The sequence below is a fragment of the Flavobacterium fluviatile genome (assembly GCF_010645065.1).
In the GTDB taxonomy this organism is placed as follows: domain Bacteria; phylum Bacteroidota; class Bacteroidia; order Flavobacteriales; family Flavobacteriaceae; genus Flavobacterium; species Flavobacterium fluviatile.
Window position 1 is genome coordinate 1 of the sequence record NZ_JAADZW010000014.1, and the last position, 115,343, is coordinate 115,343.

A 115,343-nucleotide genomic window follows, 5' to 3' on the forward strand; every position below is an offset into this window, starting at 1 on the left:
CAAGAAGTTTCCTCTCGGTCATACAAATATAAAAAAAATAGTAAAATAAATTAGGAACTAAAGATAGTACCTAAGGCACCAGGCTTTAAATCTCTTTTGGATGTTGATAATCTTAAATTTCTCAAATATTTACTTGTATCTTTGCCCCTCAGAACTATTGAATAAATAAAATGAGAATTGATATTATTACGATTTTGCCCGAATTATTGAAAAGTCCTTTTGAGGCTTCGATTATGAAACGTGCCATAGATAAAGGTCTGGTTGAAGTTCATTTTCATAATTTACGTGATTATACCACCAACAAACAAAAAAGCGTAGATGATTATCCATTTGGAGGAGGCGCCGGAATGGTTATGACAGTACAGCCCATTGACGACTGTATCACACACTTGAAAAGCCAGCGCGAATACGATGAAATCATTTATATGTCTCCGGATGGTGAAACACTAAATCAAAAGATGGCAAATACCATGTCGATGTATGAAAATATCATTATTTTATGCGGACATTATAAAGGTGTAGATCAGCGTGTCCGGGATCATTTTATTACCAAAGAAATTTCGATTGGTGATTATGTCTTATCGGGAGGTGAATTAGGAGCTTTGGTTTTATCAGATGCCTTAATCAGATTGATTCCGGGGGTGTTAAGTGACGAAACTTCGGCATTGACAGACAGTTTTCAGGATAATTTACTTTCAGGACCTATATATACAAGACCGGCTGATTATAAAGGATGGAAAGTACCTGAAGTTTTAACCAGCGGGCATGCAGCCAAAATTGACAAATGGCGTGAGGATATGGCGTATGAACACACAAAAAACAGACGCCCGGATTTGCTTGAAGAATAGTTTAGTTGTTGAATTTCAGTTTATTGTGTATTTTTTGTCTTGATTTATTCAGAATTTTAACGTAATTTTAGATTCCTAATTTACCAAAAAATTAAATTATGAAAGAAGTAATCTTAAAATTAAGTTTTTGTCTATTTTTTTTAATCTCCTCTGCAGGTTTTGCACAGGGGTTAAGCAAAAAATCATTGATTTCAGAATTAAATAGAACAGAAGGTGTTTCTTTAGATTCTAAGCAAAAAAGCAGTTATGAAAAGGCAAACAACGAATTAGCGGCCGGTTTACTGGATTTAGACAAAAAGAAACTACCACAGGCTGAACGCGACAGCAAAATAGATGCCTTGTTTAATAAAAGAGACAGCGATTTAAAATCTTCTTTAGGGAATGATAAATTTTCGGTTCTTAATAAAAAAACAAACAAAAATATAAAACAATTACAGCGCAAGGTGAAGCTGGCAAAAATGGTAATCTAGATTGTTTTATATTGCTATTTATTAAGGGTTTAGGTTGTTTTACTGCTTCTGAAAAATAATTCATAATTTATATTCATAATTTATAATTATTTTCTACATTTGCACCCGAATTAGACCAACCTCTGGCGAGATCCGTGAATGTTGCTTTATTATAAAAAACAATAATTTAAATTATCATGGCAGATTTATTAAAATTCGTTCAAAACGAATTCGTTGCTAAAAAAGATTTCCCTGAATTCGGAGCTGGAGATACTATCACAGTTTTCTACGAAATTAAAGAGGGTGAAAAAACAAGAACTCAGTTTTTTAAAGGAGTTGTTATTCAAAGAAGAGGTTCTGGTAACACAGAAACTTTTACTATTCGTAAAATGTCTGGATCAGTTGGTGTTGAGCGTATCTTCCCGGTAAACTTGCCAGCTTTACAAAAAATTGAAATCAACAAGAAAGGTGCTGTACGTAGAGCCAGAATTTTCTACTTCAGAGATCTTACTGGTAAAAAAGCTAAGATTAAAGATAAAAGAAGATAATCATTTATCTCTTTGTTATAAAAAACTCGTTTCAGGTAATTTGAAACGAGTTTTTTTTTGAGTGCATTTTTCCAAATACCAAAACCGTAATTTTTTACTGTAAAAATCATTGATTTAATAATTTTATGCCTGCGAAATAGCAATCTGTTAATTTCGGGATTTCTCTTTAAAACTAAACCGTTTTCGCATGTTTTTAGTATATTTGCTCCGCTCATTTTGAGCCGACTATACCTTTTCACATTGCCATTATATGGCGATACGATTATAAAAAAAAAGAAAAAAATGACACAGAATTCAAAAATTTTTTACACTTTAACCGATGAAGCGCCATTATTAGCGACTTACTCTTTATTGCCTATCGTTCAGGCTTTTACTGCTACAGCCGGTATTGCAATTGAAACAAGGGATATCTCTTTGGCAGGAAGAATTTTATCTAATTTTCCTGAATCTTTAACAGATGCTCAAAAAACAGGAGATGCTTTGGCTGAATTGGGCCAGTTGGCTACTCAGCCGGAAGCAAACATTATAAAATTACCAAACATTTCTGCATCTGTACCGCAATTAAAGGCGGCTATTGCTGAGTTGCAGTCTCACGGATATAATGTGCCAAATTTCCCTGAAGACCCTCAAAATGATACTGAAAAGGAAATTAAAGCTAAATATGCAAAAGTATTAGGCTCTGCTGTAAACCCGGTTTTACGTGAAGGTAATTCTGACCGTAGAGCGCCAAGAGCGGTTAAAAACTTTGCAAAAGCAAATCCGCACTCAATGGGTGCATGGTCTGCCGACTCAAAAACAAAGGTGGCTTCTATGTCAGGCGGTGATTTTTACGGAAGTGAAAAGTCACTTACTGTGGCAGAAGCAAATGATGTAAAAATTGAATTCGTTGCTAAAGACGGTACAGCTACTGTTCTTAAAGCAAGTACTCCACTAAAAGCAGGTGAAATTATTGATAGCTCTGTTTTAAGTGTAAATAAATTAAAAGCTTTTGCTGCTGATGCAATTGCTGAAGCTAAAGCTGCAGGGGTATTGCTTTCTGTGCACTTAAAAGCTACCATGATGAAAGTTTCTGATCCAATTATCTTCGGGGCTATCGTTGAAGTATATTTTGCTGATCTTTTTAAAAAATACGAATCTTTATTCGCTGAATTAAATGTTGATACCAGAAATGGTTTAGGTGATATCTATGCAAAAATTGCCGGAAGACCTGAGCAGGCTGAGGTTGAAGCAGCTATTGCACAAGCTATCGAGAACGGACCTGCTTTGGCAATGGTTAATTCTGAAAAAGGAATTACAAATTTACACGTGCCTTCAGACGTAATCGTTGATGCGTCTATGCCAGCAATGATCCGTACTTCCGGACAAATGTGGAACAAAGAAGGAAAACAACAAGATACATTTGCTGTTATTCCGGACAGATGTTATGCCGGAGTTTATACTGCAACTATTGATTTCTGTAAAAAACACGGTGCTTTTGATCCTAAAACAATGGGAAGTGTACCTAACGTAGGTTTAATGGCTCAAAAAGCTGAAGAATACGGATCTCATGACAAAACTTTCCAAATGAAAGGGGACGGAGTTGTTCGTGTTGTTGATGCAAACGGAAATGTTTTAATGGAGCAAAACGTTGAAACAAACGATATTTTCAGAATGTGCCAGGCGAAAGATGCTCCGATTCAGGACTGGGTTAAACTGGCTGTAAACAGAGCTCGTTTGTCTAATACTCCTGCTGTTTTCTGGTTAGACGAAAACAGAGCACACGACAGGGAATTGATCGTAAAAGTTCAAAAATACCTTAAAGACTACGATACTACAAACTTGGATATCCGTATTTTAAACCCTGTTGCTGCAACTGAATTTACTTTAGACAGAATCATCAAAGGTGAAGATACTATTTCTGTAACCGGAAACGTTTTACGTGATTACTTAACTGATTTATTCCCAATCTTAGAATTAGGAACTTCTGCTAAAATGCTTTCTATCGTTCCATTAATGAATGGTGGTGGATTATTCGAAACTGGTGCCGGAGGTTCTGCTCCTAAACACGTTGAGCAATTTACAGAAGAAGGTTACTTACGTTGGGATTCTCTTGGAGAGTTCTTAGCTTTAGGAGCTTCCTTAGAACATTTAGGACAAACATTAGACAATGCTAAAGCAATTGTTTTATCTGAAACTTTAGATCAGGCAAACGATAAATTCTTAGCTAATGATAAATCTCCAGCCCGTAAAGTGGGTCAGATTGACAACCGTGGTTCTCATTTTTATTTAGCATTTTACTGGGCTCAGGCACTGGCTGCACAGACAAAAGATGCTGAATTAAAAGCGATATTTACTCCAATTGCTGCTGAGTTTGAAGCTAACGAAGCTAAAATCGATGCAGAATTAATTGGTGCTCAGGGTAAAGCTCAGAACATAGGTGGTTACTATCAGCCAACTCCTGAGTTAGTGAGCAAAGCAATGCGTCCTAGCGAAACTTTCAATGCTATTATCGGTAAAATTGCATAATTAAAGCAATCTTATTTATATATTGAAAAAGACAATCAGAAATGGTTGTCTTTTTTTATTTTTCTTTAATTAAACTTATACTTAGATACAAACATGAGTATTTTAAAACAATTTCTAATCAAAACTCATCTATCCGCAGACGCTGCAGAGCTACTCCAAACAGCATGGAAGAATAAAAAAAAGATCAAAGCCCGTGAAGTTTTAATGAATTTTAACCAAATAGACACTCATCTTTATTTTGTCGAAAGTGGTTGTGTCCGGCTCTATGTAAATTCTCCTGAAGGTGAAGAGGTCTGTCTGGGATTTGCGTATGGTGGTACATTTATTACCTGTTTTCAAACTTTTATACACGAAACTCCTTCGCAGCAATGTATAGAAGCAGTTTCGGATTGTGAACTTCTGGCTATTCCGAAATCTGATTTTTTCAAATTAGTAAATGAAAACAAAGCTATAGCTGAATGGTACAGAAACGCTCTTGAAAATATTTTAACAGGCCATATTCAGCGCCAAATCGAATTGCTTACATTAAGTCCGCATAAACGCTATGAGGCCTTTTTACAGCGAAGCGGTCATTTAGTAAACAGCATTCCTCTTAAATATATAGCCTCTTATTTAATGATGAAACCCGAAACACTTAGTAGAATCAGAGCTAAAATTTCTTGATTTAAATCAAGAAAACTACCGATAGTTAAATGCAAATTTGTCTTGTTAAACTTATGGAGCCAATAAAAAAAAGAGCATACTATTATATGCCTAAATATATTGCAAATCCATAATTAATCATTAAAATATAAGCAAATGAAATTAACTAAAGGTCAAAAAGCACCCAATTTTAAAACAACTGATATTTGGGGCAACACTGTTGAATTGCTAAAAAATGAGAATCAAAAAACGCTTCTCACTTTTTTCCGTTATGCGGAATGTGCCTTATGCAATCTGAGAATATCTGAATTGAAAGCACGTAAAAATGAATTTGAAAGAAAGAATATTAAACTGATTGCAGTTTTTGAATCCCCTGCTGAGAGTTTAAAAAAAATGAGTAAAAGACATCAATTTGATTTCATAATTATAGCCGATCCGGGAAGAAAACTTTATAATTTATACAATGTAAATCCATCTTGGTCCAAACTTATTAAAACCATCAGCATAAAAGGAATAAAAAGCGTCATTGAGGCATCAAAATTAGGTTTTTCCCCGCGGGCAAAAATAGAAGGAAAAATGCATCAAATTCCCGCAGATTTTTTAATAAACGAAAACGGAATCATGGAAATAGTGCATTACGGTAACAGTGTTGTTGACCATATTTCCCTGAATGAAGTTTTAATCTAATATATTGCATAAAAGTTTTGAAATATTATAGATTTTTAATTTGCCATAGATTAAAACAGAAGGGATATTGTAATTATCTGTGGCAAATAATATAGTGAGAGGTTTTTATTAAATCCTGATTTATAAAGTAAACAAATATTTTTTAATTTGAGTTTTATAGGTCTATCAGGTGTTTTTTTTAATCTTTAAAATCTTTACCCCATTCAAGTATTACGATCTAAGCTCCTTTACTGTATCACGGGCTGCCGTAACTCTTTCCCAAATTGAAACACTAGTTTCAGCTTATCTTCTTATGAAAACAATAATAGTATCAAAAAATAGCAAAATGGCTAAAAATTAATAATTACAAATCAAAATAGTTATATTTGATTTATAAGAAAAAAACTGTAATATTTTTTCATTTCCATTGTGAATGACTTAGGGAATTATTTATGAAAAAGAATAATAAAATTATTTTATCCATTGCAATTATTGGTATAATTGCGGGAACGTTAATTAAATTGTATGGTTACAAAACTATGGGAGATATAGTTCTTGGACTCTCCACATTAGTTTGGTTATATATCATTATACCTATGGTTTGTGGTTTTATGACTAAAAAACTAAGGTCATAAATTAAAATAGACTTTCTAATAAATCAAAAGGCATTTTTAGTATTTCTAAAAATGCCTTTTTTGCTTTTTAAAGCTAATTCCCTATCCCAACCAGCCATCACGATCTAAACTCCTGTATTGTATCGCCTCAGCAATATGAGAGGAAATTATATCCGGTGCTGCATCTAAATCAGCAATGGTTCTGGCAACTTTTAAAATTCGGTCATAAGCTCTTGCAGAAAGGTTTAAACGTTCCATCGCAGTTTTTAGTAATTCTTTAGATTGAGAGTCCAAAACACAAAATTCCCGTATCAATTTACTGCTCATTTGCGCATTGTAATGAATATTTGCCATTTCTTCAAATCGAACAGACTGAAGTTCTCGGGCTGCCGTAACCCTTTCCCGAATAGAAACACTGCTTTCGGCTTTATTATCATCTGATAATTTTTCGAAAGGTACAGGTGTCACTTCAATATGAATATCAATTCGGTCTAATAAAGGACCCGAAATCTTGCTCATATACCGTTGCATTTCATGAGGCGAAGAAGTATTGGGCATTGAGGGATCATTAAAAAAACCACTCGGACTTGGATTCATACTCGCAACCAGCATAAAAGAAGACGGATAAGTCACTGTAAACTTAGCTCTTGAAATCGTAACTTCCCTGTCTTCCAGAGGCTGACGCATCACCTCTAAAACATCCCTTTTAAATTCAGGTAATTCATCCAGAAATAAAACACCGTTATGTGCCATTGAGATTTCTCCCGGCTGAGGATAACTTCCTCCCCCAACAAGTGCAACATTAGAAATAGTATGATGCGGACTGCGAAATGGACGCTGGTTCATTAGTCCTACTTCTTTTAATTTGCCCGCGACACTATGAATTTTTGTAGTTTCCAACGCTTCTCTCAGGGTCATTGGAGGCAGGATACTTGGCAAACGTTTTGCTAACATTGTTTTTCCTGCCCCGGGAGGTCCAATCAGAATGATGTTATGCCCTCCGGCAGCGGCAATTTCCATACAGCGTTTAATACTTTCCTGTCCACGGACATCAGAAAAATCAAATTCAGGAAAATCTAAGGTTTTATAGAATTCTGCACGGGTATCAATAACGGTGGGTTCTAAAGTCCCTTTTCCTTCAAAGAAATCAATGACTTCCTGAACATTTTCAACACCATAAACATCCAGTCCGGCAACTATAGCAGCTTCTTTCACATTTTGTTTTGGAAGAAAAAAACCTTTGTAGCCTTCTTCCTTGGCTTTAATTGCAATAGAAAGTGCTCCATTTATGGATTGTAAACCTCCGTCTAATGAAAGTTCGCCCATAATAATGTAGCGTTCAATTTCAGTTGCTTTTATCTGTTCTGAAGCGATTAAAATTCCAATTGCAAGCGTCAAATCATAAGCGGAGCCTTCTTTGCGTAAGTCAGCAGGTGCCATATTTATCGTTATTTTTTTGCCTGGCAAAGCATATCCGTTGTTTTTAAGCGCAGCTGCAATACGATAGCTGCTTTCTTTTATGGCATTATCGGGCAAGCCGACCAAATGATAACCAATTCCTTTATCAATATTTACCTCTACGGTGATGGTGGTGGCTTCAACTCCAAAAACAGCACTTCCAAAAACTTTAATAAGCATACTTTATCTCTTGATTTGTAAATAATTTTTTACTTTAGCAAAATAAAGAAATATTTTAATAAATAAAGTATTACAATAAGTAAATTTTGTTGTGATTTAGTCGAATGTTAAGCCAATCTGATTTTTTACTCTTTCGACTATATTGCTTAATTCTAAACTATTTTGGTGGGACCATAGTTTGCTTTCAATTTGGTTATTTTTAATGCAGGCATGGCATTCCATTGCTTCATGTGCGAATCCCCTTCCTATATTAGGAATATTAAATTTTTCTTCCTGTTCATTTTCAATAATGGAATACCCGTCTGTCATGAACCATGGTGAATCGATATCAATTCTTCCCCTGGTGCCGCTAATAGTAGCTTTCATATCAGAAGCAGAAACCAAACCGGCATGTAAAACCGCCTGCGCTGCCTGATATTGTAAAATCATAGTAGTCTGCAAATCGACCCCTGTTGTATGATAAATTGATTTTGCTACGATTTCTTCAGGAATTCCGAGTATGATATAGGACAGAAATAGGGGATAAACCCCAATGTCATAAAGAGCTCCGCCACCTAATTTTTTGTCTGTAAGTCTGATTCCTAATTCATTATTATAATAAGCGAAATCAGCTTTAAGGTATTTTACTGATCCTATTTCACCACTTTTTACTTTTGACAGCAGGTCTTGGATTGAAGGGATAAACCGCGTCCAAAAAGCTTCCATAAAAAATTTATTGTACTTTTTGGATGCTTCAGTCATTTGAACAGCATCTTGATAGGATAAAGATAAAGGCTTTTCGCATAATACATGTTTTCCATTCTCCATTGCACGAATTGACAACGCTGCGTGCGAATCATGAGGAGTTGCTATATAAACAATGTCAACGCTTTCGTCTAAAAATAGATCATTGTATGATCCGTAAAATTTATCGCAATTATACTTTTTAGCAAATTCATTTGCTTTTACGATGTCTCTTGAAGCTACAGCATACAATTCTGCTTCCTCAATTAATTCCAGGTCTGAGGCAAACTGACTGGCAATGTTTCCTAAACCAATTATCCCCCATTTTATTTTTTGATCTTTATTCATCCTGAATTATAATTATAAATGTTAAAACAATCAAAGATAAATTAACCTAATCAAACAATAGATATGTTTTTTGCATAGTATGTTCAATTTCTTACATATTATATTCAGTAAAAATTTAAAAAACATGTATATTTTTTATTTTAGGATTAATATTTTGTAAAATTTAGATATGTTTTAAGAAATAGGTGTAAAACAAAGGGGTGTAAAATGAAAAATTAACAAAAATTAAACATTATATACTATTTTTTAAGGGGTGTATGTAATGATTTTATATTTTTATCAAAATTTTTAAAACTAAATAACGATGCGAAAAATTATTTTAAGTGTGATTCTTATCACAATTTTGTTACTGTCCATTTTTTCTATTTCATTTGTTGCTGAATCAAAAACATTGGGCGCTCATGTTGTCGAATTAAAAATGGACACAGGGGATACCGCATGGATGGTTGTTGCAACTGCTTTTGTATTATTAATGACACCAGGTTTAGGTTTCTTCTACGGAGGTATGGTTGGTAAGAAAAACGTAATTAGTACTATGCTTCAAAGTTTTATGGCAATGGTAATTGTTACAATTCTATGGGTAGTCATTGCTTTTGGATTATGTTTTGGTCCATCAATAGGCGGATTCATAGGAGATCCTACTTCAAATATATTCTTTCAGGGCGTTAGTGCCAATACAGCCTGGGAGTTAGCGCCAACAATTCCTTTTATCCTTTTTGCGTTGTTTCAGGCAAAATTTGCAATCATTACTCCGGCCTTAATTACAGGAGCTTTTGCAGAGCGTGTACGTTTCTGGGCTTACTTGTTATTTATGGTTTTATTCATATTATTGATTTACGCTCCATTATGTCACATGACATGGCATCCTGATGGGTTATTCTTCGGATGGGGAGTTTTAGATTTCGCTGGTGGGACAGTAGTTCACATGAGTGCTGGATGGGCTGCATTAGCAGGCGCTATCTTTTTAGGAAAACGTAAAGTTCAAAAAGTAAATCCTGCAAGAATCACTTACGTATTATTAGGTACAGGTTTATTATGGTTCGGATGGTTTGGTTTCAATGCTGGTTCTGCAGTTGGAGCAGGAAGTCTTGCTGCTCAGGCTCTGGGAACTACAACTGTTGCAGCTGCTTCTGCGGCAATGGCATGGGTATTCCTTGATAAAATCTTAGGGCACAAATTATCTGCTATGGGTGCTTGTATCGGTGCTGTTGTTGGATTAGTAGCTATTACACCTGCTGCTGGTTTTGTATCAATCCCTCATGCTTTAGCAATTGGTATTATTGCTGCTGTAATTAGTAATATTGTAGTTAGTAAATTTCCTAAAGGAAAAATTGACGATGCTCTTGACGTTTTCGCTTGTCACGGTGTTGGTGGTATGGTAGGAATGTTGTTAACAGGGGTATTTGCTTCTAAAGATATAAATTCTGTTGTTGGGGACAACCAGGGATTAATTTTTGGTGATGCTACTTTATTCTTAACACAATTAAAAGCATTAGTATTGGTTTCAATATTTGCTTTTGTAAGTTCTTATGTTTTATTCTTCATTGTAAACAAAATTACTCCTCTAAGAGTAACTGAAGAAAAAGAAGAATTAGGATTAGATATTTCTCAGCACGGAGAATACCTATAAGAAATTAATCAGCTTTATTAATATAAAAATGCCCTCTAAGTTAGATTTAGAGGGCATTTTATTTTGAATTAATTCAACCTAACCTTGTTTTATATAAGAATTAGAAGATCAGAACAATTCGGTATTTCTTTTTCCGCAAATTAGACAAGAATATTGACTCAAAAGAAATTCAGTGAACTCCACAAAATAATATTAGTGAATCCATTCGCATAAAAAAATAAGTACTTACAAATCCAGCAGCTTTTCAGTCTATATTTCCATTAACATTTCGAAAAAAGGAATAACTATCTTTGCAATCAAATTCACAATATGAAAGCAACAGACAATTCTGAGAAAAATAATTTACATTCAAGAAATCTACACCGTTCCCGTTATGATTTTGAACTTCTTATTTCAAATTGTCATGAGTTAAAAGCGTTTGTTTCCATAAATAAACACGGAATTGAAACGATTGATTTCAGTAATCCCCTTGCAGTAAAAACACTAAACAAAGCTTTGCTTAAAACCTTTTATGATATCAAAAATTGGGACATTCCTAAAAACTATCTTTGTCCTCCGGTTCCCGGCAGAGCCGATTATATCCATTATTTGGCTGATTTGCTGGCAGAAACCAACAACGGAAATATTCCTGTAGGTTCTTCAGTTTTAGGACTGGACATAGGAACCGGATCCAACTGTATTTACCCAATCTTAGGGAACGCAATTTATAACTGGAGTTTTGTAGCGACCGATATCGATAAAAAAGCAATTGAAAACTGTAGTAAAATAATCCAGGATAATCCGAAATTGGTTCAGGCGATTAGTTTACAACAGCAAACAGAGTCCCGCTTTATTTTCAAAAATATTATTACGCACGATGACCGTTTTACTTTTACGATGTGTAATCCGCCTTTTCATGCCTCTTCAGAGGAAGCCGGTAAAAGTGCTTCCGGAAAAATTTCAAATCTAAATCTGAAGGATAACAAAAACGAAAAACCTGTTCTGAACTTCGGAGGGCAAAATGCCGAATTATGGTGCAATGGTGGTGAAATAGGTTTTATAACTCAGATGATTTACGAAAGCGTAAAATACGGATCACAATGTTTGTGGTTTACAACGCTGGTTTCTAAAAAAGAAAATCTTTCAGCCATATACAAAACCTTAAAAAAAATAAATGCAGCCAAAGTCAAAACAATTGATATGGCTCAGGGACAGAAAAAAAGCCGAATTGTAGCCTGGACTTTTTTAAGTAGTTCTGAACAAAGCAGGTGGTTTATTTAAATAATTGATTTTCAAACTCAAACCTTGACTTTATAGCTTGCTTTTTGCTACATTTAGCATAAACTATTTAATTTCAAAGCTATGGCAGAATATATCGGTTATCTCGCATCTGTTTTTATAGTGGGAGGTTTTTTACTCAAAGATCTCAGAACGATTCGGTTTATTAATATGTTTGGCTGTATCTGCTTTGTAATTTATGGCATTTTTCTAAAAGATTTCAGGGATTTTAATCAATGGCTTTTACCGGTAATTATTCCGAATGCGATTTTAGCATTAGTTCAAATTTATCACCTGACGGTCAAAAAAACATAAAGATTATAATTATGATATTTTGATATAAAATTCTGGAACTTATTCAGGATCACATTGGCGTACCTTTAATTCAAATTGAATTTTATGAGTACACAAAAATTATTGGTTAGCATCTTCTTTATTTTTTTACTGGGAGGTTGTGCTTCTAAAAAAGAAAAAATTGATGATTATGTTTTTCAAACCAAAAAAGAAAAACAAAGCTATCTTTCTTCCTATGATAAAGCCTTAAAACTCTGGGATATTCCGTATGCTGAGGAAAACATTAAGACGAGTTTCGGAACTGCGCATGTTATAATCGCAGGTCCTAAAAACGGCAAAAATCTGGTACTTCTGCATGGAATGGACGCAAGCTCAACAATGTGGTATCCTAACATCAAAGTTTTGTCGAAAAATCACCGAATATATGCGATTGATTTCCTAATGGAACCAGGAAAATCTAATTTGACATCCAGTCCTCTTTCCAAAGAAGATATTGTGGTGTGGTACAACGAAATTTTTGCGTATTATAAACTAAAGAAATTTGATATTGTCGGCGCTTCTCGGGGAGGCTGGATTGCCACACTTCTGGCTACACAAAAAGAGAATTCAATTGATAAAATAGTTTTATTAAGTCCTGCTCAAACCTTCAAATTCATTGATAAGGTTGGCAAAACTTCTTCGGCATTAATGCTGAAATTTTTTCCAAGCGAAAAGAAATTCGGAAAAACACTCGAAACTTTTTCAACCCATCCCGAAAAAATTAGTCCTGTTTACAAAAGACAATTTTATCTGGCGAACAAATACGCTAAATCCAATTCAAGTATGCTGAAAATGACTCCTTTTTCAAACGAAGAACTAAAATCCATAAGAAATCCGATTTTAGTACTTATTGGCGACAAAGATGTAATTAATTCAGAAGATAGTTTGGAAAAAGCAAAAGAACTGCTGCCAAACAGCAAGACTAAGATAATCAATGATGCAGGGCATTTTTTAAGTATAGATCAGACTAAGATTGTAAATGATGCTATGATTGACTTTTTAGAATAAGAAGAACTTAACACTTAATAGCATTCAAACTTTGTATCTTTACAAACTAATTTTTTCTAGTTCGAAATGAATTTTCAGGTATCCTCAGAATATAGTCCAAAAGGAGATCAGCCTCAGGCAATCCAAAAACTTGCTCAAGGTATTGCTGATGGCGAAAAATATCAAACTTTATTAGGTGTAACGGGTTCAGGTAAAACATTTACAATGGCCAATGTGATTCAGGAAGTACAAAAACCTACCTTGGTTTTGGCACACAACAAAACTTTGGCAGCGCAGTTATATTCGGAATTCAAACAATTTTTTCCCAATAATGCGGTAGAATATTTTGTGTCCTATTACGACTATTATCAGCCGGAAGCTTTTATGCCGGTTACAGGGGTCTTTATTGAGAAGGATTTATCTATTAATGAAGAACTGGAAAAAATGCGTTTAAGCACGACATCTTCATTGCTTTCCGGACGCAGGGATATATTAGTAGTTGCTTCTGTTTCTTGTTTATACGGTATCGGAAACCCAGTGGAATTTCAAAAAAATGTTATTGAAATATCAAGAGATCAGGTTATTTCCAGAACTAAATTATTACACAGTTTAGTACAAAGTTTATACGCCAGAACGGAAGCCGATTTTAATCCCGGCACTTTCCGGATTAAAGGTGATATTGTAGAAGTTTATCCAAGTTATGCCGATGACGCTTATCGAATTCACTTTTTTGGAGATGAAATAGAGGAAATTGAATCGTTTGATGTAAAGACATCACAGGTAATTGAAAAGTTTAAAAGACTTACCATTTATCCGGCAAATATGTTTGTGACCTCCCCGGAAGTGTTACAGGGTGCCATTTGGCAGATTCAGCAGGATTTGGTAAAACAGGTTGATTATTTTAAAGAAATAGGCAAACATCTGGAAGCGAAACGTCTGGAAGAACGTACTAATTTTGATTTGGAAATGATTCGCGAATTAGGCTATTGCTCCGGAATCGAGAATTATTCCCGCTACCTTGACGGAAGAGAAGCCGGAACAAGACCTTTCTGTCTGCTGGACTATTTTCCAAGTGATTATTTAATGGTAATTGACGAAAGTCACGTAACTGTTTCTCAGGTTCACGCCATGTACGGGGGCGACCGAAGCCGAAAAGAAAATCTGGTTGAATATGGTTTCCGTTTGCCTGCCGCAATGGACAACCGGCCGCTGAAATTTGAAGAATTCGAAGCCATGCAAAATCAGGTAGTCTATGTTTCTGCAACTCCTGCCGATTACGAATTGCAAAAATCAGATGGAATTTATGTTGAACAGATCATTCGTCCAACAGGATTATTAGATCCGGTTATCGAAGTAAGGCCGAGTCTGAACCAGATTGATGATTTGATTGAAGAAATTCAGGTACGTTGCGAACTGGACGAAAGGGTTCTTGTAACTACCTTAACTAAAAGAATGGCAGAAGAATTAGCCAAATATTTAACTAAAGTGAATGTTCGTTGCCGCTATATTCATTCAGAAGTAGATACTTTAGAACGTATCGAGATTATGCAGGATTTACGAAAAGGAATTTTTGATGTGCTGATTGGAGTTAACCTGCTTAGAGAAGGGCTCGATTTACCGGAAGTTTCTTTGGTTGCTATTTTAGATGCCGATAAAGAAGGTTTTTTAAGAAACCACAGATCTCTGACCCAGACCATTGGTCGTGCAGCCAGAAATATAAATGGAAAAGCGATTATGTATGCGGATAAAATTACAGCCAGTATGCAAAAAACAATTGATGAAACGAATTACCGCAGAACCAAACAAATTAATTTCAATACAGAAAACGGTATAACACCTCAGGCATTAAATAAAAAAATCGATTCAGCCTTTACCAAAAATCCTTTGGTCGAATATGAACTTGGACATACTGTGCAAGCAGCTGCGGAACCGGAAGCATCTTATTTATCAAAACCTGAATTAGAAAAATTAATTCGCGAAAAACGTAAATCGATGGAAAAAGCGGCTAAAGACCTCGATTTTTTGCAGGCAGCCAAATTGCGTGACGATATTAAAAAGTTACAAGAACAACTTTCATAGAACTCTCTTGTTTCTTTTAAAAGCCTTAATTTTGCAGTTCTTAAAATATTTATCTTTCAATTTTTCTGATGCTTTCAAATTTTAAAAATCATATTTCGGCAAGATTTCAGTTTCTGGAAAACAAAAAACTGTTTCTTGCTGTCAGCGGCGGACTGGACAGTATGGTTTTACTGCATTTGTTTCAGCAATTAGAATATGAAATTGCGGTTTTGCATTGTAATTTTCAGCTTCGTGGACTGGAAAGTTTTGGTGATGAGGACTTCATTCGGAATTACTGTGAAGAAAATAATATTTCCGTTTTTATAACGCAGTTTGATACCGAAGCTTTTGCAAAAGACTACAAACTTTCGACTCAGGTAGCAGCTCGGGAACTCCGATACAGCTGGTTTTATGAATTATTGTGTAACCATAAATTTGATTTCATCCTGACTGCCCATCATGCCGATGACAATCTGGAAACCTTTATTATCAATTTAAGCCGCGGCACTGGATTGGAAGGTCTAGTTGGAATTCCTGAACAAAATGATAAAATTATCCGTCCGCTTTTGCCTTTTTCAAGAGAAGAAATTCTGGAATATGCAAAAGATAATACTATAAAATGGCGGGAGGACAGCAGTAATGCTTCTAATAAATATCTGCGGAATAAAATCCGTCATGATTTAGTGCCTGTTTTAAAAGAAATCAATCCAAATTTCCTGAAAGCTTTTCAAAAAACACAATCTTATTTGCGTGAGTCTAATGAAATGGCTGAAGATGCATCGATCCTGATTTACCAGCAGGTAGCAAAAGAAGAAGGGGAAGAAATACATTTTAATTTAAATCAGCTTAAAAAATTGCCCAACTATAGATCATATTTGTATCAATGGCTAAACGAATTTGGATTTCTGGCATGGAACGATATTTATGATTTAGTAGATGGACAGACCGGAAAACAGGTATTTTCTCCAGAATTCAGATTGCTAAAAAACAGGGAAACACTAATTTTGAGTCCCTTTACACAAACCGCTGAAAAAGAGAATTTTGAAATCTATGAAAACGATCAGGACGTTAATTTTCCCTTAAAGTTGAAGTTTTGTAATGTAAGTCACATTACTAAAGATTCAAATAAGACTATATTTGTGGATGCTGAAAAAATTCAGTACCCATTGATTTTACGGAAATGGAAAGAAGGTGATTCGTTTCAGCCTTTTGGAATGAATGGAAAGTCAAAGAAAATTAGTAAACTTTTTAAGGATGAAAAGTTATCTCTGCTTGAAAAAGAAAACTGCTGGCTATTGTGTTCAAAAGATCAGATTGTATGGGTAGTGGGCATAAGGCAGGATGAAAGATTTAAAATAGATAATACCTCAAATAAAATACTTAAAATAGAACTGCAATAATGAACTTTAATCAATCCCGTCAGGCTGTAATGCCAGGAAGTTTCCGGAGTAAATATGCTCTGCTTTTACTGTTTTTCTTTTTTGCTTTTGCAAATAGTAACGCCCAAATTATAGAGCCGGTAAAATGGACTTCAAAAATCGAGAAGAAATCTGAGACTAATTTTGTTTTAATTTTTGACGGAATTATAGAAAAAGACTGGCACATGTATTCCCAGTTTACACCGGAGGGAGGTCCTTTGGCTTTGGAAATTGCCTTTAAAAACCAAAAAGGAAATTATGAGTTGATCGGCAAAGCAAAAGAAGGAAAAACAAAAACAGCCTTTAATGACATCTTTGGTGTAAACGAAACTTTTTTTGAAGGGAAAGCACATATTGAGCAGGAAATTAAGATAGTAAATCCAAATTTAAAAACAGTCGAAGCTGAATTTGATTTTCAGGTTTGTAAAGAAGTCTGCATCAATTCAAATAAAAAATTCTCAATTCCTATCCCGTCTATATCGAAAGTAGAAGCTTCAATTCCAACGATATCTGAAACTAAATTAGATGAAACTAAAGTAACAGGGATCGCCGTGGACACATTAACTTCTTCCACAGAAAAAACTAAAACAGCATCAGCTAAATCTGAAATTGAAAATAATGACACAAAATCTAAATTGCCTGAATCAGCTTCCGGAATGAGTTTATGGTCTATTTTCTTTTTGGCCTTTTTATCAGGATTTGCCGCTTTGTTCACGCCCTGCGTATTTCCTATGATTCCAATGACTGTTAGTTTTTTTACAAAACAGAGCAAAACAAGGGCACAGGGAATTAGTAATGCTATTTTTTACGGAATATCTATTATTGTAATTTATGTCGCTTTAGGCTGGCTTGTAACCTGGATTTTTGGGGCTGATGCCTTAAATGATTTAGCTACTAATGTTTGGTTTAATTTAGGATTCTTTATTTTACTGGTGATTTTCGCCACCTCATTTTTGGGAGCTTTCGAAATTATGCTTCCTAGTTCATGGGCTAACAAAGCCGATCAGCAAGCTGACAAGGGAGGATTGATTGGGATATTATTTATGGCTCTTGCATTAGCTGTAGTTTCTTTCTCTTGTACAGGACCTGTGGTCGGACCTTTACTGGTTATTGCAGCTTCGACCGGAGGAATCGCTCCGGTAGTGGGTATGCTTGGTTTTTCATTAGCACTTGCTTTACCCTTTATGTTTTTTGCCATGTTTCCGGGATGGCTGAATTCATTGCCAAAATCAGGTGGATGGCTGAATACCGTAAAAGTAGTTCTGGGATTCTTAGAGCTGGCTTTGGCGTTTAAATTTTTATCGAATGCCGATTTGGTTTTACAGTTGCATTTTCTCGAAAGAGAAGTCTTTTTGGTAATCTGGATTGCTATTTTTGGAGCTTTAGCTTTATATCTGTTCGGAAAAATTACCTTGCCTCATGATAGTCCTTTACAGCATATTTCTGTTGGAAGATTGTATTTAGGATTGATTACTTTGGCTTTTACTGTTTATCTGATTCCCGGACTTTGGGGAGCACCTTTAAAACTGATTAGTGCTTTTCCGCCGCCGCCAACATACAGTGAAAGTCCACTTGGAATAGGCGGTTCAGATGCTTCAAATACGAACACACAAGAATTGCCAAAGGGAGCAAAATTAGGTCCGCATCGTATTGTTGTGTTTGATGATTATGGAAATGGTTTAGCCTACGCAAAATCTGTAAATAAACCTATTATGCTTGATTTTACGGGACATGCTTGTGTAAACTGCAGAAAAATGGAAAACAATGTCTGGTCTGATGAAAAAGTTTTGCCAATCTTAAAAAAAGAGGTGGTTTTAATTTCTTTATATGTCGATGACAAACGCCCATTACCTAAGGAAAAACAATTTGTAACAGCTGCAGGAAACAAAATCGAAACAATTGGTGACAAATGGACCGAGTTTATGATTTCAAAATATAAAACGAATACACAACCCTTATATGTTATTACTGATTTAGAAGGGAATAATTTAAACAGTTCAAAACCAACAATCAGCTATGTTGATACTGAAGAATATTTGATCTGGCTAAAAGAAGGAATTTCAAATTTTAAGTAACATTTACTTATAAGCCACTTTCATTATGGGAAGAGTGAAAAACTGATTGTTGTAATTTAGCCCCGATTATTTTTTATGGCAAAATTTAAATGAGCCCTAGTATTGAATGCTTATTAAGGTGAATATTGTGCAATTAAAGATATAAGTTCGCATGAAATTGGTCATATGTTTGGTTTGCATCATTGCATTGTTGCAGATTGTGTAATGAACGGAACAGACAGTATGAGTGAAACAGACAGAAGCGATGAGAATTAGAATAATTCTTAAATTCTGCATATTGTTCGGTAATAACAAGCTGTTTCATTTCAATAATAATAAACTCATCAAAATGGTTTATTTTTGCATCATAAATTACAATAATATGGAAAATTCTGTTGCAAGTAAAGAGTTTCTTTTTGGAGAGGAAATTCAGTGGGAAATGGTTGGAGAAGGTATAAAGCGTAAAATTTTAGCTTTTGACAACCGCGTTATGCTGGTAAATGTATATTTCGAAAAAGGCGCAATAGGTGCTTTGCATGAACATTACCATACGCAGGTTACTTATGTAGCAAAAGGAAAGTTTGATGTTACCATAAACGGAGTTACAAAAACGCTCAAAGAAGGGGATAGTTTTTATATTCCGCCTCATGCAATTCATGGCGTTTTGTGTTTAGAGGAAGGAATGCTGACGGACGTATTTAGCCCAATGCGAGAAGACTTCATGAAACAGTAATCAATACGATTATCAAAATGCCAATCTGATTACGTCAGAACATTGAAAATTTATACATTTTTTAAAATTGGGATAGAAATTAGAATGGTATTTTTGCAAAATGAATTTATCCAAAACGAATGTCCTGTTTATGGCAGCCTGCACCGGACTCATAGTTGCAAATCTGTATTACTGCCAGCCTTTAATTGTTTTAATTGCAAACGAATTTAAAATCCCTGAAGCGAATGCAGGGACAATAACTTATCTCACGCAGGCTGGCTATGCTATAGGCTTGTTTTTTATGGTTCCATTAGGCGATAAAATAGAACGAAAGAAGCAAATCTTAATCACCACTTTTGCTTCAGTAATTGCACTGCTAATTGCTGCTACTGCAAAAAGTTTCCTTATATTACAAATTGCTTCCCTGCTTATCGGGATTACTTCAATAGTGCCACAGCTTATTTTACCTTTGGCAGCATCATTAAGTACCCATGAACAACGCGGAAAAGTTATTGGTACTATAATGAGCGGCTTATTGGTGGGGATATTACTTTCCAGAACTTTAAGTGGTTTTATTGGCCAGATTTTGGGCTGGAGGTCGATGTTTTACATCGCTGCCGGAATTTGCCTGTTGATCTTTTTTGTAATTCAGAATAAGTTTCCTGTCAATAAACCTCAGTTTCAGGGTTCTTATGGCCAATTAATTCAGTCTCTTTTTACACTTATAAAATCCCAGCCGGTTTTGCGCGAAGCAACTGCTATCAATGTATTCAGTTTTGCGCAGTTTGGTGCTTTCTGGACCACTATGGTTTTACTGCTTTCGGGAGAACCTTTTCATTTTAGCAGTGCTTCGATTGGTTTGTTTGGAATTGTGGGTGCTTCAGGGGCTTTGGCAGCACCATTAGTTGGAAAAATGGGAGACAAAGGAGGCTCAAGAGTCGCAGTTGGTTATGGCTGTCTGTTAATACTGATCAGCTTTTTGGTTTTTTATTTTTCTATAGAAAGCGTTATCGGAATAGCCATTGGAATTGTATTTATTGATATCGGTATCCAGGGTGTTCATATTTCAAATCAAACAAGGGTTTATTCATTGCTTCCTGAAGCGAGAAACCGATTAAATACGGTTTTTATGTCCTTCAGCTTTTTAGGGACAGCCGCCGGATCAGCTTATGGTTTGTTACTATGGAAATTAGGCAGATGGCACGCGGTAACTATCGGATGTGTTGGCTTGTCGATATTGTCATTAACTGTTTACGGACTTACTTATAAAGCAAAATCTAAAAAATAGAAAGCACAAACTGATAAAAAATTAATTTGTAAATTTGCGTTCAATTAAAAAATCACAACAATGGAAAACGGAATATACGCTAAATTCAACACTAGTAAAGGTTCAATTTTAGTAAAATTAGCACATGAGTTAGCACCAGGAACCGTAGGGAATTTTGTAGCGCTTGCAGAAGGAAATATGGAAAACAGAGTAAAGCCTCAGGGGCAAAAATTCTATGACGGTTTAACTTTTCACAGAGTTATTCCAGATTTTATGATTCAGGGTGGCTGTCCTAAAGGATCAGGAATGGGAGATCCGGGATACAAATTTGATGATGAATTTCACCCAAGCTTAAAACATGATCGTCCAGGGATATTGTCTATGGCCAATTCAGGACCAGGGAGTAACGGATCTCAATTTTTTATCACGCACGTCCCAACTCCATGGTTAGATAATAAGCATTCTGTTTTTGGACATGTTGTAGAAGGTCAGGATGTTGTAGATGCAGTTGCTCAGGGTGATGCTCTTGAAACATTAGAGATTATCAGAGTAGGTGAAGAAGCTCAAAAATGGAACGCTATAGAGGCTTTTGTTGGTTTAAAAGGTGCCCGTCTAAAACGTGAAGCGGCTTTAAAAGCTGAATCTGAGGCAAAAATGGAACAGTTAGCTGCCGGTTTTGATAAAACAGAAAGCGGTTTGCGTTATAAAATGATTCAAAAAGGAGACGGTAAAAAAGCAGAAGCCGGAAAAACAGTTTCTGTACATTACGAAGGCTCATTAGAAAACGGAAAAGTTTTTGATTCTTCTTACCCTAGAAAAAAACCAATCGAATTTAAATTAGGAATGGGCCAGGTTATCGAAGGATGGGATGAAGGGATTGCTTTATTGCAGGTTGGAGACAAAGCCCGTTTTGTAATACCATCAGATTTAGCGTATGGACCAGGCGGTGCTGGTGGTGTAATTCCTCCGCATGCAACTCTTATTTTTGACGTAGAATTAATGGATGTAAAATAAAATATATTTTATTATTTAAAAATTTCCCATTCGTTTTCCGGATGGGATTTTTTATGTTTTTTCTAAACAAATTATATTCATTTATAACTGTAGAAAGTGATGAAGTAATTGTAAATGAAACTATTACTAAAATATTTTGAATATAAAAAACACCTTCATGCATGAGGTGTTTTAAAAATTAATAACTGGATGCTATTAGTATTATTTACTTCAATTATTTTTAATGTTTTTATTCAGGCAGGAAATTCCCAGTTTACCTGATCGTTTTCTTTAAACCCAATAACAGCAACGCTTAAAGGTGTCAAAATGATGTTTTTCTTTCTTGTACATTTGCTAAAGAAGGCAAAACAATTTAGTAGTTTATTTCCATTTAATGTTACAGCCTATGCTTGGTTTTTGAATTTCATTTAAGCTTCTGTTATAAATCAAAGCATCAATGGCGCTTCGTAGATCGTTTCCGCTTAACGGTATTCCGTTTCCGGGTCTCGAATCATCTAACTGACCTCTGTAAAACAAACGGTTTTGGCTGTCAAATAAATAAAAATCGGGTGTACAGGCTGCATCATAAGCTTTTGCAACTTCCTGTGTTTCATCAAATAAATACGGAAAATCAATTCTGTTTTTCAAAGCAAATTCAGTCATCTTTTCAGGGGAGTCCTCAGGATATTTTTCAAAATCATTGCTGGAAATTGCAATAATCCCAATTCCCTGAACCCGATAATCATTGGCAATCATCACGATTTCGTTAATAACATGAAGTACAAATGGGCAGTGGTTGCACATAAAAATGACAAGCGTGCCCTTTGGTCCTTTTAAATCCTCAAAAGAAAATTCATTATTTGAATTAGTATCTTTTAGAATGAAGTCTGGAGCAATAGTTCCAAGAGGAATCATATTTGAAGGTGTTCGTGCCATTTTCTAAGAATTAGTTGGTCAAAAATAACTTATAATTCTTAAAAGAATGTGTACTACTGTAAAATATATCCAAAGAAGTTTTACGTACAAGTAAAGTTCTTTGGATATAAAATTAATTTTTTAGGAATTTAGAAAGTTGAGCAAATCCTGATTCAATCGGTCTTTTTCTGTGTAAAATAAACCATGAGGAGCTCCTTCATAGACTATAAAAGTACTGTTGGGTATAGCTTCAGCAGTTTTCTGTGAGCTCACTTCTATTGGAACATTTTTATCGTCATCTCCATGAATAATCAGTGTTGGAACTTTTATAGTGTGTAGCTCATCTCTGAAATCGGTATTCGATAGAGATTCTGCGCATTTTAGTGTTGCTCTTGGAGAAGCTGCAGCACACAGATTTCTGTAATACTCCAATAAAGGTGTACTTAATGGTTTGTTGATTATATTGACTCCAAAAAAAGTCTTCCCAAAATTTTCAAGAAATCCTATTCTGTCCTCTCTGATTGCGGCTGCGGTTGCTTCACCTTTTTCTTTTGGGCGACCTTCAGGATTGTCATCTGTTTTTAGAAGAAAAGGAATAATGGATGAAATTAAGGCTGCTTTTGTAACGCCTTTTCCTCCATGACGGCTAAAATAGCGTACTACTTCACCACCTCCCATAGAAAAACCAACTAGAGTCACATTTTCTAATTGAAGCTGTTCGATAATTTCTTTTAAATCATCCGTCATGGTATCATAATCATAACCATCCCACGGCTGCGAAGATTTTCCAAAACCACGGCGATCATATGTGATAACCCTAAAGTTATTCTGAACTAAAAATTCAATTTGGTATTCCCACATATCACCCGAAAGCGGCCATCCGTGCACTAAAAGAACGGGCTTACCTTTTCCGTAATCTTTCACATAAAGTTTTACATTCTGGGCAGTTTCAATATATTTATCGGTGTTTTGAAGTTGGATATCAAATTCGGAATCTCTAAGAGTCGGACTGGCATTTATGATACTATTTTCCATTATACATTTTTTATGTTGACTTAAATAATTTGATTTGTAAAATTAAAAGCAAACGTCAAAAAACGTTTATAGAATTAGTGTCATTTAATTACAAAATTAATAGGTTTGCAAATCTTATAAGAAAAAAAAGTGGATTTAACCTGGAGTGAATTTGAAAGAACCGACATGCGTATTGGAACCATAGTCGATGTAAATGATTTTCCTGAAGCAAGAAAACCGGCCTATCAGCTTACGATTGATTTTGGTTGCGAAATTGGTATTCGAAAATCATCGGCACAAATTACAAAACGATACCAAAAGCAAGATCTGCTGAATCGGCAAATTGTGGCTGTTGTAAATTTTCCTAAAAAACAAATAGGGAAATTTATGAGTGAATGCCTGGTACTGGGTGCTGTAGGCGAGGAGGGAGACGTTATTTTATTAGCTCCCGATTTTAAAATAGAAAATGGTCTCAGAATAGGATAAAGGTTAGTATTCAAAACCGTAGTATACAGTGATCACTTTTTTAGTATTCAGTTTTAAATTTCGACAAATAAAGGTTAGTTTTTAAGCTGAATACTAAAATTCTGATTACTGATCACTTTTATCTAATTTTTTCAATCAATTGCTGTAAAATCGCCTGACCTTCTTCCCAGTATTTTAAATCAGAATCAGAGTTGATGTGTCCTTGCTGCCCCACATTTACAAAATCGCTGCCCCACATTTTTGCAAAATACTGTTTTCTTTCAAAAGAAGCGTAAGGATCATTTTCGCTCGCGACAACTATTGAAGGAAAAGGCAATTGATAAAGTGGCATTGGTGAAAAATTTCGAACAACATCTGGTGTGTGCTCCGGTGAATCAACATCTGCGGGAGCCACTAATAAAGCACCGATTATATTTTTGTTTGAATTGGTTTCTGCCCAATGTAATACCAAAGAAACTGCGAGACTGTGTGCAACTAAAATCGTTGGATTTTCAAGTTTTGAAACTTCTTCATTTAAGCGTGTAATCCAGTCTTCCCGAACAGGCTCCTCCCAGTCGTCCTGAATCAGCCGAATTGAATTTTTGAATTTTTCGTGCCAAAAGGTCTGCCAGTGTTTTTCACCGGAATTTCCGAGTCCCGGTAGAATTAATAGTTGAGTCTCCATTGCCGTGGATTTTTTTAATAATTATTTTTTAGGCTGTTTTTCTTTTACAACTCGGTTTACTTCGTTCACCAGTAATGGAAAACCGGGTTCGGTCATGCCATGGCCGTATCCATCCAGTTCAAAAAGTTTTGTTTGCTTATGCCCAACAAGTTTCATCATCCTTTCCATGTATGCGTTTTCTTCATAACGTCCCAACATTTCTAATTCGCGATCTCCGGTAATTAACAAAACAGGAGCAGCATCTGAACGAACATGAAATAAAGGGGCAAAAGTATCAATTGTGGATTGTTTTTCGGGAATTCCGTTTTCTCGTCTGATTTCAAAATGTGTGATGCATTGACTGCTAAACGGAATTAATCCTGCGATTTTATTGGCATCAATGCTTTCTTTTTGCAGCCATTTTTTATCCAAACCAGTCATTAATGTAAGATAAGCTCCTGCAGAATGTCCTGAAACAAAAATTGAGGATGTATCACCTCCATAGCCCGCAATGTTATTAAAAGCCCAGGCGATAGCTGCTGCCGCATCTTCAATACATTTTGCTGCTTTTACTTTTGGAGATAATCTGTAATTAACCGCAATAATTGCAAAACCTTTATTTTTTAACGCCTCCGGAATTTCTTTGCTTCCGCCGGTTAATCCGCCTCCGTGAAACCAGACTATGGTGGCAAAATCCTTAGTGTTTTTTGGATAATAAATATCTAAAACACATCTTTCATTGATATAGGAATCAGATTTATTGGCTGCTGCAGTATAATATTGAATATTTTGTTTTATCTCATATTCTGATTTCTGAGCAAAAGTAGAAAATCCAACAATAAGCAAACTAAGTAAAAATGCTAGCTTTTTCATATACATTAGTTATTCAATTTTAAAATCACCTTCCAGTCCATTTTCAGCATGGGAAGCAATCCAGACTTTAAAATCACCCGGTTCTGTTTTCAGTTCCATTTTATCATTATAAAAAGCAAGGTCTGAAACAGGAATTGAAAAGTTTACTGTTTTAGATTCTTTAGGCTTTAATTCGATTTGTACAAAATCTTTAAGCTCTCTGACAGGTCTGACAATACTTCCTGTAATATCACGAACGTATAATTGAACAGTTTCGGTTCCTGTATGGTTGCCTGTATTGGTAATAATAGCAGAAACGTTTAACTTTTCGGTGTTATTATTTTTTAAGATTTTTTTCTCGATTTTTAAATCATTATAGGAGAAAGTGGTGTAACTCAATCCAAATCCAAAAGGAAACTGTGGCTTGTAACCTGCATCCAGATAATGCGAATTGTTTCCTAAAGAACTTTGCCAGGCTTCGACAGGAATATCCTGAATTGCAACAAAAGTTTGTGGATCAGCTGGTCTTCCTGTGTTTGGATGATTGTAATAAACAGGAATCTGGCCTGCTTCTTTTGGCCAGGTTACGGGCAGTTTTCCTGATGGGTTTACCAGCCCCATTAATATATCTGAAATTGTGGGACCTGCCATGGTTCCTGGATGCCAGGCCATAATGAATGCATTGACTTTTGGTAAAACGGCTCCCAGAGTTATCGGCCTTCCTGCCATTACGATTAATACGATTGGTTTCCCGGTTTTTTGTAATTCGGATATTAATTTCTCTTGTAAACCGGGTAAATTGATATTTGCCCGTGAATGTGCTTCCCCTGAAAGAATGGCTTCTTCTCCTGCGAAAAACAAAATGACATCTGATTTTTTAGCTGCTGTCATTGCGGATGTAAATCCTTCTTCAGATAATGAGCGGCTATGTGAAAGTCCGGAAGCATAAAATACATTATTTTCTCCAAAACTATTTTGTAAAGCTTTAAGTGGGGTTTGGGAATCTTCCTTATTTCCATCGAAAATCCAAGTACCCAATTGTTCTCTGGGAGCATCTGCCAAAGGTCCGATTACAGCAATTTTTTGATTGGGTTTTAATGGTAAAACTGAGTTTTCATTTTTTAATAAAACACAGCTTTTGGCAGCAGCAGTTTTGGCAACTGTTAAGGCATCGGTATTTAGAAGTGAAAACTTTTCACGATCTTTAAAATAAGGGTTTTCAAATATGCCTGCTCTGAATTTTATTCTCAAAATATTACGAACCATTTCGTCTAATTGTTTTTCAGAAATTTTTTTTTCAGCAATTAGAATTTTCAAATGATTCGCATAAGATAAACTTGTCATTTCCATATCCAGTCCGGCTGAAGCAGATTTAAGCGCGGCGTCTTTTTCATCGGCTGCAAAACCATGTGGAATCATCTCAGTAACCGAATTCCAGTCGCTCACTACAAAACCTTCATATTTCCATTCTTCACGTAAAATTTTTTTCAGTAAAAAACTGTTCCCTGAAGCCGGAATTCCGTTAAGGTCATTAAAAGAACTCATGAAAGTTGCTGCACCTGCTTTTGCTGCCGACTCAAAAGGTTTCAGATACACATTTCGAAGTAAGGATTCAGACATACTTACGGTGTTGTAGTCTCTGCCTCCTTCTGCAGCACCATAAGCTGCAAAATGTTTTGCACAGGCCAATATCTGCCCGGGAACAGAAGGGTCATCTCCCTGAAATCCTCTGATGTATGCAGTTCCTAATCTGGATGCCAATAAAGGATCTTCACCCGGAGATTCAGCGATTCTTCCCCAGCGGGCATCTCTGGCAATATCGACCATCGGGGCAAATGTCCAGCTGATACATCTTGAATAGGATTCATTAGCCGCAATTTTTGATGTTTTTTCGACCAGTTCCATGTCCCATGATGCAGCTAATCCTAAGGGAATTGGGAAAATGGTTTTGTATCCGTGAATAACATCTCTGCCGAATAATAACGGAATGTGTGTCGGGCTTTCCTCAACAGCAATTTTTTGTATTTGAAGAACGAGATCAGGATCGGTAAGGTTTAAAATGGCTCCAACCAATCCCATTCGGACTTCTTTTTTAAGTTCTTCAGACAATCCTTTACTACGGCTGGAAGTTCCTTTCAGGCACGCCTGACCGATTTTTTGTTCTAAAGTCATTCCTTTTATGACTTTGTCTATCTTTTTCTCAATATTTAAATCTGATTTTTGGCTATACGAAACTGTGTTTATCCAGAGAGGAAATAATAAACAATAAAGCAATCTTGTGGTTAATGTTTTCAAGGTTAGTGGTTTTTGATTTAAATATATAAAAAAAGTCCAAAATGCAAAGCATATTGGACTCGTACTTTTGGAAAGTTATATTATATTAAATATCGTCAAAATCGATATCTGTAAAGCTTGATCTTTGCCCTTCAGTTTTATCAGAGCTGTATTCTTTTTTAAAATCTTTTTGATGTCTTTCAGATATTACTTCTTCACCTTTGTGGTTTAATACATAAGAAGTCATTTCGTCTAAAATTTCAGCGAATGAGCTAAAATCTTCCTTATACAAATAGATTTTGTGTTTTTTAAAATGAAAAGAACCATCCTCTTCAGTAAATTTTTTGCTTTCAGTAATCGTGATATAATAATCGTCAGCTTTTGTAGCTCTCACATCAAAGAAATAAGTTCTTCTTCCTGCTCGTAATACTTTAGAAAAAATCTCTTCTTTTTCTAACATGTCGTTTTCTCTCATAATACGTTCTATCATTTTGGAATTAATAGTACTCAAAAATCATAAAAAATTATCTATTACGCAACATTTAAAGTAATTCTTTTTCCGAAAGTTGTTTTAAATATAATGCTGAATAGTAGCCTTCCTGATTTATTAATTGATTATGAGAACCTTGTTGAATGATTTGCCCGTCTTCTAATATAATAATTTTGTCAGCATTTTTTGCAGACGATACACGATGACTTACGATTATGGTCGTTTTGTTTTTGCAGATTTCAAATAAATTATTCAAAATAGTTTCTTCGGTTTCGGTATCAACTGCTGAAAGGCAGTCGTCAAAAAGTAAAATGGCAGGATCTTTAATAATCGCCCTGGCAATAGAAACACGCTGTTTTTGTCCGCCCGAAAGCGTGATGCCTCTTTCACCTAAAATGGTGTCATATTGTTTATTAAAAGCGATAATGTTGTCATGAACCACTGCATTTTTTGCTGCCTCAATTACTTCTTCATCGGTTGCATTCTGATTGCCGAATTTGATATTATTTTTAATAGTATCCGAAAACAAAAAGGCATCCTGAGGAACAATTCCGATGTGGTTTCTTAAGTCATTTAAATTTAAAGTGCTGATTTCATTGCCGTCAATCGTAATTTTTCCTTCGGTTACATCGTATAAACGTGAAATTAAAGATAGTATAGTTGATTTTCCGGAACCGGTTTTTCCTAAAATAGCCAGTGTTTCACCTTTTTTGACTGAGAACGTTACATTTTTTAAAGCTTCAATATTAGTGTCCTGATAAGTAAAACTAACATTTTCAAAAGCAATCGATCCTTGTATATCGGATGAACCCAGATTGGTATTTTTGATTTCAGGTTCAATTTTAAGGAATTCATTCAAACGTTTTTGAGAAGCTTCTGCCTCCTGTACCATTGATGAAACCCACCCTAAAGAAGCAACAGGCCATGTAAGCATATTGACGTATAAAATAAATTCGGCAATGGTTCCTATATTTGGGATACTTCCGTTGATGTACATAACCCCTCCAAAATAGATTACAACCAGATTACTGATTCCGATAAGGGCAATCATCAAAGGGCCAAAAAGTGATTGCACTCTCGCCAGACTTAAACTTTTGCTTTTGCTTTCGTCAGACAAGGCAATCATGTTGTTCTGGTGCTGATTTTCTAACGAGTAAGCCTTGATAACCCTGATTCCGGAAAATATCTCCTGCGTAAAACTGGAAACTTTTGAAAGATATTGCTGGAAAGTAGTGCTTCGTTTGTTGATTTCTGAACTCAACTTAAAAATACAATAAGACAAAACAGGCAGGGGGAGAAGAGTGTATAAAGTCAAAAGCGGCGAAACGTTATACATATATATAATAACAATCGTAAAACGTATAAAGGTGTTGATCGTGTACATTACAGCAGGTCCAACATACATACGGACTTTTGAAACATCTTCGCTGATACGGTTCATCAAATCGCCGGTTCTGTTTTGTTTGTAGAAATTCTGGGAAAGGTTCTGGTACTGGCTGAAAACCTCATTTTTTAAATCAAATTCAATATGACGCGACATTACTATTAAAGTCTGACGCATTAAAAAAGTTAAGAATCCTGCCACAATTGCGCTTCCTATGATTAACAGTACATTATGAACTAAATCCTGCTTGTAATATCCAATAATTATTGAAGATTGTTGATCTGCATCTGATAATTTTAAGAATTTTTCAATTGTATCAAAAGACTGGCTAACCAGCTTTGGAGTGAATAAGAAAAATATTTGTGCGATTATAGTGATTAAAATCCCAAAAGAAAAACTGTATTTGTACTTAATGAAATATTTGTTTAAATAGCTTAATTCTTTCATTTTTTTAAGAAATGTGATGTTGAATTGATTTAAAATTTTGAATTATTATGAATTAAAAGTATAATAAATTGCAATTTACTCAAAACAATTATATTGTAAAATTATTAATTTAAAGTTTAAAAATTAGCGCATATTCATTTTTTATGTATGTTTGAGTTGTCTTTTTGACGAATTCATAATTTTAACTAAATAACATTAGCGCTATGGATGCAACTTTCGCAACTGGAAAGGAACTTCAAAAAATAGATCCTGTTTTTGGTCAGTTATCTTTTAACGATCACGAACAAATTGTATTTTGCAATGACAAAGATACAGGTTTAAAAGCAATTATTGGTATTCATAATTCGGTTATGGGACCGGCTTTAGGAGGTACGAGAATGTGGAATTATGCTACTGAATGGGAAGCTCTCAACGATGTTTTAAGGCTTTCAAGAGGGATGACTTATAAATCTGCCATTACCGGACTTAATATTGGAGGAGGTAAAGCGGTTATTATGGGTGATGCTAAAACGCAGAAAACGCCTGAGCTGATGCGCAAGTTTGGTGAATTTGTCCATTCTTTAAGCGGAAGATACATTACAGCTGAAGATGTTGGAATGGAAACAAAAGACATGGATACTGTTAGGGATGTTACGCCTTATGTTACGGGTATTTCCGAAGAAAGAGGCGGTTCAGGAAATCCTTCACCTGTTACAGCTTATGGTGTTTATTTAGGAATGAAAGCTGCTGCTAAAAGTCAGTTTGGTTCTGATGTTTTAGACGGTAAAAAGGTTTTAGTTCAGGGAATCGGACACGTGGGGGAAACTTTGGTTGAATATTTAACGAAAGAAGGAGCACAGGTTGTAATCACTGATATTAACGAAGAAAAACTATATCAGGTTGCTCAAAAATACAACGCTTCAATTTATACAGGACAAGATTTATATACGGCTGATGTTGATATCTATGCACCATGTGCAATGGGAGCAACAATCAATGACGCTACGATTGAAAAAATCAAGGCAAAAGTGATTGCGGGTGCTGCCAACAATCAATTAGCAGATGAAAACGTTCACGGTGCCAGATTACAGGAAAGAGGAATTTTATATGCTCCTGATTTCTTAATCAACGCAGGTGGAATCATCAATGTTTATGCAGAATTAGCGCACTATGGAAAAGCTGAAATTATGAGTAAAACCGAAAATATCTACAACACAACTTTAGAAATTATCGATTTTGCTGCAAAAAATGGCTTAACTACGCATAAAGCAGCCCTTACAATTGCTCAGGACCGTATCGATCAGAGAAAAATCGAGAACGCTAAGTAATTAGTGGTCATTGTTTGCTCTTGTTCAGTTCGTGAGTTGATATTTAAAGATTTATAATGAAAAAAAGTCTCATTTTAGTTTTACTGAATTGAGACTTTTTGTTTTCAATAACAGAAAACTAAAATAATTGAATACAGAATACTTTCTCTACGCCTTCCCGAAATAAACGTTTTTTTAATATATATAATTTTAAAATACGCTTCAAAAGTTATATTTTTGCAGACTAATTTTTAAAAGTTCTTACAAGGTGGTAAATAGAAGACACTTACGCGTTAAAGTCATGCAATCCATTTATGCAATGCATCAAAGCGGTTCTGATAATCTGGAAAAAGAAGAAAAATTTCTTTTTTACAGCATCGATAATATTCAGGATTTATATCTTATAATGCTTTCTTCACTGATTGAAATTTGCAAAAAAGAAGCTGTTTTTTTACATCTTTCAAGCAAAAAACATCTTGCAACTGCAGCAGAACGTAATCCTAACGAAAAATTTATCAAAAACAAAATTTTTCAGCTTTTGGCAGAAAGCAACTCTCTTAGCATTGCTTTAGAAAATCGTAAAATCAACAACTGGTCTTTAAACGATGATTATATCATTTTACTTTTAAATGATATTAAAGCAAGTGACATTTACAAAAAGTACATGGGCAATAATGTGAATACATTTGAGGAAGACAGGCAATTTGTAATTGATTTGTTTGAAAATGTTATTGTTCCTAATGAAAAACTGTACGAGTATCTGGAAGACGATAAACTGACTTGGGTTGATGATATTCCGGTTGTAAATACACATATCGTAAAGCAGTTGAAAGCAATCAAAACAGAAGATCCGGATGACTTCAGGGTTCCGAAATTGTACAAGGATGTTGAAGATAAGGATTTTGCTAAAGATTTGTTCAGACGTACCGTTTTAAATGAAGCCGTTTTAGCAAAAGAATACGATGATAAAACACCAAACTGGGATAGCGAAAGAATTGCAGAAATAGATACAATTATTTTAAAAATGGCCATTTGCGAATTTTTGAAATTTCCTTCCATTCCGGTAAAAGTAACGCTGAACGAATATTTAGAAATTGCGAAAGAGTATTCTACACCAAAAAGCAGTATTTTTATCAACGGAATTTTAGATAACCTTGTTAAAGAACTTACCGCTAATAAAAAGATGGTTAAGGTTGGAAGAGGATTAATGTAATTTGAAAATAAAATAATAAATTCCAATGTCACTCTGAGCGGAGTCAAAGAGCAAAAAAAACAATATTTTTAAATATAAATCAAAAACAGAATTTAATTATGGGACAATTAGGTCAATTTGCGCCATTTCTTTTAATGTTTGTGGTAATCTATTTCTTCATGATCAGACCACAGCAAAAAAGAGCAAAAAACGAAAAAGAATTTGAAAACAGCCTAAAAGTAGGCGACAAAATAATTACTAAAAGTGGTTTCCATGGTAAAGTTGTAGAGCTTGCAGAAACTACAGTTGTAATCGAAACAATGTCAGGAAAATTGAAATTAGAGCGTTCTGCTATCTCTATGGAAATGAGTGCTTCTCTGAATGCTAAAAAAGCATAAGTTTTTCAAAATTTTAAAAATATTAAATCCCAAATTCCAATTTTAAAACTGGAGTTTGGGATTTTTTTGTGCTCGATTTTGTCATTCCGAGGAACGAGGAATCTTCGTAAGTAGCTCCGCAATCTATATCGACAATCTTTGTAGAGTTTTTCGCGGAAATTCCTCGTTCCTCAGAATGACAAAAAAACAAAACCTTTATCAGTTTATAACTTTGATAAAGGCTTCGTATAAGTTTGGAATTTGAAATTTCAATCTTGGAATTTCTAAATTTTATCTGTATTTATCATTCAACCCCACATTTCCTAATATCATCGGAATCACTTTTTCTATTCTGGATAGTTTAGTTTTTTCCTGCTTAGCCGATTCAATATATTCTAAAAACTCATATTGCTTGTAAGGAGAAAACTTAGCGAAAGCTTCTTTTAAGGCTGGGTTTTGTGTCATTTCTTTTTCCAGAAGCTCAGAAACTATTACCTCTTTTTTGGAAGGCTTGATGACTTTTCCCTGTTTCTCGTTTTCAATAGCCTCTTGAATGTATTCTAATACTTCATTTTCATTGACTTCATCTTTCGAAGTAAAACGCCATTGACGCAGAGATTTTGTTAGATTCTCCTGAGCATTTATCAGTTTCTTTTTTTCGTCTTTCAGGAAAACTCCGTTGAAAAACCAAATGGCAAAATAATCTTTAAATCCGCCAAGACCGATTACGTTTTTCTTTTCATAAACATAAACCTGGCCGCCCCATTTTGTGGTTTCGGTCAGTCCGGTTTTGTCAATGATCGATTTTAGGAAAAGTAATTCTTCCTCCCATTGATCTCCGTATTTCCAAATGCCTTTATTTTCGGATTTCGATTCCAATTATCTTTTTCTTTTAGTTTTTTCATGAGCATTAAAAATTCCCGGAATCGCAGTAAGTTCCGCAATTTTTACAATCACGTCAGTTGCTTTTTGAATGCTCTCTGCAGGAACATATTCGTATTTCCCGTGAAAGTTGTGACCGCCTGCGAAAATGTTTGGACAAGGTAATCCCATATACGATAATTGAGAACCGTCTGTTCCTCCGCGAATCGGTTTGATGATTGGTTTGATATTCAGTTCACGCATTGCTTTCTCTGCAATATCGACAATATGTTTTACAGGAAGCACTTTTTCTTTCATGTTATAATACTGATCTTTAACTTCAGTAATTACAATATCTTCGCCATATTGCTTAGCGAATTTTTTATTGAATTTTTTGGCAATCTTTTCAATTAATTCTTTTCGTTTTTCGAATTTTTTTCTGTTATGGTCGCGGATAATCAATTCTAAAACAGTTTCTTCAATTGTTCCTTTTATATGATGAACATGGAAAAAACCTTCATAACCTCTGGTTTCCTGTGGTGTTTCTCCTTTTGGAAGTTCGTTGATGAAATCATTTGCAATCAGCATCGAATTGATCATTTTTCCTTTGGCATACCCAGGGTGAACGCTTTTTCCTTTGAAGGTAATTTTGGCTCCGGCAGCATTAAAGTTTTCATATTCCAGTTCACCAATCTGGCTACCGTCCATGGTGTAAGCCCATTGTGCTCCGAATTTTTCAACATCAAAATGATGCGCTCCTCGGCCGATTTCTTCATCAGGAGTAAAACCAATCCTGATTTTTCCGTGTTTAATTTCCGGATGCTGAATCAGATATTCCATTGCTGAAACAATTTCAGTAATTCCGGCTTTATCATCAGCTCCCAGCAAAGTTGTTCCATCAGTTGTGATGATGGTCTGACCTTTATACTGCAATAAATCCTTGAAGTAATTTGGAGATAAAATGATGTTTTTTTCCGCATTCAGAACAATATCTTTTCCGTCGTAATTTTCAACTATTTGCGGTTTTACATTCGCTCCGCTAAAATCCGGAGAAGTGTCAAAATGGGAAACAAATCCAATGGTTGGTACTTCATGCTCAACATTGCTTGGCAGGGTTGCCATAATATATGCTTTGTCGTCTATAGAAACATCTTCCAGGCCAATCCTTTTTAGTTCTTCAACTAATTTATTGGCAAGATTCCATTGTTTTTCTGTACTTGGTGTTGTTTGTGAATTTGGGTCTGATTCGGTATCAATTGTTACATAACTGATAAAGCGATCTATGATGTGTTGCATTTTTTTAAATTTTTAGCAAATATAGAAAAAAACCTGCCGTAAAATTTAGCTCTCAATATCTGAATTCATAAAAAAAGGGACTCTGTAAAGAATCCCTTAAGGTATTTTAAGTTTGTTATTTACTTTTTACGCATCTAAAACCAACATGGTTAGCAGCAGATCTAATTTCGCCTTTTCCTCTGGTTCCGACCATGTATCGGGTACAATATTGATCGGTACATAAAAATGAACCGCCACGGTGTACACGTTTTACTTCAGAAGGATCGCCTGGATCATAATAAGCATCAGGACCCTGAGGATTTCTTACTGTTTTTCCACTTTCTGCTAATGAGTTGTAGTAATCAACACTGTACCAGTCATGTACCCATTCCCATACATTTCCTGCAATATCGTACAAACCATAAGCATTTGGCGCGTATTGCTTTGTTGGAGCGATTCCTTTAAATCCGTCTTCACCGGTATCGCCATCTTTTATAGGGAAATGTCCCTGATAAATATTGGCCTGATATTTTCCGTTTGGTTTTAAGTTATTTCCCCACGCGTACAGATTTCCTGATTTACCTCCTCGTGCTGCAAATTCCCATTCTGCTTCTGTTGGAAGTCTTTTTCCTGCCCATTTTGCGTAAGCTTCAGCATCTTCGTAAACGACATGTACTACCGGATATTTTTCTTTTCCTTTGATCGAACTTTGCGGACCTTCCGGATGCCTCCAGTCAGCGCCTGGTTCGTAACGCCACCACTGAAGAAAATTATTCAGGTTGACTGCTGATGATGTTGGGGTAAAGACGACAGAACCTGTTATCAAATCTTCTTCGTTTGCAGTTGGAAACTCCTCTTTAGTTGGTTTTTGTTCTGCCACTGTTACGTATCCTGTCGCTTTTACAAACTTCTCAAATTCTTCGTTCGTTACTTCAGTTTCGTCCATATAATAACCATCAACATAAACGCGATGAATAGGGGCTGCATCTTTTGTAACGCCTTTTATACTGCATAAACTTTCATCTTCAATATTAGAACCCATTGAAAATTCTCCGCCGGGAATCCATACCATGCCTTCGGGAGCTTTTCCGGCAGGTTTAGTTTTGTTTTCAATAGTTGGTTTAAATGCATTCGCTTCAGTTGTGACCGGAGTATTATGACATTCCTGTATTACAGTTTCTTTTTTAGGTTTATGAACTAATTTAGTGTAACCAAATGCAATTGAAATAATGGATATTGTAAGTATACCGAAAATCCAAAAGGTTTTATTTTTCATTCTGTTAGTTTTAAATGCAATATTGTTAAGAGGACAATAAAAATATAAAAAAGAATGTTATGAATTCTATTTATTTTATAGAATTTATAGTGTATTTTTAGCTTTCTTTTTCAACCGAAACAACTTCATATTTATCCTTTCCATCGACTTTTACCGGCTGATAATAAGTTTCGCCAAACTTTACATATTTTACATCACCAATGGTTACTTCTTCGCCACCTTCAGGTAAATTATCAACAACTGTTCCTGCTGTTGGAGCCACAACGGTATATTTGCCTCCGTCTTTTTCGTAGTATGTTCCTCCATAATAATAATTGTTTACTGTTCCGGTATTTACTGTTTCAGCTCCGCTTGGAATATTGTTTACTGTACCTCCAACTGGTGCAGGAACAGCTGTGTAACCTCCATTTGTTGAAGTGTACCAAACGCCCTGGTCATAATGATATTTATTGTTTTCTACACTTACAATAATAGCCGTGGTTGCAAGTGTTGCTACAAAAAAGCCCCAGGGATGCCAAACAGGTCCCCAATAAAAAGGTCTGTAAGGACGTGGATAGTATGGATGGTAAGAATTATATCTGTACCCCCCATGTATGTAAGGCGGGCGAACATAAGGTCTTGGGCCAGGTCTTACAACTGTGTTACGATTGTTGCGGACATGAACACTATTGTTAACATTAATATTGACATTGTTTTTATTTCTATTTACTGTATTACCGCTTATTTTGGTGTTTTTATTGCCTACTTTATTTCTGTTTACAGTATTTGAATTTCTGTTATTGGTTATGTTTTTCTTTCCAATATTAGAATTTCCTTTAGCAGGCTTATTTATCTTAGTTCCTGAATTCTTAGAACCTGGTCGGGTTGCAACAGAATTGTGGTTTGCAGGCCTTGATTGTGCAGCTGGTCTTGATTTTACGGCTGGTCTTGATTGTGCAGCTGGTCTGGAATGTGTTGCAGGTCTGGCGCCACCGCCACCAGCTCCATGAAAACCGCCTCGTCCACGTTGCGCATAACTATCTATTGAAATCATAAAAAGTGATCCGACAAAAAGCATACAGATCGTTTTTCTAAGTGTTGTGCTTATGTTTTTCATTTTCAGAATTTTAGTTTTATAAAGTTATTAAAAAAAAAGGATTTCTTATTGAAATTTAACGAAATTTCGTTATAGATTTCTCTTAGCTTATAATGAAATGTCCCATTGTATTCTAAATCGCCAACCTTGTTCTAATGGCAATGTTTTGTCCTGAAAACTAAAATAAGATACCTCTGAGGTAAGTTTATTTTTATGTCCTTTGAAAAACCAGTTAAAAGTAATTGTTGTTTCTTCCTGAAGGTTTTCTCTTATTGAATTGTCAGGACGATAAGCTGCATGCCTTCCTGCCATTTCTAAATGTTCTGGCCACCACTCAAAGGCGTTGTGAAAGAAATAACCTGCCTGAACATAATAACCTTTCATTATAGTGGTGCTATTGTTGCTTATTTTATCGATGATTTCTTTATTATGCAATTCGCTTTGCCAGGAAAAACCACGATACATAAAAGCAGTTTCCAGATTCCATTGGTTTACTCTGTACTGACCCGGCAGACCATCTTCAAACCCGTCTAAAGAACCGCCTCCGGCTTGAGAAAATCGGGTGTAAGGGCTTCTGTTTGTTATTGCTGAAAAGGCAATAATTGGGGTTGGTTTTTCATGAAATTCCAAATCACAACCTTCAAAATCAAGAAATCTTCCTAAAAAATTCCATTGCATTCTTCCAAAATACATGAGATGATTGTCATCATTTGAAGTGCTTCCTCTACCAGTTCCTGTTAAGGCAGCAAACCAATAGTTAAAATCGGCGATCCCTTTTCCTTTTAAATGACCATAAACTTCAGCACCTAATTCTCTGTCAACCGTAAAAGGACGGTTAATAAGTGATCTTTCAGCCATTTGCTGCTCGCCGCTACTAATAAAACGTTCACGTGTAAATTCGGTTTTCCATTGGCCAACTTTAAAACTCAGCCATTCCCATTTTTCAATCATTATTCTAAAATCAAGTAAATTGGACTGACTTAATTCATATTCCCAATAATATTTTAGCCAGGGTTCAAATGCATGACCCCCAACTTTTAGTCTGGCCCGGTTTATTTTAAAAGTAGTTTTTGCATCCTGACTATAATCATCATAAGTTAGGGGATCTGTATCGTAAGGAGTAGAAAAACGAAATTGTAATCTGCTTTGCAACTGAAACAGGAATTTTTTATCTCTGGTCTGTAATTCAATGCCTTTACTTCCATAACGAACATCCATCAATTTAGAGGTGTCTTTTTCCTGTTGTGATATTCCTCTTAAACTGATTAGAAAAAATACAAGCAAAAGAAAAATTTTAGTGTGAATTATTTCTTGTGCGTTAAACATAAGCTTTCCTGATTGTATGATTATCTTACTGCTTTTATATTTCTATTTTCCTCCAAAGCTTTTAGCGATTCCTAAACCCATTCCCCAGCTATCATAAGCATTCCACTTAAAATCATAACTTACAGTACCGAAAATTTCCCAGCCTTTTGGAAGTTCATAACCATATTCTACTCCGGCACGGGTTAAAAAAAAATCCTCTTCTCTGGCAAATTCACCTCCAAATCCCAAAAGAAAGCTCCAGGATTCATTTGGTTTGTAAATTCCCATTAGTGCAGGAGCTATAGGGTAGCTTCTTTCAATAATTTCGTTTTCATCATCGTTGGCATAGACTTTTTCGACTTTAAATTTTTCAATTATAAAATCGGTATGAAGACCAATAGCCCATTTTTCATGAAATTGAAGTGTATAATCTAACCCCCAGGCAGGAAGGCTAAGAACTTCGCGCTGTCCCTCATCATTTCTTCCTTCAAAAACATGGGCATGATTTATTGAAATGCCAATTTGGTGATGTGGACTAAATGATCTTTCAATTTCCTGAGCGGTAATTTTGTTTTGAAATATTAAATAAAAGACAGCTGTTATATAAAATAGTGCTTTCTTGATGTCAATACTGAACATGGTGAAGTTGTTTTTAATAAAAGGAATTAAAAAAGGGTATTTAATGACCGTTTTACTGATTATAAATACCCCATTTTATTGTTTTTATGAAATTACTCTCTTTTCATAATTCTCATAGCTTCTTTGTTAATATCTTCATAGCTTTGTTCGCTAATGTCAACACCCACACCAAGGATTTCACCACCTTTAAAGGTTCCTGGTGTTTTATATTGGCTGCTCACCGCATCACCACTATCAAAGCCAACACAAAGACCGTCTCCGGACAGGGTGAATTTGCCCGGTTGTGTTTTCATAGGACCTTTGGCAACTTCTTTACCATCAATGAATAAATGTCCGGTACCAATTTGTTCTCCGTGTTCTCCGGTTTTTTCTCTTACAAATTCAAAACCAAGAGCATGTTTGCCCGGAGTTAATGTTGATGATGATACAAATGTTTGTTCAGGCTGAATTCCTAAGAAATTATACACATAGTACAATTTGTTGTCTTTGATGAATAACGAATGTCCGCCAAAACGGGATCCGTGTGCAAAAATTACACCTGAAGCTCCCGATTTAATATCTACATCACCCACAATTTTATAAGAGCGCCCACGAACATTTACCGCAACACCTTCAGGAACTGCAGCAGTACCAGGGTAGTAAATATAACGTGTTTTTGGTTTTTCCTGAGAAGGGCGTTCTGCACCGATAATCTCCATAGCCGAACGGTCATCTAATGGTAAAACTAAATTTTTGTCAGCTTCAGCAAACCATGCATCTACTAATTCTTTTAATTTTTCCGGATTCTTTTTAGCTAAATTATTTGCTTCAGCTCTATCTACATCTACATTATACAACTCCCAAACATCTTTGTCAAATTTACCAGTTCCGGTTAATGGAGCATGAACCGCTACTGCTTTCCAGCCATCTTTCCAAATTGCTCTGGTTCCTAACATAGTATAGTACTGAATTTTCTTTTGAGTTGGGCCATCAGGTTTTGCATCAAAAGAATATTTCATGGAAACTCCAGATAATGGGTATTGCGGCACATTATTAAATGTTTTTGGCATTTCTAAACCACAGATGTCTAAAATGGTTGGAACAATATCTGTAGAGTGGTGGTATTGATTACGTACTTCGCCTCTGGCTTTGATTCCTTTAGGCCAGGAAATAATTAAAGGATCACACGTTCCTCCTGCATAATTACTGTAACGTTTGAACATTTTATAAGGGGCTGAGAATGCAGCAGCCCATCCGGTAGGGTAGTGCTCATAGGTGTCCGGACCACCTAATTTGTCAATGTATTTTAAGTTTTCTGCCAATTCATCAGGATATCCGTTAAAGAACTTATTCTCGTTTACAGATCCTGTAGGAGAGCCTTCGCCTGAAGCGCCATTATCGGCAGCATACATAACAACAGTATTTTCAAGCTGACCTGTTTTTTCTAAATAATCAATTACACGGCCTACTTGTGCATCGGTATATTCTGAGAAGCCGGCATATACTTCAGCTAGTTTAGTGAATAATTTTTTCTCGTCAGCACTTAACTTATTCCATGGTTTAACATAATCGGCTGGATTAGATATATTTGGAGGCAAGAAGTTGAAATTAGTGTTTTTTGTTCCTGCCGGCAAAATACCTTTTGAAATCATTCTAGGCAAAACCCACTCTCGGTAAGCATCATATCCAGCATCAAATTTTCCTTTATATTTTGCAATATATTCTTCCGGTGCGTGGTGTGGTGCATGATTAGCTCCGGGACAATACCACATATACCAAGGTTTTGAAGGGTTTGTAGCTTTTTGATCCTTAATATATTCAATAGCTTTATCCGCCAAATCTTTGGATAAGTGATAGCCTTCTTCCGGACTGTAAGGCGCCTCAATAAAATGGTTGTCTTCTACTAAATCAGGGTACCATTGATTGGTTTCTCCTCCTAAGAATCCATAATAGCGATCAAAGCCCATTTGCGTTGGCCATTGTGCTTTGGAACCTCCGGAAGATACATCTTGTTCTGGTACGTTGTGGTTTTTACCAATCCAAAACGTACTCCAGCCAGCTTGTTGTAACACTTGCCCAATTGTAGCACACTGTGCAGGGATTTGTCCGTTAGCGCCAGGGAAACCATCTGCAGTTTCGGTAATAGAAGCCATACCGTTTAAGTGGTGATTGCGTCCAGTTAACAAAGTAGATCGGGTAGGAGAACACAATGCTGTGGTATGCCATTGGGTATAAGTTACTCCGTTATCAGCAATTTTCTGCAAAGTTGGCATGTTAATAGCTCCGCCATAAGGAGACCATGCTGCCTGTCCGGTGTCATCGTATAAAATAAATAATACGTTAGGTGCTCCATCGGGAGCCGATTTTCGGGTGTAGGCGCTCCAATCCGATTTAGAATTTCGAATGTCCAGTTCAATGACTCCCTTGAAATTCTTTTTTACATCCTCCCTCGGGTCTGCTTGTGCAGCTATTTTTGAAACTAATCCAAGAGACAGTAATAAAGACAAAGTCATAATAAAATTCTTGTAATTTAAGTTATTTTTTTTCATGGTAATGGATTAAGCATTTAAATAAAAAAATCCTGAATAAAAAGTTAAGTCTTTCAAAATTAGAGAATAAAAGATAAAACGAGGCCAAAAGCAGATACTAACACGTTTCATTTTATAATTTGCAACTTAAAAAACGGTTTCTTTAAAAATTTGCAACCGTACTTTTTTTGATTTTTAATCTTCATTCTATTATGAACAAAATCGTAAATATTTGTTTTAGATAAAAAAGCGCCATTTTCAAGTTTAATATTTAAATTTGCATCCAAAAAAATAACAACACATTCTTATGTATAAATTGATAATTCGTCCGATACTTTTTTGTTTTGATCCTGAAGAAGTGCATTACTTTACTTTTTCATTTATAAAATTCATTTCAAAAATTCCGGGAGTTACATCGATTATCAAATCTATTTACGAAGTAAAAGACGTTCGTTTAGAAAGAGAAGTTTTCGGAATTAAATTCAAAAATCCCGTAGGACTTGCAGCGGGATTTGATAAAGACGCCAAACTATATAAACAACTTGGAGATTTTGGTTTTGGTTTTATCGAAATCGGAACGGTAACGCCTGTGGGCCAGGAAGGAAATCCAAAAAAACGTTTATTCAGATTAAAAGAAGACCAGGCGATTATCAACCGAATGGGTTTCAATAATGGCGGAGTTCTGGAAGCTGTTGAACGTTTGAAAAAGAATTCAGGAGTTTTGATTGGCGGAAACATCGGAAAAAATAAGGTAACCGATAATGAGGATGCAGTTAAGGATTATATCATTTGTTTTGATGCCCTTTTTAATCACGTAGATTATTTCGTAGTTAATGTAAGTTCGCCAAATACGCCAAATTTAAGAGCTTTGCAGGATAAAGAGCCATTAACGGCCTTGCTTCAGACATTACAAAACAGAAATGTCGAAAAACAAAAAACAAGTACTCAAAAAGTAAAACCAATTCTTTTAAAAATTGCTCCGGACTTAACGGATGAGCAGTTATTAGATATTATTGATATTGTAAAAACTACCCAGATTGCGGGTGTAATTGCTACAAACACAACAATTTCAAGAGATGGTCTGCTGTCTGATAATAAAACAGAAACAGGAGGTCTGTCCGGAAAACCATTAACGAAACGCTCAACAGAGGTAATTCGTTTTCTTTCTGAAAAAAGCAACAAAGCATTCCCGATTATTGGAGTAGGAGGAATTCATTCTGCAGAGGATGCTATCGAAAAGCTTAATGCCGGTGCAAGTTTAGTGCAATTATACACAGGTTTTATTTATGAAGGGCCTGCATTGATAAAAGCAATCAATAAAAAAGTTTTACAACAGCTGTAAAAGAAGTGACTGCATAGCTAAGCCGATCAGTATTGCAATTCCAAAACTGATTAAAGTCCCAATCATTACATATTCAGTAAGTTTTCGGTCTTTGGCTTCTTTTAAATCCCCAAACCTGAAAATAGATTTGGCGGCCAGTAAAAATCCAATGGCTTCGAAGTGTCCGGTCAAAATAAAGCAGATTATAAACAGACGTTCTAAAATGCCAATGTAATTTCCTGCATTGGCAAGCGAATTGTCCTGATGACTGTTCTGACTCTCCGGGCTCCAGATGGAAATAATGGTTTTTATAAAAATAGATGCAGGTTTGGTTACGAGTACAATCCCGGTTATCAGAATCCAGAACCGGTTATCAAATCCATAAAAGTTTAAATTATCATTTTGATAAAGAAACACAACGCCGGTTAAAATCAGAAGATGTGCTATTTGATCGACAACAAACCAAGTTCGTTTGGTTTCGTTTTTCTGAAAATTCAGTTTAATGAGATCTATTATCCCGTGTGTAAAAACAATCAAAACAGCATACGGAATAAAACTGATTTTTCCCACTAATATTACGGTTAAAAATCCGTGAAGCAGAATATGAAGGTATAAATAAATGCTTTTATGCTTATTCGCTTCTTTATGTATTACCCATGAAGTAGGCTGCCAGATAAAATCGCCTAACAAATGTGCCAAAAGCAGTTTTATAAATAAAATCATAATGCAGTAAGTTGTTTTATTTGTTTTCTAAAATACCGGTCTAAATTCAGAACCAGATCAAACTGTGCACGTTTTTGTCTCCTGCTTACAGCAGCCTGATTGATGCCCAGTTTTTGCCCTATTTCTTCCTGTGACAGAGTCGGATTTTCTATAGCTATAGCCACAAATTCAGCCGATTGTGCCAGCCAGCTGTCCATAAAAGTGAGCGCCAGCTGAATCATTAGATTTAGTTTTTCATCTGTTTCATCATTGCCGGTTCGCATAGCCAAAGTAACTTTTTGTTTTTTCAAAGTTTCGAAAAGTTCTCCTGAATGTATAAAAGCAGAACCGTTACTTTCGGATATTTTTTCGGCATTATGAGTCTTATTGCCAAAGCCAATACTCATTCGGGCATCAGATTTTATAGCTCTTAAATGTGCTTTTACCAAAATAGCAGTTAATAAAGCTTCTTCGGGGTTTTTTACTTCGATTTGAAATTCATCTCCCCTGTAAACTTCCCATTGATTTGGTGTTGCACCAAACTGAGCTAAGATTTTTTTTAAATCTTCTACCCAATGCTCGGATTCCTGTTCTCTGGAACCAATTATGTCCCCTGTAATTACACTAGTCATTACCAAATATAATTAAATTAAAAACTATCTATTACAAATATAGGTAATATTTTTTAATATTACACTTTTTGGTAATAATTTTATTTATTACGTATTTTGGTAATTTTTTAAATCATTACAGATTTAGGTATTATGGTCTAAAATTACCGATTTTGATAATATTATTCATTATTACGATATTGTGTAATGTTTCGAACCCGTAAAAAGTGATTCTCTGTTGGTAAATAAATTGTCAATTGCATCATTTCAGAAAATAATTCAGGAAAGAGTTAATTTTTATTTCTTTAAAAAACAAACTAACTTAGCCTTTACAAAAGAATAAGCTTTGAATAAAGAAATCAAAATCATCGAATGTCCACGTGATGCCATGCAGGGTATCAAAACTTTTATTCCTACTAAAAATAAGGTTTCTTATTTACAGGCTTTATTAAGAGTGGGTTTTGATACGATTGATTTTGGAAGTTTTGTATCTCCAAAAGCGATTCCGCAAATGCAGGATACAGCTGAGGTACTGGCAAAACTAGATTTATCTAACACTACAAGTAAACTTTTGGCTATTATAGCGAATACACAAGGTGCGCAAACTGCAGCAGAACATGAAGCCATTCAGTATCTGGGATTTCCCTTTTCAATTTCAGAGAATTTTCAGATGCGAAATACGCACAAAACGATTGCTCAGTCCCTAATTACACTGCAGGAAATTTTTGAAATCGCTGATAAAAAAAATAAAGAAGTAGTAACCTATCTTTCCATGGGGTTTGGGAATCCATACGGAGATCCGTGGAATGTTGAAATAGTTGGCGAATGGACAGAAAGATTGTCAGAAATGGGTGTGAAAACCCTCTCGCTTTCTGATACAGTCGGAAGCTCAACTCCGGAAGTAATAACGTATCTTTTTTCGAATCTAATTCCGAAATATCCTCAAATTGAGTTTGGCGCACATTTACATACCACGCCAAACAGCTGGTTCGAAAAAATAGATGCTGCATACAAGGCAGGCTGTACACGCTTTGACGGTGCAATTCAGGGGTTTGGAGGCTGCCCTATGGCAACCGATAAACTTACCGGAAATATGCCTACAGAAAAACTACTGTCTTATTTCACATCTCAAAAAAGAACTACAGGTTTAAACTCCCTGAGTTTTGAAAGTGCTTATAATGAGGCATCAAAACTATTCGGTAAATTTCATTAAGATTTTCTGTATATTTACTGTAACTGTCACAGTAACTGGTTGTTAAAGTGCTGATTGTTTGCATGAACATGCTAAAAGATCCTTTGTTGCTTTTACAGCTTTTTTATAAACGGAAAAAAGGTGTTTTGCCTCTCGTGGCTTTTCATTTCGATCCGGGCTGGGACATTAAGGAAACGATTTCTTTTAGAGTCAAAAAAAAATCTGAATAAGTTAATGAACAAGTTTGCGATTTATTCACTATATTTGCACGCAATTCAACTACAAATTGCAACATGATAGCACACAACTCCAAGATCATCGGCGAAGGTTTAACTTACGATGATGTATTATTAGTACCTAACTACTCGAATGTGCTTCCACGTGAAGTGAGTATCAAATCAAAATTCTCAAGAAACATAACATTAAACGTTCCAATCGTATCTGCTGCTATGGATACAGTGACCGAAAGTGCAATGGCAATCGCTATGGCTCAGGAAGGCGGAATTGGAGTTTTACATAAAAATATGACCATCGAACAGCAGGCGGCGAAGGTTAGAAAAGTGAAGCGTGCTGAGGCCGGAATGATCTTAGATCCGGTAACATTACCAATGAATTCAACAATTGCAGATGCAAAAGCTGCTATGAAAGAATTCGGAATTGGAGGTATTCCAATTGTTGACGAAAACAGAATCCTAAAAGGAATTGTTACCAACCGTGACCTGCGTTTCGAAAAAAACAGCTCAAGACCAATCGAGGAAGTTATGACAAGTACAAATCTGGTTACTGTTGCCGAAGGAACTTCATTGGAGCAGGCCGAGGTTGTTTTACAAGGGCATAAAATCGAAAAATTACCGGTTGTAAACGCTAAAAATGAATTAGTTGGTTTAATTACGTTTAGAGATATTACAAAACTGACTCAAAAGCCAATTGCGAATAAAGATACTTTTGGCCGTTTAAGAGTGGCAGCTGCAATTGGAGTTACAGGTGATGCTGTCGAAAGAGCCGGTGCATTAGTTGCTGCAGGTGTAGATGCAATTATAATCGATACTGCTCACGGACATACAGAAGGCGTGGTGAATGTATTAAAAGAAGTAAAATCAAAATTTTCTCAAATAGATGTAATTGTCGGAAATATAGCAACTCCGGAAGCTGCTAAATATTTGGTAGAAAGCGGGGCAGATGGTGTAAAAGTAGGAATCGGACCTGGTTCTATTTGTACAACACGTATCGTTGCAGGTGTTGGTTTTCCTCAGTTTTCTGCAGTTCTTGAAGTGGCTGCTGCTATAAAAGGAACAGGAGTGCCTGTAATTGCAGATGGTGGAATACGTTATACAGGAGATATTCCTAAAGCAATCGCTGCCGGTGCCGACTGTGTAATGTTAGGTTCATTATTGGCAGGAACTAAAGAATCACCGGGTGAGACCATTATCTTCGAGGGAAGAAAATTCAAATCATACCGCGGAATGGGTTCTGTTGAGGCGATGCAGACAGGTTCGAAAGACCGTTATTTCCAGGATGTTGAAGACGATGTTAAAAAATTAGTTCCGGAAGGAATTGTTGGACGCGTTCCTTACAAAGGAGAGTTAAACGAAAGTATGCTTCAGTTTATTGGAGGTCTTCGTGCCGGAATGGGGTATTGCGGTTCAAAAGATATTCCGACTTTACAGGAGACAGGACGTTTTGTTAGAATCACATCAAGCGGAATCACGGAAAGTCATCCACATAACGTAACAATCACAAAAGAAGCTCCAAATTATTCAAGATAATTTATGGCTATAAAACTAAAGTTAAAAGAAGTTCTTGAAACTGAGCTATATTATGGCTTTTATGAAATTTTTGTTTTAGGAGGTTTTGATGTTCGGGCAAATCCAGATTTTTTTGTTGAAATTCTGGATTTAAAGACAAATGAATCAATTCTTTTAAGGGAAAAAAACTTAAAAGCTAGAGATTATAAAAATGGAATTAAGGCTGTTAAATTTTTTAGTTTTGAAATATATAAATATACTAAATGTCGAATATCAGTTCATAATTTTGAAGACATGGTTGTGAATGATTTAATGCCAATGCCAATAACAAATCCAATTAGTGATTTTTTGTTTAATTTTTTTTCAGCGAGAAAACAAGAAAAGATTAATTTGGATCAAGTTGAAATATTGATTTGTTAAATTATGATATATAAAAAAGGCGTAAGATTTAAAATTCTTACGCCTTTTGTAGTGTTATCTTTAAGATAAAATCAATTATACATTAATCCATCTTTAAAGTGAAGCTGTATTTTTCTCTGTTTCCCTTAAAGTTTGATTTTCTAAAATTTCCTGAATAAAAGGCTTTGTCTGCTTTTCAATTTCAGCTTCAGAAATGTTTAAAGCCTTAGAATCATTTGCTAATTGAAGCCATGGTTTAGGACCGTCAAAATCATAACTTCCAAAAACAACTACAGGAGTTCCCTTTACTTTTACATTTTCTTTATCTTTCAATATCCATTCGTCAGCGAATTTATAGAGGTATTTAGCGTCTTTTTCCAGTAATCTTAGGCAAGAATGCGACGCAGGATAGCCAGGTAATTCATATTGGTGAAAACCAACTCCTTTTTTATTTTCAATATTGAAATTCCATTTAAGCTCCCATTCGTCATTAAATGTACTGGTTGTTTTTTCTGCTTTCCAGTTGGTAAAAAATAATCCGGTTGGAGTAGGGTCTGCTTTTCTTCCCATATTAGTAGGGCCTGTACGAACTAATTCTCCATTTTCATAAGCGGCAAAAGTTTGTGTGGGATAAGAGAAAATGATAATTTTTGAAACACCTTCTAAGGCATTAACATGTAAGGGGAATGGGAGGTAATAAACCAGGTCGCCACTGAAATCTGAAGGAATTACAAGTGAATCGAGTTTCTTAAGACTTGCTTTGTCAGCTCTGTTCAGCGCATAGATAATATTCATTTTAGCGCTGTCAGCTTCATTAGTCTTCAGCCATTCTTTAGATTTTGTAAATTGATATGAAACTGTCGATTCAGGTTTTTTATATTCAACTGTTTTCTTAGATTTTTTATTTTCTGCTATAGTAATGGTATCACTTTTTTTGCAGGAAACCATTAAAGCTAAAATTAGTATAAGTAACGCGTTTGCTATGTAATATAACTTCTTCATAATATTTGTGTTTTTGATTATGGTAAAGTTCTATTTTTATTATTTACTCACGTTATAGAATTTTTAAGATTATTTACTGGATTTTCATTATGAATTTGTTGGTTCATTTGATAATCAGATTTGTTTACGAGCGTGCAAAAAGCAATTATATTCCTCATTATAAAATGAATACAATTGCTTTTATGTAATTTTTCGAGTCTTTTTTAGATAATTATTTAGTTATAAGTAATTGTGCTTATTTTAATCTAAATTATAAAAACTATTTTAAATCAACCCTTTTATTTTAGCATGCTGCAATAACATAATTGTCTTGGCATCCGTAATCTCGCCTGATTCGATCATCGCATTAGCCTCATCGAAAGTAAATTCTAAAACTTCAATATTCTCCTGTTCAGCATCCAGTCCGCCGCCTTCGCTTACTTTCATACTTTGATCATATTCGCCAACAAAAAGATATAAAATCTCTGTTACGGCACCTGGAGACATATAGGTTTCAAAAACTTTCTCTACTTTAGAAATGCGATAGCCTGTTTCTTCTTCTGTTTCGCGAATGATTGCGGTTTCAGGATTGTCTTTGTCTAAAAGACCGGCGCAGACTTCAATCATCATCCCATCTTTATTTCCGTTAAGGAAAGTTGGCAAACGAAACTGACGTGTTAGAATGACTGTTTTTTGGATTGAATTGTATAATAAAATACCGGCCCCATTTCCACGGTCATACACTTCGCGAGTGTGGATTTCAGTTACACCATTTTCTTTTTTGTAATCATAAGTAACCCGGTTTAAGATATACCAGTTGTCAGATAGTAATTTAGTTTCTTTAATTTGAACTTCTGGATTTTTCATAATGAAGTAATTGATGTAAAAAAAAAACGCCCTGAATATCAGAGCGTTTAATGTGTTATTTTGTTATTGTTTGCTTTCTGTCTGGTCCAACCGATACAATTTTGATTGGCACTTCGATTTCTTTCTCAATAAACTCAATGTATTCTTTCAGCTCAACCGGCAATTGATCATAAGTTGTCAATCCTGTTAGATCAGCTTTCCATCCTTTAAATTCTTTATAAACCGGAGTTACGTTCTCTGGTTCAATATTGTATGGGAAGTGAGAAATATTCTGCCCTTTGTAGTTGTACTCAGTACAAACTTTTAAAGTTTCAAATCCTGAAAGGACATCACCTTTCATCATCATTAACTGTGTCACTCCATTCACCTGAACAGCATATTTCAAAGCCACTAAATCTAACCATCCGCAACGTCTTTGTCTTCCTGTTACAGAACCAAATTCATTACCAACTCTTGCCATTGTAGCACCCACTTCATCAAAAAGTTCAGTTGGGAAAGGTCCGCTTCCAACACGTGTAACGTAGGCTTTGAAAATCCCGTAAACCTCTTTGATTTTGTTAGGAGCAATTCCTAAACCTGTACAAGCTCCGGCAGCTGTAGTGTTTGATGAAGTTACGAAAGGATAAGTTCCGAAATCAACATCTAATAGAGAGCCCTGAGCTCCTTCGCAAAGAATAGATTTACCTGCTTTTTGAGCCTGGTGCATGTATTCTTCACTGTCAATGAAATCTAATTTCTTTAATTCTTCAATAGCTTCAAAGAATTCTTTTTCTAATTCTGCTAAATTATATTGAATAGCAACATCATAAAAAGCAATCATTGCCTCGTGTTTGTCTGCTAAAGCTCTGTAACGTTCTTTGAAATCTTCTAATTCAATATCTCCAACACGTAAGCCGTTTCTGCCGGTTTTGTCCATATACGTTGGACCAATACCTTTAAGTGTAGAACCAATTTTTGCTTTTCCTTTAGATGCTTCAGAAGCTGCGTCAAGCAAACGGTGCGTTGGCAAGATTAAATGTGCTTTTCTTGAAATGATTAATTTCTTTTTGATATCAAGGTTGAATTTTTCTAAACCCTCGATTTCTTTTTGAAAAACTACCGGGTCAATTACAACTCCGTTTCCGATGATATTTACTGAATCTTTATGAAAAATTCCGGAAGGAATGGTTCTAAGTACGTGTTTGATTCCGTCAAATTCTAATGTATGTCCTGCATTTGGTCCTCCCTGAAAACGTGCAATAATATCATAATTTGAGGTAAGAACGTCAACAATTTTTCCTTTACCTTCGTCTCCCCATTGTAATCCTAGTAATAAATCTACGGTCATTCTGTTTTAATTTGCGTTGGGACAATCTAAGCTTGTCCTACTGATTATGTAGTTAATTTTCTTTTTTTTAGTTTTTTGAAAAGTCTGATTTAAAAAGACTATGAATTTGTATTTTGCTTTTTGTTTCCGTAGAAATAAAGCGAGTGATTTGTGATTTCGATATCAAAAATTTCTTCGATAGTCTTTTTGATGGTCTGGATTCTTGGATCACAGAATTCGATCACCTCACCGGTATCTGTCATGATAATATGATCATGCTGTTTATCAAAATATGATTTTTCATAGTAAGCCTGATTTTGTCCAAATTGATGTTTTCTCACCAATGCGCAGTCTAACAATAACTCAATCGTGTTGTATAATGTAGCTCTGCTCACACGATAGTTTTTGTTTTTCATTTTGATATATAGGTTTTCTATGTCAAAATGTTCCTCGCTGTCGTAAATTTCCTGAAGTATAGCATAACGCTCAGGAGTTTTGCGATGCCCTTTTTGTTCAAGATACATTGTAAAAACATTTTTTACAATTTCTTGATTTCTAGTGTTGTCAGTTGAAATGAGTGTCATATCCGGCAAAGATAATTTATTATTTTTAATCAATAAAAGTTTCGGGTTTAAAGTTTCGTTATAAAACCCCTATAGACCCGTTAAAAAGTTAGGTTCTGTATTCTCTTGTTACTTTGTCAACACCATCAATTTTTTTAATGGCACTAATCATTTTCTTTAAAATAGTATTGTTTTTTACAATTACAGCTACCTGTCCATGGAAAATCCCGGCATCTGTACTAAGCGAAATACTCTGGATATTAACGCTCATATTGTTAGAAATAACTTTTGTAAGCTGATTAGTAAGTCCTAAAACATCCATTCCCGTAATGTTGATAATGGCTTTAAATTCTTCCTGAGAAGAGTCAATCCATTTGGCGCTCATGATGCGATACGCATAATTTGACTGCATTCCAATTGCGTTTGGACAATCTTTTTTATGTACTTTGATTCCTTCGTTTATCGTAACAAATCCAAAAACGTCATCACCCGGAATCGGGTTACAGCATTGTGATAGTTTATAATCCAGTTTGTCATGCTCAGTTCCAAAAACCAGCATGTCGTAATTGCTGCTGATGACCGGTTTATGGATATCCTCTGCAGCAGTATCTTTGGTCCTTTTGATTTTGTTTTTAAAGAAATTGATAAAAGTATTACTCTTTTGCGCTGCATAATCTTTTAACTGCTGATTTTCGATAGCACCGATTCCAACACGATAAAATAAATCTAAACTTGTTTTTAATTTAAAAAAGTTTACTAATTCGTTCGTAACCTGTTCATTGAGGGTAACTTTTAAATGCCTTAGTTTTCTGGTAAGTAATTCTTTTCCTTCTTCGGCAATTTTTTTGGTGTTCTCGTTAAGGACATTTTTGATTTTGTTTTTTGCTCTCGAAGTCGTTACGTAATCCAGCCAGTTTACCGTTGGCTTTTGATTTGCAGAAGTAATTACTTCAACCTGATCACCACTTTTTAATTCGTGATTTAAGGGAACCAAACGTCCGTTTACACGGGTTCCCCTGGTTTTAATCCCAATTTCAGAGTGGATACTGAAAGCAAAATCAAGTGAAGTTGCGCCTTTTGGCAATGATTTGATTTCTCCTTTTGGTGTAAAAACGAAGATTTCCTGCGAATAGAGATTCATTTTAAAATCTTCCACAAAATCAACCGCATTGGTTTCAGGATTTTCCAAGGCTTCACGAAGCAGATTCAGCCAGGTGTCTAATCCGCTTTCCTCAGATGCGCCGTTTTTGTATTTGTAATGTGCCGCATATCCTTTTTCAGCAATTTCATCCATTCTCTCACTTCTTACCTGTACTTCAACCCAACGGCCTTTTGGTCCCATAACGGTTATGTGCAGGGCTTCGTAACCGGTTGATTTAGGAGATGAAATCCAGTCTCGCAAACGACTTGGGCTGGGTCTGTAATGATCTGTTACGATGGAGTAGATTTTCCACGCAATAAATTTTTCTTCATGGGAATCACATTTATAGACAATTCGCAGTGCAAACTTGTCGTAAACTTCGTCAAAACTTACATTTTGGGCACGCATTTTTCGACGAATCGAATAAATAGATTTTGGACGTCCTTTTATGATATAGTCAATATTTTCGGCATCGAGCGATTTTTTCAGGACATCCGAAATATCTTTGATGTATGCGTCCTGTTCTTCCTTAGTTTCCCTAATTTTGCTTACGATATCTTCGTAAACAGCCGGTTCTGTATATTTTAAGCCTAAATCTTCAAGTTTGGTTTTGATATTATAAAGTCCCAGACGATGGGCGAGTGGTGCATAGATGTATAAAGTTTCAGATGCAATTTTGGTCTGTTTGTATTCTACCATCGAATCCATGGTCTGCATGTTATGCAAACGATCTGCCAGTTTGATCAGGATAACACGTACATCGTCGTTGAGGGTCAGGATCATTTTACGGAAATTCTCTGCCTGCATGGAGGCATTCAAATCCTTTTGAACCATCGAAATCTTTGTTAGCCCTTCGACTAACTGTGCTACTTTCGGGTTAAATAAACGTTCAATATCTTCAACAGTAATGGGTGTATCTTCGACAACATCGTGCAATAAGGCCGCAGCAATAGAGGTAGCTCCCAAACCAATTTCCGAAGCTACAATTTTTGCAACTGCAATAGGATGAAAGATATATGCCTCTCCGGATTTACGTCTTTGTTCTTTATGGGCATCAACAGCCACGTCAAAAGCTTTTCGAATTAATTTTTTGTCATCAATAGTCAACGTTTGATAGCTTATTCGAAGTAATTCTTTGTACTCCTGGGCGATTGCTTTGTTTTCTTTTTCAATATCTATTTCTGTCATAACGGCATGGTTCAATCCTTAAAAATAGGAATTTGTTTAAATATACGCAAGGGAATGGATTGCTCATTTTGGGTTTTAAAATTTAAGTTTCAACAAGGTGAAATTAGTTCTTTTGCAATTAAAAAGGAATTCGACTCCGCTCAGTCTGAGAAACAAAAAAATAATGTTTTGTGTTTAAAAATAAATGAAAAATCTTTAATTTTTTTGTTATAAGAAAATCACAGACTTTTAATTTTCAACTAAGGACTAAGGACTAAGGACTAAGGACTAAGGACTAAGGACTAAGAACTAAGGACTAAGAACTAAGAACTAAGAACTAAGAACTAAAACCCTCTCTGTCTTTTAGCTTCAAAAATTAAAATAGCAGCAGCGACGGAAACATTCATACTGTCAATTTCGCCCTGCATCGGAATAATAATGTTTTGCGTTGCAGCATCACGCCATTCCTGAGTTAGTCCTGTTGCTTCTGTACCTACAACCAAAGCAGTTGGAGTAGTGAAGTTTTGTGTGTGATAGGAGGTTGAATTTTGTAATGTGGCACAGTAAAAATCAATTTTTTTCTGTTTCAAAAAAGAGATGATTTCTGCAGTAGTTCCGGTTGCAATCTGATTGGTAAACAAACAGCCAACACTTGAGCGTACTATATTTGGGTTGTATAAATCACTTTTTGGATTGGCAATCAATACAGCATCCAGATTGGCAGCATCTGCAGTACGCAAAAGTGCACCAATATTGCCTGGTTTTTCAGGAGCTTCGGCTACCAGAATCAATGGGTTTTCGGATAATTTTAAATCGGATAATTGCAATGACTTGGTTTTGGCTACAGCCAGAATTCCTTCAGTGGTATCGCGATAAGCCAGTTTTTGATAAACTTCTTTGTTAATTTCGATTAACTGAACTGATGATGAAACCAGTTTGCCAATTTGATTTTCAGAAACCAGTTCTGGTAAAAACAAAACCGTTTCGATTTCGTATCCGCCTTTTTGAGCCAATGAAATTTCACGTAATCCTTCAATCAAAAATGTACCGGTTTGTTTGCGGGCTTTTGCTTTTTCCTGCAATAAAACAAGCGATTTTATAAACGGATTCTGGACTGATGTGATTTGTTTCATTTTTTGAGCGACTGAGTTTCTGAGGCGCTAAGGTACTGAGATTTTTTTTTGTAAAAAAAGGAGCATAGGTTCAAAGTAACAAATGGTACAAAGGTTTTCTCCTGCAAGGTTTTTAAAACCTTGTAGGTCTAGAAATAATAGAATGAAATTTTCAATTATTGATTGATATTCAATTATACCAGTTTCAGTACTAATAGGTAAATTTTGGAAACTTACTTTTGTTAATTTCTAAATCATTTCACATTTTACAATTCTCATCTCACAATTTGGCTACAAAATCCCCCTTGACTTAATCTCCAAATATTTATTAATGGCATCCAAAGTCAGATTCTCAGGCTGTGTCAGAACGGAATGGATTCCGTACTTTTTTAGTTCATTGGCAATCAGACGTTTTTCGAACATGAATTTTTCGGCAATTACCTTGTCATAAACTTCCTGAATCGTATCGGTTTTTTTGTTTATGATTTCGTTCAGTTCGGTATTGCTGAAGAATACAACCACCAATAAATGACTTTTTGCAATTCCTTTCAAATAAGGCAACTGGCGGTTTAGTCCGTCCATGGTTTCGAAATTGGTGTACAAGATGATCAGGCTGCGCTGGTTGATATTTTTTTTGACATCTACATACAAACGGCTGTAATCGCTTTCAAAAAAATCGGTTTTGATGTTGTAGAGGGTTTCCAGGATTTTTTGCATCTGCGAACCTCTTTTTTCGGCAAAAACCCTGTTTTCTACTTTTTTAGAGAAAGCAAAAATTCCGGCTTTGTCCTGCTTTTTCAGAATTACATTAGCCAAAACCAAAGTCGAATTAATAGCATAATCGAGTAAACTCAAACCATTAAAAGGCATTTGCATTACACGGCCTTTGTCAATTGCCAGATAAACCGACTGTGATTTTTCATCCTGAAACTGGTTGACCATCAAGGCATTTTTCTTGGCTGTAGCTTTCCAGTTTAAAGTTCGAAGATCATCCCCCTGAACATATTCTTTGATTTGCTCAAACTCCATGGTGTGACCAATTCGGCGGATTTTCTTAATTCCGTATTGGAACAAATTATTCGAAAAAGCCAATAAATCATACTTTCTTAATTGAATATACGACGGATATGTAGGTACCATTTTGTCTTTATCGAAAGTAAATCTTCTTGAAATCAGTTTCAACGGAGAAGAGACGTAAATGTTTAAATTTCCAAAATAATATTCACCTCGTTCTGTCGGACGCAAATCGTACGTAACTTTATCCTGGCCAGATGCTTTAACAGTTCTTTCTATTTTGAAATCGCGTACCTGAAACTGAAACGGAATTTCGTCAATTATTTTAACCGAAACAGGGAAAGTATAATGATTTATGATTGAAATACTTACCGGATTCAAATCACCATTCGAAAGTTTTTCATGCATTTCCCTTGAAGCTTCAATTCCGGTTCGGGCTATATAAAGAAGTAAAACATCAAGGACAAGAAACGTGATTAAAACCAAAACAAGAAACCAGACTCCATTATATAAAACAGGAAAAATAAAAGCGCACACAAATAGTCCGATGATACCTAAAAGGACATAGAAAAAGAAGTTGTTTAGGTATAGGCTTTTTATGAATTTCACTTTTTTGTTGTTTCAGGTTTAAAGTTTCGTGTTTTCCTGCAAGGTCTTTTTCTGACCTTGTAGGTTTAAAAATTATAAATTAAGACACCTACAAGGTTTTAAAAACCTTGCAGAAATACAAGTTATCTTGGAATTTCAACTGTTTCAATAATCTGTTTAATGATTTCTGAACTTGTAATTCCTTCCATTTCACGCTCCGGAGCCACAATCACACGGTGTTGTAAAACCGGAACAGCAGCTTCTTTAATATCTTCAGGAGTTACAAAATCACGACCGCGAATGGCTGCAAAACCTTTCGCAGCATTCAGAATAGCGATGGAGGCACGAGGCGAAGCTCCTAAATATAAAAAGGCATTTTCCCTTGTGTTTACCACAATTCGGGCAATATACTCCAGTAAATTTTGCTCTACCCTTATTTGTTTGATCAAAGCCTGATATCCTTTTATTTCTTCTGCAGAAAGAATCGTTTTGATAGCTTCTAATTTTCCGTGATCCTGTAGTAAATGCTCTCTTTGAATAATCAGGATTTCATCATCTAATTTTGGGTAATCAACCGAAATTTTGAATAAAAAACGGTCCAATTGTGCTTCCGGCAATCGGTAAGTACCTTCCTGTTCAATTGGATTTTGTGTGGCAATAACCAAAAAGGGAGTATCCAATTGATAGGCAGAACCGTCAATGGTAATCTGGCGTTCTTCCATTACTTCAAAAAGAGCTGCCTGCGTTTTTGCTGGAGCACGATTGATCTCGTCAATTAAAATCAGATTAGAGAAAATAGGACCTTGTTTGAATTCAAATTCGGAACTTTTCAAATTAAAAACAGAAGTTCCTAAAATATCTGAGGGCATTAAATCCGGTGTAAACTGAATTCGGCTAAAGCCAATATTTAAGGTTTTAGATAATAATTTGGCAGTTATGGTTTTGGCAACTCCCGGAACGCCTTCCAGTAAAACGTGTCCGTTTGATAAAATCGCTACCAAAAGCTGATCAATCATTTTGTGCTGGCCTACAATTACCGTTTCAATCTCTTTTTTGATAGTATTAACGTGTTCTAAAAGCGGTGCTAAATTAAGCCTTGTTTCAAAATTCACATTTTCGTTAGTGATTTCGGTTTCTGTTGTATTGATATCGTCCATTTTTGGTATGTTTTCGTTTGATGAATTTCCAGTTAAAAATATTAATGTAAAACTTTTTCTATTGCATTATTGATTCGGATTAAATCTTCTTCAAGGCTTCCGTGGTAACTTTTTCGGTATTCGTTGATTAAAAATACAAGTTCCCTGATATCATTTTCATCTTTTCCGGATTTATGATGTAGTTTTGTGATGAAATCATCATCTAATTTCGATGTATCCATCAAATATTCATTTCGGATTCTTTCCAGAAAATAAATGATTTTTTTATCAATAATATTATCATGATCCCCTTCCTGGTAGTATAAATTCCCAATAGTTTTGGTAAAATCAACAGTTAGATTGGGCAAAGGTTTTAATATAGGGACAATCCTTTGTTTTCGCTTCGCATTAAAAAGAATAAAAATCAGTATTCCGATTAATGATAAATAAAACGCCCATTCTAACGGAGGCTGGCTTAAAATATACCGAAGCGGAGAACCTGAGATTGATTCGCTGTTTTGTCCTTTTGTATACCAGTACACATCGCCTTTTGGGATATAAGAAAGAACACCTTGGGCATATTGATAGTGATCGTCTTTTAATAAATGAAAGTTTGAAAAAGCGGCAGGCTGGGTATGCAGGTAAAAGTATCCGTTTACGTATGGCACTTTTATGAAATTGATTCTTTTTTGATTTTCCTTATTTGCCTGATAACCCAAAACTGTAGTATTTAAGGTGTCAATTTTTGAAAAATAATAATTACCCATTCCTTCAGTCATGTGGAATTTTTTTTGGCTTACATTTTTATTAGCCATCCAGATTGAAGTACTGTCAGAATACTGAAAATCGGTTCTGAAATCAATTTTTAAACTGTCTAAAAGTGGCTGTGGGAATGTTTTCATGCTCAGGAAAGCATTGTTTCCATGTGATACAAAATAAAAAAGCTCCGTCATCGACTGATCATCAATGGCAGCAAATTCTGTGATATTAAAAAAGGTTCCTTTTATTTTATAAGTACCGACAACAGTATCGGGAACATATTTTGAATCCAGAAATTCATAAGGTGTCAATGCTGAAACTCTTTCAATCTTTTGTTTCTTTAAAAGACCGTCAATTTCTTTATCGAAAACATATAACCCTAGCGGAATTTTATCGTTTACGGAATAAGTGGGAGTCCAGTCAATTCTTTTTGGAGAATTGCTGCCCGCTATTAAAATTAAGGCAAAAACCAAAACCAGTATAGCGATATAAATTTTAATCGATTTACCCATGGCTAAAGGTTTTTATTGCGTTTTTAAAACGTTTTTCAGCTTTTTCGAACATTCTTTCGTCAATTTCAAATTCGCCATACCAAATATAATTATATACATAAGACAGATAGGTGAATTCTTCTTTGTGGGAAGAGTTTCTAAGTTCGTGTAAATAATCAGAATTGGTTTTTTCTATATCCCATTTAATATAATGATTTTTTGCCATTACTTTCAATAACCAAAGATAATAGTATCGAATGGCAATTCTTTTTTCTCCGGATTCGATAGATTCCGTAATAAGCTTTTCGAAATCCAGAAGGTGGATGTTTTTTTCAGCATCAGTATAATGAATTACTTTTTGTTTGGCTTCTTTGCTGAAAATCCATTGTCCTTCTTTTCCGATTAGAGCTTTTACAATTAAATAAATTACAAAAATGACAATTAGTATCGCCAGTACTTTCAATAAAATAGCTACAAAATTAAGTGAAGCCTGCGGATTTTTAAAAGTGAATATTTTATTGAAGATGTCTGCAAGCCATTCTTTAAAATGATCCCACCAATTTTTTTCGGCTTTTTTTTGTTCGTAAACAAAATCACTGTCGGTATATTGTTTTTTGAAGTTTTTCTGAAATGTTTTGGCTTCGATAGTGTCTGAATCGACATAAATATCAGCTTCAGTATATTTTACAGTGGTAACTTTAGGAGGTTCGGTTTTAACCAAAGTATCCTGCGCATTCAGGATATTACAGCACAGAATAAAAGATAAAATAATTAATAATCTATTCATTATTGGTTATGGTTAATTCGATTTGGTTTAAAGTTGTTGTGTCTTTTTGTGTACAATAAAAGGATAAACCAAATAATAAAAAGAAATAACACTCAGTGTAAAAAGGATGATAAAACTGCTCAGCCAATTAGGCATATTGATCGAGTAGCGGGTAATAAATCCTTCCAGGAATCCTGCACTGATGGTGAACGGAAAGGTACTCAGGAAGATTTTGAAACTGTTTTTAAAACCTATTTTAAATGAATTTACTCTCGAAAAAGTTTTAGGAAATAAAATAGAAGCCCCTAAGATAAATCCGGCTGCAGTTTCAATGACAATCGCAAAAATTTCCATAGCACCATGAATCCAGATGCCGCGGACACTTTTCCAGAAAACATTCTGCTCGTAAAAAAAGTATTGAAAAGCTCCCAGCATGATGCCGTTTTGAAGTGAAATATACAAGGTGCCAATTCCTGCAAAAAGGCCCCATATATAACATCTTGCGCCTACATACAGATTATTCATAGTAATCCCGACAAAACTTCCCCAGTTGCTTCCGGAGCCATAAACTGCCATTGGATTTCCTTTTTTAATATTTTCCAAAGTCATATTGACATAGCCATCTCCCAAAATTAACCGGACAAAATCCTGATCAAAACGGGCAGAAATAACCCCTATTGCAACTGTAATAAAAAACAAGACAAAAGCATACAGCAAATACCTTCTGTAGGCATAAACGAGAAGCGGAACTTCGGTTTTAAAAAATTCAAAAAACCGGTTCTTTTCTGCGCGTTTGGTTTTGTAAATCTTTTGATAAATCTGCGATGCGAGGTGATTTAAGTAAATCACTGTTTTACTTTTTGGGTAATACGTTTGTGCGTACGACAGGTCATTCATCATTTGAATGTACAAATTGGCTAACTCATCAGGATTTTTTTTAGCTTTACCCAAAATAGCCAGTTCAAATTCCAGCCATTTTTCTTTATTTTGTTTTATGAATGCAACTTCTCTCATTGAGGGCTAAAATATAAAATATGTCAGAATTATCTATAACCACAACCCAAAATGTTAAAATAAATTTCATAGCTGCATCAGCAGGCGAGCGAATCGGTTCTTATTTGATCGATTTGGTCATCAAAATAGCCTATGGAATAGTGGTTTATCTGGTTTTTTTCAATTGGCTGAATCTAGATCTTTTATTTCAAAATTTAGATCAGTGGTCTGTCGGCACAATTCTTTTAGGTTTTTATTTTCCGGTTATGATTTATTCCCTTACTCTTGAAAGCATTTTTGAAGGTCAGACGATAGGAAAAAAACTAAATAAAATAAAAGTGGTTAAAATTGACGGATACCAGGCCGGTTTTGGAGATTATCTGATGCGATGGTTTTTTAGACTGATAGATATTTCGATTTTATACGGAATTATAGCTCTTATAACTGTTGTTTCAAGTAAAAAGGGACAGAGGCTGGGTGATATGGTGGCAGGGACTTCAGTCATTACCCTAAAAAATAAAATTGATATCAGTCATACCATTTTAGAAGAAATAGAAACAACGTATGTGCCAACTTATCCTTTAGTTATTAAGTTGTCAGACAATGATATGCGTATCATAAAAGAAACATTTTTAAGAGCAGAAGCAAAAAATGACTATGAAATCATTTATAAATTAGTTCATAAAATTGAAAGTGTCACCGGAATCAAGAATCAGTCAATTGGAGATCCTGCCGGTTTTATCCGTACGGTTTTGAAAGATTATAATTTCTATACCCAGAATATGTAATTAATTTATTTATGATATAAATCGAATGTAATGGAAAAATTTGATTCTAAAATTGATCTGTGGTTAGTACTTTTTTTAAGTATCATATTTGGCGGAATAGCAATAAAATTTGCACTTGAGGGAGTCTGGGGAAGTTTAATACCTATAGCTTTTACAATAGCTTTTATTGTCCACATGTTTACTACAACTTTTTATATTATTGAAAATGAAAATCTCATAATAAAATGTGGTTTTCTGATTAATATTTCGATTTCTGTTGCAACCATAAAAAAGATTTCTGAAACTAACAATTTAATGAGTTCTCCCGCACTCTCCTTAGACAGGCTTGAAATTTTGTATAATAAATTTGACACTGTTATGATTTCTCCAAGAGACAAAGCTAAATTTATTGAGGCAATTCAAAAAATAAATCATGAGGCAGAAATAAAATTAAAGAATAAAACCTTAGTAACTTAGCGTCTCAGCAACTTAGAATCTCAAAAAAAATGTTCCATCTTTTAGATATTATCGGTACAATGGCGTTTGCAATGTCAGGTGCTTTAACAGCGATGCATAAAAAACTGGATCCGTTTGGGGTTTTTATCATTGCCTTTGTTACGGCAGTCGGCGGCGGAACACTGCGTGATGTTTTAATAGGAAGAACCCCGGTTGGCTGGATGTTGGACTTAAAATATGTTTATGTGATTATTTTAGGTTTTGGATTGGCAATTCTGTTTAGAAAAAAGTTTGATAAGCTTCGTACTTCTTTATTTTTGTTTGACACAATCGGATTAGGGGTTTTTACCTTAATTGGTCTTGAAAAAGGCATTTCTATTGGCCTGCATCCCCTAATTTGTATTACATTGGGAACAATCACCGCCTGTTTTGGCGGAGTAATTCGCGACATTTTATGCACTGAGATTCCAACCATATTCAGAAGGGAAATTTATGCCACAATCTGTATTTTTGGCGGAGTTGTTTTTTTTGCGCTGAGAAGTCTAGATTTAGATAAAGATATTTTATATTTAACGACTTCAATAGTTATAATTTCGGTGCGGTTACTGGCTGTAAAATTCAGATGGTATTTGCCTGCTTTTGATCATAAATAGAAACAACATTGGATAAATATACCGTAAAAAAATATACCGAGAGCGATTATAAAATATGGAATGACTTTATAGCTCAGGCCAAAAATGCTACGTTTCTGTTTCATCGGGATTTTATGGAATATCACAAGGATCGTTTTGAAGATTATTCGCTAATGGTTTTTGAAGGAGGAAATCTGGTTGCTGTTTTACCCGCTAATATATCAGGAAAAACATTGTATTCACATCAGGGTTTGACTTATGGTGGTTTGGTATTTTCGTCTAAACTTAAGGCAGAAAAAGTGGAATTGATTTTGAATGAAATTCTATTTTTTTTAAAAGAAAATGCAATTGATACGTTTTATTATAAACCAATTCCTGCTTTTTATTTTTCTAAAGGCAATCAGGAGATAGATTTCTTTTTGATTAAGAAAGGAGGTTTGCTGGAGCGAAAAGAAATGAATCTGGCTGTTAATTTGACAACTCCATTAGAAATATCAAAAAGTAAACTAAAACATTTCCGAAGAATCGAAAATCTTCATTTAGAAATTATTGAAGAGCAAAATCTATACCCTTTTTGGGAAGAAGTTTTAGAACCAAGATTGGCGGAAAGGTTTAATACCAAGCCTGTTCATTCCAGAGAAGAAATTATTACATTGAAAAAAAAATTTTCCGAAAACATTAAGCAGTTTTCAGTTTATAAAGGAGGAGAAATTATTGCTGGAATAACTATTTTTGAAACTGAAAAAGTTGTTAAATCACAATACGGTGCTACAACAAAAAAGGGAGAACAAGTAAGAGCGCTGGATTTTTTATTCATCAATTTAATAGAGAAATACAAAAGCGAGGGCAAATTTTTTTTTGATATGGGAATTGTGGGTGATGATAGTAAAAAAGGATATAATGAAGGGCTTTTAAAACAAAAAGAGGAGTTAGGTTGTTCAGTCTATAATCAGGATTTTTATAAAATAAGTGTTAAATGATAAAATTTCTGGATTTAAAAAAAATAAACGAACAGTATGAAACTGCTTTTCAGACAAAACTGAAATCGGTTTTAGAAAACAGCTGGTATATTTTGGGGAAAGAAGTCACAGCATTTGAAAACAATTTTGCCTTCTATTGCGGAACAAAACATTGTGTAGGGGTCGGAAATGGTTTCGATGCATTGGTATTAATTTTTAAAGCATATATTCAGTTAGGGAAACTACAAAAGGGAGATGAAGTTATTGTTCCCGCAAATACTTATATAGCCAGTATTTTGGCTATTTTAGAAGCTGATTTGATCCCGGTTCAGGTGGAGCCAAAATTAGAAACTTACAATATAAATCCGAATTTGATTTTAGAGAAAATCACTTCAAAAACCCGGGCCATTCTTGTAGTGCATCTTTATGGGCAATTGGCAGAAATGGATGAGATTAACGTAATTGCTCATCAAAATAACTTATTAGTAATCGAAGATGCTGCTCAGGCACATGGAGCCATTTTAGTTGAAAGTCAAAAGTCAAAAGTTGAAAGTAAAAAATCCGGGAATTTGTCAAATGCTGCTGCTTTTAGCTTTTATCCCGGGAAGAATTTAGGTGCTTTGGGCGATGGAGGAGCTGTTACAACGAATGACGGTGAATTAGCAAAAATAATTCAATCACTGAGAAATTATGGATCTGAAACGAAATATCAAAATGAATACATTGGGGTAAATTCAAGACTAGATGAATTACAGGCGGCTTTTCTAAATCAGAAATTGCCCAGTTTAGATGCTGAAAATGATAAGCGAAGAACGATTGCTAAACGTTATTTGGCAGAAATAAAAAACGATAAGATTCAGTTGCCGGTTTGGGATTATTCTCAAAACCACGTTTTTCATTTGTTTGTTATTCGTACCGAAAACAGAGATGAATTGCAGCAGTATTTATTAGAAAACGGAATCCAGACAATGATTCATTATCCGATTCCCTCACACAAACAAAAAGCATTTTCAAACTGGAATAATTTATCTTTTCCAATTACTGAGAGGATACATAATGAGGTTTTGAGTTTGCCTATGAGTCCTGTAATGACCGGAGATGAGGTGAGTTTTGTAATTGAGAAGATGAATTTATGGATATAATTATAAAATCTTTTAACAGGCCTTATTGTTTAGATCGTTGTATCAAAAGTATTCGAAGATTTGTTATTGAATCAGATTATCGAATTATAATTCTTGATGACGGTACACCAGAAAAGTTTCTAAAGAAAATTTTAGAAAAGCATACAGATATTATTATTTTAAAATCATCTTTATATGATGAAAAAGTAAGCGCTATTAATAATGAAGGACAAACTTTAAATTCAAAAGTTCCCATAGATTTATGGATTGATGCTGCTAAAGATGCCACAGATTATTTTGTGCTATTGGAGGATGATATCTGGTTAACGGATTATATAGCCTTGAATGACTTGGAAGTTTTATTAAGAAATAATAACCTCCAAATGCTTAAGTTGTATTGGTTAGGGAATCCCATATTAATATCGGATAATATCAAAAAAAAAGAAGCCTTTTTTAGTATTTATGAACCAAATCTTTATACAGCTAACCCACTATTATATAAGTTTATCTTTGTTTTTTTTAAATTCAAAATCCGAAAAACATTAGCATTTTTTAATATATATAATAGATCAAGAGCTTTAAGTTATTATAGTATTTACTCGGTTGCAGGAGCTGTGTTTAAACGCGAATATTTTTTGAGTTTGTGGAAAAATCATACAAATACTATAGACGAAGGGCTTCAGCTTTATAATGCTGTCCATTTTTTGAATAAAAATAAAAATGCAGCTTTTGGAAGAACGAATAAGGAAGTTGTAAAGACGAGTTTTCTTTCTGCTGCTACCAATCAGCATAAGAATTATGAAAATGTTTCCATCAATATGATTGTGTTTAACAAAATTATTAATGAAGCTTGGTACGAAGGGCAATTAGATGTAATGGATAATTTTCCGAATGATATGAATCCTGAAAGTATCCAAAAAATTCTGAGAGATAAAAATGTTGCTGACGCTAGTGAAAATGAATGGAAAAAATGGGTCGAACGATTTAAACGGCAGTACACATCTTTTGGCTGTATAATTGATTGATATGTCACTAAAAGAAACAGGAAATTCACATAAAGAAATTGTTAAGGCTACTGGGGTATTTGGTTTTGTCCAGGTTCTCAGAATACTTATTAGCATGATAAGTGTTAAATTTGTAGCCTTGTTTTTGGGAACAGCAGGTATTGGAACAGTTGCTTTGTTAAATAGTACAATAGGTATTTTTGGTTCTCTTACTAATTTTGGTCTTAATGTTACAGCTGTTAGAGAAGTGAGTTCTGCTTATGCGCATGGCGATGAGAGAGGATTCTCGGAACAGTTGGTCGTTTTGAAACGATGGTTTTGTATGATTGGGGTGTTTGGAGCAATAGTAACCATTTTATTGTCAAAGTTGTTGAGTAAATGGACATTTGGAACAGAAAAAAATTATTATTGGTTTGTAATTCTCTCAATAAATTTTGTTTTTTTGAGTATTTCTTCAGGAAGGATTGCTATGTTACAAGGATTGAGAAAAATTAGATTGATAGCTATTTCAAATGTTTGGAGTTCAGTATTTATAGTTTTAGTAACAATCCCAATCTATTATTTTTTTAAGTTTGATGGTATTGTTCCTGTTATATTGTTATCAAGCTTGATAGGATTGCTTTTCAACCTATACTATACCCGGTATATTGATTTAATAAAAGTAAATCTTTCGTTTTCTGAAACTATAAGCAGAGGTAAGCCATTGTTGAAAATGGGTTTTTTATTGTCTATAAATGTAATATTTGGACAGATATGTAATTATATCATAAAATTGTATTTTAATGGAAATGGCGTGACAGCTGAAATATTAGGTATTTATGAAGTGAGTTCAGTTGTGTTACTCACGTATGTTGGTCTGGTTTTTAATGCTATGGGGACTGATTTTTTTCCCAGGTTGGTTGCAGTACAAAATGATGACATTCGGGTGAATCAAATCGTAAATGATCAAATAGAAATGGGATTGTTGTTGGTAACCCCGATGTTGTCTCTTTTATATTTGTTTGCTCCTTTTTTAATTGAAATTTTATATACAAAAGAGTTCTCCGCAGTTACATTGATTTTTAAGGGGGCTATTTTTGCAGTAATAATAAAAGCAATAATATGGCCTCTAGCTTTTATAATTTTAGCAAAGGGACAAAATAAATTATATTTCAGACAGGAGTTATTGGGCGATTTTTTAAACATTACTTTGACTATAGCTTTTTATCATTGGTTTGGATTAGAAGGAATAGGTGTCGGAAGTATCATTAATTTTACGATTTATGGCATATACGTTTATAGAATTCTGAATAGAAAGTTTAACTTTAGTATTAGAAAAGATACTTTTAAAATAATTTTATTTTCTTTTTTTATAGGTTTGCTTAATTGTCTTGTTGTCTTTTTTGTAGATTCAACTTCTGGGTATATAATTTTGGGGATATTGTCTACTTTATCAATTTATTATTCTTATTCTGAGCTAGACAAAAGAGTAGATCTCTCTTCTCTTTTTATAAAAATGAGAAATAGAAAATAAGACTTATTGAAAAAATAATTGTTATTGTTGTTTTTTGAATTATTAATTGTATTGTTATTATTGACAAAGAAGTGTTATTAATAATCAATCAATAATTTTTTATTTAAGAAAATCTTAATTTTAATTCTAAAGGAATGTATTTAAGAAACAATAAATAGTCAAATGTTTTTAATGCTTTATCCATTTCGTAATGCATCCTTTTTAGTAAAGCTTTATTCTCGGTTCTGTTTTTGTTTAGTGCAATAGCTTTTTTGATAACTAAATAAGATGAATGGTTTATTTTTTTTGTTTTGGAATTATTTTTTTTATAAAACTGACTTCCTAGCGAGTTTTCAACCTCTCGTTTTTTAATTAAAACAGAGTCAATAAACTCAAAATTATAAATTCTGGATGCTCGTATCCAAAAATCTAAATCTTCATAAAAAAGATTTTCATCGTAACCGTTAAGTTGATCAAAGACAGTTCGTTTAACCATTGATGAAACAGAGCAAATCTTGCTGCTTTGATTTAACATAGCAATATAAATATCACTAGATGCAGGTTTCGTAATTACTTTGTTTTGGTTATTTATAGCATAGTAATAAGAAAGATGAGCATTGTTTTCTGAAATGATTTCAGCATTTCCGTAAACAATACCAAGGTTGATCTGATTCGAATTTAAAAAAGCCATAATTTGTTTATCGACGCAATTTGGTAACAAGATATCATCAGCAGCTAAATCAATTATGTATTCCCCTTTTGCAAGCAGTAACGTTTTATTAAAAGTTTTGGTATTTCCTAAATTCTTTTCATTTGAAAGAAATGTAATATTGGGATGATTTTTAAGCCAATTTTGAATAATTTGTTTTGAATTGTCAGAGCTGCAATCGTCAGCAATTATTAGTTCAATATTTTTATAGGTTTGATTGAGTACAGAATTTAAGGATTCAATCACAAACTTTTCATGGTTATAACACAAACAAATAATACTGACTAATGGTAGATTTTGCATGACTTTGAATAAAAGCATTATATTTAGCGACTAAAATAGTGTTCATTTATGATAAAACAAAATAAGAAATACAAGATTGCATTAGTGGGCTACAGTCTGAGTGAGGGCGGACTGGAAAAAGTTATGTCTTCATTATCTGTTTATTTTGGAAAAAAATATATAGAGGTTCATAATATTCTTTTTGTTGATGTTATTTCATATCCTTATTCGGGAAAATTAGTGAATATTGGAAAAATGAAAAATGAAAATAAAGGTATATTAGGAAAACTAAAATTGTTTTTCTTTTTTAAGAAATATATACATAATAATCAATTCGACTATATTATTGATTTTAGATACCGTATAAAGCCACTTCAGGAGTATGTTTGGTCTAAATGGGTTTATAACAAAAAAACGATTTACACCGTTCATAGTTCACGATTAAAAACCTATTTACCAAGTTCTCGTTTTTTGAGTAAATTAATTTGTGATAAAAAATATAGTATAGTTTGTGTTTCACATGAAATAAAAAACTTAGTAACTGCAAAGTTTAATATAAAAAATGCTATTACGATTAATAATCCGATTGATATTGAGGATATCAAAACTAAATCTTTAGAATATACGGATTTAGAATTCCCCTATATAATTGCAGCAGGAAGATTTGATTCGCAAAATGTAAAACAATTTGATAAACTAATTACGGCTTATTCTAATTCCGTTTTGCCTAAAAAAGGTATTTCTCTTGTACTGCTGGGAGATGGTGAACTTAAAGATATTTATAAAGAAGCAGCTATTAGGACTGGTATGCAGGACAAGGTTTATTTTGAAGGGTTTCAAAGTAATCCTTATAAATATTTTAAGAATGCATTATTTTTAGTTTTGTGCAGCAAATATGAAGGTTTGCCTATGACATTAATAGAATCACTAGCCTGTAAAACACCGGTTATTTCATTCGATTGTGTTTCTGGTCCAAATGAAATTATTACTGACAAACAAAATGGTTTGCTGGTGGAAAATCAAAATTTTGAAAAACTTACTGAAGCAATGAATTTGTTAATTGAAGACTCAATTTTGTATCATCATTGTAAAAGTAATACCTTAAAAAGTGTAGAGCGGTTTTCAATTGAAAAAATAGGGAAACTGTGGCTGGATTTAATGGGAATTAATATATATTCGTAAAATGAATATCCAAATTATAGCTATCCCTAAAATCGAAGAACGTCGCGGAAATCTTTCCGTAATAGAAAATGATACGGTTCCTTTTGATATTAAAAGGGTTTATTATTTATACGATGTGCCAAGCGGAGCTCAACGTGGAGGTCATGCACATAAAGATCTTCAGCAGTTTTTAGTGGCTTTAAGCGGCAGTTTTGATGTGGTTTTGAATGATGGTAAAGAACAACAGATTATTACTTTAAATAAGCCTTACGAAGGTTTGCTGATTAATTCTGGAATCTGGAGGGAACTCCAAAATTTTTCTTCAGGTTCAGTTTGTCTGGTGGTGGCTTCAGAAGTTTATATTGAAGAAGATTATATCAGGGATTTTGAGGAATTTAAAGCTTTTAAAAAAGCTAGCGATACACACTAAACGTGATTCCTTTTCTGTACAATCTTTTTTTAATTTTTAACAGAGGAATTTGTATCCATCTTGGTAAATGGAAAATTATCCAGTTTTTTAGTGTGATGTTTTTTTTAGAAATCGCATTATAATATTGATCTGCTTCAGTCCTGTTACCGCTAATCTTAAATTTTAACGCATAATCCATACGGTTAACATCTAAGAAGGCATTTAATGTTGGATGTGTTGCTTCTTCTTTTTGAAATACAGAAAAATCAATCAGTTTTTTATCCCGTATATTTTTCTTAGAAAGACTGCCACTGTCCATAGCATTATATTCGACTGTGATATTTCGGGCGACAGCAACAGGAAAAAGTAGGGCAATCCTGATCCATAAATCTAAATCCTGACCACTTGTGATAGAAGTATTAAAAAAGCCTGTTTTGTCAAAAACTGCTTTTGGTACTATTACAGCTGAGGTCAACGCAATCCGGCTTACCAGGCTGGAATAAAAGAAATCGGGTACAATTCCGGAAAAATTTTCATCAATGTTTAAAAATGAATTTGTAACAAACTTTTTTTCTGAAACCTTAGAGATATATCTCGAAGCATAAAGTCCTGCATAAGGGTAATCTTTAATTAACTTTTCCAGTATTTCCAAATGATTTGGATACCAATAGTCATCAGCATCGAGAAAAGCTATAAAATCGCCTTTAGATTTTTTAATGCCAACGTTTCTGGCAGCTGAAACACCCTGATTGTTTTGACTATAAAATCGAATTCTATTGTCGTTAAATGCAAGCACAATTTTTTCACTATTATCAGTAGATCCATCATTAACGACTATAATTTCATAATCTGTAAAAGTTTGGCTGAAAATACTTTTTAAAGTGTTTTCAATAAAACTTTCTTTGTTGTAAAGGGGTATAATTATGGAGAAATAGGGTTTCATCTTGATTGCAATTTACAAAAATACCCCAATTTATATAAATCAAAAACAAGCAATGAGGGGTTTTGTGAAAGTAAATTATTGATCATTTTATTTTCGAATACATTAAAAAGAAAAACGATAACCAGAGTAATCCTTATTTTGTTTAACGCTGAATAGACTGATATAATTTTACTGTCTGAAAGAGTTGTTTGCTGTGAATTAATAAAAGCTAAGTTTTCTAAAGCAATTCTGGTTTTGTTCAAAAATAAAGAAGAACTTTCTAAATTTAAATGGAAAGCAGGGTTATCGATATGAGAAACTAAAATTTTATTCCTTTCTAATGTCATCAGGAAAGATAAGTCCTCGTATCCATATTTTGTAATAGCAGAGTCAAATGGATGATCCAGAAACAGTTTTTTATTTATCAGTAAATTAGAAGTAAGTGCTCTGCTGTTAGGTTTTTTTATTCTGTTTTCTAATGATATTGATTCTCTTTTGTGGCCGTAATGCCAACGTAAAAGCTGTTCTTTTTCTGGTCTTTTTATTTTATAAGTTATTCCTCCAAAAACAACAGATTTATTGATGTTTTTAATAGTCAGGAGATAGTTTTCTATAAAGTTAGACTCTTTGGGAAACATATCACAGTCTAAAAGTAACAGCCAGGGAAACTTAGCTTTAGATGCCAGATGATTCCTGTTTTTTGCTCTTCCCAAATTTATTTCATTTGAACAGAAAGAGCAATATTTTAAAGTATTTATTTTATTGTTTTCAATTAAAAAGTCATTAGAACAATCATCCTGAACTAAAATTTCATAATCAATCCCTGAAGAGTCAGCTTGCTTCTGAAGTTCCGCAACCAGAGGAAAAGTATTGTAATTATAAGTAGGAATAAGTACGGAAAGCATTACACACTTCGCTGCACAACTTCAAAAATTCTCTCATCTTCACATTTTAATGTCTTAGATGGAAATTTCATCAATAAAGCATAATCGTGAGTTGCCATAATAATCGTTTTTCCGTTGGCGTTGATTTTTTTCAGTACTTCTAAAACTTCAGAACTTGTTTGCGGATCAAGGTTTCCGGTTGGTTCATCAGCAAGGATAAATTCAGGGTCGTTTAACAATGCTCTTGCAATGGCAACACGCTGTTGCTCTCCTCCTGAGAGCTGATGCGGCATTTTATTCATATAATCTTTCATGCCCACTTTATCCAGAACTTCGTCAATTTTGTTTTGCATGGCTTCTTTCTCAACCCAGCCTGTTGCTCTAAGAACAAATAGCATATTGTCTTTTACCGTTCTGTCCGGAAGCAATTTGAAGTCCTGAAATACAATTCCGATTTTACGTCTCAGATACGGAATCTGGCTTTCTTTTAAAGCAGCCAAATCAAATTCAACAATATGTCCTTCACCTTCAGAAAGAGGCAAATCACCGTATAAAGTTTTCATGAAACTACTTTTTCCGGAACCTGTTTTTCCAATTATGTAGATAAATTCGCCATGTTCAACTTCTAAATTGATGTGTGATAAAATTTTTCTTCCTTCCTGAAATATAGTGACATCTTTAAGGGATAGTACGGTTTCTGACATAATAAAATTGATTTGAATGTAAAAGTAATAAGTTAACGGTTGGATTCAAAATAAATTTTGATCATTTGAACAGAAAAAATATTCATAGCAAACTGCATAAGATTTACTTTATCGTTAAAACTATCTTATTCTAAACGAATCGGTTTGGTAAAAATAAAATCGGTATTTTGAGGCTTGTAAAGCTTAAAAATTTAAAAGCTTAAAACTTTTGTTCATAATAAAAGCTTAAAACGTTTCGTTATAAACGGTATAAAATGATACATTTGAATACTAAACATAATTAAAATGCGTAAAATTTCCTGGTTCTTTTTAATGCCATTGGTTCTTTTTTCTACTATGGTTTCGGCACAAAAATCAGCTATATATACCTACGATTTAAAGGATTTTGATAAAGCACTTGCCTTATACAATGATAAACAATACGCTTCGGCCCGGCATATTTTCGAATATGTGAAAAATCAGGCTACGACAGAAGAAGTAAAGTCAGATTGTGCATATTACATCGCTAATTGTGCAATAAGAACGAATCAGCCCAATGCAGATGAATTAATGGAAAAATTTGTTGAAGATTATCCAACAAGTACCAAACAAAATCAGGCTTATATTGAGGTTGCCCATTATTTCTTCGAACAGGGAGATTATCCAAAAGCACTGCAATGGTTTGACAGGGTTGACGAAAGTTACATGAGCAGGTCTGATCTGGATAAATTTAATTTCCAAAAAGGATACAGTTATTTTAATGCCAAAAAGAAAAAAGAAGCCACAACCTATTTTAATAAAGTGGTGAATTCTCCCGAATTTGGTTCGCAAGCCAAATATTATTTAGGTTTCATGGCTTATGAAGGCGATGATTACAAGGAAGCGACAAAATATTTTGACGAGGTTTCGGGTGAAGAAAAATACAAGGAAAAGCTTTCGTATTTTCAGGCAGATATGAATTTTAAACTGGGTAATTTTCAAAAAGCTATCGAGCTGGGACAAGCAGCAATGGGGCAATCAAATGCACTTGAAAAATCTGAATTGAATAAAATTATCGGAGAAAGCTATTTCAATTTAAAACAATATGGTAAAGCGATTGCGTACCTGGAGCAATATGCAGGAAGAAAAGGAAAATGGAATAATACCGATTTCTACCAGTTAGGATATGCTTATTACGAACAGAAAGACTATGAAAAGGCGATTTCCCAGTTCAATAAAATCATCGAAGGGAAAGATTTTGTAGCGCAGAATGCCTATTATCATTTAGGTTTGGCTTATCTCAATACTGGTAGAAAACAGGAAGCTTTGAATGCTTTTAAAAATGCTTCTGAAATGGATTTTAATGCCCTGATTCAGGAAGATGCTGCGCTAAATTATGCTAAATTGAGCTATGATATTGGAAATCAATACCAGACCGTTCCCGGGATTTTGCTTGATTTCTTAAAAAAATATCCAAATAATTCCAGTCGTGCTGAAATAGAGAAATTATTGGTTGACTCTTATATTTCGACTAAAAATTACAAAGAAGCTTTGGTTTTACTGGAGAAAAACAGAACACCTGAAAATAAACTGGCCTACCAAAAAGTACTTTTTTACAGAGGTTTAGAATTGTACAACGAGTCGAATTATGCTGAAGCGTTAAAGATGTTCAATGGAGCTGTTAAAGAACAGAAAAACCCTGAGTTTACAGCCCGTGCCACTTTCTGGAAAGCAGAATCTGAATACGTAACGGATGATTTTAGAAACGCATTATTGAGCTACAAGCAATTCGCAGGTTTAGCAGCTGCAAAAACAACGGATGAATATAAAAACATCAATTATAATATAGGATATACGTATTTTAAGCTGAAACAGTACGATCAGGCAGGGAATTCTTTTCAGGCTCAGATTAATGATGCTCCGGGAGATAAGGTTCGTCTAAACGATTCGTATTTACGTTTGGGAGACTGCCGATTTGTAACTTCTAAATATGCTCAGGCAATGGAAGCATACGGAAAAGCAATTAGTGCAAAAGGTGTTGATGCTGATTATGCACAATTTCAAAAAGCGATTTCGTATGGGTTCATGTCCAGAAATGATAAGAAAGTTGAGGAGCTGAATAATTTTCTTCAGATGTATAAGAAGTCAGAATATCGTGATGATGTTTTGTTCGAATTAGCAAATACTTACGTGGCTGACAAAAAGAACCAACAGGCGATTAAAACATACGATCAGCTGATTTCAGAATATAAAAATGGTTCGTTTACTTCAAAATCAATTTTAAGACAAGGTTTGATTTATTACAATTCAGATCGTGATGAACAGGCTTTGACGAAATTTAAAAAAGTAGCAGCCGAGTTCCCAAAAACACCTGAAGCTTTGGAAGCAGTTTCTACAGCGAGATTGATTTATGTTGATTCGGGTAAAGTAGATGAATATGCAACATGGGTTAGAACATTGGATTTCGTTTCGGTTACAGATGCAGAATTAGATAATGATACTTATGATGCTGCTTTCAAACAATACAGTCAAGGCAATACCAAACAGGCAATTACTGGTTTTTCAGGTTATGTGAGCAAATTTCCATCAGGATTACATTCATTAGAAGCAAATTTTTATCTGGCACAATTGCTTTATGCAGAAGGTTCAGAATCGAAGTCAGTTGCAAATTATCAATATGTGACAGCACAGCAAGGAAATGAATTTACAGAACAGTCACTAAATAAACTGGCCCAGATTTTTCTAAAAGCTAAGGATTGTGATAAAGCGATTCCGGTATTAGTTCGCTTAAGTGATGAGTCAGATTCTGCTCAGAATGTAAATTTTGCACAGGCTAATCTGATGAAATGCTATTATGATAAAAATGATTACAGTAATTCTGTTCTATATGCTGATAAAGTACTGCAAAATCCTAAAGCAGATGCAAATGTAAAAGCAGACGCCCAAATCATCGTAGCACGTGCAGCAATGCAGACGGGAGACGAAGACAAGGCGAAAGCGGCGTATGCAAAATTATCAGCAACATCAAAAGGAGAATTAGCTGCAGAAGCTTTGTATTATGATGCCTATTTTAAAACCAAAGAAGGAAAATTTGATGCTTCGAATGTATCAGTTCAGAAATTGGCAAAAAACTATTCGGCATACAAATATTACGGAGCGAAGAGTTTAGTTTTAATGGCAAAAAACTTCTACGGTTTAAAAGACAGCTATCAGGCAACGTATATTCTGGATAACGTAATCAACAATTTTACAGATTATCCGGATGTGGTTGAAGAAGCGAAAATAGAGCTAACCGCAATCAAACTGGAAGAGTCTAAAACGAATTCGTCAATTACAAAATAGTTAGAAGTTAGATGTGAAAAGTTAAAAAGTATTCAGTTTACATTTCACAAAATACATTTCACAAATTATGAGTTTACCTTTTTATATAGTTGATGTTTTTACAGATAAAAAATATGCCGGAAATCAACTGGCTGTTTTTTTAGATGCCGGAAATCTCAGTTCACAACAAATGCAAAAGATTGCCCGCGAAATTAATTTTGCCGAAAGTACTTTTGTTACCAAACTGGATAAAGAAAACAATAAAGCTGAAATTAAAATATTTACGCCATCTCAGGAAATGCAGTTCGCAGGACATCCTGTAATTGGGACTTCATGGGTTTTGATGAATAAAATCTTTGATCATTCGCCTGTCGAAATTAAGCTGAGTGTCCCAATTGGACCAATTGCGATTAATCAATCAGAGGATTTGATTTGGTTAAAAGCGGCACAGCCAAAATTTTGGGATATTTTTTCGAAAGAGGATTTTGCATTATTCAGTAATCTGAAAAGCAGCGACTTTGAAAATCAATTCCCAATTCAGGAAGTGACGACTGGTAGTGCTTTTGTAATGGTTGGGTTAAGCAGTAAAAGGGCATTGGAAAATTTGGTACTGGATAAAGACAAAACCGATGAATGGCTGAAAAAACATTGTAAAACGACGCATCAGGGTTTGTATTTTTACTATTTAGAAGGTGAAAAATTATTTAGCAGAATGTTGTGTATTGAACATAATCAGTTAGTAGAAGATGCAGCTACAGGGAGTGCGAGTACCTGTTTGCAGGCTTATCTTTTAAAAAATCACAAACCGGAAATCGAATTAATCAATTATCAGGGAGATTATATAAACCGTCCTTCTCAGATTTATTTCAAAGGAAGATTAACCGAAAATGATTTTGATATTAAAATAGGAGGAAAGGTTCAGTTTGTTGCTAAAGGCGAATGGGAAGCCTGATAATTAGAAAATTTAAGAATTAGAAAATTAGAAAATAGAATATAATTGAATTGTAAAATGTAAAAAGTAAGCTGAAAAAGCATTTTGTATTTGACAGAATACATTTTACAAAAAAGTATAAAATATGAAAATTAATTTCCAGAATAAAACCATCATTTTAATTTTGCTGTTTGTTTTTCAGCTTTCATTTGCCCAAAAGAAAAATGAAAATATTGGTACAGAAACAGTAAACGTAGTAAAACCCTATTCGCCAACCATATCAGATGCTAACAAAGTAAAAGAAACACCGTCACTTGATGATTCGGGAAATCAGGCTAAAGAAACTATCAGATATAGTATTTTATCAGTTCCTGTTGCTTCTACTTTTACGCCTTCAAAAGGAACAGCGGTCAATGTTGAAAAATCAAAAAGGGAGCGTCTGTTTAATAATTATGCGACTTTGGGCGTTGGAAATTACAGTACACTCAATGCCGAATTATTTGTGAATCAGGATTTGGGAAATAATGATTTTGTATCCGGAATGTTTCGTCATCATTCGTCACAAGGCGGAATTAAAGACGTGCTTTTAAATGATGAATTTTATGATACGGCATTAAATGTTGGCTACGGTCAAAATAATAGGGATATGTCATGGAATGTCGAATTAGGTTACCAAAACCAAATTTACAACTGGTATGGACTGCCAAAAGATTTTGGTGCTTCTTTGATTCCTCAGGATCGTCTTGATTTAATAAATAAAATCAACCCGGGACATACTTATAACACGATTTCATTAGGAGGAAATTTTGAATTCAATGAAAGCGTTTTTAGCAAAGTAGCAACAAAATTCACACACTTTTCGGATAGTTTTTCTTCTTCAGAAAATCGTTTTTACCTGAAACCAACTTTCAAAGTTGATGTAATGGATCAGTCAATTAATACGAATGTTATTATTGACCATGTAAGCGGAAGTTTCGAAAATAATTATTTTAAAACAAATACAGATCCAGTAAAATATAGTCTGACCAATTTTGGAATTGAGCCAAGTTTTGTAGTGAATGAAAACGACTGGACTCTTGAATTAGGGGCAGGATTATACTATGCACTGGATTCTGAAAATAGCGGAAATAAATTTTACATTTACCCAAAAGTAAATGCTTCGTATAAATTAGTGGGTGATTTAATGATTTTTTATACAGGGGTAAACGGAACTTTAACTCAGAATTCATATGCCGATTTTGTAAATGAAAATCCGTTTTTATCGCCAACATTGGATGTCAGGCCATCAAGTACTCAATACAATGTTTTTGCCGGTTTGAAAGGGAAATTGGCGAACAATGTAAATTATAATCTGACAGGTTCTTATCTGAATGAAAAAAACAAAGCTTTGTTTAAAAGCAATGATTACACGGAAGATTTTTCAAACGAGAATTATGAGTATGGAAACTCTTTTGGAGTGGTTTATGAAGACATCAGAACATTTCGTTTCTATGCAGAATTAAAAGCTGATTTCTCTGAAAATGTTACTTTCGGAATTAACGGTACATTCAATAGTTACAAAACTGATGAACCTGTAGAAGCATGGAACTTACCAACAATCAAATTAGGTTCTAATCTTGATGTAAATATAACAAAGCAATGGTATGCAGGCTTGAATGTTTTTTATGTAGGGGAGCGTAAGGATATGCAAAATGATTTATTAAGTTCGACTTTTAATGGTCCTGTTACCCTAAAAAGCTATTTTGATGCCAATGCGCATTTAGGATACAAATTCAGCGAACGCCTGACTTTCTTCCTGAAATTAAACAACATTGGAAACCAGAATTATGAAAAATGGCTGAATTATCCTGTACAGGGATTTCAGGTGTTAGGCGGAGCGAATTACAAATTTGATTTTTAGTAAATAGTGATATAAAAAAATAGCTTCCGAATTGGAAGCTATTTTTTTATGCTGTAAGATGTCTTTATTCTGTAAAAGGAATCGCAACTCTAACTTTATCCCAGCCTATATTCAAAACCACTCCTTTGTCAGCTTTAGTAAAAACCATTGAAAAAGCCTCAAGGGACTCTGTTCCTTCAGTAACCGGAATGCTTAATCTCGCAACGTCATTCGCTTCTTTATAAGTATAAGAACCCCAAACGTTAAGGTCTTTACTTAAGATTACGGTGCATGCATTTTTTTCAGGTAAAAGAAATAAAGTGTAAGCTCCTGCTTTTATTTTTTTATCACCCAATTTCACGTCTTTGTAAAATGTAATTTCAGCAGCTTCATTAGCTCCGGTTCTCCAGACTTTTCCCTCAGGTATTAAAGTACTTAATTCTCTTCCTTTTAATTGTGGACGGCTATAGATAATTCGGACCAATTTAGCCGGATCCTTATAATCATTTGGATAAGAAGCCATGTCCATTGGGCTTTTGTCCAAGTCAGGGAATTTTTGAGCATTGACATTTGATGATAAAAGCATCGTAACAGCGAATGCAATTGTGGTAATAATTGTAGATTTTTTCATAATGACAGTTAAAATTAATGAGTGTTAAAATTATTGATTGTTTGCTAAAAAATCTAAAACATCTTGTTAATTTTTGTTAATGAATCTTTTTGGGATAAAAAAAGCATTTAGGTTTATGGGGTTTTAGGACAACCTTTGCATATTTGTAACTTAGAAAATTAGTATCTTAAAGAAATGACTTTTAAACAAAAAATACATTCCCATTATTTACAAATGGTTCAGGACCGAATTGATGTTTTCAGGGATATGATTAGCAATCTTACTGAAGATTCTAAAAACGACGCAAAAGGTTCAGCCGGAGATAAACATGAAACAGCTTTGTCAATGATGCATATTGAACAGGAAAAACTGACCAATAAACTTAAAGAAGCAATTGCACAGAAAGCAGTTTTAGATAAAATTGATTCCTCAAAAATAACAGAAAATATCATTTCAGGAAGTTTGGTAAAAGCCAACGGAATTTATTTGTATTTGAGTGTGGCGCTTCCTAAAATTGCTATTGATGGTGTAAACGTTATTGCACTTTCCCCGCAATCTCCTTTGGGTACTCATTTAATGGGTAATAAAGTTGGGTTTCAGTTTGAGATTAATAAGACACATTATACTATTGAAAGTGTAGAGTAGAGACGTTATCTGCTCAATCTTGTCATTGCGTGGAACGAGGAATCTCTGCAAGTAATTCTGCAAAGATTGGTCAGTTTTTTGGTATAAGTTGTTTTTTTTGAACTATTTTGATCTTCAAAATTAAAATTTTCAAGTTTACGGCTTTTTTTTTATATTAAAATTTTACATTTACCATGTAAATTGGTTTTTTTGATTGATATTTGTAATTGATTTTGTTGTTTGTGTTTTTCAATTGTAACTAATAATTCATCTTTGCCCTGTCAAAATAAAATTTAAAAGTAAAAATATAAAATTATGTGTGGAATTGTATGTGCCTTTGACTTAAAGCAAAAAGCCGAAAGCTTAAGACCTCAAGTGTTAGAAATGTCTAAAATCATTCGTCACCGCGGACCGGACTGGAGCGGAATTTTTAGTAATGATAAAGCGATTCTTTCTCATGAGCGTTTGGCAATTGTTGATCCTGCTTCAGGAAAACAGCCTTTATTTACAGAAGATAAAAAACTGGTTTTGGCTGCAAATGGTGAGATTTACAACCACAGAGAGCTTCGTAAACAATTTGCAGGTAAATATAACTTTCAGACTGAAAGTGATTGTGAGGTTATTTTAGCGCTTTATAAAGAAAAAGGAGTAAACTTCGTTGATGAGTTAAACGGAATCTTCGGATTTGCAATCTACGATGTTGATAAAGACGAATATTTTGTGGCTCGTGACCACATGGGAATTATTCCATTGTATATTGGTTGGGACCAAAACGGAACTTTTTATGTGGCTTCTGAGTTAAAAGCTTTAGAAGGATATTGTACCAAAATCGAATTATTTCCTCCGGGACATTATTTGTCAAGTAAAGACGGAGAATTTGTACAATGGTACAAAAGAGACTGGACAGAATACGATGCTGTAAAAGACAACGAAACAAGTATTCCTGCTATAAAAGAAGCTTTAGAAGCTGCCGTTCACAGACAATTGATGAGTGACGTTCCTTACGGAGTTTTACTTTCTGGAGGTTTAGATTCGTCTATTACTTCAGCTGTAGCTAAAAAATTCGCTCAAAAACGTATTGAGTCTGATGATACAACAGATGCATGGTATCCGCAATTGCACTCTTTCTCTGTTGGATTAGAGGGGTCTCCTGACTTGGCTGCAGCAAGAAAAGTAGCAGATCATATCGGAACAATTCACCACGAAATTAAATTTACAATTCAGGAAGGTTTAGATGCGGTTCGTGATGTTATTTACAACTTAGAAACTTACGATGTGACTACAGTTAGAGCTTCGACTCCAATGTGGTTAATGGCGAGAGTTATCAAGTCAATGGGAATTAAAATGGTGCTGTCCGGAGAAGGGGCAGATGAATTATTCGGAGGATATTTATACTTCCACAAAGCGCCAAATGCAAGAGAATTTCACGAAGAAAATGTTCGTAAATTAGGTAAACTTCATATGTACGACTGTTTGCGTGCAAATAAGAGCTTAGCAGCCTGGGGAATTGAAGGTCGTGTACCATTCTTAGATAAAGAATTTATGGATGTTGCCATGCGCATCAATCCACAGGATAAAATGATCAACAAAGAGCGCCCAATGGAAAAATGGGTTGTTCGTAAAGCTTTTGAGGATATGCTTCCTGAAAGTGTTGCCTGGAGACAAAAAGAACAATTTTCTGATGGAGTAGGATACAGCTGGATCGATACTTTGAAAGAAGTGGTTGCAAAAGAAGTTTCTGATGAACAATTAGCAAACGCCAGATTTAAATTCCCATTGCAGACACCAACTTCAAAAGAAGAGTATTACTATCGTTCAATTTTCTCAGAGCATTTTCCAAGTGATGCAGCAGCATTATGTGTTCCTCAGGAAGCAAGTGTGGCTTGTAGCACTAAAATTGCTTTGGAGTGGGATGAGGCTTTCAAAAACATGAATGATCCATCTGGAAGAGCGGTTGCAAGTGTACATGATGATGCTTATCAGAAATCTTAATAAAATTTATTTTAGAACTTATATTGCAGAAAAACGTTCTCTTTGAGGACGTTTTTCTTGGTTTATAAAACTTGTTTGAAACGTTTTTTGTGAGTTTAATTATTTACAGTTTAAATGTTTAATTGAAATTTTTATATTTGGCTTTCGGCTAAGATTTTTTTTCAGTAAGTAGATTTAGAAGAATAAAATATATAAAACAGAATTGTATGGGTGGGATATTAGCCGTTATTGGTAAAGGAAAAGATCCGCAGCTTGTAAGAGAACTTTCTAAAAGAATGTCACATCGGGGAGCAGATGAAAGTGATTTGCATGTTATGGAAAATGGCAGCATTTTAGCCAGTGAGCGTATGTTTATTATGGATTTGCATTCAGGAAAACAACCCATTCAGGGAACCAAAAATGCATGGATGGTTCATAATGGAGAAATTTATAATCATAAGGAATTAAGAGAAGGAGTTTTAAAACATCATACATTTAGAACAAAATCAGATTCTGAAGTAATAGTGCATTTATACGAAGAATTTGGTTATGATTTTTGTAATCTGCTCGATGGTGATTTTGCTTTTGTAGTAAACGATGGAGATGATTACATTGCCGGAAGGGATCCAATTGGTGTTAAGCCGCTATACTATGGATTAGACGAAAGAGGGAGAATTTATTTTTCTTCCGAAATGAAATCAATTGCAGATCAGTGTAAGTCGTTTTCAACCTTTCCTCCGGGTCATTATTATACGGCTAAAACTGGCTTTGTTAAATATTATGAACCGGAATATGAAGAGTATGAAAATGCTAATCAGCCACTTGATTTAGATTTGATCAGAGAGTCCTTAATCGAGGCTACCCGCAAACGTTTAATGAGTGATGTTCCCGTGGGAGTTCTTTTGTCGGGAGGTTTAGATTCGTCATTAACTTCAGCAATTGCATCACGATTATTAGCAGGGAGTAAGGAAAAACTGCATTCTTTTTCTATAGGTTTAGATGCAGATTCTCCGGATAATATTGCGGCTAGAAAAGCAGCAGAATTTTTAGGAACACAGCACCATGAAATTCATTTTACTGTTGAGCAGGGAGTTGAAATTCTGGACAAATTGATCTATCATATCGAAACGTATGATATTATTTCGGTACGTTCGGGTGTTCCAATGTACCTGCTGGCAAAAGCAATAAAAGAAAAGGGAATAAAAGTGATACTTTCGGGAGAAGGAGCTGACGAGGTTTTTGGAGGTCATTTGTATTTTAGAAACGCACCGTCTTCTGAAGAATTTCAAAAAGAAACGATTGAAAGGGTTCAAAAGCTCTTTACGGCCGATATATTGCGTGCTGATAAATCAACAATGGCGCATAGTTTAGAACTCAGGGTGCCATTTTTGGATAAAGATTTCCTTGATGTTGCAATCCGAATTAAAACTGAAGAAAAACAGCCAAAAACATATGAAGCTGTTGAAAAATATATTTTAAGAAAAGCATTTGACATGTCTGAAAAGCCATATTTGCCTTCGGAAATTTTATGGAGACAAAAAGAACAATTTTCAGATGGTGTTGGATATGACTGGGTGGATCAATTAATTAAGTATTGTGCTTCTCAGGTTTCAGATGAGCAATTAGCCGGTGCGGCAGCAGAATTTCCGTATAATTCTCCAACAACAAAAGAGGCATATTTATACAGATCCATTTTTCATAAACATTATCCGCAAGTAAGTGCGGCACAAACAGTAAGAAAATGGATTCCAAAATGGCAGGATAATCCTGATCCGAGCGGAAGAGCTAATGCAGCACATTTAAATGCAGATACTGAAATAGCAAAAACAGGTGTGATTGTTTAGAAATAGAAAAAGATCTTAGGTTCAGGAAAAGATAATTCAAAAAAAAAACCGAAATGACGTTAAAAAGTTATTTCGGTTTTTTTATGTTATTCCTATTTTCGGAATTTTGATTTTATGAAGTTTGGAAATTTAGTATGTCTTTTTGGATTTATTTTCTGTAATTTTTAATAATTCTGTTAATAACTTAGGTGCTTTAAAGACTATTTTAAGAGGTATATAAGTTGCGTTTTCATATATTTGCGTGTTAAGACAATAATTACATTTTTTAGAATAAATTATATGAGCGAAGAAATCAAGAAGAACAATTATTCAGCAGATAGTATTCAGGCATTAGAAGGAATGGAGCACGTAAGAATGCGTCCATCGATGTATATTGGAGATGTGGGTGTTCGAGGGCTGCACCATTTGGTTTATGAAGTTGTGGATAACTCTATTGATGAGGCGATGGGAGGACATTGTGATACGATTAGTGTCGCAATTAACGAAGACGGTTCGATAACAGTTGAAGATAATGGTCGTGGTATTCCGGTTGATTTGCATAAAAAAGAAGGTGTTTCTGCTCTTGAGGTTGTAATGACTAAAATTGGTGCCGGAGGTAAATTTGATAAAGATTCTTATAAAGTTTCAGGAGGTCTTCACGGTGTTGGGGTTTCTGTTGTAAATGCTCTTTCTGTTCATATGAAATCTACTGTTTTTAGAGAAGGAAAAATCTACGAACAGGAATACGAAAGAGGAAAATCATTATATCCTGTAAAACAAATCGGGGAAACTGATAAAAGAGGTACACGTCAGACTTTTTATCCGGATGATACTATTTTTCAGCAGACTACAGAGTTCTCTTATGATACGCTTTCAGCCCGTATGCGTGAGCTTTCTTTTTTGAATAAAGGAATCACAATTACTTTTACGGATAAAAGAGAAGTAGATGAAAAAGGCGAATTTAAAAGCGAAGTATTTCATTCTGATGAAGGGTTAAAAGAATATATTCGTTATTTAGATGGTAATCGTGAGCCGATTATTTCTCATGTAATCAGTATGGATAATGATAAAGGCGAAATTCCGGTTGAAGTTGCCCTGATTTACAATACCAGTTATTCTGAGAATATTTTCTCTTATGTGAATAATATCAATACACACGAAGGAGGAACCCATTTACAGGGTTTTAGAAGTGGTTTGACAAGAACACTTAAAAAATATGCTGATGCTTCGGGAATGCTGGATAAACTGAAGTTTGAAATTTCAGGAGACGATTTCCGTGAAGGTTTGACTGCTATTATTTCGGTAAAGGTTTCAGAACCGCAATTCGAAGGTCAGACAAAAACGAAGCTTGGAAACAGAGAAGTTGTTTCTCCTGTTTCTCAGGCCGTAGGGGAGATGCTTGAAAATTATCTGGAGGAAAATCCAAATGATGCAAAAGTAATTATTCAAAAAGTAATTTTGGCTGCCCAGGCACGTCACGCTGCAAAAAAAGCACGTGAAATGGTACAGCGTAAAACCGTTATGGGTGGCGGTGGGCTTCCTGGAAAGCTGTCTGATTGCTCTGAACAGGATCCTGCAAGATGTGAGGTTTATCTTGTTGAGGGAGATTCGGCAGGAGGAACTGCAAAACAAGGTCGTGATCGTAACTTTCAGGCGATTTTACCATTACGAGGTAAGATCCTGAATGTTGAAAAAGCAATGCATCACAAAGTATTCGAAAATGAAGAGATTCGTAATATTTTTACAGCTTTGGGAGTTACTGTTGGAACTGAAGAAGATAGTAAAGCATTGAATCTTTCAAAATTACGTTATCATAAAGTAATCATCATGTGTGATGCCGATGTCGATGGTAGCCACATTTCTACCTTAATATTAACATTCTTCTTCCGTTTCATGAAAGAACTGATTGAGGAAGGTCACGTTTACATTGCGGCGCCACCTTTATATTTAGTCAAAAAAGGAAATAAAAAGGAGTATGCGTGGAATGATGTTCAGCGTGATCAGGCGAATGAAAGGATGGGAGGAAGCGCCGCTATACAGAGATACAAAGGTCTTGGAGAGATGAACGCTGAGCAATTGTGGGAAACTACTATGGATCCAAATTTCAGGACTTTACGTCAGGTAAATATTGATAGTTTGGCGGAAGCTGATCAGGTTTTCTCAATGTTAATGGGCGATGAAGTGCCGCCTCGTAGAGAATTTATCGAGAAAAATGCTGTTTACGCCAATATTGATGCATAGTATTTGGCTGAATGTTTTTTGATAAAATTTTTATTTAAAAAAACAGGAAACTCATTAGTTAGTCGTTTAAACAATTTGTATATTAAACCTGAAATTAATTAATAACCAATAAAGTATAAAATATGAAAGTTACCATTGTAGGAGCAGGAAATGTTGGAGCCACTTGTGCGGATGTTATTTCTTATCGAGGAATAGCCAGCGAAGTAGTATTGTTGGATATTAAAGAAGGTTTTGCTGAAGGTAAGGCTTTAGATATTATGCAATGTGCAACAAATACAGGTTTCAATACTCATGTGTCAGGTGTTACAAATGATTATTCAAAAACAGCCAATAGTGATGTTGTTGTTATCACTTCGGGTATTCCAAGAAAACCTGGAATGACACGTGAAGAATTAATTGGAATAAATGCAGGAATTGTAAAAACCGTTGCTGAAAATGTATTAAAATATTCGCCTGACACCATTATTGTTATGGTTTCTAATCCAATGGACACTATGACTTATCTGGCTTTAAAATCTACAGGATTGCCAAAAAACAGAATAATTGGTATGGGTGGGGCACTGGATAGTTCCAGATTTAGAACGTATCTTTCTTTAGCTTTAGATAAACCTGCAAATGATATTTCAGCAATGGTAATCGGAGGGCATGGTGATACTACCATGATTCCGTTAACCCGTTTGGCATCCTATAACGGAATACCGGTAACTGAATTTCTTTCAGAAGAAGTATTGGAAAAAGTAGCTGCAGATACGATGGTTGGAGGAGCTACACTAACAGGGCTTTTAGGAACATCGGCATGGTATGCACCTGGAGCTTCAGTTGCTTTTTTGGTTGACAGTATTTTAAATGATCAGAAGAAAATGATTGCATGCTCTGTTTATGTAGACGGCGAATATGGTCAAAATGATATATGTATCGGTGTTCCATGTATAATTGGCAAAAATGGTGTTGAACAGATTTTGGAAATTCATCTGAATGAAAAAGAAAAGGATTTATTTGCTAAAAGTGCAGATGCTGTTAGAAGCATGAATGATGCGCTAAAAGAGATTCTGGCTTAAACATTTAAATAAAAAGAATCAAGACTGCACTTTTGCAGTCTTTTTTTTGAGATTAATTAATAAATAAATTGTTTAATCATTTCGAGAATTATATATTTGCTCGGTTTAAAAAAAATGCTGTAATTCGTGATTAAGGTTTTTTAGTTTTAAAAACTCATGTCAGGGCTTATTTTATGGGAATTTAAAACAAACTACAAACAAAAACATAATTAATTTTTAGTAATAATGCAGAATAAAGGACTTATTAAATTTTTCGCAATTCTATTTGCATTGGTAAGTATTTACCAACTTTCTTTCACTTTTGTGGCAAATAATGTCAAAGAGGAGGCTAAAGCTTTTGCAGGAGATAATCCTGACAAGGAATTAAAATATTTAGATTCTATTGGTAAAACGAAGGTTTTTGATCTTGGATTTACAGATTTTACTTATAATGAAGTAAAAAACAAACAATTGAATAAAGGTCTTGACTTAGAAGGCGGAATCAATGTAATTCTTCAGATTTCTATCAAAGATGTTTTGAAAGGTTTGGCTAATAATTCTAAAAATCCGGTATTCAACAAATCATTAGCGGACGCAAGTGCAAATTTAGAAGGGAATAAGACCTATTTAAATAAGTTTTTTGAAGCTTTTGAAGCCAATTCAAATGGAACAACAAAACTAGCATCACCTGATATTTTTGCAAACAGAAGTTTACAGGGAGAAGGTGGTATCGATTTTCAAATGACAGATGCACAAGCGCAAAAAGTAATTAAGAGAAAAGTTGATGAGTCTGTTGAAAGTGCTTTTAAAGTATTAAGAGAGCGTATCGACAAATTTGGTGTTACTCAGCCAAATGTTCAGAAATTAGGAGAAACAGGAAGGATTTTAGTAGAGCTTCCTGGTGCTAAGGATGTTGACAGAATCAAAAAATTATTAGGTGGAAAAGCTCAGTTAGAGTTTTGGGAAACTTTTAAAATAGAAGAAATCGGAAACTTTTTAGTTGCTACTAATGAAGCTTTAAAAAAGACTGAAATCAAGAAAACAGAGACTAAAGCGGTTGTTAAAGATTCATTGAATGCGTTATTAACTGACGCTAAAGATTCACTTGATACTAAAAAAGGGAATAATCCATTATTTGATAAAATATTAGGTCAGGGTGGAGGACCGGTTTTAGGTTATTTTGCCCCAAAAGATACTGCGGTTATTAATGAGTATTTTAAAAGGCCGGAAATCAGAGTGCTGTTGGCCGGAGACCAGCACAACGCAAAATTTGTATGGAGCAAGCCTACTACTATTAAAGATCCAAAAGCTAAAGATATAGCTTCTGCTAAAGATATTGAGGTAGTTGAACTGTATGCTTTAAAAGGGAACAGAGATAATGCTCCTGCTATGAGCGGTGGTGTAGTGACGGATGCAAAAGATACTTTTGATCAATTAGGAAAACCGGCTGTTTCTATGCAAATGAACAGTCAGGGTGCTAAAATCTGGGAAGAATTAACAGGAAGAGCTTTTGCTCAAAAAAGTTATATCGCTATTGTTCTGGATAATGTAGTTTATTCTGCACCGGGAGTAACAAGCGGACCTATCGCCGGAGGAAGATCTGAAATTACAGGTTCTTTTGATGTTGCTGAAACTAAAGATTTAGCTAACGTATTAAATGCAGGTAAATTACCGGCTTCTGCAGATATTGTTCAGTCAACTGTTGTGGGACCATCTTTAGGTCAGGCTGCGATTGATGCGGGAACGATTTCAGCTGTATTAGGATTTTTATTGGTTTGTTTATGGATGGTATTCTATTATGGTAAAGCTGGTTGGTATGCAAACCTTGCGTTATTATTAAACTTACTTTTCCTGTTCGGAATTATGGCAAGTTTTGGTTTTGTATTGACATTGCCAGGGATTGCGGGTATCGTATTAACATTGGGTACTGCTGTAGACGCGAACATTATTATATTTGAAAGAGCTAAAGAAGAATTACGTGAAGGGAAATCATTGTCTGAAGCTGTAGTGGCTTCTTACGGATGGCACGGTGCGATGCGTTCTATCATTGATGCAAACGTTACTCACGTATTGACCGGAGCAATCTTGTTTATATTTGGAACAGGACCAATTAAAGGTTTTGCATTAACATTGCTTATTGGTATCGTAACTTCATTGTTTACTTCAATCTTTATTGCCAGAATTTTCATTGACAGAAATATTGCAGGAAAAGCAGATTTGACTTTCTCTACAAACATTACTAAAAACTGGTTTACTAATTTCCACTTTGACTTTATTAAGATCAAAAAATTCACTTATATTTTCTCTTCAATTGTAGTTGTAGTGAGTTTAATTTCTATCTTCTTTGTTAACGGATTAGATGAAGGTGTTGACTTTGTAGGAGGTAGAACATTCCAGGTTAAATTTGAGAAACCTGTAGATGCAACGGCTGTTTCAGATGAATTGTCTGCCGCTTTTGGAACTCCTGTTGAAGCTAAAATTTTAGGGGATGATGATCAGTTGAAAATCACAACTAAATACAAAATCAAAGAAGACGGTGTAGCTGTTGATGAGGAAGTGAATCAGAAATTATATAAAGCTTTAGCGAAATATTTCCCTAATGTTACGTATGAAAAATTCACAAATACTTATGATGGAAAAGCGATTGGAGTTTTACAGGCTTCTAAAGTTGGGGCATCTATTTCGGAGGATATTAAAACTAACTCATACTGGGCAGTTCTTGGTGCGATGGCAGTTATTTTCTTATATTTAATGATTTCTTTCCGTAAATGGCAATATTCTTTAGGTGCTATTGCAGCTGTTGCGCATGACGTAATTTTTGTATTGGGAATCTACTCATTATGTTACAAATTCATGCCTTTCCACATGGAAATGGATCAGCACTTTATCGCTGCGATTCTTACCGTTATTGGCTACTCTATGAATGATACTGTAATTGTATTTGACAGAATCAGAGAATTTATCATCGGAAACCGTAAAGGCAGTTTTGAAGATATCGTAAATGCTTCTATTAATACAACTTTATCAAGAACATTGAATACTTCATTAATGATGATTATCGTGCTATTAACGATGTTTATCTTTGGAGGAGAGTCAATCAGAGGATTTATATTTGCCATGTTAGTTGGTATTATCGTAGGTACTTATTCATCATTATTTATCGCTACGCCTGTATTGGTTGATACGATTTCAAGTGATGACAAACATACAATTGAAGACAAACATAATAAGGTGTAATTACCCTTTGTTTATATAGAGAAAGATCCGGTGAAAGCTGGATCTTTTTTTTTGTCTTAATTTTTTTTATGGTAAAATATTTTTATTGCAGAAATTCAAAATTTGTAATTCAGAATTTTATTCTTATCATAAAAACACTTCTTTTATTATTTGCCAGTTGTTGTTTTTTTGTATGTAATTAATTCTTTAAGTCAGTTAACTTTATGAAGACCTAGCGCTAAGCTTTTTGTAAAAGATATTTCTAATTTAGCCCTGATGGGAGCGATATCCTTTTTATGGCTTCTTTAGCCAGAAAAAGATATAGCGGACAGCAGGACTGAAGTTTATTGTAATTGATAAAGTTCTGCTCTAAATAAAAATTAAAAGTAAATGGTGAGATTATTAATATTAAGGAAGAGCTCAGACGTAAATTTAAAGCAAAAAAATGCCCAATACGTTTAAAAGCATTGGGCATATTACATTGATTTTTTTTTATGATGCTGATAGAGGATTTCTTTGTGCTCTAATGATGAAGAAAAGACCGATTATGATAAAAGGTATGCTTAGCCATTGTCCTGTTGAGAAGTATCCTAATGTGCTTTCAAAACCTCCCTGACTTTCTTTTACAAATTCGACTATGAATCTTACTACAAATAAAAGGACTAAAAACAGGCCAAATAAATAACCTGATTTAAGTCTTGCATTTGTTTTCCAATATAAAAAGAATAAGATAGCAAATACAAAAATGTAACAAAACGCTTCGTATAATTGTGTTGGATGTTTTGCGGGAACCTGAGCTAACAAGTCAGCAAATTTTGGGTCGGTTGCAATGGCAGTGTAAGCTTGTTTTGGGTCTGCAATTCCTGTTTTACTGACTACCTCGTTTTTACTGAACTGATCATGTAAAAAGCGGATTCCAAAAGCGGAATTTGTTTCGTTTCCAATGATTTCAGAATTCATAAAATTTCCTATACGTACAAATATAGCCCCGCTGGCTACGGGAATAACTACGCGGTCTAAAATCCATAATAAAGGACGTTTTAGAATCATTTTGCTGTAATAATACATAGCGATAATAATGGCAATTGCTGCGCCATGACTAGCTAATCCCTGGAATCCTGTAAACTGGAATTCCGGCTCCAATTTGAATGGTAAAAATATTTCAAGTAAATGATTTCTGAAATATTCCCAATCATAAAACAGAACATGTCCTAAACGTGCGCCAATTAAAGTTGCTAAAACAGTCCAGACAAATAGAGAATCCAGTTTGTCAATTGATTCGTTTTCGCGTTCGAATATCTTTTTCATCAGGAACCATCCTAATCCAAAAGCAATAACGAACATTAAACTGTAATAGCGAATCATAAAAAATCCTAAATCGATTCCCTCAGAAGGATTCCAAACGATATTTAAGGCATGTGTCATATAGTAAATTGTTATGTTTTTGTAAAAATAAATATTTAAAGCAGAGTAAGTCTTTATTTAAAGTTAATGTTTGTGCAGACATTTTTTCTCCGGAACAGGATCGTAACCAGATTTTCCCCACGGATGGCAGCTTAAAATACGTTTAATTCCAAGATATCCACCATAGAATAATCCGTGTTTTTGCAGTGCTTCGATCATATAACTGGAACAGGTGGGTTCGAACCTGCAGGATGCCGGTGTAAATGGTGAAATGGCGTTTTGATAAAACCGTACTAATAAAACAAATGGAGTGATTACTTTCATGATTTATTAGAAATGAATTGATTTATAATGAAAATGTGGTGCCTTCTTTTCCGTCTTTCAATTGGATACCCAAAGCTATCAACTGATCTCTGATTTGGTCAGAAAGTGCGAAATTTTTATCAGCTCTGGCCTGATTCCTCATTCCGATCAGCATGTTTATTACACCTTCTAATTTGTCATTATTGCTGTCAGCAGCTTTATCGTCGCTTAATCCTAAAACATCAAATACGAAGGCTTTAATAACAGTTGAAAATGATTTTAAATCTTCAGCAGAAATGGTCTCTTTGCCTTCTTTCAGTAAATTAATATATCGAACACCTTCGAATAATTGGGCAATTAAAATAGGAGTATTGAAGTCATCGTTCATCGCATCGTAACATAATTGTTTCCATGCACCAAAATCAATAGAACTTGAATTTCCTACTGAAATTGATGTTAAGGCATCAATAGCTTCCATTAATCTTTTATATCCTTTTTCGGCAGCTGTTATGGCATCATCAGAAAAATCTAAAATACTTCGGTAGTGTGCCTGAAGCATAAAAAATCTTGTTACAGATGCAGAAAATGGTTTGCTTAAAACAGTATTTTTCCCGCTTAAAATTTCTCCGGGTAAGATATTATTTCCGGTAGATTTCGCCATTTTTTTGCCGTTCAGCGTAAGCATGTTGGCGTGCATCCAGTAATTTACCGGAGACTGGCCTGTACAAGCCTCGTTTTGCGCAATTTCACACTCGTGGTGTGGGAATTTTAAATCCATTCCGCCTCCGTGAATATCAAAATGATTGCCTAAATATTTTGTACTCATTGCAGTACATTCAAGATGCCAGCCAGGAAAACCGTCACTCCATGGAGAAGGCCATCTCATGATATGTTCGGGCTCTGCTTTTTTCCAAAGCGCAAAATCCTGAGGGTTTCGTTTGTCAGACTGTCCATCAAGATCACGGGTATTGGCTAACATATCTTCGATATTTCTGCCACTTAGAATTCCGTAATTCTTGGTTTCGTTATATTTTACAACATCAAAATAAACTGATCCGTTTGCTTCATACCCAATTCCGGTATCAATAATCTTTTTGATGATTTCGATTTGTTCTATTATATGTCCTGTTGCTGTTGGCTCTATACTTGGCGGTAAAAAATTGAAGGCTTTCAGGATGTCATGAAAATCGACAGTATAGCGCTGTACCACTTCCATAGGTTCCAACTGTTCCAGACGTGCTTTTTTTGCAATTTTATCTTCACCTTCATCAACATCATCCACAATATGTCCAACGTCTGTAATATTACGGACATAACGTACTTTATAATCAAGATGTAGAAAATACCTGAATATGACGTCAAAAGACATAAATGTTCTCACATTTCCTAAGTGAACATTGCTGTAAACAGTAGGTCCGCAAACATACATTCCAACACTCCCTTCATGGATTGGTTTGAAACTTTCTTTTTCACCCGAAAGTGAATTGTATATTTTTAACGATTGTGTTTTATATAAAGGCATATTTTATTGATGTTTTAGGAGCTAATCCTGCTATCCGCTATATCTTTTATGGTGAACCCCACCATAAAAGGATGCCGCTGCTATCAGGGCTAAATCATAAATATAAAGGAAATACGGTATAAATTTAGAATTGCGTATCTAACTTAATATAATCTAAAAATTCTCTCTTTGTTTGGGGTTCTTTGAATTTTCCGCCAAATTCAGATGTTACCGTACTGCTTTCGATATCTTTAATTCCTCTGGAATTTACACAAAGATGTTTTGCATCTATAACGCAGGCGACATCTTCTGTTCCCAGGGCTTTTTGTAATTCCTGAACAATCTGCATTGTCAAGCGTTCCTGTACCTGAGGTCTTTTTGCATAATATTCAACGATGCGGTTCATTTTTGATAAACCAATAACTCTTCCGCTAGATATGTAAGCAACGTGAGCACGTCCGATAATTGGCAGTAAATGGTGTTCACAGGTAGAATAAACCGTGATGTTTTTTTCTACCAGCATTTCACCATATTTGTAGTTGTTATCAAAAGTTGAAGCTTTTGGTTGTTTGGCAGGGTTTAAACCTCCGAAAATCTCTTTTACAAACATTTTTGCAACACGGTTTGGAGTGCCTTTTATACTGTCATCCGTCAAATCCATTCCAAGTGTCTGAAGAATGTTTTCGACATCTTTTTTAATTTTTTCTATTTTTTCTTCATCAGTTATATCAAAAGCGTCCGCTCTAAGTGGGTTTTTTGCATTGCTGCTGAAATGACTGTCACCTATTTCGTCTAAAAAATCTTCGTTATTTATCATTAAAAACTACTATTATAATGGGTATATCTTTTTAAGGCGGTAAAGATAATTAATAAATGGGAAACCTTTTCTATCGTTTTTACTATTTAATTAATCCTTTTTTGATATAATTTAAATTAAAAAAAATGACTGATTACTAAAAACACAAAAGACAATAACTTAGTCAGTCATTGTCTTTTTGAAGTCTGTAGCTAGTCCTTACTATTTTTTAGTATAAGCGATAAGCGCTTCCTTCAATATGTTTACAGCGGTAGTCAAATCTTTTTGGTTTAATACATATGCAATTCGAACCTGATTAAGACCCATTCCGGGAGTTGAATAAAAACCTGCTGCCGGTGCTACCATTACAGTTTCTCCATTCAAATCATAACTTTCCAGAAGCCATTGTGCAAAATCTTCAGAATTGTCTATTGGCAATTGTGCAATACAATAAAAAGCTCCTTTGGGCTTTGTTACGATTACCCCGTCAATTTTATTTAGTTCAGTAATTAATGTATCACGACGGCTTTTGTATTCTGAAATTACTTCATCAAAATAACTCTGTGGAGTATCTATCGCAGCTTCGCATGCAATTTGTTCAATTGTTGGCGGACTTAAGCGCGCCTGGGCAAATTTCATTACTGTTGCCAGTACCTGTTTGTTTTTAGTAACTAAACAGCCTATCCTTGCACCACACATACTGTAGCGTTTTGAAACAGAATCAACCATGATGACGTTTTGCTGGACATCTTCTAAATTCATTACTGAAAAATGCACCTCATTTCCATCATATAAAAATTCACGATACACTTCATCAGCAATTAAATACAAATCATGCTTTTTTATCAAGCCTGCCAATTGCTTAATTTCTTCTTCAGAATATAAGTACCCAGTCGGATTTCCGGGATTGCAAATCAGGATTGCTTTTGTTCTGGGTGTAATTAGTTTCTCAACTTCTTCTACACTTGGTAAGGCAAAAGCAGTTTCAATTGTAGAAACAAGAGGTACTACAGTTGCGCTTGTTGATGATGCAAATGCATGGTAATTAGCATAAAATGGTTCCGGAATGATAATTTCATCTCCAGGATCTGTTATTGTGGCCAGTGCAAAAAGTAAGGCCTCAGAACCACCAGTAGTTACAATGATGTCTTCTGTATTAACGTTTACATTTTGGCGCTGGTAAAAATGAGCTAATTTTTTTCTATAGCTTTCGTATCCGGCAGACGGACTGTATTCTATAATACTCAAATCAATATTCTTTACCGCCTCGATGGCCACTTCCGGTGTATTGATATCCGGTTGACCAATGTTTAAGTGATACACTTTGAGTCCTTTTTTCTTTGCTAAATCAGCAAAAGGAGCCAGCTTTCGTATCGGTGATTCGGGCATGTTTCTGCCCTTGTGTGAAATTGTTGGCATGAGTATAAATTATTGAAGTGCAAATTTGCATTTTTTTTTCGGATTTAGCGTAAACAATAGGAGGAGTTGTGAAAATGTAACAATAATCAATTTTTTTAGTAATTTTATAATAAAAAATTATCAATGAAAAAATATATGATATTGTTTTTTGGGCTTTTAGCATCTTTTGTACTAAATGCTCAGGATGATTTTTTAATTGAAAAGCATAAAAAGAAAGTGATAATCCCCTTTAAACTAATCAATAACTTAGTTTTTATACCTATAAAAGTTAACGGTATTGAGCTGAACTTCTTATTGGATTCTGGTGTTGATGAAACAATTTTATTCAGCATGGACGACAAAAAAGAGGTCAGTTTTAAAAATGTTCAAAAAATTAAACTTCGCGGTTTAGGAAGTGAAGAGGAAATAGAGGGTTTAAAATCAACCAATAATATTCTGGAAACACATGGTTTAAAATCTGTAAATCATTTGGTTTATATCATTTTAGATCAGGGATTCAATTTGTCTTCTCACATAGGAATTCCGGTTAACGGCATAATTGGCTATAAATTTTTTAAAAATAATATTGTAGAAATTAATTATCAAAAGAAAAGAATTTTTGTGCATCAAAAAAATGAAACGGTTAGGAATAATTATGATAAAAAGTTCAAAAGATTACCCATTAGTATTGAAAGGTCAAAACCTTATGTTATTGCTTCTGCCGTAGTTGGAGGTGAAAAAATTCCGGCGAAATTATTGGTGGATATTGGTAACAGTGATTCATTCTGGGTTTTTGAAAATGATAAAATAAAACTACCCGAGAAAAATTTTCCTGATTTCCTTGGAAAAGGATTTAGTGGTGACATAGAAGGGCACAGGGCTAAAGTTTCAAATTTTTCACTTTCTGATTTTGAATTTAGAAACCCAATTGTGGCTTTTCCGGACTCAGGTTCCATAAGAAATGTAAAAATGGTTGAGAATCGAATAGGTTCAGTAGGGGGCGAAGTTTTAAAACGCTTTACAGTGGTCATGGATTATGCGGATAAAAAAATGTATCTGAAAAAAAATAACAAATTCAATGAACCATTTACTTATAATAAAAGCGGAATTACAGTTCAGCATAATGGCTTGCAGTGGGTGCAGGAAACGGTACATTTGGAAACAGTACGTGTAGGTAACGCAACTGATGAAAATTTTAACGGAAAAAACAATAATGATTTCAGATATAAATTTCAATTAAAGCCTGTATATGAAATTGTAAATGTCCGCAAAAAATCAGCAGCAGAAAAAAGTGGCCTGCAAAAAGGTGATGTCATTATTAGTATTAATCATACTAAGCCTTACAAATATACATTACAACAAATCAACAATCTTTTGAAATCGGAAGAAGATATATGGATTAATTTAGAAATTGAACGCAATAGTGTATTATTGAAATTTCGTTTTCGTTTAGAAGATGAATTGTAGTTGCTTTATTTTAATTTTTTAATTGATAATTAGCTAATTATTGGTTTGTTTTTTGGATTAGATCGTTTTATTGAATAATTTGAGTATTTTTAACAAAAATTTTATTAGTCTATGGTTAAAAAATACTCTTTTGTAACTGCTATTAGCTTTTATATTCTTACTCTTCTTTTACTTCCTACTAAAAGTTTTGCACAATGTGCTGGTTTTGACTCTTCGGCTCCTTTTGAAGTTTGTGATATAACCAATATTAATAGTCAGGCAATAGATTTATTTCCATTATTAGGTGCTACTGCAGTTCCTGGGGGAACATGGTCAGATGATGATAATTCGGGAGGTTTAAATGAAATTACCGGCATTTTAAATGCTCAGATAATTCCTTCCAGTGGGCTGTATCATTATACTTATACGGTTACCGGTACTAATGGATGCGCAGATAATTCAGCAACTATTGAAGTTATTATTGGAGGATATGCAGGTGTTGCAGAAAAAGCATCTGCGTGTAGTGATGATCAGGCATTCAATCTTTTTCAGATATTCGATGCGAATAATCATTTGAGTCCTCAATCAGGGGGAAGCTGGTACAATGACACAAACAATACTCCATCTCCTAGTACTATAAATGCAACAACATTCCAACCTGGAACTTACAAGTTTACCTATACTATTGCTGCTATTGGAAATTGTCCTGCTGTTTCTTCAACAGGTTTTGTAACTATTTTCAGATCTCCGGAACCAGGAAAGCCTTCAGAATTAGTATTATGTGAAGACAGTGATTTTTCGGTCCATTCAAATCTTGATCTGAATGATTGGGTTGCAGATGAAGATCCGGGAGGGACATGGACTGATAATAATGGCACAGGACAAATTACCTTTATAAAAGACCATAATATAGATGTTCAGTATATATATAATAATTTTGGTATAGGAACTTATAATTTTACTTATACAGTTTTGCCTTCAAGTCCGGTATGTAATATAGAAACAGCTGTTGTAAGTATTAAAATTGAAAAGAAATACGATTTCACTGGTGCAACTTTAGAAGTAAGAAATGATATTTGCGAGTCAGATATTGCAACCGCAACCTATACAGCAACAATATCACAGGGAATTCAGAATATACCAGATGGTCAATATTTTGTTACTTATGCGGTTTCCGGACCAAATGGAGGAACAAGAACAATACAGGATACATTTTCTAATGGAAATCTAACTTTCGGTTTAAGCAGGAATAATTTTCAACAGTCAGGAAGTTTTACCATCAGCATTATAAAAATTGAAGAAATTAATAGTGAAGGCAGCTGTGTAAATATAATACATGATATATCAGATGTTCTGCATGTTTATAAAACACCGGTTCTAAACGGAGCTGTTTTGACACCGGCAGTAACTTGTCAGAATAAAAGTTCTCAGACAATGATTTTAAATGCTTCGGGATTAGAAGATGGAACTTACACAATTTTATATAATGTTTCAGGATCAAACACAGCAACTGCTCAGGTAGCAACGATTAATGTTGTAAGCGGAAGTGCAAGTTTTACGATTCCTTCAAACTTAAATGCCAATAGTGGTAATTCGATTATTACGATTACTAATATAACCAATGCAGCTACCCCTTATTGTACAAATACAGCGAGTTTAAACGGAAATTTAATTATAAACAAATTACCTGATGTAAGCAACTTGAAAGTCGGAGTTTCAGATAATTGTATCAATAAAACTTTTTCAGCTTCAGTAACCGGTTTAGGAACACTTACAAATGTTACAATTTCATATATATTATCCGGCAGCAATTCTGCAACTGTGCAAACAGTAAATTTAACAGTAACTAACGGAACAGCTAATTTTATTATTCCGACTACTTTATTGCCAAACGCAGGTGCTACATCAATTTCAATTACAAATCTGTTAAATAATGATACAACTTGTGATATAAATTTGACAACCGTTTCGGATACATTTACAATAAATGCTATTCCCGCAGCTCCTATTGCAGCAAACCAGTCTTTTTGTAAAGTTGACAAAGCTACAATTGCTAATCTGGTTCCAAATAACTCTCAGTATAAATGGTACAACTCGCCAACGCTAACTACACCTTTATCTAACACAGATGTTTTAAAATCAGAGGATTATTGGGTAACAGAAACTTCAGCAGCAGGTTGTACTTCACCGCCTACAATGATTACAGTGACAGTAAGCGACTCGCAGGCGCCAGTTTTAGATACTGACGGGCAAAATTTTTGCGGTTTAGAAAATCCTGTTATTTTAGATTTATCTAATAACACAAATGCGGCATCAACAGTGGTCTGGTATGATGCTGTAAGTAATGGTAATTTGCTATCCCCAACAACTCCACTTACAGACAATAAAACTTATTATGGTTTCGACTTATCAACATCTACAAATTGTATTTCAGAAGATCATTTAGAAGTGAAAGTTTCCCTGAGTCATTGTGATGAAACCGAATATGAAACTTTTTTTGTTCCGGATGGATTCTCACCAAATGGAGATAATGTAAACGACACTTTTACAATTCTAAAAATTGATTTCTTGTATCCAGATTATACTCTCGAAATTTATAATCGATATGGAAATGTCTTGTTTAAAGGAAATAAAAACAAACCGGATTGGGATGGGAAAAATTCTGAAGGAGCCGGTTTTGGTGACGGAATAGCGCCAAATGGAGTCTATTTTTATGTTATTCATTTCAATAAAGATAATAAACCGCCTCAGCAGGGTCGTCTTTATTTAAATAGATAATCTTCATTTACATTTTAATATAGTCTCAATGAAAAAAATAATACTTTTTATAACTTTCCTTTTTTACGTTACATCAGCTTCAGCACAGCAAGATCCTGAATATACACATTATATGTATAATATGAGTGTAGTAAATCCTGCTTATGCAACAAGTACTGCTGCGATGCTTAGTTTAGGAGGATTATACAGAACGCAATGGGTTGGAGCAGTAGGAGCACCAAAAACTTTTACTTTTTTTGGCCATACCGCTTTGAATGAAAAGATTGAAGTAGGCGCTTCATTAATTTCAGATGACATTGGTGATGGTGCGAAAAAAGAAAATAATTTCTACGCTGATTTTGCTTATGTGCTTCAATTAGAAGGTAAAAACAAACTTTCTTTCGGATTGAAAGCAGGGTTTACTTCTTTACAAACTAATTTTAACGGATTTCGTTTTACAGATACTGCTACAGATTTGGCTTTCGCCGAAAATATAAACGTTACTAAACCTAATATTGGAGCAGGAGCCTATTATTTTACTGATAAATATTATATAGGCTTGTCTGTTCCGAATTTACTGAGTTCAAAACATATTGAAGAAAAATCAGGTATCAACGCTTTCGGGTCTGAAGAAATCCATACTTTTTTGACCGCAGGATATGTTTTTCAGATTAATGATGCACTCAAATTAAAACCTGCATTTATGTCAAGATTTGTTTCCGGAGCACCTCTTTCAGTTGATATTACAGCCAATGTTTTGTATAATGAAAAGTTTGAACTGGGAGCTGCTTACAGACTAAATGATGCTGTGAGTGCCTTAATGAATATAAATGTTACACCATCCCTGAGAATTGGATATGCTTATGATTATACCGTTTCAAATTTGGGACAATTTAACTCCGGAACTCACGAGATTATGCTGCTTTTTGATCTGGATTTATTAGGAAAAGGATATGATAAATCACCAAGATTCTTTTAAAATGAAAAATATCAACAGACTACTCGTTATTGTATTCGTATTTTCTATACAGTTTGTAAACGCTCAGGATCAGGATCTGGCGAGGGCCAGGCGTTTTTTTGACAGAACGTATTACGCTGAAGCCATAGTTTTATATGAGAAACTAGCTCAGGAAAAACCTTCGCAGGAGGTAATTAAAAACCTCGCTGATTCTTATTACTATACAAATGATGTGATAAAAGCGCAACGTTATTACAGGCTTTTAATTAAAAATTACGATAAGGATTTAGACCGAAATTACTATTTCAAATATGCCCAAACGCTAAAAGCCACAGAGAATAAAGAAGAAGCAAACGAAGCTTTAAAGACATACTATTCAAAATCTGAAAATAGTGAAGACTTATTGAATTTTGAAAAAGACATCAAAACGTTGGAAAATGTTGCTGCAATTGGAAACCGTTTCGAAATAAAAAACTTAGCTATAAACACACCAAATTCAGAGTTTGGGGCAGTAAAATATAATGACAGCTTGGTTTTTGCCGGAGTGAAACTGAAACCCGGATTATTTGATAAAAAGTACAAATGGGATAATGCAGCCTACCTGAATTTGGTTGCTGTTCCAATCCAAAATATAAATTTGCAGGATCAGATAACGCATTATTTTTCGGATGAATTAAAAACCGGAATGCATGAGTCGAATGCAGTTTTTACAAAAGATGGCAAAACAATTTATTTTACACGTAATAATTCAGAAAACGGCAGCAAAAGAAAAAATGAAGAAAAAATCTCAAACCTGCAGATTTTTAAAGCTGAATTAGTAAACGGAAAATGGACCAATATAGTTTCGCTTCCTTTTAACAGTGATAATTATTCTGTAGAACATCCGGCATTAAGCGCAGATGAAAAAGTATTGTATTTTGCTTCTGACATGCCGGGAACATTGGGTTCTTTTGATATTTATTCTGTAAATATAAATCAGGGTGCTTTTGATACTCCAAAGAATTTAGGTCCAATTATCAATACAGATAAAAGAGAACAGTTTCCGTTTGTATCAAAAGACAATAAACTTTATTTTTCATCAGAAGGGCATTTAGGATACGGATCACTGGATATATTTGTTTCAGAAATTAAAGAAAAAGAATATGGAAAGCCTGTAAATGTTGGTTTGCCTGTTAATTCGAATTTAGATGATTTTTCGTTTAATTTTGATTCGGTAACTAAAGAAGGATTCTTTTCCTCAAACAGAAAAGGCGGAAAAGGAAGCGACGACATCTATCAGTTAAAAGAAATTAAGGATCTGGTTGTTGAGGATTGTAAACAGTTTATTGCCGGAATTATAACAGATGCCGACACAAAGCTAGTTTTAGAAAATGCAATTGTAGAGCTTCAGGATGCGGAGAAAAAACAGCTCAATTTAGTTAAAACAACTGCTGACGGAAAATTTAGTTTTACTGTGCCTTGTGAAACTTCTTTTACTGTGCTGGCTTCCAAAGAAAATTATACCAGTAACTCAAAATCGTTAGCTTCAGGGAAGACCAGAAATGCAACTAATGATGCCTCAATGACATTAAAATCCTTAGAAATTGTCAAACTGGAAGAAAAACAGGCTGCTGAAAATAAAAGAAAACAGGAGCTTATTATAGAAGAAGAAAATAAGAAAAAAGAAGCCCTTGCAATAATCGCTTTAAAAGAGTCAGAAAAAAAAGCCAAAGTCGATAAAATTGCTGCAGAGGAAGTAAAGAAAAAAGAAAAAGTAAATCAGATTTTAGCTCAGGAAAAAGATGTTGTAAGAGATAAAGACAGACTTATCATTAAAACCGACCCGATTTATTTTGATTATAATATGTGGTATATCCGAAAAGAATCAAAGGTAGTTTTAGGAAGGGTTGTAGAGCTAATGAAGAAATATCCCGGAATGGTAATCGAAATCGGATCACACACCGATTCCAGGGGAAATGCTAAATTCAATGAAGATCTATCTCAAAAAAGAGCAAATTCTACCCGAGAATTTATAATTCAGTCCGGTATTGATGCCAAAAGAATAACCGCCAAAGGTTATGGGGAATCTGTTCCAATTATAAAATGTAAAGCAGATAATGCCTGTTCAGAAGAGGAACACGAATTAAACCGAAGATCTGAATTTGTGATTAAAGGTTTGTAATTTTTAAAAATAAATTCAACTAAGAAGCCTTATCATTGGCTTCTTTTTTATTATTTTTAATGAGTATAACTTTGAAATTAAAAATATTCAATTATGAAAAAACTAGTTTTATCCTGTCTGATTTTATCTTTCGCCGGACTGCAAAGCTGTAAAAACAGTGAAAACCTGAAAGAAACTGAAACAGTAAGTACTGAAGCTGAAAAAGTGGTAAGTACCCAATGTTATGAAGCAACTTATGAAACTGATATCATAGATTTAAAATTGAATATTTTAGAAAACGGAAAAGTAGGCGGAAACATGTCAATGAAAGTTTCTGGTGCAGAAGAAAGAATCGGTGAAATCAAAGGAGAGTTTCATGGTGATACTTTGTTTGCAGATTATACTTTTACAGAAGGAGCAAACAAAAAAACATTCAAAAATCCAATGGCATTCCTTAAAAAAGGCAAGCAGCTTATCTTGGGGAACGGAACCATGCAGACTACAATGGGGGTGACGTATCTGGTTAAAGATAAACCTATTGATTTTGAACGTGTGAAATATAAATTTGACAGCATCGACTGCGTTGATAAATAAAAATAGGAGAATAAAAAACATAAAAAGCCGTTTCAAACTAATGAAACGGCTTTACTATTTTTAAAATTATTTTTTATAAAACTTCACCTTTAATTTTTAAAGCGATCCTTCCGTCAGGATAATTAACGGCATTGGTCTCAACCGTAATCGTTTTGCGGATTGGCCCTGCAGCCATATTGTATTTTACGTCAATTTTTCCTTTTTTTCCAGGCTGGATAGCAGCAGTTGGTTTTGTAACTATGATAGAGCTTAAGGTCGACTGAGCGCCAATAATTAGTAATGGAGCATTTCCTGTGTTTGTAAATTCAAAAGAACGAACGGGATTGTCAGTCTTGGAAATTTTTCCGTAATCAATAGTGTTGTCCGGAGCCGAAAATTCAATTTTAGGACCGTGTTGAGAATATCCGGCAACGCTAAATAGTACGATTGCAATAAATTTAATAACATTTTTCATTTTGAAACTGTTTTTAAGATAGGGGTAAATATACTTTCTTTTAATTAATACACAAATTATTAATTCGTTTTTTATAGTGTACTTAATTATTTACTTTTGCTGTCAGTTACAAGTACAAAAACTAAACCAATTTTTGGTTTAACTGTTTTGCATCATTTCCTTTAATCCTTATTTTAAATTATAAGTAATGTCAATTTCAGTTAATAATTAAAAAGTAATATTTTGGCGAAGTACAATAAACAATTAACAAATTCAACGATTAAACCTATTTAAATGACGATTCCAGCACAATTTGACGCTAAGACGATTGAGAATAAATGGTATGATTACTGGATGAAAAACAATTATTTTCATTCGGAGCCAGATCATAGAACACCTTATACTATTGTAATCCCGCCGCCAAACGTCACTGGAGTCCTTCACATGGGACATATGCTGAACAATACGATTCAGGATGTATTAATTCGCAGAGCGCGTCTTAAAGGATTCAATGCTTGCTGGGTTCCGGGAACAGACCACGCTTCGATTGCAACTGAAGCAAAAGTGGTAGCGAAGTTAAAAGCCGAAGGAATCAATAAAAATGATTTAACACGCGAAGAATTCCTAAAACACGCCTGGGAATGGACAGATAAATATGGTGGAACAATCTTGGAGCAGCTTAAGAAATTAGGTGCATCATGTGATTGGGAACGTACTAAATTTACAATGGACCCGGATATGTCTGCTTCTGTAATTAAATCGTTTGTTGATTTATATAACAAAGGACTTATCTACAGAGGATACCGAATGGTAAACTGGGATCCGGAAGCAAAAACGACTTTGTCTGACGAAGAAGTTATTTACGAAGAACAGCAGGGAAAATTATTTTTCTTAAAATATAAAATTGAAGGTTCAGAAGATTTCCTTACCATCGCTACAACACGCCCTGAAACTATCTTTGGAGATACTGCAATTTGTATCAATCCGAATGATGAGCGTTTTACACATCTTAAAGGTAAAAAAGCGATCGTTCCAATTTGCGGAAGAGTAATTCCGATTATTGAAGACGAATATGTAGACGTTGAATTCGGAACGGGATGTTTGAAAGTAACGCCTGCGCACGATATGAACGATAAAACTTTGGGTGAAAAACACAATCTTGAAATCGTTGATATTTTTAATGAAGATGCGACTTTAAACAGCTTCGGATTACATTATCAGGGGAAAGACCGTTTTGTAGTTAGAAAGGAAATTGAAAAAGAACTTCAGGAAATCGGAGCTTTAGCAAAAACAGAAACACACTTAAATAAAGTAGGAACTTCTGAAAGAACAAAAGCGGTAATCGAGCCAAGATTATCAGATCAATGGTTCCTGAAAATGGAAGAATTGGTAAAACCAGCAATTAAGTCAGTTTTAGAAACGGGAGATATTAAATTGCACCCAAAACGTTTCGAAAACACTTACGCACATTGGTTAAACAACATTCGCGACTGGAATATTTCCCGCCAGTTATGGTGGGGACAACAAATCCCGGCTTACTATTATGGAGATGGAAAAGAAGATTTCGTAGTTGCAGAAAACATCGAAGATGCCCTAAAATTGGCACAGGAGAAAACTTCAAACTTGAAACTTGAAACAAAAGATTTAAGACAAGATGTTGACGCGTTAGACACATGGTTCTCTTCCTGGTTATGGCCGATGTCTGTTTTTGGCGGCATCATGGATCCGGAAAGTGCAGACTTCAAATATTATTATCCAACAAATGACCTGGTTACTGGTCCGGATATTTTATTTTTCTGGGTGGCAAGAATGATCATTGCAGGTTATGAATATGCAGGAGAAAAACCATTTACAAATGTATATTTGACTGGTTTAGTACGTGACAAACAACGTCGTAAAATGTCTAAATCATTAGGAAATTCTCCTGATCCTTTAGATTTGATCGATAAATTTAGTGCAGACGGTGTTCGTGTAGGATTGCTTTTGAGTGCTTCTGCAGGAAACGATATTATGTTTGATGAAGAATTGTGCAACCAAGGAAAAGGATTCTCCAACAAGATTTGGAATGCCTTCAAATTGATTAAAGGATGGGAAGTTTCAGAAACTATTCCGCAGCCGGAATCATCAAAAGTGGCAATCGAATGGTACGAAGCGAAATTACAGCAAACTTTAGTTGACATTGAAGATAATTTCGAGAAATACAGAATTTCAGATTCTCTAATGGCTATTTATAAATTGGTTTGGGATGATTTCTGTTCCTGGTTCTTAGAAATGATCAAACCCGCATATCAACAGCCAATTGACACTCTAACTTTCACGAAAGCGATTGAAATGTTGGAAAACAATTTGAAATTACTTCACCCATTTATGCCTTTCTTAACGGAGGAAATCTGGCAGTTAATCGCAGAAAGAACGCCTGAAGAAGCTTTAATTGTTTCAACCTGGCCTGAATTAAAACCATTTGATGCGAAATTAATTGCTGATTTTGAAAACTCAATCGAAGTAATTTCCGGAATCAGAACAATTCGTAAAGACAAAAATATTCCGTTTAAGGATGCAATCGAATTAAAAGGAATCAACAGTGAAAATCTTTCGACTTATTTTGATTCAATTATTACGAAATTAGGAAACGTTTCTGCTTTCGAATATGTTTCTGAAAAAGTAGATGGCGCGTTGTCTTTCCGAGTAAAATCAAATGAATATTTCATTCCGATTACAGGAAACATAGACGTTGAAGCTGAAATCAAAAAGCTGACAGAAGAATTGAATTACACAAAAGGATTCCTGAAATCTGTAGAAGCAAAACTTTCTAACGAGAAGTTCGTAAACGGAGCTCCGGAAAAAGTTTTAAATATAGAAAAACAAAAACAAGCCGATGCTTTGGCGAAAATAGCTACTATCGAGCAGAGTCTGGCTGGTTTGAAGTAAAATTCAAACTTATTTTAAATAAACAAACCCCGACAAAATTTTAAATTCTGTCGGGGTTTTATATTTTTCTCAAAATCCTCATTTTTTATTAAGCTCTGCAGCTTTCTGTTCCCAATAGGCTTCAAGTTTACTATAGTCAACTGGATTTGCAGGTTTTTGATAGCCCAATCTGCCTGATTCAAATGCCCGGACCAGAATGGACTCTATTAAATAATCTTCGTTGACTTCAAAAGGCTTATATTCTCTTTTTAAACTAATGTCAAACATATTTGCGGTTGCATTTGACATAAAAGCCTTAAAACCACTTTTTAAAGTTTTGACAAGTTCATAAGTTGTTATTCCGGTTTGTCGATGGATAAGTTTTACTAAAATTTGCCCTTGTTTTCGGGAAAGTTTTTTGAGTCTGGCTTCGAATTCATTGTTGAGATAGTCTTCTACAATTTTAAAATATTTCTTCTTTTCACGGCTGGTTTTCAAACGCGCCATTCCATTGTTTAAAGCTGTTAGCCGGTCTGCCGCCAATTTTGCATAAGGATACACTTTGTAAACCCTGTTTTGAAGAATCAAAAACTGCTTTTTGGCTTCAGGATCCAGTTCTCCTTTCGAAATAAGAATTTCAGGTAACTGAATAGTATCGCCCAAAATCGAATCATTTTCGGTAAGCGTATAGCCCATTTCACTCTCTTTTGGTGTAATCTGTGCCTTGGCAGCAAAAGAAATTAAAAGAAAACATAAAATACAAATTGTAAATCTCATGGAATATATATTTAAGTGTAAAATTATACATTATATACACAACTGTAATACCAAATTTTTAAATTAGCAAAAAAATATTTTATGACTACAAAATCTATACTGAATGACACTTCAATCGCTTTTTTAGAAAACTACTTAAATAACGCTTCGCCGACGGGTTATGAAAGCGAAGGACAAAAAATCTGGATGAAATATCTGGAGCCTTATGTAGATACTTTTATTACCGATACTTATGGAACTGCTGTTGGAGTTGTAAATCCGGATGCTCCTTTTAAAGTGGTAATCGAAGGGCATGCTGACGAAATTTCATGGTATGTAAATTATATCACAGATGATGGTTTGATATATGTAATTAGAAACGGAGGATCGGATCATCAGATTGCACCTTCAAAAAGAGTCAATATTCATACAAAAAAAGGAATTGTAAAAGGTGTTTTTGGATGGCCGGCTATTCATACGCGTTTGCGTGATAAAGAAGAAATTCCTAAATTAAGTAATATTTTTATTGATTTAGGTTGTGAAACGAAAGAACAGGTTCTTGAAATGGGGGTTCACGTGGGTTGTGTGATAACATATCCTGATGAATTTATGATTCTTAATGAAAATAAATTTGTCTGTCGTGCCATTGACAACAGAATGGGCGGTTTTATGATTGCTGAAGTTGCCCGTTTACTGAAAGAAAACAATAAAACACTTCCGTTTGGTTTATATATCGTGAATTCTGTTCAGGAAGAAATTGGCCTGCGTGGTGCCGAAATGATTGCGCAAACCATCAAGCCAAATGTTGCTATTATTACGGATGTCTGCCATGATACGACTACCCCAATGATTGACAAAAAGGTAGAGGGAGATCTTAAAATGGGCAAAGGTCCGGTAATTGCCTATGCACCTGCCGTTCAGAATAAACTGCGTGATTTGATTGTTGATACTGCCGAAGAAAAAGAAATTCCGTTTCAGCGTCATGCGACTTCCAGAGCTACAGGAACGGATACTGATGCATTCGCTTATAGCAACGGCGGTGTGGCCTCAGCATTGATTTCATTGCCATTGCGTTATATGCACACCACTGTAGAAATGGTTCACAAAGAAGATGTTGAAAATGTGATTCGGCTGATTTATGAATCCTTATTGAAAATCGAAAATAATGAGACTTTTTCTTATTTCAAATAATTTTAAGGAGCTATTCCCGCTGTCCCTTATATCTTTTATGGCGAACCCCGCCATAAAAGGATGCCAGTTCCATCGGGGCTAAAAGACCATCATAAATAAAAAAACGACCTTCTGCTCAGGAAGGTCGTTTTAATACTAACTCAAATTCTTTAAACTTTTAGCGATTTTTTATTTTAAATCTTTTAAAATAGCAACTGCTTCTGCGGCATTAGATAATTGCGCATATTTCAAAGCAGTAAATCCTTTTTCATTTTTAAGACCAGGTTTTGCTCCCTGCTCCAGTAAAATTTTAATGATTTCAACTTTGTTGTAACGTGCAGCGGTCATTAAAGGAGTCATATCTTCTGATATTTGATTGACATCAGCTCCGTATTCAATAAACTTCAAAACGATTTGAAGATCTCCTTTTAAAATTGCAACATTTAATGGTGATGCCTCATAAGGTGAAGTCATAACTTTTTTGTCTTCATTTAAAGACTTGAAATTTGAAGCTAATGATACATTTGTAAAAGCTATTAAAGCTACTCCTAAGTAAACGATTGATTTTTTCATAACGATTGTTGTTTGTTGATTGATTAATGATGATTTTTAAATTCTGAGTAAAAGTAATCTAATTTTTGTATTATGTATTACAAGGTACTATGTTTTAACTAATTCTTAACATTCATTTAATAAATTCCCTTACAGGCTATTAATAGATGTTAAATTATGTGTTATCTATATAGACGCCGAATAACTTAATATGTTACACTTTAAATCAAAAAAATATAAAAAATCTTATAAAAAGAAATGGATAAGAGAAAATCCTTTTTTTATTAATCCAATTCGTTACTATAACTATAAATAGGGCAGTTAAGAAAATGAATAGATTATCGATGAAAATTTCAAAGAGGTCAGGAAAATTCAAAGGCAAAATGAAAGTGAAAATCTGATATTAATAAAAAATAAATGCCCTGCTGTTATTTTAAATCAAGCAGGGCATTTTATTTCTGTATATGGGTTTTAAAAATAGTTTAACCCAAAAATCTATTTATCGGCAAGATATTCTAATACGTTTTTCTCAATACGCTGGTCAATATTATTGATATCGGCCTTAACGAATTTTTCTCCTAAAATATTCTCGTATAACTCAATATATCTTTCAGAAACGGATTCGATGTAAGCATCTGTCATTTCAGGAATCTCCTGACCCTCCTGCCCTTGGAAACCATTTTCGATCAGCCAGCGGCGTACAAACTCTTTTGATAATTGTTTTTGTTCTTCTCCTTTTGCCTGTCTTTCTGCATATCCTTCAGCATAAAAATAACGGGAAGAATCCGGCGTATGGATTTCGTCAATTAAAACGATAACTCCGTCTTTTGTTTTTCCGAATTCATATTTTGTATCAACTAAAATCAAACCACGCTCAGCTGCGATTTCAGTTCCTCTTTGAAACAAATCACGTGTGAATTTCTCCAAAACAATATAATCTTCTTCAGAAACAATTCCTTTTGCAAGAATGTCTTCACGTGAAATATCTTCATCGTGTGAACCATTATCTGCTTTTGTAGTTGGTGTTATTATTGGTTCAGGGAATTTATCATTTTCTTTTAAGCCTTCAGCCATTGTAACTCCGCAAATTTGTTTTCTTCCGGCAGCGTATTCACGGGCAGCATGTCCTGAAAGATATCCGCGAATTACCATTTCGACCTTAAAAGGTTCGCATAAATGCCCAACAGCTACATTTGGATCCGGAGTTGCAATCAGCCAGTTTGGAACAATATCTTCTGTTAACTCCATGAATCTTGTTGCAATCTGATTCAGAATTTGCCCTTTGTACGGAATCCCTTTTGGCAGAACAACATCAAAAGCCGAAAGCCTGTCGGTTGCAACCATTACCAAAAGCTCGTCATTTATATTGTAAACTTCCCTTACTTTCCCGCGGTAAACTGATTTCTGATTCGGAAAATTAAAATTTGTGGTCGTGATTGTATTGCTCATTGTCTTTTAGTTGTGTTTTTTATGAATGCAAATTTAAAACTATTTAAAAGAGCAAGCAAAGAAAAAAAAATACTATTTAAAAGACAAAATACCCTTGCCTAATAATTGTATTGAATTGTCGAGATTTCCGAGCGATGTGTCAGCCAGTTTTTTAAAATCAGCAGACTTTACAATTAGAATCTGGCCATGATCTTTTGCAGGCGCATTGGGTACAAAAACTACAGCATTTCCGTTTTCATCTTCTTCAATAAGATGCGCTGGCTGCCAATAATCGCCGTTTTTTAAAAGAATGGGTAAGTCCGTGCTTGGTTTTTTCTTTCTTTTATTAAGTTTTTCTTCTGCCGCTTTTTTATTTTTTTCATAACCAGGAAGGAAAATGATTAACTTATCGTCTATCCAATCAGTAAATTTTTTCAAAAAAGCCAGACGCATTAAAAACCCGCTGAAATAAATTAAAACTAAAAGAATAACGCCTCCGGCAATATCTGTTGCATATTTCCCTAAGAAATAATCCAACCGAAGAAAATGAGCAAATTTTTCGCCATAATTCTGAAAAAACTTCCAGACTTTTTCTAAGAGTATAAAAAACACGAGTAATGGTAGCAAAACCAATGCTCCTGAAATACAATTTCGTTCAACCTGAAGTAAAAATTTTTTCATCGCTAAAAAAGTTAAGGTTAAAAAAAAGAGCTAACTATAAATTAATTAGCTCCTATAAAAGTAAATATTATTTTTTAACCTGTAACAAAAAATAGATTTAAAGTATTGTGAATTAGATTATTGTAAATTCTTTGTCCAAAATTTTTGAGGCTATATATCGGGCAACCCCGTCTTCAGTATTTGTTTTAATAACTTCTAAGTCAGGAAGTGTCTCTCTTAATAGAGCAGGAGCATTCCCCATAATCAAACCTTTTCCTGAGGCAGATAACATCTGTACGTCATTGAAGCCATCACCAAATGAAACGGCTTCCTTTAAAGTAAATCCTTCTTTCTCCAGAACTCTTTCAATTGCTACGGCCTTATCTATTGATTTGTCCATAAATTCAAGACAGGTTGGCAGGCTAAACGCATGATGTAAATGTTCTGAAGAATTGGCTAAAACAGCATCTTTTAGTTTTACCAGTTTTTCATGATTATCGCATGAGAAGAAGATTTTAATAGCGCCAAAATCTTCCAGAGTTTTATAATCAACCAATTCAGGACGGTATTTTAATTCTGCCTGAAAAGCATTCAGTCTTTCGTTTACTTTATTTGTCTGCCATACATTTTCTTTAAATAAAACAACGGTAATTTCAGGATCTATTTCGACATTTAAAGCGGCTTTTACAATATTGCTGTCTAAATTAAAAGAAAATAATTCTTCTTTTTCAGGTGAATGAATTCTGGCTCCGTTTGAACTCACTAAATAAACCGGTACTTCCAGTGTTTCGATTATAGCCATTGCATCCAGATGATGGCGGCCTGTGGCAACAACAATGAGATAATTTTGATTGTGAAGTTCCTGAAAAATGGATTTTGTGTAATCTGAAATTCTGTGTTTAGGGTTGAGTAATGTTCCGTCAAGGTCACTTACTACAACTTTTATATTTTTAAGCTTTGTCATATTAACAATCAAATATTTATGAAATGCAAAATTAAGCTTTTAAGCCGGGAAGACCATAGTTTGAAACGTTTGAAAGCCCGAAATAAGACAAGTTTATTATTTATTTAACTATTTGTTTCCAAACCTTAACTTTAATGTTTTCAAAATTTATTCCAATAAAAATGTCGATTTGATTTACTCTTTTTGCTTTAAATAATCTGAGGGGGATATTTTATAATACTCCTTAAAACAAGTACTAAAATAGCCCGCTCCGTTAAATCCGGCTTTGTAAGCAACATTGGCAATATCGGTTTCTCCTGCATCAAAATATTGTCTGGCTCTTTTTAGACGCATCTCACTGACAAATTCGACAGGAGTTATATTGGTGAGGCTTTTAAATTTTCTGTTGAATGTTACTCTTGACATATTTAATGTATTTGCAATAAGATCAATATTGAATTTTGGATTCGTTATACCATCTTCTACTATGGCAATAATGTCTTTTAAGAACAGCTCGTCTTTGGTTGTAATAATTATTTCGCCGGGTTCTAATTCAATTGTTTTTACATTCGATTGTAATTGTTCGAAAATTTTCTTTCTGGATTTAATTAAACTTTGGATGGAAGCTAGTAGGAAATCGGTATCAAAAGGCTTAGTAATATAATAATCTGCACCATAATGTAAACCTTCAATTTTGCTTTCAACGGACGATTTTGCAGTTAATAAAATAACCGGAATATGACTAGTTTCCGTTTTATTTTTAAGCGCATCGAGCATTTCAATACCATCCATTTCAGGCATCATGACATCACTTAAAATTAAATTCGGAAGCTTATTTGAAGCAATTACAAAACCTTCTTTTCCGTTTTCGGCTTCCAGTATTTGATAAAAACGCTGTAATTGACTCTTTAAAAATGATCTTAATTCGTAATTGTCCTCTACAATAAGAACTACAGGTAAGTGTATGTCCTGATTACTTAAAACCTTATTTTCACTATTCTGTTTATTGTCAATAGAATGTTTCCTTAATTTTTGTCCTGATAATTTTTGTTTGGAGTTGTTGTTTTGGAAAATTTCCTGATTTAAATTAATTTCTATTGAAACGGTCAGGCCTCCGTTTTCATTATTGAAGGCATAAATACTACCCTGATGTAGTTGTACATATTCTTTGCAAAGAGCAAGTCCAATACCGGTTCCTGTAATGTTGTCTGAATTTGTCTCATAATAAAGTTTGAATATATCTTTCAGCTTGTTTTCATCCACACCGGACCCCTGATCTGAAACATTGATTTTTAAAACAGTATCATTTTCTAATTTTAGTTCAACTGTAATAATGCTGTTGGCGGGAGAAAATTTAATCGCATTAGAAAGCAAATTATAGATGATAATATCTATTTTTTCTCTGTCCAGATTTGCAATAAGGGCTTCAGAATTGCATTGCGTTTTAATTTTTATGTTTTTTTCGTATGCCGCCTGAGAAAACAAAGTATTTATTTCATTTACAAAAGAAACAAGTTCAACAGGTTCAATACGAAGTTCTTCTTTGCCGCTCTGTACTTTTCTAAAATCAAGCAGCTGATTCACAAATCGTACAAGTCTGTTTGTGTTTTTTCGTACGGTTTCTATATATTCATTATCCAAAGGAGTTAACTTTTCGCTTTTGGCGATTTCATTTATCGGGTTAACAATTAAGGTAAGAGGAGTTCTTAATTCATGGGAAATATTAGTAAAAAAACTCAACTTTAGTTCGGTCATTTTTTGTTCTACAACAATTTCGTTTCGCAGACGAATCATTGAAAAAGCTATCCTTCGGGCGATTTCGAGCGCTAACAGAATCAGCATCGCATATAAAAAATAAGCAAAATTTGTTTTCCAAAAAGGAGGGGCGATTGTAAAAGTTAAATTCTTCTGGGGAGTAGTCGTATACAATTCTGTGTTCAGGCATTTTACTTCAAATTCATAATCTCCAGGTTGTAAATTGGTGAATGTTGCTTTTTTCTGGTTTTTTACCTCATGCCATGTATCATCAAGACCTTTTAACCGGTATGCGTACAATTGTTTGTTGTTTGAGATGTAATCTAATACGGTGTAATACATGCTAATAGTATTTTCAGTATAGTTTAACTGAATATTATTGGTGTAATTGATGTCACTTTCTAAATGATATTCTGTCGATTTTACATTTGAGTTTTTATTGTTGATTTCAAAGCCCGTAAAAACCATTTTTGTATTGGTCTTTTGGTTTTCAATTTTTTTTGGATCGAAAGTTAAATAACCATTTCTGTTGCCGAAAACCAGATTGCCATTTACTAGTTTGATGCCGGCAGATTCAGAAAAACCGGTTTTAACTAAACCATCATAAGAGTCGTAATTTCTAAAAATATGATTTCGTAAATTGAATTTAGAAATACCATTTTCCGTCGCCAGCCATAGGTTTTTCTGATCATCTTCTGCCATGCTCAGAATAAAATCGCTTGGCAAGCCATCGTCTTTAGTGAAATTTTTAAATTTTAAACCATTTCCTTTTTCAATAACCTGACTGAGCCCGCCACCGGCTGTTGAAACCCACATTTTATTAGCTGAATCTTTAAAAATAAACAACACATCGTTACTGCCAAGACTGAATTTGTCTGTAGGCATCTTTTCATATCTTGAAAATTCTAGCTTAGAAGAATCGTAATTCTCAGGGGTAAATGTCACTAACCCGTTTGTTGTGGCAACCCAGATCTGACCTTTATATCCCTGAGCTAAATACCTGACCTTACTGGATTCAATAGCAGGATAGTTTTTAAAGTGATTTATGAAAATATATTCTCCCTTTTTTTCTTCCAGTAAATTGATTCCGTTGTCATAAGTACCTATCCAGATTCTCCCTTTTTTATCTTCTAAAACAGAATAAATTTCATTGCTGCTAATACTTGCAGGATTGTTTTTATCAGCTTTAAACTGTTTTAATGTGTATTGGGAACTTTGTAGATTGACAGGAGTAGCTTTATACAAACCATTTCCTTTTGTACCCAGCCATACATTTCCTTTAGAATCTCCTGTGATACAATATACCGGACCAATTTCATCTGTTTTGTAATTGTTAAATGGGGTCTTTAATTCCAGATTTCCGTTGTAGATTTTTAATTTTCCTGCTTTTGAAGCCAGCCATAACCGATTCTTTTTATCTGAAAAAACAGCTCTGATTTCATTTTCCGTTTTGATTTTACTGTTGGGTACTAATAGCTGTTGCTGAA

96 protein-coding genes (1 of these 96 running past the window's edge) are annotated in these 115,343 nt (G+C 34.5%); 50 read left to right on the plus strand and 46 right to left on the minus strand.

Annotated features, from left to right (window positions below; all coding sequences use genetic code 11):
- The first annotated feature begins 170 nt into the window (after nt 1-170).
- The 6 genes from trmD to GXM17_RS13975 all read left to right on the plus strand — a co-directional run bounded on the left by trmD (nt 171) and on the right by GXM17_RS13975 (nt 5,679).
- Entirely contained in the window at nt 171-848 is a 678-nt protein-coding gene (gene trmD, locus GXM17_RS13950) for a tRNA (guanosine(37)-N1)-methyltransferase TrmD (protein WP_163399937.1), read from the plus strand.
- Nucleotides 849-946: 98 nt separating this feature from the next.
- Nucleotides 947-1,318, plus strand: a complete 372-nt coding sequence (locus GXM17_RS13955) for a hypothetical protein (RefSeq protein ID WP_163399938.1) — start codon at nt 947-949, stop codon at nt 1,316-1,318.
- Between the two features lie 176 nt (nt 1,319-1,494).
- The gene (rplS, locus tag GXM17_RS13960) at nt 1,495-1,845 is read left to right on the plus strand and encodes a 50S ribosomal protein L19 (RefSeq protein ID WP_163399939.1); all 351 of its coding nucleotides are present in this window, start codon (nt 1,495-1,497) and stop codon (nt 1,843-1,845) included.
- A gap of 282 nt (nt 1,846-2,127) precedes the next feature.
- Nucleotides 2,128-4,350: an NADP-dependent isocitrate dehydrogenase gene (locus GXM17_RS13965; RefSeq protein ID WP_163399940.1), complete on the plus strand. Its 2,223-nt coding sequence runs from the start codon at nt 2,128-2,130 to the stop codon at nt 4,348-4,350.
- Nucleotides 4,351-4,443: 93 nt separating this feature from the next.
- Complete coding sequence (locus GXM17_RS13970; RefSeq protein ID WP_163399941.1) at nt 4,444-5,013, plus strand: Crp/Fnr family transcriptional regulator; 570 nt, start codon at nt 4,444-4,446, stop codon at nt 5,011-5,013.
- Nucleotides 5,014-5,148: 135 nt separating this feature from the next.
- The gene (locus GXM17_RS13975; protein ID WP_163399942.1) at nt 5,149-5,679 is read left to right on the plus strand and encodes a peroxiredoxin-like family protein; all 531 of its coding nucleotides are present in this window, start codon (nt 5,149-5,151) and stop codon (nt 5,677-5,679) included.
- A gap of 695 nt (nt 5,680-6,374) precedes the next feature.
- Here the strand turns inward: GXM17_RS13975 and GXM17_RS13980 are convergent.
- Both GXM17_RS13980 and GXM17_RS13985 read right to left on the minus strand, forming a co-directional pair.
- Entirely contained in the window at nt 6,375-7,910 is a 1,536-nt protein-coding gene (locus GXM17_RS13980; protein WP_163399943.1) for a YifB family Mg chelatase-like AAA ATPase, read from the minus strand.
- Nucleotides 7,911-8,006: 96 nt separating this feature from the next.
- Nucleotides 8,007-8,981 (minus strand): Gfo/Idh/MocA family protein, encoded by a 975-nt coding sequence (locus tag GXM17_RS13985; protein ID WP_163399944.1) that lies wholly within the window; start codon nt 8,979-8,981, stop codon nt 8,007-8,009.
- Nucleotides 8,982-9,285: 304 nt separating this feature from the next.
- Between GXM17_RS13985 and GXM17_RS13990 the strand changes: the two genes are divergently transcribed.
- The 11 genes from GXM17_RS13990 to GXM17_RS14040 all read left to right on the plus strand — a co-directional run bounded on the left by GXM17_RS13990 (nt 9,286) and on the right by GXM17_RS14040 (nt 21,711).
- On the plus strand, nt 9,286-10,611 hold the full coding sequence (locus GXM17_RS13990; RefSeq protein WP_163399945.1) for an ammonium transporter: 1,326 nt from the start codon (nt 9,286-9,288) through the stop codon (nt 10,609-10,611).
- Between the two features lie 309 nt (nt 10,612-10,920).
- Nucleotides 10,921-11,871 (plus strand): 23S rRNA (adenine(1618)-N(6))-methyltransferase RlmF, encoded by a 951-nt coding sequence (gene rlmF / locus GXM17_RS13995; RefSeq protein WP_163399946.1) that lies wholly within the window; start codon nt 10,921-10,923, stop codon nt 11,869-11,871.
- A gap of 81 nt (nt 11,872-11,952) precedes the next feature.
- Nucleotides 11,953-12,183 carry a uroporphyrinogen decarboxylase gene (locus GXM17_RS14000; protein WP_163399947.1) on the plus strand — a complete coding sequence of 77 codons (231 nt, stop codon included), beginning with the start codon at nt 11,953-11,955 and terminating at the stop codon, nt 12,181-12,183.
- Between the two features lie 84 nt (nt 12,184-12,267).
- Nucleotides 12,268-13,209, plus strand: a complete 942-nt coding sequence (locus GXM17_RS14005; RefSeq protein ID WP_163399948.1) for an alpha/beta fold hydrolase — start codon at nt 12,268-12,270, stop codon at nt 13,207-13,209.
- Between the two features lie 66 nt (nt 13,210-13,275).
- Complete coding sequence (gene uvrB, locus GXM17_RS14010) at nt 13,276-15,267, plus strand: excinuclease ABC subunit UvrB (protein ID WP_163399949.1); 1,992 nt, start codon at nt 13,276-13,278, stop codon at nt 15,265-15,267.
- Nucleotides 15,268-15,335: 68 nt separating this feature from the next.
- Nucleotides 15,336-16,646: a tRNA lysidine(34) synthetase TilS gene (gene tilS, locus GXM17_RS14015; RefSeq protein WP_163399950.1), complete on the plus strand. Its 1,311-nt coding sequence runs from the start codon at nt 15,336-15,338 to the stop codon at nt 16,644-16,646.
- Nucleotides 16,647-16,675: 29 nt separating this feature from the next.
- Complete coding sequence (locus tag GXM17_RS14020; protein WP_425280020.1) at nt 16,676-18,739, plus strand: protein-disulfide reductase DsbD family protein; 2,064 nt, start codon at nt 16,676-16,678, stop codon at nt 18,737-18,739.
- A gap of 156 nt (nt 18,740-18,895) precedes the next feature.
- Complete coding sequence (locus tag GXM17_RS14025; RefSeq protein ID WP_482788938.1) at nt 18,896-18,994, plus strand: hypothetical protein; 99 nt, start codon at nt 18,896-18,898, stop codon at nt 18,992-18,994.
- Nucleotides 18,995-19,100: 106 nt separating this feature from the next.
- Nucleotides 19,101-19,451 (plus strand): cupin domain-containing protein, encoded by a 351-nt coding sequence (locus GXM17_RS14030; RefSeq protein WP_163399952.1) that lies wholly within the window; start codon nt 19,101-19,103, stop codon nt 19,449-19,451.
- Nucleotides 19,452-19,551: 100 nt separating this feature from the next.
- Complete coding sequence (locus GXM17_RS14035) at nt 19,552-20,718, plus strand: MFS transporter (RefSeq protein WP_163399953.1); 1,167 nt, start codon at nt 19,552-19,554, stop codon at nt 20,716-20,718.
- A gap of 60 nt (nt 20,719-20,778) precedes the next feature.
- Nucleotides 20,779-21,711 carry a peptidylprolyl isomerase gene (locus GXM17_RS14040; protein ID WP_163399954.1) on the plus strand — a complete coding sequence of 311 codons (933 nt, stop codon included), beginning with the start codon at nt 20,779-20,781 and terminating at the stop codon, nt 21,709-21,711.
- A 360-nt stretch (nt 21,712-22,071) separates the two neighbouring features.
- Here the strand turns inward: GXM17_RS14040 and GXM17_RS14045 are convergent, their stop codons facing one another.
- A complete protein-coding gene (locus GXM17_RS14045; RefSeq protein ID WP_163399955.1) occupies nt 22,072-22,626 on the minus strand; it encodes a thioredoxin family protein in 555 nt (184 codons plus the stop codon).
- Between the two features lie 120 nt (nt 22,627-22,746).
- A complete protein-coding gene (locus GXM17_RS14050; protein ID WP_163399956.1) occupies nt 22,747-23,640 on the minus strand; it encodes an alpha/beta fold hydrolase in 894 nt (297 codons plus the stop codon).
- 129 nt (nt 23,641-23,769) lie between these two features.
- Between GXM17_RS14050 and GXM17_RS14055 the strand changes: the two genes are divergently transcribed.
- Entirely contained in the window at nt 23,770-24,105 is a 336-nt protein-coding gene (locus tag GXM17_RS14055) for a tRNA-binding protein (RefSeq protein ID WP_163399957.1), read from the plus strand.
- Nucleotides 24,106-24,223: 118 nt separating this feature from the next.
- On the opposite strand, the gene GXM17_RS14060 is transcribed toward GXM17_RS14055, so the two are convergent.
- The 5 genes from GXM17_RS14060 to GXM17_RS14080 all read right to left on the minus strand — a co-directional run bounded on the left by GXM17_RS14060 (nt 24,224) and on the right by GXM17_RS14080 (nt 30,195).
- Nucleotides 24,224-24,769, minus strand: a complete 546-nt coding sequence (locus GXM17_RS14060) for an RBBP9/YdeN family alpha/beta hydrolase (protein ID WP_163399958.1) — start codon at nt 24,767-24,769, stop codon at nt 24,224-24,226.
- Nucleotides 24,770-24,790: 21 nt separating this feature from the next.
- Nucleotides 24,791-25,621 (minus strand): alpha/beta hydrolase, encoded by an 831-nt coding sequence (locus GXM17_RS14065; RefSeq protein ID WP_163399959.1) that lies wholly within the window; start codon nt 25,619-25,621, stop codon nt 24,791-24,793.
- A gap of 9 nt (nt 25,622-25,630) precedes the next feature.
- Nucleotides 25,631-27,895 carry a glycoside hydrolase family 3 N-terminal domain-containing protein gene (locus GXM17_RS14070; protein ID WP_163399960.1) on the minus strand — a complete coding sequence of 755 codons (2,265 nt, stop codon included), beginning with the start codon at nt 27,893-27,895 and terminating at the stop codon, nt 25,631-25,633.
- A gap of 85 nt (nt 27,896-27,980) precedes the next feature.
- Nucleotides 27,981-28,349, minus strand: coding sequence for a PUR family DNA/RNA-binding protein (locus GXM17_RS14075; protein ID WP_163400033.1), 369 nt, complete (start codon nt 28,347-28,349; stop codon nt 27,981-27,983).
- Between the two features lie 67 nt (nt 28,350-28,416).
- Nucleotides 28,417-30,195, minus strand: coding sequence for an ABC transporter ATP-binding protein (locus GXM17_RS14080; protein ID WP_163399961.1), 1,779 nt, complete (start codon nt 30,193-30,195; stop codon nt 28,417-28,419).
- 203 nt (nt 30,196-30,398) lie between these two features.
- On the opposite strand from GXM17_RS14080, the gene GXM17_RS14085 reads away from it, so the two are divergent.
- The 3 genes from GXM17_RS14085 to yajC all read left to right on the plus strand — a co-directional run bounded on the left by GXM17_RS14085 (nt 30,399) and on the right by yajC (nt 33,071).
- Nucleotides 30,399-31,502, plus strand: coding sequence for a Glu/Leu/Phe/Val family dehydrogenase (locus GXM17_RS14085; RefSeq protein WP_163399962.1), 1,104 nt, complete (start codon nt 30,399-30,401; stop codon nt 31,500-31,502).
- A gap of 280 nt (nt 31,503-31,782) precedes the next feature.
- Nucleotides 31,783-32,694 (plus strand): transcription antitermination factor NusB, encoded by a 912-nt coding sequence (gene nusB, locus GXM17_RS14090; RefSeq protein WP_163399963.1) that lies wholly within the window; start codon nt 31,783-31,785, stop codon nt 32,692-32,694.
- A gap of 98 nt (nt 32,695-32,792) precedes the next feature.
- Nucleotides 32,793-33,071 carry a preprotein translocase subunit YajC gene (gene yajC, locus GXM17_RS14095; protein WP_163399964.1) on the plus strand — a complete coding sequence of 93 codons (279 nt, stop codon included), beginning with the start codon at nt 32,793-32,795 and terminating at the stop codon, nt 33,069-33,071.
- A gap of 270 nt (nt 33,072-33,341) precedes the next feature.
- Here yajC and GXM17_RS14100 read toward each other — a convergent pair whose 3' ends face one another.
- The 7 genes from GXM17_RS14100 to GXM17_RS14130 form a co-directional block, all read right to left on the minus strand.
- Nucleotides 33,342-33,929, minus strand: coding sequence for a YdeI/OmpD-associated family protein (locus GXM17_RS14100; RefSeq protein WP_163399965.1), 588 nt, complete (start codon nt 33,927-33,929; stop codon nt 33,342-33,344).
- On the minus strand, nt 33,930-35,207 hold the full coding sequence (gene pepT, locus GXM17_RS14105; protein WP_163399966.1) for a peptidase T: 1,278 nt from the start codon (nt 35,205-35,207) through the stop codon (nt 33,930-33,932).
- Nucleotides 35,208-35,322: 115 nt separating this feature from the next.
- The gene (locus GXM17_RS14110; RefSeq protein WP_163399967.1) at nt 35,323-36,462 is read right to left on the minus strand and encodes a formylglycine-generating enzyme family protein; all 1,140 of its coding nucleotides are present in this window, start codon (nt 36,460-36,462) and stop codon (nt 35,323-35,325) included.
- Nucleotides 36,463-36,559: 97 nt separating this feature from the next.
- On the minus strand, nt 36,560-37,558 hold the full coding sequence (locus GXM17_RS14115; RefSeq protein WP_163399968.1) for a DUF6515 family protein: 999 nt from the start codon (nt 37,556-37,558) through the stop codon (nt 36,560-36,562).
- Nucleotides 37,559-37,645: 87 nt separating this feature from the next.
- A complete protein-coding gene (locus GXM17_RS14120; RefSeq protein WP_163399969.1) occupies nt 37,646-38,863 on the minus strand; it encodes an OprO/OprP family phosphate-selective porin in 1,218 nt (405 codons plus the stop codon).
- 42 nt (nt 38,864-38,905) lie between these two features.
- Entirely contained in the window at nt 38,906-39,481 is a 576-nt protein-coding gene (locus tag GXM17_RS14125; RefSeq protein WP_163399970.1) for a hypothetical protein, read from the minus strand.
- A gap of 92 nt (nt 39,482-39,573) precedes the next feature.
- Nucleotides 39,574-42,009: an arylsulfatase gene (locus GXM17_RS14130; RefSeq protein WP_163399971.1), complete on the minus strand. Its 2,436-nt coding sequence runs from the start codon at nt 42,007-42,009 to the stop codon at nt 39,574-39,576.
- Nucleotides 42,010-42,295: 286 nt separating this feature from the next.
- On the opposite strand from GXM17_RS14130, the gene GXM17_RS14135 reads away from it, so the two are divergent.
- Complete coding sequence (locus GXM17_RS14135) at nt 42,296-43,330, plus strand: quinone-dependent dihydroorotate dehydrogenase (protein WP_163399972.1); 1,035 nt, start codon at nt 42,296-42,298, stop codon at nt 43,328-43,330.
- Here the strand turns inward: GXM17_RS14135 and GXM17_RS14140 are convergent.
- Both GXM17_RS14140 and GXM17_RS14145 read right to left on the minus strand, forming a co-directional pair.
- Nucleotides 43,316-44,032 carry a DUF3307 domain-containing protein gene (locus GXM17_RS14140; protein ID WP_163399973.1) on the minus strand — a complete coding sequence of 239 codons (717 nt, stop codon included), beginning with the start codon at nt 44,030-44,032 and terminating at the stop codon, nt 43,316-43,318. The genes GXM17_RS14135 and GXM17_RS14140 overlap by 15 nt on opposite strands.
- Nucleotides 44,029-44,643: a SatD family protein gene (locus GXM17_RS14145; protein WP_163399974.1), complete on the minus strand. Its 615-nt coding sequence runs from the start codon at nt 44,641-44,643 to the stop codon at nt 44,029-44,031. The genes GXM17_RS14140 and GXM17_RS14145 overlap by 4 nt, the downstream gene beginning before the upstream one ends.
- Before the next feature lie 325 nt (nt 44,644-44,968).
- On the opposite strand from GXM17_RS14145, the gene GXM17_RS14150 reads away from it, so the two are divergent.
- From GXM17_RS14150 to GXM17_RS14160, 3 genes are all read left to right on the plus strand, one after another.
- Nucleotides 44,969-45,835, plus strand: coding sequence for a hydroxymethylglutaryl-CoA lyase (locus GXM17_RS14150; RefSeq protein ID WP_163399975.1), 867 nt, complete (start codon nt 44,969-44,971; stop codon nt 45,833-45,835).
- Nucleotides 45,836-46,107: 272 nt separating this feature from the next.
- Entirely contained in the window at nt 46,108-47,580 is a 1,473-nt protein-coding gene (gene guaB / locus GXM17_RS14155; RefSeq protein WP_163399976.1) for an IMP dehydrogenase, read from the plus strand.
- A gap of 3 nt (nt 47,581-47,583) precedes the next feature.
- Entirely contained in the window at nt 47,584-47,979 is a 396-nt protein-coding gene (locus tag GXM17_RS14160; RefSeq protein ID WP_163399977.1) for a hypothetical protein, read from the plus strand.
- A 93-nt stretch (nt 47,980-48,072) separates the two neighbouring features.
- On the opposite strand, the gene GXM17_RS14165 is transcribed toward GXM17_RS14160, so the two are convergent.
- From GXM17_RS14165 to GXM17_RS14215, 11 genes are all read right to left on the minus strand, one after another.
- Nucleotides 48,073-48,960 (minus strand): L,D-transpeptidase, encoded by an 888-nt coding sequence (locus tag GXM17_RS14165; RefSeq protein ID WP_163399978.1) that lies wholly within the window; start codon nt 48,958-48,960, stop codon nt 48,073-48,075.
- Between the two features lie 264 nt (nt 48,961-49,224).
- On the minus strand, nt 49,225-49,806 hold the full coding sequence (locus GXM17_RS14170) for an NUDIX domain-containing protein (protein WP_208796441.1): 582 nt from the start codon (nt 49,804-49,806) through the stop codon (nt 49,225-49,227).
- A gap of 55 nt (nt 49,807-49,861) precedes the next feature.
- A complete protein-coding gene (locus tag GXM17_RS14175) occupies nt 49,862-51,133 on the minus strand; it encodes an adenylosuccinate synthase (RefSeq protein WP_163399979.1) in 1,272 nt (423 codons plus the stop codon).
- Between the two features lie 98 nt (nt 51,134-51,231).
- Nucleotides 51,232-51,696 carry a Fur family transcriptional regulator gene (locus GXM17_RS14180; protein WP_163400035.1) on the minus strand — a complete coding sequence of 155 codons (465 nt, stop codon included), beginning with the start codon at nt 51,694-51,696 and terminating at the stop codon, nt 51,232-51,234.
- A gap of 88 nt (nt 51,697-51,784) precedes the next feature.
- Entirely contained in the window at nt 51,785-54,004 is a 2,220-nt protein-coding gene (locus GXM17_RS14185; protein ID WP_163399980.1) for a RelA/SpoT family protein, read from the minus strand.
- 323 nt (nt 54,005-54,327) lie between these two features.
- Nucleotides 54,328-55,116, minus strand: a complete 789-nt coding sequence (locus tag GXM17_RS14190; protein WP_163399981.1) for a TrmH family RNA methyltransferase — start codon at nt 55,114-55,116, stop codon at nt 54,328-54,330.
- A gap of 270 nt (nt 55,117-55,386) precedes the next feature.
- Entirely contained in the window at nt 55,387-56,718 is a 1,332-nt protein-coding gene (locus GXM17_RS14195) for a DUF58 domain-containing protein (RefSeq protein WP_163399982.1), read from the minus strand.
- 122 nt (nt 56,719-56,840) lie between these two features.
- Nucleotides 56,841-57,854, minus strand: a complete 1,014-nt coding sequence (locus GXM17_RS14200) for an AAA family ATPase (protein ID WP_163399983.1) — start codon at nt 57,852-57,854, stop codon at nt 56,841-56,843.
- Nucleotides 57,855-57,895: 41 nt separating this feature from the next.
- Complete coding sequence (locus tag GXM17_RS14205) at nt 57,896-59,104, minus strand: DUF4350 domain-containing protein (RefSeq protein ID WP_163399984.1); 1,209 nt, start codon at nt 59,102-59,104, stop codon at nt 57,896-57,898.
- The gene (locus tag GXM17_RS14210) at nt 59,097-59,870 is read right to left on the minus strand and encodes a DUF4129 domain-containing protein (RefSeq protein WP_163399985.1); all 774 of its coding nucleotides are present in this window, start codon (nt 59,868-59,870) and stop codon (nt 59,097-59,099) included. Before GXM17_RS14210 ends, GXM17_RS14205 begins: the two co-directional genes overlap by 8 nt.
- Nucleotides 59,871-59,897: 27 nt before the next feature.
- The gene (locus GXM17_RS14215) at nt 59,898-60,863 is read right to left on the minus strand and encodes a stage II sporulation protein M (protein WP_163399986.1); all 966 of its coding nucleotides are present in this window, start codon (nt 60,861-60,863) and stop codon (nt 59,898-59,900) included.
- Between the two features lie 20 nt (nt 60,864-60,883).
- Between GXM17_RS14215 and GXM17_RS14220 the strand changes: the two genes are divergently transcribed.
- The 7 genes from GXM17_RS14220 to GXM17_RS14250 are packed head-to-tail and all read left to right on the plus strand — an operon-like array spanning nt 60,884 to nt 67,294.
- Nucleotides 60,884-61,630 (plus strand): RDD family protein, encoded by a 747-nt coding sequence (locus tag GXM17_RS14220; RefSeq protein ID WP_163399987.1) that lies wholly within the window; start codon nt 60,884-60,886, stop codon nt 61,628-61,630.
- 30 nt (nt 61,631-61,660) lie between these two features.
- On the plus strand, nt 61,661-62,086 hold the full coding sequence (locus tag GXM17_RS14225) for a PH domain-containing protein (RefSeq protein ID WP_163399988.1): 426 nt from the start codon (nt 61,661-61,663) through the stop codon (nt 62,084-62,086).
- Between the two features lie 29 nt (nt 62,087-62,115).
- Nucleotides 62,116-62,718, plus strand: a complete 603-nt coding sequence (locus tag GXM17_RS14230) for a trimeric intracellular cation channel family protein (RefSeq protein ID WP_163399989.1) — start codon at nt 62,116-62,118, stop codon at nt 62,716-62,718.
- Between the two features lie 8 nt (nt 62,719-62,726).
- Nucleotides 62,727-63,677 carry a GNAT family N-acetyltransferase gene (locus GXM17_RS14235; protein WP_163399990.1) on the plus strand — a complete coding sequence of 317 codons (951 nt, stop codon included), beginning with the start codon at nt 62,727-62,729 and terminating at the stop codon, nt 63,675-63,677.
- Nucleotides 63,674-64,798 carry a DegT/DnrJ/EryC1/StrS family aminotransferase gene (locus GXM17_RS14240; protein WP_163399991.1) on the plus strand — a complete coding sequence of 375 codons (1,125 nt, stop codon included), beginning with the start codon at nt 63,674-63,676 and terminating at the stop codon, nt 64,796-64,798. Before GXM17_RS14235 ends, GXM17_RS14240 begins: the two co-directional genes overlap by 4 nt.
- Nucleotides 64,789-65,802 (plus strand): glycosyltransferase family 2 protein, encoded by a 1,014-nt coding sequence (locus GXM17_RS14245; protein WP_163399992.1) that lies wholly within the window; start codon nt 64,789-64,791, stop codon nt 65,800-65,802. Before GXM17_RS14240 ends, GXM17_RS14245 begins: the two co-directional genes overlap by 10 nt.
- Nucleotide 65,803: 1 nt before the next feature.
- On the plus strand, nt 65,804-67,294 hold the full coding sequence (locus GXM17_RS14250; protein WP_163399993.1) for an oligosaccharide flippase family protein: 1,491 nt from the start codon (nt 65,804-65,806) through the stop codon (nt 67,292-67,294).
- 103 nt (nt 67,295-67,397) lie between these two features.
- Here GXM17_RS14250 and GXM17_RS14255 read toward each other — a convergent pair whose 3' ends face one another.
- Nucleotides 67,398-68,303 (minus strand): glycosyltransferase family 2 protein, encoded by a 906-nt coding sequence (locus GXM17_RS14255; protein ID WP_244307406.1) that lies wholly within the window; start codon nt 68,301-68,303, stop codon nt 67,398-67,400.
- Nucleotides 68,304-68,333: 30 nt separating this feature from the next.
- On the opposite strand from GXM17_RS14255, the gene GXM17_RS14260 reads away from it, so the two are divergent.
- Together GXM17_RS14260 and GXM17_RS14265 are read left to right on the plus strand one after the other, a co-directional pair.
- Nucleotides 68,334-69,446 (plus strand): glycosyltransferase, encoded by a 1,113-nt coding sequence (locus GXM17_RS14260; RefSeq protein ID WP_163399994.1) that lies wholly within the window; start codon nt 68,334-68,336, stop codon nt 69,444-69,446.
- 1 nt (nt 69,447) lies between these two features.
- A complete protein-coding gene (locus GXM17_RS14265; protein WP_163399995.1) occupies nt 69,448-69,855 on the plus strand; it encodes a sugar 3,4-ketoisomerase in 408 nt (135 codons plus the stop codon).
- Here GXM17_RS14265 and GXM17_RS14270 read toward each other — a convergent pair.
- The 3 genes from GXM17_RS14270 to GXM17_RS14280 are packed head-to-tail and all read right to left on the minus strand — an operon-like array spanning nt 69,839 to nt 72,344.
- Entirely contained in the window at nt 69,839-70,777 is a 939-nt protein-coding gene (locus tag GXM17_RS14270; RefSeq protein ID WP_163399996.1) for a glycosyltransferase family 2 protein, read from the minus strand. The genes GXM17_RS14265 and GXM17_RS14270 overlap by 17 nt on opposite strands.
- Nucleotides 70,774-71,661, minus strand: coding sequence for a glycosyltransferase family 2 protein (locus GXM17_RS14275; protein WP_163399997.1), 888 nt, complete (start codon nt 71,659-71,661; stop codon nt 70,774-70,776). Before GXM17_RS14275 ends, GXM17_RS14270 begins: the two co-directional genes overlap by 4 nt.
- A complete protein-coding gene (locus tag GXM17_RS14280) occupies nt 71,661-72,344 on the minus strand; it encodes a cell division ATP-binding protein FtsE (RefSeq protein ID WP_163399998.1) in 684 nt (227 codons plus the stop codon). Before GXM17_RS14280 ends, GXM17_RS14275 begins: the two co-directional genes overlap by 1 nt.
- A 285-nt stretch (nt 72,345-72,629) precedes the next feature.
- Here GXM17_RS14280 and GXM17_RS14285 point away from each other — a divergent pair, with 285 nt between their 5' ends.
- From GXM17_RS14285 to GXM17_RS14295, 3 genes are all read left to right on the plus strand, one after another.
- Nucleotides 72,630-75,644 carry a tetratricopeptide repeat protein gene (locus tag GXM17_RS14285; protein WP_163399999.1) on the plus strand — a complete coding sequence of 1,005 codons (3,015 nt, stop codon included), beginning with the start codon at nt 72,630-72,632 and terminating at the stop codon, nt 75,642-75,644.
- 67 nt (nt 75,645-75,711) lie between these two features.
- Nucleotides 75,712-76,575 carry a PhzF family phenazine biosynthesis protein gene (locus tag GXM17_RS14290; protein WP_163400000.1) on the plus strand — a complete coding sequence of 288 codons (864 nt, stop codon included), beginning with the start codon at nt 75,712-75,714 and terminating at the stop codon, nt 76,573-76,575.
- A 124-nt stretch (nt 76,576-76,699) separates the two neighbouring features.
- The gene (locus tag GXM17_RS14295) at nt 76,700-78,454 is read left to right on the plus strand and encodes a TonB-dependent receptor (RefSeq protein ID WP_163400001.1); all 1,755 of its coding nucleotides are present in this window, start codon (nt 76,700-76,702) and stop codon (nt 78,452-78,454) included.
- 64 nt (nt 78,455-78,518) lie between these two features.
- On the opposite strand, the gene GXM17_RS14300 is transcribed toward GXM17_RS14295, so the two are convergent.
- Entirely contained in the window at nt 78,519-79,064 is a 546-nt protein-coding gene (locus tag GXM17_RS14300) for a DUF2911 domain-containing protein (RefSeq protein WP_163400002.1), read from the minus strand.
- A 174-nt stretch (nt 79,065-79,238) separates the two neighbouring features.
- Between GXM17_RS14300 and GXM17_RS14305 the strand changes: the two genes are divergently transcribed.
- The 6 genes from GXM17_RS14305 to secDF all read left to right on the plus strand — a co-directional run bounded on the left by GXM17_RS14305 (nt 79,239) and on the right by secDF (nt 89,976).
- The gene (locus GXM17_RS14305; protein ID WP_163400003.1) at nt 79,239-79,688 is read left to right on the plus strand and encodes a GreA/GreB family elongation factor; all 450 of its coding nucleotides are present in this window, start codon (nt 79,239-79,241) and stop codon (nt 79,686-79,688) included.
- A 294-nt stretch (nt 79,689-79,982) separates the two neighbouring features.
- Entirely contained in the window at nt 79,983-81,659 is a 1,677-nt protein-coding gene (gene asnB / locus GXM17_RS14310; RefSeq protein ID WP_163400004.1) for an asparagine synthase B, read from the plus strand.
- A gap of 206 nt (nt 81,660-81,865) precedes the next feature.
- On the plus strand, nt 81,866-83,482 hold the full coding sequence (asnB, locus tag GXM17_RS14315; RefSeq protein WP_163400005.1) for an asparagine synthase B: 1,617 nt from the start codon (nt 81,866-81,868) through the stop codon (nt 83,480-83,482).
- Between the two features lie 279 nt (nt 83,483-83,761).
- Complete coding sequence (gene gyrB / locus GXM17_RS14320) at nt 83,762-85,702, plus strand: DNA topoisomerase (ATP-hydrolyzing) subunit B (RefSeq protein WP_163400006.1); 1,941 nt, start codon at nt 83,762-83,764, stop codon at nt 85,700-85,702.
- Nucleotides 85,703-85,824: 122 nt separating this feature from the next.
- On the plus strand, nt 85,825-86,760 hold the full coding sequence (gene mdh / locus GXM17_RS14325) for a malate dehydrogenase (RefSeq protein ID WP_163400007.1): 936 nt from the start codon (nt 85,825-85,827) through the stop codon (nt 86,758-86,760).
- A gap of 225 nt (nt 86,761-86,985) precedes the next feature.
- On the plus strand, nt 86,986-89,976 hold the full coding sequence (gene secDF / locus GXM17_RS14330) for a protein translocase subunit SecDF (RefSeq protein ID WP_163400008.1): 2,991 nt from the start codon (nt 86,986-86,988) through the stop codon (nt 89,974-89,976).
- Nucleotides 89,977-90,447: 471 nt separating this feature from the next.
- On the opposite strand, the gene lgt is transcribed toward secDF, so the two are convergent.
- The 5 genes from lgt to GXM17_RS14355 form a co-directional block, all read right to left on the minus strand.
- Nucleotides 90,448-91,380, minus strand: coding sequence for a prolipoprotein diacylglyceryl transferase (gene lgt / locus GXM17_RS14335; protein WP_163400009.1), 933 nt, complete (start codon nt 91,378-91,380; stop codon nt 90,448-90,450).
- A 63-nt stretch (nt 91,381-91,443) separates the two neighbouring features.
- Nucleotides 91,444-91,683 (minus strand): membrane protein insertion efficiency factor YidD, encoded by a 240-nt coding sequence (gene yidD, locus GXM17_RS14340; protein WP_163400010.1) that lies wholly within the window; start codon nt 91,681-91,683, stop codon nt 91,444-91,446.
- Nucleotides 91,684-91,705: 22 nt separating this feature from the next.
- On the minus strand, nt 91,706-93,184 hold the full coding sequence (gene cysS, locus GXM17_RS14345; protein ID WP_163400011.1) for a cysteine--tRNA ligase: 1,479 nt from the start codon (nt 93,182-93,184) through the stop codon (nt 91,706-91,708).
- A 124-nt stretch (nt 93,185-93,308) separates the two neighbouring features.
- Complete coding sequence (folE, locus tag GXM17_RS14350; protein ID WP_066032379.1) at nt 93,309-93,980, minus strand: GTP cyclohydrolase I FolE; 672 nt, start codon at nt 93,978-93,980, stop codon at nt 93,309-93,311.
- Nucleotides 93,981-94,181: 201 nt separating this feature from the next.
- The gene (locus GXM17_RS14355) at nt 94,182-95,378 is read right to left on the minus strand and encodes a pyridoxal phosphate-dependent aminotransferase (RefSeq protein ID WP_163400012.1); all 1,197 of its coding nucleotides are present in this window, start codon (nt 95,376-95,378) and stop codon (nt 94,182-94,184) included.
- A gap of 123 nt (nt 95,379-95,501) precedes the next feature.
- Here GXM17_RS14355 and GXM17_RS14360 point away from each other — a divergent pair, with 123 nt between their 5' ends.
- From GXM17_RS14360 to GXM17_RS14380, 5 genes are all read left to right on the plus strand, one after another.
- Nucleotides 95,502-96,824, plus strand: coding sequence for a PDZ domain-containing protein (locus GXM17_RS14360; RefSeq protein WP_163400013.1), 1,323 nt, complete (start codon nt 95,502-95,504; stop codon nt 96,822-96,824).
- Nucleotides 96,825-96,935: 111 nt separating this feature from the next.
- The gene (locus GXM17_RS14365; protein WP_163400014.1) at nt 96,936-99,581 is read left to right on the plus strand and encodes a gliding motility-associated C-terminal domain-containing protein; all 2,646 of its coding nucleotides are present in this window, start codon (nt 96,936-96,938) and stop codon (nt 99,579-99,581) included.
- 28 nt (nt 99,582-99,609) lie between these two features.
- Complete coding sequence (locus GXM17_RS14370; protein WP_163400015.1) at nt 99,610-100,539, plus strand: PorP/SprF family type IX secretion system membrane protein; 930 nt, start codon at nt 99,610-99,612, stop codon at nt 100,537-100,539.
- A gap of 1 nt (nt 100,540) precedes the next feature.
- Nucleotides 100,541-102,679, plus strand: coding sequence for an OmpA family protein (locus GXM17_RS14375; RefSeq protein WP_163400016.1), 2,139 nt, complete (start codon nt 100,541-100,543; stop codon nt 102,677-102,679).
- Nucleotides 102,680-102,772: 93 nt separating this feature from the next.
- Entirely contained in the window at nt 102,773-103,252 is a 480-nt protein-coding gene (locus GXM17_RS14380; protein WP_163400017.1) for a hypothetical protein, read from the plus strand.
- 73 nt (nt 103,253-103,325) lie between these two features.
- Here the strand turns inward: GXM17_RS14380 and GXM17_RS14385 are convergent, their stop codons facing one another.
- Nucleotides 103,326-103,706: a DUF1573 domain-containing protein gene (locus GXM17_RS14385; RefSeq protein WP_163400018.1), complete on the minus strand. Its 381-nt coding sequence runs from the start codon at nt 103,704-103,706 to the stop codon at nt 103,326-103,328.
- A gap of 273 nt (nt 103,707-103,979) precedes the next feature.
- Here GXM17_RS14385 and GXM17_RS14390 point away from each other — a divergent pair, with 273 nt between their 5' ends.
- Entirely contained in the window at nt 103,980-106,613 is a 2,634-nt protein-coding gene (locus tag GXM17_RS14390; RefSeq protein WP_163400019.1) for a valine--tRNA ligase, read from the plus strand.
- A 78-nt stretch (nt 106,614-106,691) separates the two neighbouring features.
- On the opposite strand, the gene GXM17_RS14395 is transcribed toward GXM17_RS14390, so the two are convergent.
- Nucleotides 106,692-107,369, minus strand: coding sequence for a DUF4294 domain-containing protein (locus tag GXM17_RS14395; protein ID WP_163400020.1), 678 nt, complete (start codon nt 107,367-107,369; stop codon nt 106,692-106,694).
- 81 nt (nt 107,370-107,450) lie between these two features.
- Here GXM17_RS14395 and GXM17_RS14400 point away from each other — a divergent pair, with 81 nt between their 5' ends.
- Complete coding sequence (locus GXM17_RS14400; RefSeq protein WP_163400021.1) at nt 107,451-108,539, plus strand: M42 family metallopeptidase; 1,089 nt, start codon at nt 107,451-107,453, stop codon at nt 108,537-108,539.
- Between the two features lie 168 nt (nt 108,540-108,707).
- On the opposite strand, the gene GXM17_RS14405 is transcribed toward GXM17_RS14400, so the two are convergent.
- From GXM17_RS14405 to GXM17_RS14425, 5 genes are all read right to left on the minus strand, one after another.
- Nucleotides 108,708-109,091 carry an ankyrin repeat domain-containing protein gene (locus GXM17_RS14405; protein ID WP_163400022.1) on the minus strand — a complete coding sequence of 128 codons (384 nt, stop codon included), beginning with the start codon at nt 109,089-109,091 and terminating at the stop codon, nt 108,708-108,710.
- Between the two features lie 474 nt (nt 109,092-109,565).
- Nucleotides 109,566-110,519: a phosphoribosylaminoimidazolesuccinocarboxamide synthase gene (locus GXM17_RS14410; protein ID WP_163400023.1), complete on the minus strand. Its 954-nt coding sequence runs from the start codon at nt 110,517-110,519 to the stop codon at nt 109,566-109,568.
- Between the two features lie 72 nt (nt 110,520-110,591).
- The gene (locus GXM17_RS14415) at nt 110,592-111,179 is read right to left on the minus strand and encodes a hypothetical protein (RefSeq protein WP_163400024.1); all 588 of its coding nucleotides are present in this window, start codon (nt 111,177-111,179) and stop codon (nt 110,592-110,594) included.
- 112 nt (nt 111,180-111,291) lie between these two features.
- Entirely contained in the window at nt 111,292-112,122 is an 831-nt protein-coding gene (locus GXM17_RS14420) for a Cof-type HAD-IIB family hydrolase (RefSeq protein WP_163400025.1), read from the minus strand.
- 174 nt (nt 112,123-112,296) lie between these two features.
- A protein-coding gene (locus tag GXM17_RS14425; protein ID WP_163400026.1) for a hybrid sensor histidine kinase/response regulator transcription factor crosses the window boundary here: on the minus strand, nt 112,297-115,343 show its 3' portion. Its footprint extends 1,288 nt past the window's final position; only the last 3,047 of its 4,335 coding nucleotides appear in the window; its start codon lies beyond the right edge, outside the window; the stop codon is at nt 112,297-112,299.

What these genes read in the sequence shown, in the direction of transcription:
- trmD (WP_163399937.1), top strand. Translation starts at nt 171, where the DNA reads ATGAGAATTGATATTATTACGATTTTGCCCGAATTATTGAAAAGTCCT.
- GXM17_RS13955 (WP_163399938.1), top strand. Translation starts at nt 947, where the DNA reads ATGAAAGAAGTAATCTTAAAATTAAGTTTTTGTCTATTTTTTTTAATC.
- rplS (WP_163399939.1), top strand. Translation starts at nt 1,495, where the DNA reads ATGGCAGATTTATTAAAATTCGTTCAAAACGAATTCGTTGCTAAAAAA.
- GXM17_RS13965 (WP_163399940.1), top strand. Translation starts at nt 2,128, where the DNA reads ATGACACAGAATTCAAAAATTTTTTACACTTTAACCGATGAAGCGCCA.
- GXM17_RS13970 (WP_163399941.1), top strand. Translation starts at nt 4,444, where the DNA reads ATGAGTATTTTAAAACAATTTCTAATCAAAACTCATCTATCCGCAGAC.
- GXM17_RS13975 (WP_163399942.1), top strand. Translation starts at nt 5,149, where the DNA reads ATGAAATTAACTAAAGGTCAAAAAGCACCCAATTTTAAAACAACTGAT.
- GXM17_RS13980 (WP_163399943.1), bottom strand. Translation starts at nt 7,910, where the DNA reads ATGCTTATTAAAGTTTTTGGAAGTGCTGTTTTTGGAGTTGAAGCCACC.
- GXM17_RS13985 (WP_163399944.1), bottom strand. Translation starts at nt 8,981, where the DNA reads ATGAATAAAGATCAAAAAATAAAATGGGGGATAATTGGTTTAGGAAAC.
- GXM17_RS13990 (WP_163399945.1), top strand. Translation starts at nt 9,286, where the DNA reads ATGCGAAAAATTATTTTAAGTGTGATTCTTATCACAATTTTGTTACTG.
- rlmF (WP_163399946.1), top strand. Translation starts at nt 10,921, where the DNA reads ATGAAAGCAACAGACAATTCTGAGAAAAATAATTTACATTCAAGAAAT.
- GXM17_RS14000 (WP_163399947.1), top strand. Translation starts at nt 11,953, where the DNA reads ATGGCAGAATATATCGGTTATCTCGCATCTGTTTTTATAGTGGGAGGT.
- GXM17_RS14005 (WP_163399948.1), top strand. Translation starts at nt 12,268, where the DNA reads ATGAGTACACAAAAATTATTGGTTAGCATCTTCTTTATTTTTTTACTG.
- uvrB (WP_163399949.1), top strand. Translation starts at nt 13,276, where the DNA reads ATGAATTTTCAGGTATCCTCAGAATATAGTCCAAAAGGAGATCAGCCT.
- tilS (WP_163399950.1), top strand. Translation starts at nt 15,336, where the DNA reads ATGCTTTCAAATTTTAAAAATCATATTTCGGCAAGATTTCAGTTTCTG.
- GXM17_RS14020 (WP_425280020.1), top strand. Translation starts at nt 16,676, where the DNA reads ATGCCAGGAAGTTTCCGGAGTAAATATGCTCTGCTTTTACTGTTTTTC.
- GXM17_RS14030 (WP_163399952.1), top strand. Translation starts at nt 19,101, where the DNA reads ATGGAAAATTCTGTTGCAAGTAAAGAGTTTCTTTTTGGAGAGGAAATT.
- GXM17_RS14035 (WP_163399953.1), top strand. Translation starts at nt 19,552, where the DNA reads ATGAATTTATCCAAAACGAATGTCCTGTTTATGGCAGCCTGCACCGGA.
- GXM17_RS14040 (WP_163399954.1), top strand. Translation starts at nt 20,779, where the DNA reads ATGGAAAACGGAATATACGCTAAATTCAACACTAGTAAAGGTTCAATT.
- GXM17_RS14045 (WP_163399955.1), bottom strand. Translation starts at nt 22,626, where the DNA reads ATGGCACGAACACCTTCAAATATGATTCCTCTTGGAACTATTGCTCCA.
- GXM17_RS14050 (WP_163399956.1), bottom strand. Translation starts at nt 23,640, where the DNA reads ATGGAAAATAGTATCATAAATGCCAGTCCGACTCTTAGAGATTCCGAA.
- GXM17_RS14060 (WP_163399958.1), bottom strand. Translation starts at nt 24,769, where the DNA reads ATGGAGACTCAACTATTAATTCTACCGGGACTCGGAAATTCCGGTGAA.
- GXM17_RS14065 (WP_163399959.1), bottom strand. Translation starts at nt 25,621, where the DNA reads ATGAAAAAGCTAGCATTTTTACTTAGTTTGCTTATTGTTGGATTTTCT.
- GXM17_RS14075 (WP_163400033.1), bottom strand. Translation starts at nt 28,349, where the DNA reads ATGAGAGAAAACGACATGTTAGAAAAAGAAGAGATTTTTTCTAAAGTA.
- GXM17_RS14080 (WP_163399961.1), bottom strand. Translation starts at nt 30,195, where the DNA reads ATGAAAGAATTAAGCTATTTAAACAAATATTTCATTAAGTACAAATAC.
- GXM17_RS14085 (WP_163399962.1), top strand. Translation starts at nt 30,399, where the DNA reads ATGGATGCAACTTTCGCAACTGGAAAGGAACTTCAAAAAATAGATCCT.
- nusB (WP_163399963.1), top strand. Translation starts at nt 31,783, where the DNA reads ATGCAATCCATTTATGCAATGCATCAAAGCGGTTCTGATAATCTGGAA.
- yajC (WP_163399964.1), top strand. Translation starts at nt 32,793, where the DNA reads ATGGGACAATTAGGTCAATTTGCGCCATTTCTTTTAATGTTTGTGGTA.
- pepT (WP_163399966.1), bottom strand. Translation starts at nt 35,207, where the DNA reads ATGCAACACATCATAGATCGCTTTATCAGTTATGTAACAATTGATACC.
- GXM17_RS14110 (WP_163399967.1), bottom strand. Translation starts at nt 36,462, where the DNA reads ATGAAAAATAAAACCTTTTGGATTTTCGGTATACTTACAATATCCATT.
- GXM17_RS14115 (WP_163399968.1), bottom strand. Translation starts at nt 37,558, where the DNA reads ATGAAAAACATAAGCACAACACTTAGAAAAACGATCTGTATGCTTTTT.
- GXM17_RS14120 (WP_163399969.1), bottom strand. Translation starts at nt 38,863, where the DNA reads ATGTTTAACGCACAAGAAATAATTCACACTAAAATTTTTCTTTTGCTT.
- GXM17_RS14125 (WP_163399970.1), bottom strand. Translation starts at nt 39,481, where the DNA reads ATGTTCAGTATTGACATCAAGAAAGCACTATTTTATATAACAGCTGTC.
- GXM17_RS14130 (WP_163399971.1), bottom strand. Translation starts at nt 42,009, where the DNA reads ATGAAAAAAAATAACTTAAATTACAAGAATTTTATTATGACTTTGTCT.
- GXM17_RS14135 (WP_163399972.1), top strand. Translation starts at nt 42,296, where the DNA reads ATGTATAAATTGATAATTCGTCCGATACTTTTTTGTTTTGATCCTGAA.
- GXM17_RS14140 (WP_163399973.1), bottom strand. Translation starts at nt 44,032, where the DNA reads ATGATTTTATTTATAAAACTGCTTTTGGCACATTTGTTAGGCGATTTT.
- GXM17_RS14145 (WP_163399974.1), bottom strand. Translation starts at nt 44,643, where the DNA reads ATGACTAGTGTAATTACAGGGGACATAATTGGTTCCAGAGAACAGGAA.
- guaB (WP_163399976.1), top strand. Translation starts at nt 46,108, where the DNA reads ATGATAGCACACAACTCCAAGATCATCGGCGAAGGTTTAACTTACGAT.
- GXM17_RS14160 (WP_163399977.1), top strand. Translation starts at nt 47,584, where the DNA reads ATGGCTATAAAACTAAAGTTAAAAGAAGTTCTTGAAACTGAGCTATAT.
- GXM17_RS14165 (WP_163399978.1), bottom strand. Translation starts at nt 48,960, where the DNA reads ATGAAGAAGTTATATTACATAGCAAACGCGTTACTTATACTAATTTTA.
- GXM17_RS14170 (WP_208796441.1), bottom strand. Translation starts at nt 49,806, where the DNA reads ATGAAAAATCCAGAAGTTCAAATTAAAGAAACTAAATTACTATCTGAC.
- GXM17_RS14175 (WP_163399979.1), bottom strand. Translation starts at nt 51,133, where the DNA reads ATGACCGTAGATTTATTACTAGGATTACAATGGGGAGACGAAGGTAAA.
- GXM17_RS14180 (WP_163400035.1), bottom strand. Translation starts at nt 51,696, where the DNA reads ATGACACTCATTTCAACTGACAACACTAGAAATCAAGAAATTGTAAAA.
- GXM17_RS14185 (WP_163399980.1), bottom strand. Translation starts at nt 54,004, where the DNA reads ATGACAGAAATAGATATTGAAAAAGAAAACAAAGCAATCGCCCAGGAG.
- GXM17_RS14190 (WP_163399981.1), bottom strand. Translation starts at nt 55,116, where the DNA reads ATGAAACAAATCACATCAGTCCAGAATCCGTTTATAAAATCGCTTGTT.
- GXM17_RS14200 (WP_163399983.1), bottom strand. Translation starts at nt 57,854, where the DNA reads ATGGACGATATCAATACAACAGAAACCGAAATCACTAACGAAAATGTG.
- GXM17_RS14205 (WP_163399984.1), bottom strand. Translation starts at nt 59,104, where the DNA reads ATGGGTAAATCGATTAAAATTTATATCGCTATACTGGTTTTGGTTTTT.
- GXM17_RS14210 (WP_163399985.1), bottom strand. Translation starts at nt 59,870, where the DNA reads ATGAATAGATTATTAATTATTTTATCTTTTATTCTGTGCTGTAATATC.
- GXM17_RS14215 (WP_163399986.1), bottom strand. Translation starts at nt 60,863, where the DNA reads ATGAGAGAAGTTGCATTCATAAAACAAAATAAAGAAAAATGGCTGGAA.
- GXM17_RS14220 (WP_163399987.1), top strand. Translation starts at nt 60,884, where the DNA reads ATGTCAGAATTATCTATAACCACAACCCAAAATGTTAAAATAAATTTC.
- GXM17_RS14225 (WP_163399988.1), top strand. Translation starts at nt 61,661, where the DNA reads ATGGAAAAATTTGATTCTAAAATTGATCTGTGGTTAGTACTTTTTTTA.
- GXM17_RS14230 (WP_163399989.1), top strand. Translation starts at nt 62,116, where the DNA reads ATGTTCCATCTTTTAGATATTATCGGTACAATGGCGTTTGCAATGTCA.
- GXM17_RS14240 (WP_163399991.1), top strand. Translation starts at nt 63,674, where the DNA reads ATGATAAAATTTCTGGATTTAAAAAAAATAAACGAACAGTATGAAACT.
- GXM17_RS14245 (WP_163399992.1), top strand. Translation starts at nt 64,789, where the DNA reads ATGGATATAATTATAAAATCTTTTAACAGGCCTTATTGTTTAGATCGT.
- GXM17_RS14250 (WP_163399993.1), top strand. Translation starts at nt 65,804, where the DNA reads ATGTCACTAAAAGAAACAGGAAATTCACATAAAGAAATTGTTAAGGCT.
- GXM17_RS14255 (WP_244307406.1), bottom strand. Translation starts at nt 68,303, where the DNA reads ATGCTTTTATTCAAAGTCATGCAAAATCTACCATTAGTCAGTATTATT.
- GXM17_RS14260 (WP_163399994.1), top strand. Translation starts at nt 68,334, where the DNA reads ATGATAAAACAAAATAAGAAATACAAGATTGCATTAGTGGGCTACAGT.
- GXM17_RS14265 (WP_163399995.1), top strand. Translation starts at nt 69,448, where the DNA reads ATGAATATCCAAATTATAGCTATCCCTAAAATCGAAGAACGTCGCGGA.
- GXM17_RS14270 (WP_163399996.1), bottom strand. Translation starts at nt 70,777, where the DNA reads ATGAAACCCTATTTCTCCATAATTATACCCCTTTACAACAAAGAAAGT.
- GXM17_RS14275 (WP_163399997.1), bottom strand. Translation starts at nt 71,661, where the DNA reads ATGCTTTCCGTACTTATTCCTACTTATAATTACAATACTTTTCCTCTG.
- GXM17_RS14280 (WP_163399998.1), bottom strand. Translation starts at nt 72,344, where the DNA reads ATGTCAGAAACCGTACTATCCCTTAAAGATGTCACTATATTTCAGGAA.
- GXM17_RS14285 (WP_163399999.1), top strand. Translation starts at nt 72,630, where the DNA reads ATGCGTAAAATTTCCTGGTTCTTTTTAATGCCATTGGTTCTTTTTTCT.
- GXM17_RS14290 (WP_163400000.1), top strand. Translation starts at nt 75,712, where the DNA reads ATGAGTTTACCTTTTTATATAGTTGATGTTTTTACAGATAAAAAATAT.
- GXM17_RS14295 (WP_163400001.1), top strand. Translation starts at nt 76,700, where the DNA reads ATGAAAATTAATTTCCAGAATAAAACCATCATTTTAATTTTGCTGTTT.
- GXM17_RS14300 (WP_163400002.1), bottom strand. Translation starts at nt 79,064, where the DNA reads ATGAAAAAATCTACAATTATTACCACAATTGCATTCGCTGTTACGATG.
- GXM17_RS14305 (WP_163400003.1), top strand. Translation starts at nt 79,239, where the DNA reads ATGACTTTTAAACAAAAAATACATTCCCATTATTTACAAATGGTTCAG.
- asnB (WP_163400004.1), top strand. Translation starts at nt 79,983, where the DNA reads ATGTGTGGAATTGTATGTGCCTTTGACTTAAAGCAAAAAGCCGAAAGC.
- asnB (WP_163400005.1), top strand. Translation starts at nt 81,866, where the DNA reads ATGGGTGGGATATTAGCCGTTATTGGTAAAGGAAAAGATCCGCAGCTT.
- gyrB (WP_163400006.1), top strand. Translation starts at nt 83,762, where the DNA reads ATGAGCGAAGAAATCAAGAAGAACAATTATTCAGCAGATAGTATTCAG.
- mdh (WP_163400007.1), top strand. Translation starts at nt 85,825, where the DNA reads ATGAAAGTTACCATTGTAGGAGCAGGAAATGTTGGAGCCACTTGTGCG.
- secDF (WP_163400008.1), top strand. Translation starts at nt 86,986, where the DNA reads ATGCAGAATAAAGGACTTATTAAATTTTTCGCAATTCTATTTGCATTG.
- lgt (WP_163400009.1), bottom strand. Translation starts at nt 91,380, where the DNA reads ATGACACATGCCTTAAATATCGTTTGGAATCCTTCTGAGGGAATCGAT.
- yidD (WP_163400010.1), bottom strand. Translation starts at nt 91,683, where the DNA reads ATGAAAGTAATCACTCCATTTGTTTTATTAGTACGGTTTTATCAAAAC.
- cysS (WP_163400011.1), bottom strand. Translation starts at nt 93,184, where the DNA reads ATGCCTTTATATAAAACACAATCGTTAAAAATATACAATTCACTTTCG.
- folE (WP_066032379.1), bottom strand. Translation starts at nt 93,980, where the DNA reads ATGATAAATAACGAAGATTTTTTAGACGAAATAGGTGACAGTCATTTC.
- GXM17_RS14355 (WP_163400012.1), bottom strand. Translation starts at nt 95,378, where the DNA reads ATGCCAACAATTTCACACAAGGGCAGAAACATGCCCGAATCACCGATA.
- GXM17_RS14360 (WP_163400013.1), top strand. Translation starts at nt 95,502, where the DNA reads ATGAAAAAATATATGATATTGTTTTTTGGGCTTTTAGCATCTTTTGTA.
- GXM17_RS14365 (WP_163400014.1), top strand. Translation starts at nt 96,936, where the DNA reads ATGGTTAAAAAATACTCTTTTGTAACTGCTATTAGCTTTTATATTCTT.
- GXM17_RS14370 (WP_163400015.1), top strand. Translation starts at nt 99,610, where the DNA reads ATGAAAAAAATAATACTTTTTATAACTTTCCTTTTTTACGTTACATCA.
- GXM17_RS14375 (WP_163400016.1), top strand. Translation starts at nt 100,541, where the DNA reads ATGAAAAATATCAACAGACTACTCGTTATTGTATTCGTATTTTCTATA.
- GXM17_RS14380 (WP_163400017.1), top strand. Translation starts at nt 102,773, where the DNA reads ATGAAAAAACTAGTTTTATCCTGTCTGATTTTATCTTTCGCCGGACTG.
- GXM17_RS14385 (WP_163400018.1), bottom strand. Translation starts at nt 103,706, where the DNA reads ATGAAAAATGTTATTAAATTTATTGCAATCGTACTATTTAGCGTTGCC.
- GXM17_RS14390 (WP_163400019.1), top strand. Translation starts at nt 103,980, where the DNA reads ATGACGATTCCAGCACAATTTGACGCTAAGACGATTGAGAATAAATGG.
- GXM17_RS14395 (WP_163400020.1), bottom strand. Translation starts at nt 107,369, where the DNA reads ATGAGATTTACAATTTGTATTTTATGTTTTCTTTTAATTTCTTTTGCT.
- GXM17_RS14400 (WP_163400021.1), top strand. Translation starts at nt 107,451, where the DNA reads ATGACTACAAAATCTATACTGAATGACACTTCAATCGCTTTTTTAGAA.
- GXM17_RS14405 (WP_163400022.1), bottom strand. Translation starts at nt 109,091, where the DNA reads ATGAAAAAATCAATCGTTTACTTAGGAGTAGCTTTAATAGCTTTTACA.
- GXM17_RS14410 (WP_163400023.1), bottom strand. Translation starts at nt 110,519, where the DNA reads ATGAGCAATACAATCACGACCACAAATTTTAATTTTCCGAATCAGAAA.
- GXM17_RS14415 (WP_163400024.1), bottom strand. Translation starts at nt 111,179, where the DNA reads ATGAAAAAATTTTTACTTCAGGTTGAACGAAATTGTATTTCAGGAGCA.
- GXM17_RS14420 (WP_163400025.1), bottom strand. Translation starts at nt 112,122, where the DNA reads ATGACAAAGCTTAAAAATATAAAAGTTGTAGTAAGTGACCTTGACGGA.